General features: G+C 70.1%; 98 protein-coding genes, 2 tRNA genes and 1 pseudogene (2 of these 101 cut by a window edge). 38 read left to right on the plus strand and 63 right to left on the minus strand.

Annotated elements, in window-relative coordinates:
• From ACGFIV_RS20710 to ACGFIV_RS20730, 5 genes are all read right to left on the minus strand, one after another.
• Positions 1-672, minus strand: partial view of a deoxyribose-phosphate aldolase gene (locus ACGFIV_RS20710; protein WP_358546137.1) — the 5' portion only. Its footprint begins 210 nt before the window's first position; 672 of the gene's 882 nt are visible here — the first part of the coding sequence; it begins with the start codon at positions 670-672; its stop codon lies beyond the left edge, outside the window.
• Positions 665-1,636, minus strand: a complete 972-nt coding sequence (gene iolC / locus ACGFIV_RS20715) for a 5-dehydro-2-deoxygluconokinase (protein ID WP_358546135.1) — start codon at positions 1,634-1,636, stop codon at positions 665-667. The genes ACGFIV_RS20710 and iolC overlap by 8 nt, the downstream gene beginning before the upstream one ends.
• Complete coding sequence (locus tag ACGFIV_RS20720) at positions 1,633-2,604, minus strand: TIM barrel protein (protein WP_358546132.1); 972 nt, start codon at positions 2,602-2,604, stop codon at positions 1,633-1,635. The genes iolC and ACGFIV_RS20720 overlap by 4 nt, the downstream gene beginning before the upstream one ends.
• Positions 2,601-3,584, minus strand: coding sequence for a Gfo/Idh/MocA family oxidoreductase (locus tag ACGFIV_RS20725; protein WP_358546129.1), 984 nt, complete (start codon positions 3,582-3,584; stop codon positions 2,601-2,603). Before ACGFIV_RS20725 ends, ACGFIV_RS20720 begins: the two co-directional genes overlap by 4 nt.
• Before the next feature lie 206 nt (positions 3,585-3,790).
• The gene (locus tag ACGFIV_RS20730; RefSeq protein WP_358546126.1) at positions 3,791-4,105 is read right to left on the minus strand and encodes a hypothetical protein; all 315 of its coding nucleotides are present in this window, start codon (positions 4,103-4,105) and stop codon (positions 3,791-3,793) included.
• Between the two features lie 206 nt (positions 4,106-4,311).
• Here ACGFIV_RS20730 and ACGFIV_RS20735 point away from each other — a divergent pair, with 206 nt between their 5' ends.
• From ACGFIV_RS20735 to ACGFIV_RS20750, 4 genes are all read left to right on the plus strand, one after another.
• Entirely contained in the window at positions 4,312-5,967 is a 1,656-nt protein-coding gene (locus ACGFIV_RS20735; protein ID WP_358546124.1) for a fumarate hydratase, read from the plus strand.
• Positions 5,968-6,047: 80 nt separating this feature from the next.
• Positions 6,048-7,268: a protein kinase gene (locus ACGFIV_RS20740; protein ID WP_358546122.1), complete on the plus strand. Its 1,221-nt coding sequence runs from the start codon at positions 6,048-6,050 to the stop codon at positions 7,266-7,268.
• A 45-nt stretch (positions 7,269-7,313) separates the two neighbouring features.
• A complete protein-coding gene (locus ACGFIV_RS20745; protein WP_358546119.1) occupies positions 7,314-9,095 on the plus strand; it encodes a protein kinase in 1,782 nt (593 codons plus the stop codon).
• Between the two features lie 15 nt (positions 9,096-9,110).
• A complete protein-coding gene (locus tag ACGFIV_RS20750; RefSeq protein WP_358546117.1) occupies positions 9,111-10,523 on the plus strand; it encodes a class II fumarate hydratase in 1,413 nt (470 codons plus the stop codon).
• Here the strand turns inward: ACGFIV_RS20750 and ACGFIV_RS20755 are convergent.
• Positions 10,496-12,496 (minus strand): glycosyltransferase family 2 protein, encoded by a 2,001-nt coding sequence (locus ACGFIV_RS20755; protein ID WP_358546114.1) that lies wholly within the window; start codon positions 12,494-12,496, stop codon positions 10,496-10,498. The two genes, ACGFIV_RS20750 and ACGFIV_RS20755, sit on opposite strands and share 28 nt — an antisense overlap.
• A gap of 105 nt (positions 12,497-12,601) precedes the next feature.
• The gene (locus ACGFIV_RS20760; RefSeq protein ID WP_358546112.1) at positions 12,602-13,336 is read right to left on the minus strand and encodes a lytic transglycosylase domain-containing protein; all 735 of its coding nucleotides are present in this window, start codon (positions 13,334-13,336) and stop codon (positions 12,602-12,604) included.
• 279 nt (positions 13,337-13,615) lie between these two features.
• Here ACGFIV_RS20760 and ACGFIV_RS20765 point away from each other — a divergent pair, with 279 nt between their 5' ends.
• Genes ACGFIV_RS20765 through ACGFIV_RS20775 form a run of 3 tightly spaced genes read left to right on the plus strand, consistent with a single transcriptional unit; the run spans position 13,616 to position 16,304 of the window.
• Complete coding sequence (locus ACGFIV_RS20765; protein WP_248961623.1) at positions 13,616-14,290, plus strand: response regulator transcription factor; 675 nt, start codon at positions 13,616-13,618, stop codon at positions 14,288-14,290.
• Positions 14,287-15,726 carry an ATP-binding protein gene (locus ACGFIV_RS20770; protein WP_358546108.1) on the plus strand — a complete coding sequence of 480 codons (1,440 nt, stop codon included), beginning with the start codon at positions 14,287-14,289 and terminating at the stop codon, positions 15,724-15,726. The genes ACGFIV_RS20765 and ACGFIV_RS20770 overlap by 4 nt, the downstream gene beginning before the upstream one ends.
• Entirely contained in the window at positions 15,723-16,304 is a 582-nt protein-coding gene (locus ACGFIV_RS20775) for a hypothetical protein (RefSeq protein WP_358546106.1), read from the plus strand. The genes ACGFIV_RS20770 and ACGFIV_RS20775 overlap by 4 nt, the downstream gene beginning before the upstream one ends.
• Positions 16,305-16,342: 38 nt before the next feature.
• On the opposite strand, the gene ACGFIV_RS20780 is transcribed toward ACGFIV_RS20775, so the two are convergent.
• The 4 genes from ACGFIV_RS20780 to ACGFIV_RS20795 form a co-directional block, all read right to left on the minus strand.
• Positions 16,343-17,611 (minus strand): PhoH family protein, encoded by a 1,269-nt coding sequence (locus ACGFIV_RS20780; protein ID WP_358546278.1) that lies wholly within the window; start codon positions 17,609-17,611, stop codon positions 16,343-16,345.
• Between the two features lie 312 nt (positions 17,612-17,923).
• A complete protein-coding gene (locus tag ACGFIV_RS20785) occupies positions 17,924-18,685 on the minus strand; it encodes an isoprenyl transferase (RefSeq protein WP_358546103.1) in 762 nt (253 codons plus the stop codon).
• 155 nt (positions 18,686-18,840) lie between these two features.
• Positions 18,841-20,637: a phosphoenolpyruvate carboxykinase (GTP) gene (locus ACGFIV_RS20790; RefSeq protein WP_358546276.1), complete on the minus strand. Its 1,797-nt coding sequence runs from the start codon at positions 20,635-20,637 to the stop codon at positions 18,841-18,843.
• Between the two features lie 383 nt (positions 20,638-21,020).
• Positions 21,021-21,542: a hypothetical protein gene (locus tag ACGFIV_RS20795; protein WP_358546101.1), complete on the minus strand. Its 522-nt coding sequence runs from the start codon at positions 21,540-21,542 to the stop codon at positions 21,021-21,023.
• A gap of 143 nt (positions 21,543-21,685) precedes the next feature.
• Between ACGFIV_RS20795 and ACGFIV_RS20800 the strand changes: the two genes are divergently transcribed.
• Positions 21,686-22,294 (plus strand): TetR family transcriptional regulator, encoded by a 609-nt coding sequence (locus ACGFIV_RS20800; RefSeq protein WP_358546098.1) that lies wholly within the window; start codon positions 21,686-21,688, stop codon positions 22,292-22,294.
• A gap of 63 nt (positions 22,295-22,357) precedes the next feature.
• Here the strand turns inward: ACGFIV_RS20800 and ACGFIV_RS20805 are convergent, their stop codons facing one another.
• The 6 genes from ACGFIV_RS20805 to ACGFIV_RS20830 form a co-directional block, all read right to left on the minus strand.
• Positions 22,358-23,377: a TIGR04500 family putative peptide maturation system protein gene (locus tag ACGFIV_RS20805; protein WP_358546096.1), complete on the minus strand. Its 1,020-nt coding sequence runs from the start codon at positions 23,375-23,377 to the stop codon at positions 22,358-22,360.
• A gap of 2 nt (positions 23,378-23,379) precedes the next feature.
• On the minus strand, positions 23,380-24,351 hold the full coding sequence (locus ACGFIV_RS20810) for an MvdC/MvdD family ATP grasp protein (protein WP_358546093.1): 972 nt from the start codon (positions 24,349-24,351) through the stop codon (positions 23,380-23,382).
• A gap of 54 nt (positions 24,352-24,405) precedes the next feature.
• A complete protein-coding gene (locus ACGFIV_RS20815) occupies positions 24,406-24,555 on the minus strand; it encodes a hypothetical protein (RefSeq protein WP_358546091.1) in 150 nt (49 codons plus the stop codon).
• Between the two features lie 190 nt (positions 24,556-24,745).
• Positions 24,746-26,077, minus strand: coding sequence for an NlpC/P60 family protein (locus tag ACGFIV_RS20820; protein WP_358546089.1), 1,332 nt, complete (start codon positions 26,075-26,077; stop codon positions 24,746-24,748).
• Positions 26,078-26,272: 195 nt separating this feature from the next.
• Entirely contained in the window at positions 26,273-26,776 is a 504-nt protein-coding gene (gene greA / locus ACGFIV_RS20825) for a transcription elongation factor GreA (RefSeq protein WP_358546086.1), read from the minus strand.
• Between the two features lie 89 nt (positions 26,777-26,865).
• Positions 26,866-27,303 carry a DUF4307 domain-containing protein gene (locus ACGFIV_RS20830; RefSeq protein WP_358546084.1) on the minus strand — a complete coding sequence of 146 codons (438 nt, stop codon included), beginning with the start codon at positions 27,301-27,303 and terminating at the stop codon, positions 26,866-26,868.
• A gap of 134 nt (positions 27,304-27,437) precedes the next feature.
• Here ACGFIV_RS20830 and mca point away from each other — a divergent pair, with 134 nt between their 5' ends.
• From mca to ACGFIV_RS20845, 3 genes are all read left to right on the plus strand, one after another.
• The gene (mca, locus tag ACGFIV_RS20835) at positions 27,438-28,322 is read left to right on the plus strand and encodes a mycothiol conjugate amidase Mca (protein WP_358546081.1); all 885 of its coding nucleotides are present in this window, start codon (positions 27,438-27,440) and stop codon (positions 28,320-28,322) included.
• A gap of 74 nt (positions 28,323-28,396) precedes the next feature.
• A complete protein-coding gene (locus tag ACGFIV_RS20840; RefSeq protein WP_358546079.1) occupies positions 28,397-28,651 on the plus strand; it encodes a hypothetical protein in 255 nt (84 codons plus the stop codon).
• Between the two features lie 29 nt (positions 28,652-28,680).
• A complete protein-coding gene (locus tag ACGFIV_RS20845; RefSeq protein WP_358546077.1) occupies positions 28,681-28,998 on the plus strand; it encodes a GNAT family N-acetyltransferase in 318 nt (105 codons plus the stop codon).
• 4 nt (positions 28,999-29,002) lie between these two features.
• Here ACGFIV_RS20845 and ACGFIV_RS20850 read toward each other — a convergent pair whose 3' ends face one another.
• Positions 29,003-30,142, minus strand: a complete 1,140-nt coding sequence (locus ACGFIV_RS20850; protein WP_358546273.1) for a hypothetical protein — start codon at positions 30,140-30,142, stop codon at positions 29,003-29,005.
• 444 nt (positions 30,143-30,586) lie between these two features.
• Positions 30,587-30,916: a hypothetical protein gene (locus ACGFIV_RS20855; protein WP_358546075.1), complete on the minus strand. Its 330-nt coding sequence runs from the start codon at positions 30,914-30,916 to the stop codon at positions 30,587-30,589.
• Between the two features lie 310 nt (positions 30,917-31,226).
• Here ACGFIV_RS20855 and ACGFIV_RS20860 point away from each other — a divergent pair, with 310 nt between their 5' ends.
• From ACGFIV_RS20860 to ACGFIV_RS20880, 5 genes are all read left to right on the plus strand, one after another.
• Complete coding sequence (locus ACGFIV_RS20860; protein WP_358546073.1) at positions 31,227-35,468, plus strand: HAD-IC family P-type ATPase; 4,242 nt, start codon at positions 31,227-31,229, stop codon at positions 35,466-35,468.
• 406 nt (positions 35,469-35,874) lie between these two features.
• On the plus strand, positions 35,875-36,591 hold the full coding sequence (locus tag ACGFIV_RS20865; protein WP_358546070.1) for a dihydrofolate reductase family protein: 717 nt from the start codon (positions 35,875-35,877) through the stop codon (positions 36,589-36,591).
• On the plus strand, positions 36,588-37,049 hold the full coding sequence (locus ACGFIV_RS20870; RefSeq protein ID WP_358546067.1) for a deaminase: 462 nt from the start codon (positions 36,588-36,590) through the stop codon (positions 37,047-37,049). Before ACGFIV_RS20865 ends, ACGFIV_RS20870 begins: the two co-directional genes overlap by 4 nt.
• Before the next feature lie 511 nt (positions 37,050-37,560).
• Complete coding sequence (locus ACGFIV_RS20875) at positions 37,561-39,531, plus strand: thioredoxin domain-containing protein (protein WP_392836982.1); 1,971 nt, start codon at positions 37,561-37,563, stop codon at positions 39,529-39,531.
• 439 nt (positions 39,532-39,970) lie between these two features.
• Positions 39,971-42,076, plus strand: a complete 2,106-nt coding sequence (locus ACGFIV_RS20880) for a DUF222 domain-containing protein (RefSeq protein WP_392836984.1) — start codon at positions 39,971-39,973, stop codon at positions 42,074-42,076.
• A gap of 23 nt (positions 42,077-42,099) precedes the next feature.
• Here ACGFIV_RS20880 and ACGFIV_RS20885 read toward each other — a convergent pair whose 3' ends face one another.
• Together ACGFIV_RS20885 and ACGFIV_RS20890 are read right to left on the minus strand one after the other, a co-directional pair.
• Entirely contained in the window at positions 42,100-44,268 is a 2,169-nt protein-coding gene (locus ACGFIV_RS20885; RefSeq protein ID WP_358546059.1) for a transglycosylase domain-containing protein, read from the minus strand.
• Positions 44,269-44,502: 234 nt separating this feature from the next.
• Positions 44,503-44,982, minus strand: coding sequence for an Lrp/AsnC family transcriptional regulator (locus ACGFIV_RS20890; RefSeq protein WP_358546057.1), 480 nt, complete (start codon positions 44,980-44,982; stop codon positions 44,503-44,505).
• 102 nt (positions 44,983-45,084) lie between these two features.
• On the opposite strand from ACGFIV_RS20890, the gene hppD reads away from it, so the two are divergent.
• The 3 genes from hppD to ACGFIV_RS20905 are packed head-to-tail and all read left to right on the plus strand — an operon-like array spanning position 45,085 to position 48,160.
• Positions 45,085-46,185 (plus strand): 4-hydroxyphenylpyruvate dioxygenase, encoded by a 1,101-nt coding sequence (hppD, locus tag ACGFIV_RS20895; protein ID WP_358546055.1) that lies wholly within the window; start codon positions 45,085-45,087, stop codon positions 46,183-46,185.
• A 53-nt stretch (positions 46,186-46,238) separates the two neighbouring features.
• A complete protein-coding gene (locus tag ACGFIV_RS20900) occupies positions 46,239-46,676 on the plus strand; it encodes an RDD family protein (RefSeq protein WP_358546053.1) in 438 nt (145 codons plus the stop codon).
• A gap of 32 nt (positions 46,677-46,708) precedes the next feature.
• Positions 46,709-48,160, plus strand: a complete 1,452-nt coding sequence (locus ACGFIV_RS20905) for a M1 family metallopeptidase (RefSeq protein WP_358546050.1) — start codon at positions 46,709-46,711, stop codon at positions 48,158-48,160.
• On the opposite strand, the gene ilvA is transcribed toward ACGFIV_RS20905, so the two are convergent.
• From ilvA to ACGFIV_RS20930, 5 genes and pseudogenes are all read right to left on the minus strand, one after another.
• The gene (gene ilvA, locus ACGFIV_RS20910) at positions 48,153-49,406 is read right to left on the minus strand and encodes a threonine ammonia-lyase (protein ID WP_392836990.1); all 1,254 of its coding nucleotides are present in this window, start codon (positions 49,404-49,406) and stop codon (positions 48,153-48,155) included. The two genes, ACGFIV_RS20905 and ilvA, sit on opposite strands and share 8 nt — an antisense overlap.
• A gap of 53 nt (positions 49,407-49,459) precedes the next feature.
• Positions 49,460-50,143, minus strand: coding sequence for a hypothetical protein (locus ACGFIV_RS20915; protein ID WP_358551341.1), 684 nt, complete (start codon positions 50,141-50,143; stop codon positions 49,460-49,462).
• Positions 50,140-50,712 (minus strand): RNA polymerase sigma factor, encoded by a 573-nt coding sequence (locus ACGFIV_RS20920; protein ID WP_358551343.1) that lies wholly within the window; start codon positions 50,710-50,712, stop codon positions 50,140-50,142. Before ACGFIV_RS20920 ends, ACGFIV_RS20915 begins: the two co-directional genes overlap by 4 nt.
• Before the next feature lie 96 nt (positions 50,713-50,808).
• Positions 50,809-51,798: pseudogene (locus tag ACGFIV_RS20925) on the minus strand (ROK family protein); the annotation flags it as partial.
• Between the two features lie 90 nt (positions 51,799-51,888).
• The gene (locus ACGFIV_RS20930) at positions 51,889-53,109 is read right to left on the minus strand and encodes an FIST N-terminal domain-containing protein (protein WP_358551347.1); all 1,221 of its coding nucleotides are present in this window, start codon (positions 53,107-53,109) and stop codon (positions 51,889-51,891) included.
• 170 nt (positions 53,110-53,279) lie between these two features.
• Here ACGFIV_RS20930 and ACGFIV_RS20935 point away from each other — a divergent pair, with 170 nt between their 5' ends.
• The 4 genes from ACGFIV_RS20935 to ACGFIV_RS20950 all read left to right on the plus strand — a co-directional run bounded on the left by ACGFIV_RS20935 (position 53,280) and on the right by ACGFIV_RS20950 (position 57,692).
• Positions 53,280-54,758 (plus strand): sigma 54-interacting transcriptional regulator, encoded by a 1,479-nt coding sequence (locus tag ACGFIV_RS20935; RefSeq protein ID WP_392836993.1) that lies wholly within the window; start codon positions 53,280-53,282, stop codon positions 54,756-54,758.
• Between the two features lie 120 nt (positions 54,759-54,878).
• A complete protein-coding gene (locus ACGFIV_RS20940; protein WP_392836996.1) occupies positions 54,879-56,837 on the plus strand; it encodes a VWA domain-containing protein in 1,959 nt (652 codons plus the stop codon).
• Positions 56,838-57,030: 193 nt separating this feature from the next.
• On the plus strand, positions 57,031-57,183 hold the full coding sequence (locus tag ACGFIV_RS20945; RefSeq protein ID WP_358551353.1) for a hypothetical protein: 153 nt from the start codon (positions 57,031-57,033) through the stop codon (positions 57,181-57,183).
• Between the two features lie 74 nt (positions 57,184-57,257).
• Positions 57,258-57,692, plus strand: coding sequence for a hypothetical protein (locus ACGFIV_RS20950; RefSeq protein ID WP_358551355.1), 435 nt, complete (start codon positions 57,258-57,260; stop codon positions 57,690-57,692).
• Positions 57,693-57,708: 16 nt separating this feature from the next.
• Here the strand turns inward: ACGFIV_RS20950 and ACGFIV_RS20955 are convergent, their stop codons facing one another.
• Complete coding sequence (locus ACGFIV_RS20955; RefSeq protein WP_358551357.1) at positions 57,709-58,851, minus strand: cystathionine gamma-synthase; 1,143 nt, start codon at positions 58,849-58,851, stop codon at positions 57,709-57,711.
• A gap of 209 nt (positions 58,852-59,060) precedes the next feature.
• On the opposite strand from ACGFIV_RS20955, the gene ACGFIV_RS20960 reads away from it, so the two are divergent.
• The gene (locus tag ACGFIV_RS20960) at positions 59,061-60,323 is read left to right on the plus strand and encodes an MMPL family transporter (protein WP_358551359.1); all 1,263 of its coding nucleotides are present in this window, start codon (positions 59,061-59,063) and stop codon (positions 60,321-60,323) included.
• Between the two features lie 93 nt (positions 60,324-60,416).
• Complete coding sequence (locus ACGFIV_RS20965) at positions 60,417-61,577, plus strand: histidine kinase (RefSeq protein WP_358551361.1); 1,161 nt, start codon at positions 60,417-60,419, stop codon at positions 61,575-61,577.
• 137 nt (positions 61,578-61,714) lie between these two features.
• On the opposite strand, the gene ACGFIV_RS20970 is transcribed toward ACGFIV_RS20965, so the two are convergent.
• A complete protein-coding gene (locus tag ACGFIV_RS20970; protein WP_358551363.1) occupies positions 61,715-63,094 on the minus strand; it encodes a cystathionine beta-synthase in 1,380 nt (459 codons plus the stop codon).
• Between the two features lie 312 nt (positions 63,095-63,406).
• On the opposite strand from ACGFIV_RS20970, the gene ACGFIV_RS20975 reads away from it, so the two are divergent.
• The 3 genes from ACGFIV_RS20975 (at position 63,407) to ACGFIV_RS20985 (ending at position 67,183) form a co-directional block, all read left to right on the plus strand.
• Positions 63,407-64,381 (plus strand): SGNH/GDSL hydrolase family protein, encoded by a 975-nt coding sequence (locus tag ACGFIV_RS20975; protein WP_358551365.1) that lies wholly within the window; start codon positions 63,407-63,409, stop codon positions 64,379-64,381.
• A 51-nt stretch (positions 64,382-64,432) separates the two neighbouring features.
• On the plus strand, positions 64,433-65,800 hold the full coding sequence (locus ACGFIV_RS20980; protein WP_392837004.1) for a hypothetical protein: 1,368 nt from the start codon (positions 64,433-64,435) through the stop codon (positions 65,798-65,800).
• Positions 65,801-65,962: 162 nt separating this feature from the next.
• Complete coding sequence (locus ACGFIV_RS20985) at positions 65,963-67,183, plus strand: acetyl-CoA C-acetyltransferase (RefSeq protein ID WP_358551369.1); 1,221 nt, start codon at positions 65,963-65,965, stop codon at positions 67,181-67,183.
• Here ACGFIV_RS20985 and ACGFIV_RS20990 read toward each other — a convergent pair.
• From ACGFIV_RS20990 to mfd, 17 genes are all read right to left on the minus strand, one after another.
• Positions 67,180-67,590, minus strand: a complete 411-nt coding sequence (locus tag ACGFIV_RS20990) for a PPOX class F420-dependent oxidoreductase (RefSeq protein ID WP_358551371.1) — start codon at positions 67,588-67,590, stop codon at positions 67,180-67,182. The genes ACGFIV_RS20985 and ACGFIV_RS20990 overlap by 4 nt on opposite strands.
• A 79-nt stretch (positions 67,591-67,669) precedes the next feature.
• The gene (locus tag ACGFIV_RS20995; RefSeq protein WP_358551373.1) at positions 67,670-67,903 is read right to left on the minus strand and encodes a DUF4287 domain-containing protein; all 234 of its coding nucleotides are present in this window, start codon (positions 67,901-67,903) and stop codon (positions 67,670-67,672) included.
• A 195-nt stretch (positions 67,904-68,098) separates the two neighbouring features.
• Positions 68,099-68,887 (minus strand): Bax inhibitor-1/YccA family protein, encoded by a 789-nt coding sequence (locus ACGFIV_RS21000; RefSeq protein WP_358551375.1) that lies wholly within the window; start codon positions 68,885-68,887, stop codon positions 68,099-68,101.
• An 828-nt stretch (positions 68,888-69,715) separates the two neighbouring features.
• Positions 69,716-69,788, minus strand: a tRNA-Leu gene (locus ACGFIV_RS21005).
• A gap of 229 nt (positions 69,789-70,017) precedes the next feature.
• Positions 70,018-71,358 (minus strand): NAD(P)/FAD-dependent oxidoreductase, encoded by a 1,341-nt coding sequence (locus ACGFIV_RS21010; protein ID WP_392837009.1) that lies wholly within the window; start codon positions 71,356-71,358, stop codon positions 70,018-70,020.
• Positions 71,359-71,554: 196 nt separating this feature from the next.
• The gene (locus ACGFIV_RS21015; RefSeq protein WP_358551379.1) at positions 71,555-72,349 is read right to left on the minus strand and encodes a uracil-DNA glycosylase; all 795 of its coding nucleotides are present in this window, start codon (positions 72,347-72,349) and stop codon (positions 71,555-71,557) included.
• A gap of 93 nt (positions 72,350-72,442) precedes the next feature.
• Positions 72,443-74,731, minus strand: coding sequence for a glycoside hydrolase family 3 N-terminal domain-containing protein (locus ACGFIV_RS21020; RefSeq protein ID WP_392837092.1), 2,289 nt, complete (start codon positions 74,729-74,731; stop codon positions 72,443-72,445).
• A gap of 95 nt (positions 74,732-74,826) precedes the next feature.
• Positions 74,827-75,645: a carbohydrate ABC transporter permease gene (locus tag ACGFIV_RS21025; protein WP_358551383.1), complete on the minus strand. Its 819-nt coding sequence runs from the start codon at positions 75,643-75,645 to the stop codon at positions 74,827-74,829.
• Entirely contained in the window at positions 75,642-76,571 is a 930-nt protein-coding gene (locus ACGFIV_RS21030) for a carbohydrate ABC transporter permease (protein WP_392837013.1), read from the minus strand. The genes ACGFIV_RS21025 and ACGFIV_RS21030 overlap by 4 nt, the downstream gene beginning before the upstream one ends.
• 14 nt (positions 76,572-76,585) lie before the next feature.
• Positions 76,586-77,908 carry an extracellular solute-binding protein gene (locus ACGFIV_RS21035; protein ID WP_358551385.1) on the minus strand — a complete coding sequence of 441 codons (1,323 nt, stop codon included), beginning with the start codon at positions 77,906-77,908 and terminating at the stop codon, positions 76,586-76,588.
• 355 nt (positions 77,909-78,263) lie between these two features.
• Positions 78,264-79,187, minus strand: a complete 924-nt coding sequence (locus ACGFIV_RS21040) for a Ppx/GppA phosphatase family protein (protein ID WP_358551387.1) — start codon at positions 79,185-79,187, stop codon at positions 78,264-78,266.
• Positions 79,188-79,242: 55 nt separating this feature from the next.
• Positions 79,243-79,782 carry a DUF501 domain-containing protein gene (locus ACGFIV_RS21045; RefSeq protein WP_358551389.1) on the minus strand — a complete coding sequence of 180 codons (540 nt, stop codon included), beginning with the start codon at positions 79,780-79,782 and terminating at the stop codon, positions 79,243-79,245.
• 60 nt (positions 79,783-79,842) lie between these two features.
• Positions 79,843-80,262, minus strand: coding sequence for a septum formation initiator family protein (locus ACGFIV_RS21050; protein ID WP_358551391.1), 420 nt, complete (start codon positions 80,260-80,262; stop codon positions 79,843-79,845).
• Between the two features lie 56 nt (positions 80,263-80,318).
• The gene (gene eno, locus ACGFIV_RS21055; protein WP_358551393.1) at positions 80,319-81,596 is read right to left on the minus strand and encodes a phosphopyruvate hydratase; all 1,278 of its coding nucleotides are present in this window, start codon (positions 81,594-81,596) and stop codon (positions 80,319-80,321) included.
• Positions 81,597-81,780: 184 nt separating this feature from the next.
• Entirely contained in the window at positions 81,781-82,746 is a 966-nt protein-coding gene (locus tag ACGFIV_RS21060) for a MazG family protein (protein WP_392837020.1), read from the minus strand.
• Between the two features lies 1 nt (position 82,747).
• Positions 82,748-83,389, minus strand: a complete 642-nt coding sequence (locus tag ACGFIV_RS21065; protein ID WP_358551397.1) for a SurA N-terminal domain-containing protein — start codon at positions 83,387-83,389, stop codon at positions 82,748-82,750.
• 55 nt (positions 83,390-83,444) lie between these two features.
• Positions 83,445-87,035 (minus strand): transcription-repair coupling factor, encoded by a 3,591-nt coding sequence (gene mfd, locus ACGFIV_RS21070; protein ID WP_358551399.1) that lies wholly within the window; start codon positions 87,033-87,035, stop codon positions 83,445-83,447.
• A gap of 397 nt (positions 87,036-87,432) precedes the next feature.
• On the opposite strand from mfd, the gene ACGFIV_RS21075 reads away from it, so the two are divergent.
• On the plus strand, positions 87,433-88,182 hold the full coding sequence (locus ACGFIV_RS21075; protein WP_358551401.1) for a class I SAM-dependent methyltransferase: 750 nt from the start codon (positions 87,433-87,435) through the stop codon (positions 88,180-88,182).
• A gap of 70 nt (positions 88,183-88,252) precedes the next feature.
• On the opposite strand, the gene ACGFIV_RS21080 is transcribed toward ACGFIV_RS21075, so the two are convergent.
• Positions 88,253-89,503 carry a hypothetical protein gene (locus ACGFIV_RS21080; protein ID WP_392837026.1) on the minus strand — a complete coding sequence of 417 codons (1,251 nt, stop codon included), beginning with the start codon at positions 89,501-89,503 and terminating at the stop codon, positions 88,253-88,255.
• Positions 89,500-90,030 (minus strand): SigE family RNA polymerase sigma factor, encoded by a 531-nt coding sequence (locus tag ACGFIV_RS21085; protein ID WP_358549790.1) that lies wholly within the window; start codon positions 90,028-90,030, stop codon positions 89,500-89,502. Before ACGFIV_RS21085 ends, ACGFIV_RS21080 begins: the two co-directional genes overlap by 4 nt.
• Positions 90,031-90,237: 207 nt before the next feature.
• Here ACGFIV_RS21085 and cysC point away from each other — a divergent pair, with 207 nt between their 5' ends.
• Positions 90,238-91,479: an adenylyl-sulfate kinase gene (gene cysC / locus ACGFIV_RS21090; protein ID WP_358549800.1), complete on the plus strand. Its 1,242-nt coding sequence runs from the start codon at positions 90,238-90,240 to the stop codon at positions 91,477-91,479.
• Positions 91,480-91,509: 30 nt separating this feature from the next.
• On the opposite strand, the gene ACGFIV_RS21095 is transcribed toward cysC, so the two are convergent.
• Entirely contained in the window at positions 91,510-92,568 is a 1,059-nt protein-coding gene (locus tag ACGFIV_RS21095) for a glycosyl hydrolase (protein WP_358549788.1), read from the minus strand.
• Positions 92,569-92,908: 340 nt separating this feature from the next.
• Between ACGFIV_RS21095 and ACGFIV_RS21100 the strand changes: the two genes are divergently transcribed.
• The 6 genes from ACGFIV_RS21100 to ACGFIV_RS21125 are packed head-to-tail and all read left to right on the plus strand — an operon-like array spanning position 92,909 to position 99,878.
• On the plus strand, positions 92,909-94,165 hold the full coding sequence (locus ACGFIV_RS21100; protein ID WP_392837030.1) for a Wzz/FepE/Etk N-terminal domain-containing protein: 1,257 nt from the start codon (positions 92,909-92,911) through the stop codon (positions 94,163-94,165).
• 56 nt (positions 94,166-94,221) lie between these two features.
• Positions 94,222-95,514 carry an O-antigen ligase family protein gene (locus ACGFIV_RS21105; RefSeq protein ID WP_392837033.1) on the plus strand — a complete coding sequence of 431 codons (1,293 nt, stop codon included), beginning with the start codon at positions 94,222-94,224 and terminating at the stop codon, positions 95,512-95,514.
• Positions 95,511-96,542 (plus strand): hypothetical protein, encoded by a 1,032-nt coding sequence (locus ACGFIV_RS21110; protein ID WP_392837036.1) that lies wholly within the window; start codon positions 95,511-95,513, stop codon positions 96,540-96,542. Before ACGFIV_RS21105 ends, ACGFIV_RS21110 begins: the two co-directional genes overlap by 4 nt.
• Positions 96,539-97,396 carry a sulfotransferase gene (locus tag ACGFIV_RS21115; RefSeq protein WP_358549780.1) on the plus strand — a complete coding sequence of 286 codons (858 nt, stop codon included), beginning with the start codon at positions 96,539-96,541 and terminating at the stop codon, positions 97,394-97,396. The genes ACGFIV_RS21110 and ACGFIV_RS21115 overlap by 4 nt, the downstream gene beginning before the upstream one ends.
• Positions 97,393-98,862 (plus strand): lipopolysaccharide biosynthesis protein, encoded by a 1,470-nt coding sequence (locus ACGFIV_RS21120; protein ID WP_392837039.1) that lies wholly within the window; start codon positions 97,393-97,395, stop codon positions 98,860-98,862. Before ACGFIV_RS21115 ends, ACGFIV_RS21120 begins: the two co-directional genes overlap by 4 nt.
• Positions 98,859-99,878 carry a sulfotransferase gene (locus ACGFIV_RS21125; RefSeq protein WP_358549776.1) on the plus strand — a complete coding sequence of 340 codons (1,020 nt, stop codon included), beginning with the start codon at positions 98,859-98,861 and terminating at the stop codon, positions 99,876-99,878. Before ACGFIV_RS21120 ends, ACGFIV_RS21125 begins: the two co-directional genes overlap by 4 nt.
• A gap of 151 nt (positions 99,879-100,029) precedes the next feature.
• Here ACGFIV_RS21125 and ACGFIV_RS21130 read toward each other — a convergent pair whose 3' ends face one another.
• The 5 genes from ACGFIV_RS21130 to ACGFIV_RS21150 all read right to left on the minus strand — a co-directional run bounded on the left by ACGFIV_RS21130 (position 100,030) and on the right by ACGFIV_RS21150 (position 103,890).
• Positions 100,030-100,863, minus strand: coding sequence for a WecB/TagA/CpsF family glycosyltransferase (locus ACGFIV_RS21130; RefSeq protein ID WP_392837042.1), 834 nt, complete (start codon positions 100,861-100,863; stop codon positions 100,030-100,032).
• Complete coding sequence (locus tag ACGFIV_RS21135) at positions 100,863-101,774, minus strand: glycosyltransferase (protein ID WP_392837045.1); 912 nt, start codon at positions 101,772-101,774, stop codon at positions 100,863-100,865. The genes ACGFIV_RS21130 and ACGFIV_RS21135 overlap by 1 nt, the downstream gene beginning before the upstream one ends.
• Positions 101,771-102,754 (minus strand): sulfotransferase family protein, encoded by a 984-nt coding sequence (locus ACGFIV_RS21140; protein ID WP_392837048.1) that lies wholly within the window; start codon positions 102,752-102,754, stop codon positions 101,771-101,773. Before ACGFIV_RS21140 ends, ACGFIV_RS21135 begins: the two co-directional genes overlap by 4 nt.
• A gap of 102 nt (positions 102,755-102,856) precedes the next feature.
• On the minus strand, positions 102,857-103,066 hold the full coding sequence (locus ACGFIV_RS21145) for a DUF397 domain-containing protein (RefSeq protein ID WP_358549768.1): 210 nt from the start codon (positions 103,064-103,066) through the stop codon (positions 102,857-102,859).
• On the minus strand, positions 103,057-103,890 hold the full coding sequence (locus ACGFIV_RS21150; protein WP_358549766.1) for a helix-turn-helix transcriptional regulator: 834 nt from the start codon (positions 103,888-103,890) through the stop codon (positions 103,057-103,059). The genes ACGFIV_RS21145 and ACGFIV_RS21150 overlap by 10 nt, the downstream gene beginning before the upstream one ends.
• Positions 103,891-104,123: 233 nt before the next feature.
• Between ACGFIV_RS21150 and ACGFIV_RS21155 the strand changes: the two genes are divergently transcribed.
• The gene (locus tag ACGFIV_RS21155) at positions 104,124-104,615 is read left to right on the plus strand and encodes an ATP-binding protein (protein WP_392837053.1); all 492 of its coding nucleotides are present in this window, start codon (positions 104,124-104,126) and stop codon (positions 104,613-104,615) included.
• Here ACGFIV_RS21155 and ACGFIV_RS21160 read toward each other — a convergent pair.
• From ACGFIV_RS21160 to ACGFIV_RS21205, 10 genes are all read right to left on the minus strand, one after another.
• Entirely contained in the window at positions 104,612-105,070 is a 459-nt protein-coding gene (locus ACGFIV_RS21160) for a GNAT family N-acetyltransferase (protein WP_392837056.1), read from the minus strand. The two genes, ACGFIV_RS21155 and ACGFIV_RS21160, sit on opposite strands and share 4 nt — an antisense overlap.
• Before the next feature lie 96 nt (positions 105,071-105,166).
• Complete coding sequence (gene cysN / locus ACGFIV_RS21165; RefSeq protein ID WP_358549760.1) at positions 105,167-106,429, minus strand: sulfate adenylyltransferase subunit CysN; 1,263 nt, start codon at positions 106,427-106,429, stop codon at positions 105,167-105,169.
• A 73-nt stretch (positions 106,430-106,502) separates the two neighbouring features.
• Complete coding sequence (cysD, locus tag ACGFIV_RS21170; protein ID WP_358549758.1) at positions 106,503-107,417, minus strand: sulfate adenylyltransferase subunit CysD; 915 nt, start codon at positions 107,415-107,417, stop codon at positions 106,503-106,505.
• Positions 107,418-107,442: 25 nt separating this feature from the next.
• Positions 107,443-108,261, minus strand: a complete 819-nt coding sequence (locus tag ACGFIV_RS21175) for a 3'(2'),5'-bisphosphate nucleotidase CysQ (RefSeq protein ID WP_358549756.1) — start codon at positions 108,259-108,261, stop codon at positions 107,443-107,445.
• Positions 108,262-108,304: 43 nt separating this feature from the next.
• Positions 108,305-109,657 carry a sugar transferase gene (locus ACGFIV_RS21180; RefSeq protein WP_358549798.1) on the minus strand — a complete coding sequence of 451 codons (1,353 nt, stop codon included), beginning with the start codon at positions 109,655-109,657 and terminating at the stop codon, positions 108,305-108,307.
• A gap of 217 nt (positions 109,658-109,874) precedes the next feature.
• Complete coding sequence (gene pth / locus ACGFIV_RS21185; RefSeq protein WP_358549754.1) at positions 109,875-110,471, minus strand: aminoacyl-tRNA hydrolase; 597 nt, start codon at positions 110,469-110,471, stop codon at positions 109,875-109,877.
• A 115-nt stretch (positions 110,472-110,586) separates the two neighbouring features.
• The gene (locus ACGFIV_RS21190) at positions 110,587-111,186 is read right to left on the minus strand and encodes a 50S ribosomal protein L25/general stress protein Ctc (RefSeq protein ID WP_392837063.1); all 600 of its coding nucleotides are present in this window, start codon (positions 111,184-111,186) and stop codon (positions 110,587-110,589) included.
• A 209-nt stretch (positions 111,187-111,395) separates the two neighbouring features.
• Complete coding sequence (locus ACGFIV_RS21195; RefSeq protein WP_392837097.1) at positions 111,396-112,373, minus strand: ribose-phosphate diphosphokinase; 978 nt, start codon at positions 112,371-112,373, stop codon at positions 111,396-111,398.
• 80 nt (positions 112,374-112,453) lie between these two features.
• Positions 112,454-113,947, minus strand: a complete 1,494-nt coding sequence (glmU, locus tag ACGFIV_RS21200; protein ID WP_358549750.1) for a bifunctional UDP-N-acetylglucosamine diphosphorylase/glucosamine-1-phosphate N-acetyltransferase GlmU — start codon at positions 113,945-113,947, stop codon at positions 112,454-112,456.
• 194 nt (positions 113,948-114,141) lie between these two features.
• A tRNA-Gln gene (locus ACGFIV_RS21205) sits at positions 114,142-114,214 on the minus strand.
• 345 nt (positions 114,215-114,559) lie between these two features.
• On the opposite strand from ACGFIV_RS21205, the gene ACGFIV_RS21210 reads away from it, so the two are divergent.
• Positions 114,560-115,343 carry the 5' portion of an acyl-CoA desaturase gene (locus tag ACGFIV_RS21210; protein ID WP_358549748.1) on the plus strand. The gene runs 161 nt beyond the window's last position, so only the first 784 of its 945 coding nucleotides appear in the window; it begins with the start codon at positions 114,560-114,562; its stop codon lies beyond the right edge, outside the window.

Consider the following 115,343-nt stretch of genomic DNA (forward strand, 5'->3'; position numbering starts at 1 on the left):
CATCTCGTCGATGACCGGGATCTTGAGCCAGGTGCGCGCGGAGGTCGCGCCGAGCCCCTGGGCGACGTGGATGGCGTGGATCATGCCTTCCGGGGACAGGTCGTGGTGGACGACGCCCTCGTCCCTGTGGGACCAGAACGGCTCGATCATGGCGACCAGGCTCTGCCTGGCCAGGCTCGTCACGGCACGCGAGCATGCCTCCAGCGTGTTGACCGTCTCGGCCGAGCGCACGCCGATGCGGCAGAGCATCTTGCCCCCGTCGAGCCGCATCTGGACGATCGACTCGGTGTCGTAGGCCGTGAAGCGGTCGTCGAACTCGAACGCCGTGCCGTGGACGCCGCCCCGGTTCATCGACCCGATCACCACCTTGTCGTGGAGCGCGCCGAGCAGCAGCAGATCTTCGACGATGTCGGGGGTGGCGAGCAGGCCGTCGACCCCGGGCCGCGCCAGCGCGACGCCGAGCCGGTCGAGCAGGTCGACGCGGCTGGCCATGGCCATCGGCCGCCCGCGCACGCCGATCGCGCCTCTGGCCGGGTGGTCGGCCGCGATGATCAGGAGCTGGTCGCGGTCGGCCAGCAGCGGCCTGCGCCGGCGTTCGGCGGCGGCCTGGGCGATCTTCTCGGGATACCTGGCGCGGTACTCGGCCAGCCTCCTGCGATCGTCGTCACGCATGGGCTTCCCCCGGGAGCCCTGAGAGCCCTGAGAGCCCAGAGAGCACGGCCTCGACTTCCTTGGCCGTGGGCATGGCCGGCGCGCAGGCGAGCCGTCCGGCGACGATCGCCCCGGCCGCGTTGGCGAAGCGCAGGGTCTCCTCAAGGCTCCGGCCGGCGAGCAGGCCGTCGCAGAGCGCGCCGCCGAACGCGTCGCCCGCGCCGAGCCCGTTCACCACCTCGACCGGCACCGGTGGCACCTCCACGGTCTCCCCTGCCGTCATGCCCAGCACGCCCGCGGATCCCCGCTTCACGACCGCCAGCTCGACGCCCTGGTCGAGCAGCGCCCTGGCGGCCTCGTACGGCTCGCGCGTGCCGGTGGCCACCTCGCACTCGTCGAGGTTCCCCACGGCCACGGTGACCTGCCCGAGGGCCTTGCGTACCCATTCTCGCGCCGCTTCGGGCGACGCCCAGAACATGGGGCGGTAGTCGAGGTCGAGCACGGTCAGCGGCGCGCGGCCCCTGGCCTCCCAGGCAGCGAAGTGGGCGCTTCTGGACGGTTCCTCGGACAGCCCGGTGATCGTCGCCCAGAACAGGCGCGCCCCCCTGATCGCCGCGAGGTCCAGCTCCTCCGGATAGATCTCCAGGTCGGGGGCCTTGGGGTAGCGGTAGAAGAACAGCGGGAAGTCCTCGGGAGGGCGGATCTCGCAGAAGGTCACGGGTGTCGGCAGCCCCCGGACCTCGGTGACGTGGCGGTCGTCGACGCCGTACGAGCGCAGCGCGTCGTGGACGAACTCCCCGAACGGATCGGCCCCTGTGCGGGTGATCACGGCGGACTCGCGGCCCAGCCGGGCGGCGGCGACCGCGACGTTGGAAGGGCTGCCGCCGAGGTACTTGCCGAAGGTCTCCACCTCGCGCAGCGAGACGCCGACCTGGAGCGGGTAGATGTCGACGCCCACCCTGCCGATCGTGAGCACCTCGGTCATGCGTCGCCTTCCCTGCCGTACCCGGGCAGACCGGACCCCGGCACCGCCTCGGGCGCGGGATGCGAGAGCGCGGACAGGTACGCCAGGCTCTCGCGGACGGCGGCCATCGGCCCCTCGCCGCTCGGCGGCTCCCCGTCGAGGACGACGTCCTGCTCCATGACGTACCAGCCCTGGTAGTGGGCGTCGCCGAGCCGGGTCACGATGCCCGCCACGTCGACGTCGCCCCTGCCGAGGGGGCGGTAGATCCCGGCGCGCACGGCGTCGGTGTAGGTGAGCTTTCCCGCGCGGACCTGCTCGGCGAGCGTGGCGTCCACGTCTTTGAGGTGAACGTGTGCGACTCTGGCTGCTGCCCTGGACACCAGGTCAAGCGGGTCGGTGCCCCCGATGAGAAGGTGGCCGGTGTCCAGGCAGAGTGGCATCTCCGAGCCGTCGAGCACCCGGCCGACCTCGTCACGCGTCTCGATCATGGTGCCGACGTGCGGGTGGAGGGTGACGGCCCGCTCGAACCGCTCGGCCGCCTCCAGCACCCGTCCGAGGTTGGCCAGAAGCGTCTTCCAGCCCTCGGCGTCGAGCACGGGTCTCTCGTCGTAGCCGTCGGCGCCGGTCGCGGCCGCGAGCACGACCGTCCCCACGTCACCGTCGGCGAACGCCCGCAACGTGGCCTGCGCCTCCGGCACAGGGTCGTACGCGGGATCGTGCAGCACGACCGGGACGAAGCCCCCGATGCCGCTCAGGCCGTACGACGCGAGGAGCGTGCGGCGGTGCCCGGGGGACGGGGGCAGGAAGCCGTCGGGGCCCAGCTCGGTCGCGGTGAGGCCGAGCGCGCGCATCTCACCGAGGACGCGGTCGCGGTCGAGCTGGTGGCCCCAGCCCGGCACCTCGCACACCCCCCACGAGATCGGGGCTGCGGCGATCCTGACCGGGCCGGTCACGGCGTCGCCCGAGGGACCGGCCACAGGTGCGCTCATACGGTCACCTCCGCGACCCTCACCAGGCGTCCGGTGCGGCGGGACAGCTCTGCCGCCTCGGCGACGCGCAGGGCGGCGAGCGCGTCCTGGACGGTGCAGGGGCTCTGCCCGCCGTCGCGCACGCTGCCGAGGAAGGCCCCGATCTCGGTGACGTAGGCCGCCTCGAAGCGGGCGCCGAAGTCGGGCCACGGCTCGCCGCTTGGGAACCCGGCGGCGGGCTCGGCCGAGGTCAGGGGCACGCGGTCGTCGAGCCCCACGACGACCGTGCCACGTGTTCCCGCGAGCTCCATCCGCACGTCGTACCCGGCGCCGTTGTATCGAGACCCCTGCATCGTCACAAGCGTTCCGTCGTCGAGGGTCAGCAGGGCGGCGCTGGTGTCCACGTCGCCCGCCTCCGCGAAGAACGCGGCCCCCCGGTTGGCCCCCGTGGCGTACACCGACTCGACCTCGCGGCCGGTCACCCAGCGGAGGATGTCGAAGTCGTGGATGTGGCAGTCGCGGAAGATGCCCCCGGAGAGGGGGATGTAGGCGGCGTCGGGCGGCCGGGGGTCGGCGGTCAGCAGGTGGACCCGGTGCAGGTCGCCCACTTCGCCGCTCCTGAGCGCCCGGCGCGCGGCGGCGTACCCGGCGTCGAAGCGCCGCTGGAAGCCGATGTGGACGAGCGTGCCGCTGCGATCTGCCGCCTCGACGACGCGTGCGGTCTCCTCGATGCCCGGCGCGACCGGCTTCTCGCAGAAGACCGGGACGCCGGCGTCGCAGGCCCGCAGGATGAGCTCCGCATGGGTCGAGGTGGGGGTGGCGACGACCACCGCGTCCGTCTCGAACGCGTCTCCGACCAGCGCTCCGACCCGGCCTGCCACCTCCTTCGCCCGCACCTCGTCGGCGTCCGACACGATCAGCTCGCCGACCTCGGGATGCGCGGCGAGCGTCGTCGCGTGGAACGCTCCGATGCGGCCAAGACCCAACAGACCCACACGCATACTGCCTCCGCGGCTCGATCAGCTGACGACGACCCGTCCACAGTTCTAGGTATCAGAATGCCCGGCGTCAAGAATATGTCCTGACATTCAGACGAACTATGGTCTTGGCGACGTCGTGAGCCGCAGCCTGGGCAGGACGTGCAGGACCGGACATGAATGAGCCCGGACGTTCCGCGGGAAGGTCCGGGCTCGCGTGGGCGGGGGGGTCACCACCATCGTGCCCGTCCCGGGACGGCGTGCTTCTCGTCGTGGGTGCCGACCGGCCGGAGGTCGTCGCCCGCCAGCTCGCGGCCGGTCCACTCGGGGTGGTCCTCTTCATGAGAACCCTTGATCCCTGCGGCGCGCGCTTCCGCGCCGGTGATCTCGGGTTCATGCGGGGCTCGCCTCGTGTCGGGGGTCACCGGCCATTGGGCGTTCTCGCCCCTGATGCCGCACAGAACGATGGTGACGAGCGCGACCCCCAAGGCGGACGCGACCACTATCACTCCGAGGACCACCACCACGACGTTGCCCGGATCCATGATTTCCCCCGATATCGGATTTCGTGCGTACTTCCAGTATCGAACGCACATACACACGCATTCGGCTCATAGGTGACGCGGGGACGTCACGTCTGCCCCAAGGTTCGCCCAATCGTGTACAGCCCCGCGTCAGGAGGACGTCACAGGGAGCCGTACCCTGCACAGGACGGCGGCGAGCGCGCCACGGATACGGAGGAGCACAGGCGATGCCCGAGTTCGACTACACCGACCTGCTTCCGATGGGCCCCGATGAGACGGAATACCGTCTGGTCACGGCTGAGGGGGTGCGGAAGGTCGAGGCGGCGGGCCGTACGTTCCTGGAAGTGGACCCGGAGGCGCTGCGCCTTCTGACCAAGACCGCGATCCACGATATTTCCCACTACCTGCGGTCGTCCCACCTCGCCCAGCTCCGCAAGATCATCGATGACCCCGAGTCGAGCGGCAACGACAGGTTCGTGGCGCTCGACCTGCTCAAGAACGCGAGTATCTCGGCCGGCGGCGTGCTCCCCATGTGCCAGGACACCGGCACCGCGATCGTGATGGGCAAGCGCGGCCGCCACGTGCTGACCGACGGCGCCGACCCCGAGCACATCTCGCGAGGCGTGTACGACGCCTACACCGAGCTGAACCTCCGGTACTCCCAGATGGCCCCGCTGACCATGTGGGACGAGAAGAACACCGGCAGCAACCTCCCGGCCCAGATCGAGCTCTACGCCGAGGACCCCCACGGCCACCCTGACGAGTACAAGCTGCTGTTCATGGCCAAGGGCGGCGGCAGCGCCAACAAGTCCTTCCTCTACCAGGAGACCAAGGCCGTACTGAACGAGAAGCGGATGCTCCGGTTCCTGGAGGAGAAGATCCGCTCCCTCGGCACCGCCGCGTGCCCCCCGTACCACCTGGCGGTGGTCGTGGGCGGCACCAGCGCCGAGTTCGCGCTGAAGACCGCGAAGTACGCCTCCGCGCGCTACCTCGACACGATCCCCACCGAGGGCTCGCCCTCCGGGCACGGCTTCCGCGACATGGAACTGGAGAAGAAGGTCTTCGAGCTCACCCAGAAGCTCGGCATCGGCGCGCAGTTCGGCGGGAAGTACTTCTGCCACGACGTGCGGGTGATCCGGCTCCCGAGGCACGGCGCATCGTGCCCGGTCGCGATCGCCGTCTCGTGCAGCGCCGACCGGCAGGCCCTCGCCAAGATCACGCCGGAGGGCGTCTTCCTGGAGAAGCTGGAGACCGACCCGGCGCGCTTCCTGCCCGAGACGACCGACGAGCACCTCTCGGACGACGTGGTCTCCATCGATCTCAACCGGCCCATGAGCGAGATCCTCGCCGAGCTCACGCGCTACCCCGTGAAGACCCGGCTCTCGCTGACCGGCCCGCTCGTCGTCGCCCGTGACATCGCGCACGCCAAGATCGCCGAACGGCTCGACGCCGGCGAGGAGATGCCGCAGTACCTGAAGGACCACGCCGTCTACTACGCCGGACCGGCCAAGACGCCCGAGGGGTACGCCTCGGGATCCTTCGGCCCGACGACCGCCGGACGCATGGACTCCTACGTCGAGCGCTTCCAGGCCGAGGGCGGGTCCTTGCTGATGCTGGCCAAAGGCAACCGCTCCAAGCAGGTCACCGAGGCCTGCCAGAAGTACGGCGGCTTCTACCTCGGCTCGATCGGCGGCCCGGCGGCCCGGCTCGCGCAGGACTGCATCAGGAAGGTGGAGGTCCTCGAATACGCGGAGCTCGGCATGGAGGCCGTCTGGAAGATCGAAGTGGAGGACTTCCCCGCGTTCATCGTGGTCGACGACAAGGGCGCCGACTTCTTCGAGGACACGAGTGGTCCCGTGCTCACTATCGGTCGCCGAATCTGACTGAATCTGACGGAAGATCTCAACAGAGAATCGGCATGGCCTCTACAGGCGGCGATAAACAAATCGGTAAGCTGCCACCCATGCGCGCCCCGTCCGGATACGAGCTTGCCTCGCGTTACCGGCTCGTAGAGCCGGTCGGCCGCGGCGGCATGGGCACCGTCTGGCGCGCGCACGACGACCTTCTCGACCGTGACGTGGCTGTCAAGGAGGTGCGCCTCCCGCTGGTCCTCGACGAGGAGCTCCGGGCCGAGCTCTGCGCCAGGACCGAGCGCGAGGCGCGCGCGACCGCCATGGTGGCCCACCCCTCTGTGATCACCGTCTTCGACGTCGTGACCGAGGACGACCGCCCCTGGATCGTCATGGAGCTCCTGCACGCCCGATCGCTGGAAGACCTGGTCAAGGAGGAGGGGCCGCTTCCCCCTCGCCGCGTGGCCGAGATCGGCCGCCAGGTGCTCGGCGCGCTGCGGGCCGTGCACGGCAAGGGCATCCTGCACCGTGACGTGAAGCCCAGCAACGTGCTGGTGACCGAGGACCGCGCGGTGCTCACCGACTTCGGCCTGGCCGCCCTCGAAGGCGACGCGTCGATCACACAGGCCGGCATCGTGCTCGGCTCGGCCGGCTACATCGCCCCCGAGCGCGTCCTCGGCGACAAGGCCAGCCCCGGCGCCGACCTGTGGTCGTTCGGCGCCACGTTGTACACCGCCGTCGAGGGCCGCGGCCTCCACGGCAGGCGTACGGCCGCGGCGGCGCTGGCCGCGCTCACGAGCGGCGAGCCCATCCCGATGGACAGGGCCGGGCCGCTCGCCCCCATCCTGCGCGGCCTGCTCCAGATCGACCCCGACGCCCGGCTCGACGGCATGCGCGCCTCCCTCATGCTCGCCCGCGTGGCGGCCGGCGGCTCGGCTGAGGAACCGCTCGGAGGTCCCGCCCACCGCACCACCACCCGCCAGCAGCCCGCGACCGCGACGGGCGGCCTGCCGCCCCCGCCTCACGCCGCGAGGGGCGCCCTGTCGTCGTCGCCCCCGGCTCCCCGCAGGCCCTCGCCCCACCGGGGCCAGCACCGGGCGGACGCCAGGCCCGAGGCCCGGCCCGTCTACCTCCCGCCCCGCGACCCCGGCCCCGTGCCGCAACCTCGTGTGCCCCGCAGGGCGACCGAGGGGGTGCACCGCAAATCGCCTGACCCCGCGCCGGGCCGCCGCCGGGCTCCCTCGAACCCCGAGGTGAACCAGGTGATGCGCCAGTTGTCCGAAATCGTGCGTATGGTCCTGCCTCGCCGCTTCTGGCCAAAAAATATGCGTTAGTGATGCGAAAGCAATTCTCAAGGCACTGTCGCTATCTTCTTACTCATGCCGGAACAGCAGAGGCGGCTGCTCGCCGACAGATACGAGCTGATCATCCCCCTGGGCAGGGGGACGATGGGCACTGTCTGGCGCGCTCACGACCGCCTCCTCGGCCGCGACGTGGCCGTCAAGGAGATCCGCCAGGACTCGGGGCTGAGCAAGGAGCAACGCGACGAGCTGCGCGAACGCATGATCCGCGAGGGTCGCATCGCTGCCAAGATCGCCCATCCCTCCGTGGCCACCGTCCATGACGCCATCGTGGTCGACGGCAGCCCGTGGATCGTCATGGAGCTGGTCGAGGCCAGGTCCCTGGAGCAGGTGATCGACGAGGAGGGGCCCCTGCCGCCCCGGCTCGTCGCCGAGATCGGCCTCGACCTGCTGGGAGCGCTGCGCGCCGCGCACGACCAGGGCATCCTGCACCGTGACGTCAAGCCAGGCAACGTGCTCCTGACCGACACGGGCCGCGTGGTGCTCACCGACTTCGGCATCGCCAAGGCGGCGGGCGACAGCAACATCACCAAGACGGGCATGGTGATCGGCTCACCCGGCTACACGGCCCCCGAGCGGGCCCGGGGAGACCACACCGGCCCCGAGTCCGACCTGTGGTCGCTCGGCGCGACGCTGTACTTCGCGGTCGAGGGGCGGCCCGCGTACGAGCGCGACTCGGTCGGCGAAACGCTGGCCGCGCTGATGACCGAGCAGGCCGACCCCGCCACCCAGGCCGGACCACTCCGCCCCACGCTCGAAGCCCTGCTGGAGAAGGACCACACCAGGCGCCTCACGCACGACCAGGCGGTCTCCAGGCTCCGCGCGGTCGCCAGGACCCGCTCCGCCAAGGCCGCCGCGACCGTGTCCCCCCAGCCGGCCGCATCCCCCCAGCCGGCCGCATCCCCTCAGCCAGCCGCATCCCCTCAGCCGGCCACGGCCCCGAAAGCCCAGCCCACCACGGCCCCGGAACCGGCCGTCCCTCGGGAACCCGCCACGGCCCGGGAAGCCGCCGCCACGCAGGAAATCCCCACCGCCCAGAAGCCCACCACCCCGAAGCCCGCCGCCGCACAGAAGCCCCCCAGCGCTCAGAAAGGCGACAGCGCTCGGAAAGTCGGCAGCGTCCCCGAGCCGGACGCCGGCTCCTGGCCGGACGTCGATCCGGATCAGACGATGACGGTCATCCGTCCCAAGGGGGGCCTGCGCATCCCCGGGGTCCAGCCCTCCCCGGGCGCTCCCTCCGACGAGGACGGCCAGGCGACCACGGTCGGGCGGCTTCCCTCGATGCCGGCCGCCGCCCCTCAGGCGCCTCCCGCGCCACCGGCCCGGCCGGCGCCTCACGCCTCCCCCGTCCCGCCCGTACGGCCGGCGGCGGCCATGTCGTCTGCGGCGACCGGGCTCGCCGCCGGAACGCTCTCCCCCCAGGAAGCGGCACATGGTCCTCGGGGGACGGCGAGCGAGGCGGGCGCCTGGGCCGATCGGCCCACCCCCGAGAACGGGCTGGGGACCGACCTGTTCGCCTTCCAGGGCACCGCGCCGCCCCGGGGCAGCAGCCCCACCGGGATGATCATCCTGGTCGCCGTGGCCCTGCTCGGGCTGGCGGCCATCGTGATGCTCGTGGCCGCCGCGGTGTCGAGCAGCGGCTCCACCGACCCGGCGGGGGCGAAGGCGCCGGGCGGGCAGCGGCCGGGCGGGAGCGTCACCGCCTCCACCGTGCACGCCAACCGGTCACAGTTCGGAGTGGTCCTCTCCTCATTCCGGTCATTCCAGCCCGCCCGCGGGGACACATCCGGCGGCTCGTAGAGCAAAACTGGAGTCATGGAGGATTTCCGGATCGAACATGACTCGATGGGCGACGTACGCGTTCCCGCGTCGGCCAAGTGGCGGGCGCAGACGCAGCGCGCCGTAGAGAACTTCCCGATTTCGGGGCGCGGGCTCGAACCGGCCCACATAGCGGCGCTCGGACTGATCAAGGCCGTGGCGGCGGAGGTGAACGGCGAGCTGGGCGTCCTTCCCGCCGACATGGCCGAGGCCATCTCCGAGGCGGCCACCGACGTCGCCGAGGGCGAGTGGAACGACGAGTTTCCGATCGACGTCTTCCAGACCGGTTCCGGCACCTCGTCCAACATGAACGCCAACGAGGTGATCGCCACGCTCGCCGAGAAGCGGCTCGGCCGCCCGGTGCATCCGAACGACCACGTCAACGCCTCGCAGTCGTCCAACGACGTGTTCCCGTCGTCGATCCACGTGGCGGCGATGGTGGACGTCGCGTACGAGCTGATCCCGGCGCTCGACCACCTGGCCATCTCGCTGCGCCAGAAGGCCGACGTGTTCTCGAAGACGGTCAAGGCGGGGCGCACCCACCTGATGGACGCCACACCGGTGACGCTGGGCCAGGAGTTCGGCGGCTACGCCACGCAGGTGGAGAACGGCATCGCGCGGCTGCGCGCGACGGCGCCCCGGGTCGCCGAGCTGCCCCTGGGCGGCACGGCGGTGGGCACGGGCGTCAACACGCCGCCCGGGTTCGCCCAGGCGGTCGTCCAGAAGCTCAGGGAGGCCACCGAGCTGCCGTTCACCGAGGCCCGCGACCACTTCGAGGCCCAGGGCGCCCGTGACGCGCTCGTGGAGCTGTCCGGCCAGCTCCGCGTGGTCGCCGTGTCCCTCAACAAGATCGCCAACGACCTGCGCTGGATGGGGTCGGGGCCGCGGGCGGGCCTGGGCGAGATCAACCTCCCCGACCTCCAGCCCGGCTCCTCGATCATGCCGGGAAAGGTCAACCCGGTCGTCCCCGAAGCGGTGACCATGGTGGCGGCCCAGGTCATCGGGAACGACGCGGCGGTGACCTTCGCCGGGGCGTCCGGGAGCTTCGAGCTCAACGTGATGATGCCGGTCATCGCGCGCAATGTGCTGGAGTCGATCCGCCTGCTGGCAAGCGTGTCACGGCTGCTCGCCGACAGGTGCGTCCACCGGATCACCGCCAACACCGACCGGCTGCGGGAGTACGCCGAGTCCTCCCCGTCGATCGTGACCCCGCTCAACCGCGTCCTCGGGTACGAGGAGGCGGCGAGCATCGCCAAGCAGTCGCTCAAGGAGCGCAAGACCATCAAGGAGGTCGTGATCGAACGCGGCCACGTGGCCTCCGGCAAGCTCACCGAAGAGCAACTCGACGCCGCCCTGGACGTCCTCGCCATGACCTCCCCAGGTCAGCCCGGGGGTGGTGAGGGGAGGTAGCGCTGCTGGACGGCGTGGGCGAGGCGGACGGCGTATCGGCCGCCGGGGACGTGGGTGGCGAGCCTGCCGAGGATCGAGCGCCGGGCCGAGAGCATGCCGGGCTCTCCCGAGGCCTGGATCCTCGCCCTTCCTCCCCTGCCCATCTCAAGGACGAACCGCAGGTCGACCTCCTTGCCGTCGACGCGCAGGCGCGGCGTCCACAGGCCGGGGGCGATGTGCCCCTCGCCGGGGAACCGGCGTACCGGGACCTTGGCGACGAGCTGGCCGGGGAAGCGGCCCGGCACCCCCGGCTCGACGAGCGCGGGGACCGCGATGACCCGGCTCCGGCTCGCGATGTGCCGCAGCACCAGCTCCGCAGGAGGGCCCCCGCTCGGCGGCACGTACGGGACGGGAAGGACGACGAACACGTTCCCTTCACGGTGGGTGACCGAGGCCCCCGGCGAGACGAGCACGATCGACTCGGAGAACGACCGGGGCTCCACGCACACGCTCAGCTCCCTCTGGTCGGACCAGCAGGGGATGATCAGCTTGTGCGGGTGCCCGGCGAGCACGCCGACGCAGCTCAGCTGGGCGCCCCGGTGTCCCGCGACCCGGGCGCGGGCCTGCTGCGCGCCGCTGTGCATGCGGACGTGCACCTCCCACTCGCCCGGACGGAGTGCACGTCCGAGCGCGGCCGTGCCCACGTCCAGCCCGGCCCGTCCGACGGCCCAGACGCGGACCCTGTCCCCTTCCTGCGACCGGCACACCTCGCCGGCCACCGGAAGGAAGAAGATCAGCCCGCTGTCCATGTGGCGGATGTAGACCTCCATCCGGGCCCGGGCCACCGCATCGGTCACGTCGGTCAGCTCCGGCGGCAGGACGAGGCCGTCGAGCGGAGGCGTCCAGTGGAGGCGGTCGTCCTCGGCCCTGAAGGTCATCGGCGCCCCCTCGGCGTCGACGATCTCCACGGCCAGGTCCATGAGCAGGACACCTTCCTCCCAGCGCACCTCCCGGAGCTCCGCGCGCACGGACGTACCCCTGGAAGCCTCGCTGAGGGCGACCAGGCGCCCCAGCTCGCCCGATCGGACCAGAACCGCCCGGGCGCGCATATGGACCGGCAGATGGCGATCCAGCTCCTCGCGGAACCGCTCGGCGGTCAGCGCGCGCATCTCCGCGAAGAGCGCCACGCGCTGGTCCTGGCGTGGGGACAGGAGTCGTCGCCCGCCCAGCATGCGTAGCACGCCCGTGCGGAACCAGTGGGCGTACAGCCGGTCACGCTGGTCCCCCGGGTCGCTGTGGGCGTCGATGATGTCGAGGATCGCCCGGATCCCCGCGGCGTGGGCGCCCGGGTCCACCAGGCGGTCCGGGGTGGGGGCGACGTGGCAGCAGATGTGGTCGGCGAGGACCGCGACGACCTTCGCGGTCAGGTACGCCTTGACGACGAACGCCTGCTCCGACAGCTCGGGATCGAGGTCGGCGAAGCGGATCTCGCGCGTGTCGAGGAAGGCGCGGCGGAACAGCTTGTGCGCCGTCGGCAGCCCGAGGAGGCGGTCGCGCAGCACGTCGGCGCGCTCGCGGTTGCGGGTGAAGGCCCTCGGCGGCGGCTGGTCCCCGGTGACCAGCCGTCCGATCAGCACGTCGGCGTCGGTCTCCACGGCGAAGCGGTACATCATCTCCAGCGCCACGCGCTCCAGCCGGTCGCGCTGGCCGAGAAGGTAGACGTACTCGCCCTGGGCCACGGCCAGGCCCACGTTGCGCCCGCGCGCGGGCGAGCCGGTGTGCTCCAGGTGCAGGACCCTGACGTTGGGCCGGACGGCGGCCACGGCGTCGAGGCGCTCCCGCGTGCCGTCCCCCGACCTGTCGTCGGCGAAGATCACTTCATACTCGTCCGACGGCATCGACTGCTCCAGCAGCGAACGTACGCACGCGTCGAACGCGTCATCGTCCGGGCCTGGCTCTGATACCGGCACCACCACGCTGACCTTGACACCCATGTGGGCAAGGGTGGGGCGCGCACCGCCGGGACGCGGTCAGGCTTGCCGAAACGTCAAACAACCCTGACCAAGAGTTCGCGCTGTCCGGTGACGGCGAAGAAAGGCTCAGTACCAGCCGGTCGCCTGGGAGTGCCCCCACGCGCCGCAGGGGGTCTTGTAGCGGGCCGCGATGTAGCCGAGACCCCACTCGATCTGGGTGGCCGCGTTGACCTGCCAGTCGCCGCCCGCGCTGGCCATCTTGCTGCCGGGCAGGGCCTGCGGGATGCCGTAGGCGCCACTGCTGCGGTTCATGGCCCGCTCGTTCCAGTGGCTTTCCCTGTCCCACAGCTTCTCCAGGCATCCCCACTCGCCTGACCAGCCTCGCGCGGCGGCCATCTTCTGGCCGAGCGCCTTGTTGCTGCCGGGGTTGGGCTTGGAGCCGGGCGGGAATGCCTGCGGGGTGAAGCCCTCGCCCCCGGGCGCCTTCTTGACGATCTTCACGGGGTCGAAGCCCGCCGCGGCCTTCTTACGGGCGTTCTTGATGTCGTATGCCCGCTGCGCCTGAGCGGCGACGGCCTTCAGCGCGTCGGTCTTGGGGTCGGGCGCGAACGGGTCGTTCACCCGCATCAGGTCGTCGAGCGTCAGAGGGGTGGACGAGGCCGCCTCGTTCTCCTTGACGGTCTTGACCACGAAGACGCCGAGCGCCGCGACCGCCGCCAGGGACAGCCCGACGCCGATCACCCGCTTGGGTGTCAGCCATGACCGGCGTTCGCCCCGCTTACGGGCCTGACCACGCGGCGACGAGGCGTGTTCTTCGTCCCGCCTGCTTCGCCTGTCCCGCAACTGCTGACCTGAGCTCACGGCCTATGAGCTTGCCGTGACATAGGGGGTGGTTCGCAACCCAAACGTCAAAGTTCTTTGGGGGTCACATGACCTAACCGGGGAGTAACGTGCGCTTATCCACCTCAATGTGATTCTCGTCACACCGACGGTCCGGGGGGTCCGCCCTCCGGACCCCCGCACCGGAGGGCGGCCGGATAGCACCCTCAGGCTGCTTCGTTACTGTCGAGGTCGCGTCGGTGCCACGTCACAGTTCTGTGACAGAGAAGGAGATAGGCGAGTTTCGGCAATAATGTCCGGGTGGCCGGCATCCTTCTCGTTGAAGACGATCCCTCCGTCAGGACGGGGCTAGAGCTGGCACTCACGCGGCAGGGTCACTCCGTCACCGCCTACGCGACCGGCGAGGAGGCCCTCGACCACGTGCGCGCCCGCCGCCCCGAGATCGTCATCCTCGATGTGATGCTGCCCGGAATCGACGGCGTGGAGGTGTGCCGCCGCATCCGCAGGCTCGACTCCCTGCCGATCATCCTGCTCACGGCGCGCGGCGACGACCTGGACATGGTGGTCGGGCTGGAGGCCGGAGCGGACGACTACGTGGTCAAGCCCGTGGAGCCGCGCGTGCTGGACGCCCGCATCCGGGCCGTCCTGCGCCGCCTTGAGTCCGCTTCGGCCGACCGGATCAGCTTCGGAGACCTGGTGGTCGACCGGGGCGCGCTGAAGGTCACCCTGGCCAACCGCGAGATCCACCTCACGCCGACCGAGCTGCGCCTGCTGCTCGAACTCGTACGCCACCCCGGCCAGGTGCTCAACCGCCGCTACCTCCTGCGCGCGGTCTGGGACCACAACCACGTGGCCGACTCCCGGCTGGTCGACGCCTGCGTGCAGCGCATCCGCGCCAAGATCGAGCCCGTGCCGGCCGAGCCGGTGTTCATCCACACCGTGCGGGGCTTCGGATACCGCTTCAGTCCCCCGTGAACCTCGGCCGCCGTCACCCGACCGGACTGCGCGGCCGGCTGGTCATCACCTTCATCCTCGTCGCGGTGACCGCCTCGGCCCTGGTGGCGGGCATCGGCTACCAGCTCGTCCGCCGCGCGCTGCTCGACCGTGTCGAGGGCAGCGCCACCGTCGACGTCCGGGACGTCCTCCAGCGCATATCCCTCCCCATCGGCACCAGTGACCTGCTCTGGCCGACCGACGCGGTGGTCACCGAGAGCGATCTCACCAACCTGGCCGAGTCCCTCGGGGGCCCGGACCGCCAGGTGATACTGCGCTACGGCGACCAGGAGCGGCTGAGCACCGGCACGAGCCTCGCGCTCGACGACGTCCCGGCCGAGCTCCGCAGGCAGGCCGCCTCGCGCATGGTCCGCGAGCGGCTGCTGATCAGGGAGCAGCCCTGGCTGCTGATCGGTACCCAGGTCCACCGGCTCACCCGCACCGGGGCGGTCCGCCCGACCGGCATGACGGTCTTCGTGTTCGTCTCCCTGAAGGAGGAGGACAGCGTCCTCGCCCGGCTGCGCACCGCGCTCACCCAGGCCGGGGGGATCACGCTGGCGATCGCGCTCACCGTCGCGCTGGTGTCCGCGCGCAGCGTCCTGCTGCCGGTGCGCAGGCTCGGCGACGCCGCCCGCGCGCTGGGAGCGGGACGACTGGACACCCGCCTGCCCGTACACGGCCGTGACGAGCTGGCCGGGCTGACCGCGACGTTCAACGACACGGCCTCCGCCCTGGAGCAGACCGTGTCGGAGCTGCGCGCCCTGGAGGCGATGTCCCGGCGGTTCGTGGCCGACGTCTCCCACGAGCTGCGCACTCCCCTCACCGCGATGACCGCCGTGACCGACATGCTCACCGAGGAGGCCGAACGGCTTCCCCCGGACGCGGGCAAGGCCGTGGACCTCGTGGTCCGCGAGATCAACAGGCTGCGCGTCCTGGTGGAGCACCTCATCGAGGCCAGCCGGCTGGACTCCGGCGTCGCCGTGCTGACCAGGGAGAACGTCGATGTCGGCGAGGCGCTGGCCGACTGCCTGGAGATCAGGGGATGGACGGGCCGCGTACGCCTGGACGTCCCGCGCGGCCTGTCGTTCTCGCTCGACCCCCGGCGCTTCGACGTGATCGTCGCCAACCTGATGGGCAACGCCCTGCACCACGGCGCGCCCCCGGTGACGGCGACCGCGCGTGCGCTCCGCAACGGCCTGGAGGTGAAGGTGCGCGACCGGGGAAAGGGCATCCCCCAGCAGGCGCTGCCCCACGTCTTCGAGCGCTTCTACAAGGTGGGCGCGGGGCGGGCGCGCAGCGAGGGCAGCGGGCTCGGCCTCGCGATCGCCAAGGCCAACGCCGAGCTGCACGGCGGCACCATCAAGGTGGAGCTGTGCGACCCGGGAACCCAGTTCGTCCTGTGGATACCGCACCCATGAGACTTCCGAGAGCCCTACGACGCGGCGGGCGCCTGGCGCGCCTCGCCGTACCGGCCCTGGCCGTGTCGCTGGCGGGGACGACGGCGTGCGGCGTGGACCCGACGGGCGTCGTCGACGTCGGGCCGGCTCCGGTGATAAGCGCCCGTGGCGCCGCCGCGACCGTCTATCTGCTCCGTGACGGGCGGCTCGCGCCCAAGAACGTCGCCACCGCCTCCGCGGCGGCGCAGGACGTCATCACGGCCCTGTTCGAGGTGGGCAAGCGGTCGGGGGACGGCCTCGGCAGCGCCCTGAAGGGGTTCCGGCTCGAACAGACGGTCCTCGGGCGGTACGGGGTGGACAGCGGGGTCCGCAACGACCCGGAGAACCCCGTGGGCCTGCGGCTGCACGTGATAGTGAACGGTCCCGGCCGTCTCAGCAGGACGGCGATCGCCCAGATCACCTGCACGGCGCGGCTGCGAGAGGAGATCTGGGCCGTGAAGATCACTCAGACCACGACCAAGGGGCCGATGGCGCTGGGCGAGCACACCTGCCGCGAGTACCACGACCTCGCGGCGGCCAACGTCAACCTCCCGCCGTGACCTCGATCACGGCGAGAGTGACGCGGTAGGCGACCCGGTCAGACCGTGATGTCCTCCAGCATCTCGGTCACCAGGGCGGCGATGGGCGAGCGCTCGGACCGCGTCAGCGTGACGTGGGCGAACAGCGGGTGCCCCTTGAGCTTCTCGACGACGGCCACCACGCCGTCGTGCCGTCCGACCCTGAGGTTGTCGCGCTGGGCGATGTCGTGGGTCAGCACGACCCGCGAGTTGGCGCCGATGCGCGACAGCACGGTCAGCAGGACGCCCCGCTCCAGTGACTGGGCCTCGTCCACGATGACGAAGGCGTCGTGCAGGGAGCGGCCACGGATGTGCGTGAGCGGCAGGACCTCCAGCATCCCCCGGTCGAGGACCTCCTCGATCACCTCGGGCGTCGTGACGGCTCCGAGCGTGTCGTACACCGCCTGCGCCCACGGGCCCATCTTCTCGTTCTCGGATCCCGGCAGGTAGCCGAGCTCCTGGCCGCCCACCGCGTACAGCGGGCGGAAGACGATGACCTTGCGGTGCTGGCGGCGCTCCAGCACCGCTTCCAGGCCCGCGCACAGGGCGAGGGCGGACTTGCCCGTGCCCGCCCGGCCGCCGAGCGAGACGATGCCGACCTCGGGATCCATGAGCAGGTCGAGCGCGATGCGCTGCTCGGCCGAGCGCCCGTGCAGCCCGAACACCTCCCGGTCGCCCCGCACCAGCCGCACGGACTTGTCGGGCAGCACCCGCCCGAGCGCGGAACCCCTGGTGGACAGCAGCCGCAGGCCGGTGTGGGCGGGCAGCTCGCGAGCCTCCTCCAGCTCGTGGCTGCCGTTCTCGAAGAGCGACTCGACGTCCTCGGTGGTCACCTGGAGCTCGGCCATGCCGGTCCAGCCCGACTCCACGACCAGGTCGGCGCGGTATTCCTCCGCGGTGAGGCCGATCGAGGCGGCCTTGACCCGCATGGGCAGGTCCTTGGACACCAGCACCACGTCGCAGCCCTCGGCGGCGAGGGAACGCGCGACGGTCAGGATGCGGGTGTCGTTGTCGCCGAGCCGGAAACCGGCCGGCAGGATCGCGGGGTCGCTGTGGTTGAGCTCAACCCGTATGGTGCCCTCGCCTATCGGCATGGGCTCGTCCAGCCTCCCGTATTTCACCCGTAGATCGTCCAGGACGCGAAGCGCCTTGCGGGCGAAGTAACCGAGCTCAGGATGATGCCGCTTGGCCTCCAGCTCGGTGATGACGACGATAGGTAGAACTACCTCGTGCTCGGCGAAGCGGCTCATCGCCGCAGGGTCGGCTAGGAGGACTGAGGTGTCCACAATGTAGGTACGCCTGGACGGCGTCGGGCTACTGGAGGTAGTGGACGGGTTGCTCGAGGACACTGCCACGCGTTCTCCCCCGGGCGCCAGGAGTAAGCGCCCTGCCAGATGAGGTGGTGAACGGACCGGGTCCGGTCGTGCGCCCCCACTTGTGCGAGGCGACGCCGGAGACCGGCCCTCCTCGTCAAAAGGCGACGCAAGGGCGGACCCTCTCCCGAAGTAGGCCGTATGGACTGCCTACCACTTACGGTACGTCGTGGACGCCCCCTACCCAACAGCTCGACCAGGGCCTTTAGGGGGGGTTCACGGGGTGTTTCAGTTTCCGTACCGTCGGTGCCGCGCGGCATACGATCGCAGCGCCCGCAAGAAGTCGACTCTGCGGAAGTCAGGCCAGTAGGCCTCGCAGAAGTAGAACTCCGAGTGGGCGCTCTGCCAGAGCAGGAATCCGGAGAGCCGCTGCTCTCCCGAGGTCCGGATGAGAAGATCCGGGTCGGGGAGGCCGCGCGTGTAGAGATGCTCCGCGATGTGCTCGACATCGAGGACCTCGACAAGCTCCTCGATGCTCGCGCCCTTGCTGGCGTGCTCCTGGAGGAGGGAACGCACCGCATCAGCGATCTCACGTCTTCCTCCATACCCAACCGCAACGTTCACAATCAGCCCAGGTCGGCGTGATGTCGCTTCTTTAGCATCTTTAAGGATGCGAGCCGTGCGATCGGGCAAAAGGTCCAGCGCGCCCATCGTGTTGACGTGCCAGCCTCCGGCGACCAGCCCCTGGACCGTGTCCTCGATGATCTCCATGAGCGGGTCGAGCTCTTCCTTGGGCCGCGAGAGGTTGTCACTGGAGAGCAACCACACCGTGACGACCTCGACACCGGCCTCACGGCACCACACGAGGAGCTCGGAGATCTTGTCCGCGCCCTTCTGGTGGCCGTGCCTGACGTCGCGCAGGCCCATGGCCCTCGCCCAGCGGCGGTTCCCGTCGACGATGACGCCCACGTGCCGGGGTATCTGGTCGGAGGACAGCCTCGTCCCGAGCCGGCGCTCGTAGAGCCGGTACACGAGATCGCGCATGCCCATGGTGACCTCCCCTTCGCCGCCCGTCCGCTTCCGGGCGTTGACAACACGCAATTATCACGTGCCCGGAGCCCTGCCCGCCCCCGCTTCGGTTACCGATCAGTACCGCTACGAAGGCCGGGGGCCACAGCCCCCGGCCTTCGTAGCGGCTCCGGGGATCAGCCCAGACGGCTCACCAGGGAGTGGTACTCGTCCCACAGTCCCTTGGGCATGTGGGTGCCGAAGGTCTCGAAGTGCTCCGGGATCAGCGCGGCCTCTTCCTTCCAGACCTCGGGGTCGACCGACATGAGGGTGGCCATGTCGGCCTCGGAGACGTCGAGGCCCTCGGTGTCGAGCGCGCCCTCGGCCGGGAGCAGGCCGATCGGCGTCTCCACGGCCTCCGCCTCGCCGTTCAGGCGCTCGACGATCCACTTGAGCACGCGGCTGTTCTCGCCGAACCCGGGCCACAGGAACCGGCCGGAGGCGTCCTTGCGGAACCAGTTGACGTAGTAGAGCTTGGGCAGCCTGCTCGCGTCGCCCGTCTCACCGATCTTGAGCCAGTGGGCGAAGTAGTCGCCCATGTTGTACCCGCAGAAGGGCAGCATCGCGAACGGGTCGCGGCGCAGCTCGCCCACCTTGCCCTCGGCCGCGGCGGTCTTCTCCGAGGCCACGTTGGCCCCGAGGAACACGCCGTGCCGCCAGCTGAACGACTCGGTCACCAGCGGTACGGCCGTCGCGCGGCGCCCGCCGAACAGGATCGCCGAGATCGGCACGCCCGCGGGGTCCCGCCACTCGGGGGCGATCGTCGGGCACTGGGCCGCCGGGGTCGTGAAGCGGGCGTTCGGGTGGGCGGCGGGCTCGCCGGAGGCGGGGGTCCAGTCGCGGCCCCTCCAGTCGGTGAGGTGCGCCGGAGGCTCGTCGGTCAGCCCCTCCCACCACACGTCGCCGTCATCGGTCAGCGCGACGTTGGTGAAGATGCTGTTGCCCCAGAGGGTCCTGATGGCGTTGGCGTTGGTGGACTCGCCGGTGCCCGGTGCCACGCCGAAGAACCCGGCCTCGGGGTTGATGGCGTGGAGCCTGCCGTCCTCGCCGAAGCGCATCCAGGCGATGTCGTCTCCGACCGTCTCGACCTTCCATCCAGGGATGGTCGGCTGGAGCATCGCGAGGTTGGTCTTGCCGCAGGCGGACGGGAAGGCCGCGGCGACGTAGCGGGGCTCGCCGGACGGCGGGGTGAGCTTCAGGATGAGCATGTGCTCGGCGAGCCAGCCCTCGTCACGGGCCATCACGCTGGCGATGCGCAGCGCGTAGCACTTCTTGCCGAGCAGCGCGTTGCCGCCGTACCCGGAGCCGTATGACCAGATCTCACGGGTCTCGGGGAAGTGGCTGATGTACTTGGTGGCGCTGCACGGCCAGGGGACGTCCTCCTGGCCGGGCGCCAGCGGGGCCCCCACGGAGTGGACGGCCTTGACGAACTCGCCGTGTCCATGGCCGCGCTCCTCGATGAGCCGCAGGGCCTGCTCGCCCATACGGGTCATGACGCGCATGGAGACGACGACGTACGGAGAGTCGGTGATCTCGACCCCGAGCTGGGAGATCTCGCCGCCGAGCGGGCCCATGCAGAAGGGCACGACGTACATCGTGCGCCCGCGCATGCAGCCGCTGAAGAGCTTGCCGAAAGTCTCGCGCATCTCCTCGGGGGCCACCCAGTTGTTGGTCGGGCCGGCGTCCTCGGGATTCTCGGAGCAGATGAAGGTGCGGTCCTCGACCCGTGCCACGTCCGTGGGATCCGACGCCGCGTGGAAGCTGTTGGGCCGCTTGGCGAGGCGGGTGAAGGTGCCCTGCTTGACCAGCAGGTTCGTGAGGCGAGTCCATTCGGCCTCCGAACCGTCGCACCACTCGACGCGATCGGGACCAGTCAGCTCGGCGATCTCCCGGACCCACGCGACCAGCTCGGCGTGAGTCGTCGGGGCGGTCATCTCAATGGAAACTGACACGGGGCCGGCTCCTTACTCTCAGGCCAAACATCATTAACGACAAACCGCACCGAATCCAATTGGCGTAGACCAGTCGGTAAAACGGAAGTGCAAGAGCTCCTAAAATCAGAAGATCTGCCCTTCCCATTTCGCCGCTGTTTCACGCTCGTGAATTCGGTGCGCCGCCGTGGCCCCTGTCCGCTGCCCGTGCGTACGACGTCACGGCAGGCAGGGACCGCGATGGTTCGTGGGAGTTTACCCACAGTTGACCGAGATAAAAGAGACGACCCCGGCCGGCGGGGGTGCTACCCACCTGGCGCCGGGCAAACATTGGTATAGGCCAATTCGAATGGTCTAGGCCTCTTAAAGAATTGGTTTAGGCCAATCTACGCATTCATCTCCGGGCCCTCGGAACGCACGCGGTCGACGTGCTGGAGCGCATCGCGCAGGTCAGCGAGCCAGGTGTCGGTGTGGCTGCCGACGAGCCGGACGCACCACGCGAGCGCGTCGCTGCGGCTGCGCGCGACGCCCGCCGCGACCAGTGTGTCGAGCACGCGCCGCTCCTGCTGGCGCAGACGGGTCATGACCGGGATCGAAAGCGTGGTGAACATCACTGTCTCGCCGCCCAGGGACACACCCCATGAGACCTTCCGGCGGAACCGGTGCTCGGCCTCGCGGGCGATCTCGATGCGACGCTCGCGGGTCTCCTCCCTGAAGCGCTGGACGAGGCCGTCCAGCAGCGCGGCCCTCTCGGCCCCTTCAGGCGCGTCGGGCGCGTCGGGCACCGGAAGCGTGCCGACCACCGCGATCTCCTCGCGGTCGAGGACGAACTCGTGCCGCCCGGAGAACCACTCCTGCGGCAGACGGCCGGTGAACCAGGAGATGATGACTGCTTCATCTGTTTCCATGTAATTGAGATTACACCTATACCTAGAAGCTTCAAGGGGCGCAGCCCATCCGGGCACGGACAGGCCCGAACCGGCACGGCGAGCTCCGAACTCGGCACGGGCGAAGCGAGACCTTGGGAGGTTCGGCACGCGAGAATCGGAAGATGAGCTCACCTCCGCGCATCGAACAGCAATGCGGTCTTCGCGAGCGCAAGAAGGCCAAGACCCGGCTGGCCATCCGGGAACAGGCACTGCGGCTGTTCGTCGAGCAGGGGTACGAGAACACGACGATCGAGCAGATCGCGGAGGCCGCGGAGGTCTCGCCGAGCACGTTCTTCCGCTACTTCCCCACCAAGGAGGACGTCGTCATCCAGGACGACTACGACCCGCTGCTCGCCTCGGCGTTCCTGGAGCAGCCGGCGTCGCTGTCGCCGCTCGCGGCGCTGCGCGAGGCCGTCCGCCTGGTCTACGGCGAGGTGCTCGCCTACGACGAGCAGACGATCCTCCAGCGCGTCAAGCTCGTCTGGTCGCTCCCCTCACTGCGAGCACGGCAGATGGAGGGGCAGATCGCCACGATGACGATGCTGACGGCCGCCATCGCCGAGCGCACCGGCCGCTCCACCGACGATTTCGCGGTACGGGTCTTCACCGGCGCGGTCGTGGGCGGCTGGATCGCGGCCGTCGAGCGCTGGGTGAGGTCCGACGGCGAGGAGCGGCTCATCGGCCTGATGGACGAGGCGCTGGTCCTGCTGGAGGAAGGGCTGCCACTTTAGGATGGCCCCGCGGCGGCCGGCGTCATGGGCCTTCGGACGGGGCCGGGCCGGTGGCGCGGCGGGCTACGAGAGTGGCGTCGACGAGCTGGTGCGGTCGGTGGTGCCCCAGAACCATTCGATCTTGGCCGTGCCCCTGCGCCGCTCGATCCACTCGTCGAAGATCCGCCGCTCGACCTGGTCCCGTACGTCGTCGAGGACGGCGGGCACCACGGCCAGGACCTTGAACAGCATGAGGCCGTCCTGGGTACGGACCGGGCCGGCGACCGTGCCGGGCTCGGCGCCGAACACCTGGCTCGCCGCCTCCGGGCTCAGCTCTCCTCTGCGCAGGGTGACGAAGATCGGACCCGGCATGGCCGTGCCCGCGGCGAACGCCCGCTCGGCGGCCACGAGGAAGTCCCCGGGCTCCGCCGGGGGCTCGGCCCCGCTTTCCTCGCCGGCGTCCAGCGCCACCCGCACGACGCGGGCGGCGTCGAGCTCGTGGCCGTGCTCGGCGAACCACTCCTCGACGTGCCCGGCGGCCACCCGGGCGCGCAACCGCGCCACCGCCGCCTCGGTCGCGACCAGTTCCTCCAGCTCCGGGTGGGAGATGCCGTTGCGGTCCATCCACTCCCGCGTCGCCTCGCCCGTCAGCAGCCCGCGGGCCCGGCGGAACGCGTTCATCGCGTTCTGGAGCTCCTCGTCGGTGAAGTGCTCCGGCGACTCCTCCAGGGCCTCTCGTACGAGGCTGTCGGTGACGAGCCGGTCGGCCACCGCGGACTCGTCCCAGATGAAGTCCAGGCACGCGATGGCCCTGGCGACCGGGGTGTCGACGCCGTTGACCCGGAGCAGCAGATGCTCGGCGGCCCGGTGGACGCCCCGCAGCGGCCACGGCAGGGCGGTCTCGGGGCACCACGACAGGGAGATGGTGGCGCCGCTCCCGTCCTTGACGAGCAGGGCGTGGTGCAGCGAACCGTCGTACTCCTCCCGCTGCCTGATCAGGCGCGCCCGTACCTCGGGGTGAACGGCCCGGAACGCCGCGAGGTCCCGCTCGGCCGTGCCGCCGCTGAGAAGGCCGACCGCGTCGGCCAGTGTCCGCGCGTCCACCGTCACTTCTCTCCCCTGGTGAGCAGGTCACCGATCGCGGCGCTGATGGGCAGGCCCGTCGCGGCCTCGATCCACAGGAACTGCCCGTTCGGATTGATCTCAAGGAAGACGTAGCGGCCGTCCGGCGTGAGGATCAGGTCGATCGCGCCATAGGTCAGCCCGAGCCGCTCGACCAGCGCCACGCAGCGCTGGGAGATCTCGTCGGGCAGGTCGTGGGCCCGGATCGGCGTGGCGCCCGGGTCGTAGTGCCGCCAGTCGTACTTCGTGTGGTTGCTCACCTGGGAGTGGATCTCGGCGGCGAAGACCGCCGCCCCCACCACGGTCACCCGGATCTCCACCCGCTTGGGCACGTAGGCCTGCACGATGACCGGGCAGTAGCGCAGCGCGTCGGCGTATCCGGTGTCGGCCGTGGACACGGGCGCCGCGAACCGGCCGAACCGCTCTCCCTGGCCTTCCAGCCGGTTGCCATGCACCGGCTTGGTGATCACTTGTCCCTCGTGCCGGTCGTAGAAGTCGAGGAACGTCCCGGGGTCGGTCGTGACCAGGGTCTCGGGAAGCTCGAAGCCCAGCAGGCGGGCCCGTTCGAGCTGGTACGGCTTGCGCGCGGCGCGGTCGATGACGGGCCGGGACGCGGGGACCGCGAGGCAGTCGAGGCTGTCCCACAAGCTGTCGGAGACGGCGCGGAGCTCGTCTTGGATGTAGCCCGCGTAAGCGTAGGGCGCGACCTCGGGATGCGTGACCGGGTTCAGCGGCCTCCGGTACCAGAACGCCGTCAGCTCGTCGAGGACGACCCGGCGGCCACCGGCGTGGAGCACGCGGGCCGTCGAGCCGGTGCCCGAGTGGCTGATCTCCAGGCGGGCTTCGGTGGGGTAGAAGGACGGATCGAAGACGACGACGTCGGCTCCGCCTGCCGTGAGGAACTCGACGACCCGGTCGGCGTGGTCGTCACCAGCGCAGGTCAGTACGAGGATCATGGCAAGCCTCCCGCGGGAGCGGGGGCGCGACGGTCGGCCGCGCCCCCGCGTCCATCAGTTGGAGTCCCCCGAGGTGTGGCTGTGGCCACCGTGGATCTCGATGACCTGGCTCTTCGCGCCGCCACTGACCTGAAGAAGCTGAGCCTCGTCGAGCTCGGGGCCGAAGGCCGCGATGTCCTCGATGGAGGTACGCATCTTGCTCATGCGAATCCCACCCTTTTGTGTAGCACGGAGCACCTTATGTGCCCCGCTCCCCAGAGGGAACCTAACGGGGCGAGCTAGCGCGGGGCGTCCCTCGCGCGGGTGATTGCGACTCATCCGTGAGACGGACGCGCAGGTCAGCGTACCCGGGGAGGGCGGCGGGCGGCTCGCGGGAAAGGCCGCCGAGGCGCGGTCAGCGCACCCGCGCGGCGACCCAGGGGCTCACCCGGACGACTCCGGCGAGATTCTTGGTGTATACGGGTGCGATCTTCACGACGTCACCCGTGTGGGGGGCGTGAAGCATCTTGCCGTCGCCCCAGTAGATCGCCACGTGAGAGATATAGCCGGGGTTGGTCGGATCGTTACGCCAGAACAGCAAGTCTCCGGGCTGTGCCTGCGCGAGGGGCACCTGGGGGCCCGTGACCCACTGCTGGTGGGTCACCCGGGGCATGGTCACCCCGGCCTGGGCGTACGCCCACTGCACGAGGCCCGAGCAGTCGAAGGTGTCGGGCCCTTCGGCGCCCCAGACGTACGGCCTGCCGAGCTTGCTCACCGCGGCCGTGAGGGCCACGCGGAGCTGGTCGGCCGACATGAACGAGCTGACCGGCCAGGTGGTGCGCGCCTGGGCGGGCGGCGTGAGCACCGGGTTGATCAAGGCGACCTGGCTGCCCTTAGGAAGGATCTTCAAGAGCGTCAGGCGCAGCCGCGCGGAGTCGACGCCGGGCGCGCTCACGACCAGCGCGTTGCGCTCAGGGATGCCGAGCGACGTCGCGACCTGCTGGGAGACGACGGCGTTGATCAGGCCCATGCCCACCGTCGCGTATGCGCCGACGCGGAGCTTCCGGCCGCCTCCGTTGACGGTGGAGCCCAGGGCGACGCCGCCGTCGCTGCCGAGGGTGAAGGACACCGCTATGTCGCCCGCCGCGACGCTGTTCCACAGGGCGTCGGACCGTGCGGTGGCGCGCGGGGTGTACGCGCGGAACGTCGAGGGGTCGACCCCCATGGTCTGCACGCGCTTGCCGTCCATCATGACGTCGGCGGCGCTGACGACCTCGACCGCCTTGACTCCCTTGCGGGACTTGACCCGCCGGACGGCGGCGGCCGAGAACGGGCGGGGCGCGACCACGAAAAGGTGCGGCTTGCGCAGCTCACCCAACGGCGCCACCTGCGCCTGCGCGGCAGGGGCGGGCAGGTCCCTGGCGGCCGCGACGAAGCCGGTCTCGCGACTCTGGATCTGCCGGCGCGGGGCAGGCTCGGCGACCTGCGACCGCCGCTGCCCGAGCTCCCCGAGGACCATGAGGTCGGCGGCGAGCACCGTGACGAGCCCGATGGCGATGACCGGGACGGCCCGGCGCAGCATCCGCGGCACCGGGCGCCGGCGACGCCCGGGGTGGGGCGGCGGGCGGTAACCGAGATCCTCACGCGCCTCCGCCAGCGCGCCGCCCAGGTAGTCGCGGACACCGCTCAGGCCTCGGGTGAGGCTCTCTCGGACGACGGTCGTGCCAGGTGGTCGCCGATCGAGCACCTTCAACCCCTTTCGCCCTGGTATCTCGCGTTGAGCAGTCTCGCACGCCAGGCGTACGTCGTCCCCGTCAGTGCCCGATTGTCCTGTACTCCGACGCCGATGTCCGGTGATTCTCCCTTAATCAGCCTCGATCCGCCGAAGCGGCGCTCCGGCGGATCATGTCATGGGGTCGGACGTGGGTGTCGAGCGCGGTGCTCAGTTGCCGATGTACGGCACCGCCTCGAGGATCTCCACGGTGTTCTGCCTGCCGTTCGGCAGCGTATAGGTGGCCCTCTCTCCGATCTTCTTGCCGTTGATCGCGGCACCGAGCGGAGAGCGGGGTGAGTAGACGTCGATCGGGGCGCCGCTCTCCTCGCGGGAGGCCAGCAGGAAGGTCACCTCTTCGTCGTCGTCACCGTCGAACCGTATGGTCACGGTCATTCCGGGGCCGACAACGCCTTCGGCACGCGGGGCTTCCCCCACTCTCGCCTGGTCGAGGAGCTGGCGGAGCTGGAGGATGCGGCCCTCCATCTTGCCCTGCTCCTCCTTGGCGGCGTGATACCCGCCGTTCTCCTTGAGGTCTCCCTCTTCGCGAGCGGCTTCGATCTTCTTGGCGATGTCGACACGCCCGGGCCCCGAGAGATACTCAAACTCCGCCTTCAGGCGGTCGTACGCCTCCTGCGTCAACCAGGTGACGTTCTCTTCGCGGGAGTCGACCACGGGTTCTCCTTGCGTACTCGTGAGAGTTGCGAGCGTTCGAATTCGGGGAGACTAACAAATTAACCCGCCCGAACGCTTTCCCAAAAGTCTCATTGTACGAGATAGCAGTACTGCACGTGGCCCGAAGTGGCCCGAGCGCTGGTCGCAAGGCGCTCCGTCAGCTGGATGTCGGCCTGCCCCGCGGGGAGCGTGACATCGCGGGTGCCCACCTCGACGTGGTCGGTGTCGGTGGCCCGCAGCTTGCACACCGCCGCCCGGTCGGCGGCCTTGTGTGCCTGGAAGGTTATCGTGATCGAGCTCGGTCCGCCCACCTGGAAAGCGATCACTTCGGTCATCACGTCGGGATTTCCCTTGGCGGACATCATGACGTAACCCCAGCCGCCCATCGCGATCGCGATAAAGATCCCGATGATGAGGAAGGCAATGGATCTCCCGCCCCGTCCGAAGCGTCCTTCCCGGTCCGGAAAGGACTCCGGGGTCCCGAGGACCGGCCCGGGCGCGCTCGAACCGACACCACTATCGGTCATGGCGGAATCTCCCAGCGGTCCCTCGTCGTTGCACGAGACGATTGTCCCCTGCGAGGGCTCCGCCCCGCGCGTCGCCCCAGGAGAAACTAGCCTCTCCGGGGAGCTGTTCTGGACACCTGAGGAGAAACCGAGCCGTGAGTGCACCGCTGAGGCTGATGGCCGTACATGCGCACCCTGACGACGAGTCGAGCAAGGGAGCCGCCACGATGGCGCGCTACGTGGCCGAGGGCGTCGAGGTGCTGGTCTGCACGTGTACCGGCGGCGAACGCGGCTCGATCCTGAATCCCAAGATGGAGCGCCCCGACATCCTCGCGAACATCACCGAGGTGCGACGCGAGGAGATGGAGAAGGCGCGTGAGATCCTCGGCGTCGAGCAGAGCTTCCTCGGCTTCGTCGACTCCGGCCTGCCCGAGGACGACAGCGAACCGCTGCCCGATGGGTGCTTCGCGCTCCAGCCGCTGGAGGCGGCGGCGGCTCCGCTGGTCGCGGCCGTGCGCGCGTTCAAGCCGCACGTGATCCTGACCTACGACGACGACGGCGGCTACCCGCACCCCGACCACATCATGACGAACAAGATCTCCGTCGAGGCCTTCGAGGCGGCCGGCGACCCCGACCGTTACCCCGGCACGGGCGACCCGTGGCAGCCGCTGAAGCTCTACTACCACATGGGCTTCACGCGCGCGCGGTTCGAGGCCCTCCACCAGGCCATGACCGACCGGGGCATCGGATCTCCGTACGGCGACTGGATCGCCCGCTGGGAGGACCGCCCGCAGAAGTGGGAGATCACCACGCGCGTGCCGTGCGGCGACTACTTCGAGACCCGCGACCTGGCGCTCCTCGCGCACGCCACCCAGATCGATCCGGACGGCTTCTTCTTCGTCTGCCCGCGCGATCTGCAGCAGGAGATCTGGCCCACCGAGGACTACCACCTCGCCCGGTCGCTGGTCGACACCGCGCTGCCCGAGGACGACCTGTTCACGGGGATCCACGCGGGCGAGGTGTCACGCGCTCACCAGTGACGGCGACGCCCCGGGCGGCAGGTCACCAGCCTGCCGCCGCCGGGGCTGCGGCCCCCTGGTGGCAGACTTGACAGGTGACTGATTTCACCGCACATGCCGTTGCCTCCCTGCCGGGAGTCGCCGCTCCGGCGTCTCCCGTCGGCCCCGGCCTCGTCGGCTTCCTCGTGGTCGCCGCGATCGGCGTCGCGCTCTACTTCCTGGTGAAGTCGATGAACAGGCAGATCTCCAAGATCGAGGTTCCCCGCGAAGCCGATCTGGGCAAGCCGGTGACCGATGAGCCCGAGACCGATGATCAGGAAGCCCACCCACGACCCAACGGGACCCGCTGAGCGCCGAGGTCCACTGAGAGGAATCCCCCATGGACCACGCGGTCGAGGTGACCGACAACCCGGACGCCAAGCGCTTCGAGATCACGGTCGACGGCCGGCTCGGCGGGTTCGCGGAGTACCACCGGCTCACCGGTCGGCTCGTCTTCACGCACACCGAGGTGGACGACGCGTTCGAGGGACAGGGGCTCGGAAGCCGCCTGGTCCGCTACGCGCTCGACTCGGCGCGTGCCGAAGGGGTGTCGGTCGTGCCCCGGTGCCCCTTCGTCGCCCGCTACATCGAGCGCCACCCCGAATACCGCGATCTCGTGGCCGGAACCCGGCCGGACGTGGCGGAGCCCACCGGCTGACGCGTCACTCGGGCGCCCAGGCGCGCTCCAGCGCCTTCGGCAGTCCCCACCAGCCGAGCGGGGTGAGGATCGCCTTCTCGTCGACGATGCCGAGCCGCTGCCACAGCGGCGTGACCGAGGTGAACAGCGCCTCGGTGGTCTCCAGGTCTTCGGGGTCGTCCATCTCGACGTCGATGTCCTCGGACTCGGCGACGAACCTCGCGATGCGCTCGGGCGAGGCCAGCACTCCGGGGCCTCGCCGGGCGAGCGCTATGACGGCGGCGAGCCAGTCGGCGTGGTGGATGGTGCAGATGGCGGCCAGCGCGGCGTCCTCCTGGCTCAGCTCGCCTTCCAGGTCCCAGAACTGGTGCTCGTCCTCGTCCTGCAGGTCGGAGACCGGCGAGGCGATGCCCGCCGCCACCATGAGCCACAGCTCGGTGTCGCTCTCGGGCAGCGGGCCGTCTTCGAGGCCCGCGCAGGCCTTGAGCACACTGCCCGGATATCCCTGCTCGGCCAGGACCGCGCGAAGCCGCCGGGCCGAGGTCTCCAGGTCGTCTTCGGGGCACGGCGGCTCCGGCAGGTCGGCGAGCACGCGGTGCAGCTCGCTGAGCGCGAACGCCTCCTCCTCGTCCCAGGAGGCGAACAACCCCTCGTCGAGCTCGTCGCCCACGGCGATGCTCGGCACCCGCCCGTCCGGAAGCGCGGTGGACAGCCAGCGGTCCTGGATCCCCTCGTAGACCTCGCGGGCCTCGGAGTCGCCCGCCACGAGCCGGTCGGGTTCGATCTCCCCTCCGGTCACGTGCTGCTCCAGATGGGCCACGAGCCGCTCGTAGAGCTCCGCCGCGACCGGGCCGCGCTCGCCCTCCTCGGGCCAGACGAAATAGCTTCGGGTGATGAGGATCGGCTCGGTGCCGGTCGACTCCAGCCACCGCTGGACGTCCCCGACCGTCGCCACGCCGGCCTCGATGCCGGTGAGCGTGGCCTTGGCCGACTCCCAGAAGGCGGCCGACAGGGGGTTGCCCGCCGCCAGCATCGCCCGGCGGAGATCGGGGATCGCCACCAGTGCCTGGCCACTTGGCAGCGCGAGCAGTGCCCGGGCGACATCTCGCCGGGTCAGGCGGGCCGCGGGCCTGCCCGCGTGCTCGCTGACGAAGTCCAGATCCATGCTCACGCCCCGTGAGCCTACGCCCATGTCCACGAAGGTGACAGCGTGACCATCCCCCGCACGCCGTGACGGGCGGGGTGGACCGGTCCGCTGTCCGCGAGACGACAGGTCAGGACGGGACGAAAGGCCCTAGTGATGACCTCTGAAGTGGGCAAAGGGTGAAAAGAGGAGTTTGCTTCGCACCCGAGGAGGGGCCATGACCATGACCCAGACGTCGCGCGTGAGCCGAGATCGCACACGACCGACATCCAGTTCCGACGGCGATCTGATCCAGCTCGACACTCCTGTCGTCAGCTTCCACGTCCACCGCCCGCACATGCCGAAGATGCCTCGCATGCCCGGGATGTCCCGCATGCCTGGCATGTCCGGCAGTCGTGGACAGGAGATGGACAGGGCCATGGAGACCGCCAAGACGTTCTTCCCGCCGCCCGAGCGCATCGCCTACTACGGCGGGCTGGGCCTGCTCGCGGCCCTCGGGCTGATGGAGTGGCCGGTGGCCGCGGCCATCGGAGCCGGGACCATGCTGGCCGCACGGGCCTGCGCCTCCGCCCAGAAGTCCGAACCGGAGTCCAAGGCCGCGGCACGGCCGTCCCGGGCGTCCACGTCCGGCAGGGCCACGACACGTGCCGCCAGGGCGTCGTCCACACGCGCGTCCTCCACACGCGCGGCCTCTTCACGCTCGTCAACACGCGCGTCGACTCCGGCGTCCTCCAGGACGTCCCGGTCGTCCTCGTCGACGTCCACCAGGACGCCCGCGCGGTCGACGTCGCGCACCGCCCGATCCACCGCCACCCGATCCGCTGCCGCCCGATCCACTCCTGCGCGTGCCGGATCGGCACAGACGACGGCAACCACGTCAGAGAGGCGTTCAACCGCCTGACCTGGGCATACTTAGGGTCGAATGATCAGACCGCACGCCACGCGGTCTGATCATCTTGTCGGCACCCGGTTCCCTGGAGGCGTTTTGTTCCCGCTACGAGACCTCAGGGGTCCGGTAGGTCTTCTCACGTCCCTGCTGCCCGAGACGGTGCGCGGCCTGCTTCCCTGCCCCCGGCAGGTCCATACGTTCGCGGGAGGCCTCCGCGTGCAGCTGTGGAACGTCGGCGGCCCGGCGACCTCGCGGGAGGCCCGCGCGCTCGAAGAGGGCCTGGTCGACCTCGGCGGCGCGCGTCGTGCCGAGGTGAACGGCGCGCTCGGCTTCGTCTTCATCGAGTGCGACACCGACTCCGCGGACGTCGGAAAGCTGCTGACGATCGTGGACGAGCTCGACGTGACGGAGGAGGACGGCGACGGCCACCCGGCGCGGCACGCGCTGGAGAACCAGGCCCGGGCGCTCGTGGAGCTGGGCGCCGGCCTCGTGGGCGTAGGCGCGACCCTGTTCGGCCAGGTGACGCGCGTGACCAAGGCGCCCGCGGCGCTGCCGGCCCTCCTCCAGCTCGCGGAGTCCACCCCCCGGGTACGGCACGAGCTGGAGCGTCGTGTCGGGCGGCCCACCGCGAACATGGTGTTCGCCACGACGCGCTTCGCCGCCCAGACGCTCGCGATGCGCCCTCTCGGCCTGTTCATCGACTCGGTGGCGGCGGCCGGCCGTCTCGCCGAGGCCACGGTCGCACGCCGGGCGTGGACGGCGAGGGAGGAGGAGTTCACCGCCCGGAAGGGCGGCTACCGCCACATCAGGACCGCCGTCACCCAGCGCCCGCGTCCCGTGCCGTACGGCCCGATCGAGCGCTACGCGGACACCGTCAGCGTCGGCGCGCTCGCCTCGTACGGCGTGACCGCGCTCGTCAGCCCCGATCAGGAGCGGGCGCTCGCGATGCTGGTCGCGGGGACGCCCAAGGCGGCCCGGCTCGGACGTGACGCCTTCGTCAGCGCCGTCGGCATCGCCGTCGCGCGGCGGGGCGCCCTGGTCCTGGACCGCGACGCGATGCGCTGCATGGACCGCATCGACACGGTGGTGTTCGACGCCGACACCCTGACGATGGGCACCTGGACCGTCCATGAGGTCATCGTCCTGCCCCCGGCCGCCTATCTGGACCCCGGCGAACTGCACGCCCACGTCTACGCGCTGCTCGAAGGCGCGGACGCGACCGTACGCCGGAGGCACGGCGAATGGGCGGCCGAATCGCCGGAGACGGTCCCCGCCCAGGCGGCGCACTGGCGGGAGAAGGGGATCCGGACCGTCACCGTGACCTACCGGGGCGAGGCGGTCGCGCTGGTCGGCGTGGTCCGCGAGGTCCATCCGTTCGCCGAGGCGCTCGTCGGCGCCGCCGGCGACGCGTGCGAGGTGGTCATGGCCGGTGGCGACCCGGACCTCGCGTGGCGGCTCGGCACCGAGCGGCTGGTCGAGGGGGGCGCCCGGCTCCCTCAGGCCGTAAGGGCGCTGCAGGCGGACGGGCACGGCGTCGCCGTGGTGACGCAGCGCTCCCGGCGCGGGCTGCGCGAGGCGGACCTCGGCATCGGCGTGCTCACCCGCTCGGGACGCCCGCCGTGGGACGCGGACGTGATCGGCGGTCCCGACGCGGCCCACGTGCTGCTGAGGTCCCTCCACAAGGCCAGGACCACCAGTGATCGCAGCGTGAAGGTCTCCGCCGCAGGAGCCGTGCTGGGAGGCGCGCTCACCGTCCTCGGGCGCGCCGAGGGCTCCGTGCGCCGGGTGCAGCTCGTCGGCGACTGCACCTCGCTGGTCACCCTGGCCACGGGCGCGTGGTCGGGCCGCGACCTCGGCCGTGGCGGGCTGCCGGAGCGCGCCGACCGCACGCCCTGGCACGCGCTGCCGACTCAGGACGTCCTGACCCGCCTGTCCACGACGGCGGCCGGGCTGAGCGAGGCGGAGGCCGCCCGCCGCAGGACCGTCCCGGCCCCGCAGGAGACCGGGGGCGCCTCGCTGCTCCGCGCGACCGCCGAGGAGCTGGCCAACCCGCTGACCCCGGTGCTGGCCGCCGCCGCGGGCGTGTCCGCCGCCATGGGATCCGCCCTGGACGCCGCTCTGATCGGCGGGGTGCTGGTCGTCAACGGGCTCATCGGCGGCGCGCAGCGGACCAACGCCGACCAGGCGCTGACCCGCCTGACCGACGCCACCGCCGTCCCCGTACGGGTGCGCCGCCCGCAGGGGTCCGTGGACGCCACCGCCGACGACCTCGTACGAGGAGACGTCATCGAGCTGCGGGCGGGAGACGCCGTGCCGGCCGACTGCCGGGTGCTCAAGTCACGCGCGCTGGAAGTCGACGAGGCGCCTCTCACCGGCGAGTCGCAGCTCGTCACCAAGTCGCCCGAGCCCACCCCCGCCCCGGCGGTGGCCGACCGCAGCTCCATGGTCTACCAGGGAACGACGATCGCGGCGGGCTTCTGCCAGGCCGTGGTGGTCGCCACCGGAACGGCCACCGAGGCGGGCCGTACGGCCGAGCTCGGAAAGCGCGAGGCTCCGCCGACCGGCGTCGAGCTGCGGCTGCGCGCCCTGAGCCGCCAGATCATGCCGGTCGCCGTCGGCTCCGGCGCGATGCTGATGGTCACCAACCTGCTGCGCCGCTCCACCCTCGCCTCGGCGCTGGCCCCGGCCGTGAGCCTCGCCGTGGCCGCCGTCCCCGAAGGCCTGCCGTTCATCGCCACGGTCGCCGAGCTGGCGGCCGCAAGGCGGCTCTCGACCCGCGAGACGCTGGTGCGCAACCCGTCGACCATCGAGGCGCTCGGACGGGTGGACGTACTCTGCTTCGACAAGACCGGCACTCTCACCGAGGGGCACATCAGCCTGGGCCGGGTCTCCGACGGCCGCCTGGAGTACCCCGTCGAGGGCCTGCCCGACGACTTCCGGCACATCCTCGCGGCGGCGCTGCGGGCGGGGCCCCAGCTCGGCGGGGAGCGGGCCGTCCCGCACCTCACCGACCGCGCGGTGGTGGAGGGAGCCGAGCGGCTCGGGGTGGTCCCCTCGGAGGGGCTGGGCACCTGGCTGCGGATCGACGAGATGCCCTTCGAGTCGGCCCGGGGCTACCACGCCGTGCTCGGGACACCGGGCAAGCCGGGGACGACCCTGCCCGGCGGTGGGGGCCCGCATCTGCTCAGCGTGAAGGGGGCTCCCGAGGTGGTGCTCACCCGGTGCACCACCCTGCTGAGCGACGGCGAGGTCGAGCCCCTGGACGAGGACGCGGCCGTGGCGCTCACCAAGGAGGTCGACCGGCTCGCCCAGCAGGGCTACCGCGTGCTGGCCGTCGCCGAGCGCTCCGCGACGAGCCATCGCGACCTCGACGAGTCCCGCGTCGAGGGGCTGTGCTTCCTGGGGTTCCTCGGCCTGGCCGATCCGGTCAGGCCGACGGCGGCGAAGAGCGTGGACCGGCTGGTGCGCGCGGGCGTCCGGGTCGTGATGATCACGGGCGACCATCCCAGCACGGCCGAGGCCATCGCCGCGGAGCTGAACGTGCTCGACGGGCTGCGGGTCATGACCGGGCCGGAGCTGGACGTGATCGACGACGCCGCGCTGGCCGAGGTGCTGCCGGACGTGTCGGTGTTCGCGCGGGTCACCCCGGCGCACAAGGCGCGGATCGTCGCGGGCCTCCAGCGGGCGGGCAAGGTGGTGGCCGTGACCGGTGACGGGGCCAACGACGCCCCGGCCATCAGGCTCGCCGACGTGGGGGTGGCTCTCGGCTCGCGTGCCACCCCGGCCGCGCGCGCCGCGGCCGACGTGGTCGTGACCGACGACCGCATCGAGACGATCGTCGAGGCCATCGTCGAGGGGCGGGCGATGTGGAGCTCCGTCCGCGACTCACTCGGCATCCTGCTCGGCGGCAACCTCGGGGAGATCGTGTTCACGGTCGGGTCGAACCTGTTCGCCGGCCGCAACACCCTGAACGCCCGTCAGCTCCTGCTGGTCAACCTGCTCACCGACATGCTGCCCGCCCTGGCCATCGCCATCAGGCCGCCGAGCGCCACGAGCCCGGAAAGGCTGCTGCTGGAGGGGCCGGAGGCGTCGCTAGGCGCCGCCCTCACCAGGGACATCTACGGGCGCGCCGCCACCACGGCGGCGGCGGCCTCGGTCGCCTGGGTGCTCGGGCGGGCCACCGGCACGGAGGCGCGAGCCGACACCGTTGGCCTGATCGGCCTGGTGTCGGCGCAGCTGGTGCAGACCCTGATGGTCGGCGGCAGGGACCGCACGGTCATGGCCGCCGCCTCGGTGTCCCTGGCGTGCCTGTTCGTGGTCGTCTCCACTCCGGGGCTCAGCCAGCTCTTCGGATGCCGGCCGGTGGGGCCGTTCGGCTGGGCGATCGGGCTGGGCAGCGGAACCGTGGCGGGGGTGGCGGGCCGACTGATCAATCCGCCCGAAGGGAACGGTCACTGACCGTTCACCAAACAGACACTTCAATCTGGATATATAGTCACACCGATCCTCAATGCTGTATAAAGCAGTCAAAACACCCCTACTGTGAGGTTCCGGTGTACAACTTCCTTGCCTCTGTGCTGGCCAAGGCGGCCGTGATGTTGGTAGAGGCGCTGGTCGTGCGCCTCGTACAGGTCTGGATCGAGAAGGCCGCTCCCCAGGCGGCCTGACCACCAGACGGGACAGGGCCGACTTCGAGCGGCCTGACCACCAGATGGGCAAGACCGTCCCCGGGCGGTCCCAACTCCTTCTTGGGGTGGTCTGAACGGCCTTGACGGGATCCGTACGCCCCTCGCGGGGGCGGCGATAGCCGGTCGGGCTCGGCGCCTGGGCGCCGGGGGCATGATGGACGTCATGGAGACCCTCGGTGGCTGAGCGCCCGTACATCTTGCTGTCGGTCGCGATGTCGATCGACGGCTTCATCGACGACGCCTCCGGCGAACCGCTCGCGCTGTCCAACGCGGCCGACTTCGATCGTGTCGACGAGGTGCGGGCCGGGTGCGACGCCATCCTGGTCGGCGCGGGCACCGTCCGCGCGGACGACCCCCGGCTTCTGGTCCGCTCGGCGGACCGCCGTGCGGAGCGCGTGCGGCGCGGGCTCGGCGAGACCCCGCTCAAGGTCACGTTGACCGGCGGCGGTGACCTCGATCCCGGCTCCCGATTCTTCTCCCTGGGCGACGTCGAGAAGATCGTGTACGCGGCGGCCCCATGCGTTGACAGGGCTCGCAAGTGCCTCTCCGACGTGGCCACCGTGGTCGACGCCGGGGACCCCTTCGACCTCCCCGGCATCCTCGCCGACCTCTCCGCGCGTGGCGTACGGAGGCTCATGGTCGAGGGCGGCGGCGCCGTCCACACGCTCTTCCTCAGCTCGGGGCTCGTCGACGAGCTTCACCTCGTGGTCGCCCCGTTCTTCGTCGGCGACGCCTCCGCTCCCCGCTTCGTCGGCGACGGGCCCTTCCCGTACGGCCCGGCCAACCCGATGCGCCTCGCCGAGGCCCGCCCGATCGGCGACGTGGTGCTCCTGCGCTATCTTCCCCCGGCCTCCGGCGAGCCTGAGGAGTCCCATGACCGAGGTGTTTCATGACTGAGGTTCATGCTGACGTGGACCGGCGGTGGCTGGACAGGACCGTCGAGCTCTCGCGCCTGTGTCCCGCCTCGGCCACCGCGTTCGCCGTGGGGGCCGTCGTCGTGGACGCCGAGGGCCAGGTCATCGCCACCGGGTACTCCCGGGAGGGCGACCCCCACGACCACGCCGAAGAGGCGGCCCTGGCCAAGATCTCCCGCGACGACCCCCGGCTCGCCTCGGCGACGATCTACAGCTCCCTCGAACCCTGCACCACGCGGGCGTCACGCCCTCGCAGCTGCACCGAGCTGATCCTCGCCGCCGGCATCCGCCGCGCCGTGTTCGCGTGGCGCGAGCCGGACCTCTTCGTCGACTGCACCGGCGTGGAGACGCTGCGCGAGGCGGGCGTCGAGGTCATCGAGATCGCCGCCCTGGCCTCCCGGGTACTCGAGGTCAACGCGCACCTGTTCGACACGTAGGCCGGGAAGCGTCTTGTGCGCTGGTTGCCTGGTCAAGGCTGTCTTCGACGCCCGTTAAGCTGCTTGGCGCGCCATTCGCGGCGTGACAGGTGCTCTAGCAGGTACTCAGTGCTCAGCAGGTATTCAGAGGGAGAAGTTCACGATGTACAAGGAATTCGCAGTCGAGGCCGTGATGTGGCTGATCCCGGTCGTCGTGCTGCTCGGCATCGCCTGGCTGGTCACCGCCACGGCCTGACGCCTCACGGCCCGAAGACTTCCGAAGACGGCGCGCATCCATGAACGCGTGCCGTCTTCGCCATTCTCTCGACCTTCACCGATGCCCTAGAGCGCCGGCGAGCGACTCGTTTTCGCGGCGGCGAGCCACTCCACGCGGGGCGGCGAGCGACTCGTTTTCGCGGCGGGCGGCGCCCGGCCTAGTGTGAGGATTGCCGTGCGGGTAGAAACGGTGGCGCGCAGCTCTGCGCACCTCACGCGACGAGAATGTACGCACCGCGTACGCAGGGAGATCTCGATGAACCGCTTGAAGGACGCGACGAGCCCTTACCTGCTCCAGCATGCCGATAATCCGGTCGAATGGTTCGAATGGGGCGAGGAGGCCTTCGCGGAGGCCCGCAGGAGGGACGTGCCGCTGCTCGTCTCGATCGGCTACTCCGCCTGCCACTGGTGCCACGTGATGGCCCACGAGTCCTTCGAGCACGCGGGGACGGCCCAGATGATGAACGAGCGGTTCGTCAACGTGAAGGTCGACCGCGAGGAGCGTCCCGACGTGGACGCCGTCTACATGAACGCCACCACGGCCATGACGGGCCACGGCGGCTGGCCGATGACCGTGTTCACCACGCCCGAGGGTCACCCGTTCTACACCGGCACATACTTCCCCCGGCAGCGGTTCCAGCGGCTCCTGGCCGGTGTCTCCCAGGCGTGGACCGAGGACCGCGAGGCGGTGCTCTCCCAAGGGTCCAAGGTGGTGGAGGCGCTCAGCCAGGGCTCCGCGCCGGCGGGAGGGCTCCTGCCGACCGCCGAGACGACCGAGCGGGCCGTGCGCGATCTCGCCCGTACCTTCGACCCCGTCCGTGGAGGCTTCGGCGGGGCGCCGAAGTTCCCGCCGTCGATGGTCCTTGAGTTCCTGCTGAGGCACGGCACCCGGGAGGCCATGGAGATGGCCGAGAAGACCCTCGGCGCCATGGCCCGCGGCGGCATGTACGACCAGCTCGGCGGGGGCTTCGCCCGCTACAGCGTGGACGCCGCCTGGGTGGTGCCCCACTTCGAGAAGATGCTCTACGACAACGCCCTGCTCCTACGGGTCTACGCCCACTGGTGGCGGACCACCGGGGCTCCCCTGGCCAGGCGCGTGACCCTGGAGACCGCCGACTGGCTGCTCCGCGAGATGCGCACCCCCGAGGGCGGCTTCGCCTCCGCGCTCGACGCCGACAGCGAGGGCGTGGAGGGCAAGTTCTACGTCTGGACGCCCTCGGAGCTGCGCGAGGTGCTCGGCGAGGAGCGCGGCGCCTGGGCCGCGTCGCTGTTCGAGGTGACGGCCGCGGGCACCTTCGAGCACGGCGCCTCGGTGCTCCAGTTGCTCACCGACCCCTCCGACCGCGCGCTGTCCGACGACGTGCGCGCGGAGCTGCTCACCGCCCGCTCGTCCCGCGTACGCCCCGGCAGGGACGACAAGGTGGTGGCCGCCTGGAACGGGCTCGCCATCGCGGCTCTCGCCGAGGCGGGCGCCCTGTTCGACCGCCGCGACCTCGTCGACGCGGCGCGTACGGCCGCCGAGCTGCTGGCCGACGTCCACCTCCAGGGCTGCCGGCTGGCACGCACCTCGCGCGACGGCCGGGCCGGGTCCAACGCCGGGGTGCTGGAGGATTACGCGGACGTCGCCGAAGGGTTCCTCACCCTGTACGGGGTCACCGGGGAGTCCCGGTGGTTCGAGCTCGCGGGCGCCCTGCTCGACACGGTGCTCGAACGGTTCCCGGACGGGTCAGGAGGGTTCTTCGACACCGCCGACGACGGCGAACGGCTGTTCCAGCGGCCCCAGGATCCCACCGACAACGCCACGCCGTCCGGGCAGTTCGCGGCGGCGGGCGCACTGCTGTCGTACGGCGCCCTGACCGGGTCGGAGCGCCACCGGGAGGCGGCCGAGGCGGCGATCGGCACTGTGTCGGTGCTCGCCGACAAGCACGCCAGATTCGCCGGCTGGGGCCTCGCGGTCGCCGAGGCCGCGCTGGCCGGGCCTGTGGAGGTCGCGATCACCGGCCCTCTGGACGACCCGCGCACCACCGCCCTGCACCGCGCCGCCCTGATGGCCGGCGCCCCCGGGACAGTGATCGCCCTCGGCGACGGAAACGTCCCACTGATGGAGGGCCGAGGTTTGGTGAACGGCCAACCCGCCGCTTACGTCTGCCGCCGGTTCACCTGCCAGGCCCCCGTAACCTCCCCCGCGGCCCTGACAAGGGAACTCCGTACCTCGATCACTCGCTGAGCCCGCCGGCTTCGCCTGCCGGCAGTGTCCTCCTCCTGGCCCCGTGGTCTGTGGTGATCGCTTACGCTCGCGCGGGTCGGATGGGCGATCTCCGCCCGGCTGGGGCCTTTGTCTTGTTACCGTCTTGCCCCGATCGGGCTATGTGTGTACGGGGGTCGGCGAGGCGCGGGTGAGCCTTCGTGGACGCCCCGCAGTACGTACTTCTTTCTCATCCCCCGGTGACGAAACGGGGTGGGCGGCGGCATGACTCCGTCCTAACGGCCCGGACCAAGGTGATCTAGTTCGAATACCACCAATTCCGACAATTGATTTCCTTGTGACAATCGTGATTTGTTTTCTTATTTCACACATTTTTTCTGTGGTGGGAATCGGGTTGCGAGTGACTCTGGAATATGAAAACATTCGTACAGGCTTTCGAATTCATGGGGAGTGATGGCGGGTGGCGGATGTCTCCAGGCTCGGCCGCTCGCACCCGTGGCCGAGCTCGGCGGGCGAAGCGATGCTTGGCCCCGAGTGGTGGGAGGCGGTGGTGGCGCGTTCCTCGGGTTGGTCCAGCGATGGCTCCGCCGCACACGACCTTCACGCGCTGCACGACCTTCATGCGCTGCACGACCTTCACGCGCGAGAAGCAGCCGAGCAGGATCACCTCCACGCCGAAGATTCAGGCGATGCGGCCGAACCCGATGGCAGGGATCCGTACACCAGCGACCGGAAAGATCTTGACTGGCACGACCGCGAGCATGACCGCGAGCATGACCGCGAGCACGAGCATGACCGGCAGGGTGAGTGCGAGCACGACCGCGACCACGGCCCGCGCGGCAGCGGCCGGGAGCCGTATGACCCGGGCCTGGGTAACTCAGAGCTGGGTGGCCTGCGGGACGGCTCTACCGGTGCCGATGACCACGGGGATACCGATGATCAGGCCGACGGTCGCGATGGCGGCCGAGCGTCGTGGGTGTTCGTGGGGCGGGTACGGGAGGCCGCCGAGGCCTTGGCGGTGGCGCCGGTGCCGGAGTCACCGGCGATCTGTGCTGCTGAGGTGGAAGATCTGGCGGTGGCGCGCGATCGGCTGATCTCGGCGATCGCGGCCCGGGTGGGTCGAGTGCACGCGGCGGGTGAGGCCCGGAGCTTGGGGCACGCCTCGACCAAGACGTGGCTGCGTTCGGCGTGCGGGATGAGCATGTCCGGTGCCGGGCAGTTGGTCGGGTTGGCGGTGGAGTTGGCGCGCCTGCCGGTCGTGCGGGCCCGGTTCGCCGCAGGAACCCTCGCCGAGGGCATGGTGTCGGTGATCTGCACGGCCACCGCGCATCTGACCGACGACCAGGCGCAGGTGGCCGAGCCGATTCTGCTCGGTCTGGCTGATGAGGCGAGTCCTGCCGAGGTGGCCAAGGCGGGACGTTACCTGCGTGAAGTGCTCGTCCCCGACGGAACCGCCGACGAGGCCGAAGCCGATTACGCGGCCCGGTTCCTGTTGGTACGTCCGAGTGCTTCGGGTGGGATGGAGGGGGAGTTCCGGCTGCCGCGCGAGGCCGCCGCCCGGCTCAAGACCCTTTTGGACGCCTACGCCAGACCCCGGGCCGAGGGCGATGATCGCCCGCTCAGGGTACGCAACGCTGATGCTTTCATCGCCCTTTTGGAACAGCAGACCGCCACCGAGCTCCTGGTCCTCGTCAACGCCGCATCCCTACCCGATGACCACCCCAACCCCGCGTCCACCCGCCACGCCAACCCCGTGTCCACCGATCATTTCAACCCCACAGGTAGAGACAACCAGCCGGCGAAATCCACAGCATCCACACGCAGACCAGCAGGACCCCCGGGCCATACGGAACCGGCCGGAGCAGCCGAACGGCCCCTGCCCGCCGGAGCAGCCGAGCCGCCCGAGCCCACCCAACCCACCGGAGCAACCCAACCCACCGAACCCACCGAACCCACCGAACCCACCGAACCCACCGAACCCACCGAACCACCCGAACCGCTCAGGCCTACCGAACGCGGGTGCGGCCGGTGTGGGCAGCGGGCTGATCGCGGGCTTCCAGCCCTGCTGCCGGCGACCGGACAGTTGCTGCCCGTGGGTGATGTGCACCGCCTGGCGCGTACGTCCGCGTTGGTGCGGATCGTGATGGATGCCGAGGGTCAGGTGCTGGATATGGGGCGGCGGGTGCGGCTTGCCACTCCTGCCCAGCGGCGAGCGGTGATCGCCCGGTACGCGACCTGCTGGGTGGACGGGTGTCCTTTGCCGGCCACCATGTGCCAGATCGACCACGCCGACGGGTGGGCCCAGGGCGGGCCTACCGACCTGACCAACCTCGGTCCGGCCTGCCAGTTCCACAACCGCGACCGCTACCGCCACCCCGGCCGCTACCAGCGCCACCGCACCGGAAAAGACCGGTGGACCTACACCTACACCGGCCCCCCTCCGCCCAGACCCCGCGCGCCCGCACATGAAAGCCCCGTCACCACCAGACATGACCGAACATCAACACGCGTAGCGGAAGGCAACGAACCGGGTGGGCGGCGAACGGACCACCACCCGCGGCGGTGACGCATGGGAGAAGGACGTTTGTCTCAGCCCGGTGGAGGTGGGGTTTCGAGAGGTTGGGTGTCGGGAGGCGGAGGGGCGTTGCCGTCTGGGTTGGTGTTCGGGTTGGTGTTCGGGTTCGGGTTCGGGTTCGGGTTGGGGTCGGGGTTGCCAGTGGGGCCGGGGTTCGACGTGGGCGGGGTGTCGGACTGGCGTGGGTCCGGGTTCGCGGGAGGCTGGTCGCCCCGAGGCGTCCCATTGTTCCTGTTGCCCCAGCCGTTGCCGTTCCCGTTGCCGCCCCACCCGTTGCCGTTGAAGCCGCCGTTCCAGTCGTTGTAGTACGGGTCGTACGACGTGGAGCCTGGGAAGTCCTTGACCGGCCTGCCCGACATCGCCTCCGACATGAACGCCCGCCAGACCTGCGCGGGCAGGGAGCCGCCGAACAGCGCCCCGTACCCGGGGACGCTCACGGTCTTGTTGTCGTCGCGGAACATGTTCACGGCGGTCGAGAGCTGCGGGGTGTACCCCACGAACCAGACGGAGCTGGAGGAGTCGCTGGTGCCGGTCTTGCCCGCCACGGGGCGGTCGTACAACCGGGCGGCCGTGCCGGTGCCGCCCTCCACCACCTGCTCCATGGCGTACGTCGCGTCCGCGGCCGTACGCTCGCTGAACGCGCGGACGCCCACCACGGTGAACTTTCTGATGGTGCCCTTGGCGTCGGTCACCGAGCGGATGACATGCGCTTCCCTGTGAACGCCGTTGGCGGCGAACGTACCGAATCCCGAGGCCTGCTGGACGGCGCTGACCGACGCGGTGCCGAGCGGGAAGGTCGGGTAGTCCTTCTGCTTGGCGATCTGTTCGGCCGGGATGCCCGCGGCCTCGGCGGCCTTGGCGACCTTCTTCAGCCCGACCTTCTGCGCGAGGTCGACGAAGGCGGTGTTCACCGAGTTGCGGGTCGCCTCGACCAGGTCAATGGAGGAGCCGTACGAGGTGCCGCCGGAGTTGGGGATCGGGTCTTTCGCCGAGGCGACCCGTATCGGCGAGTTGCCGTTGACCCGCGTGTTCAGGTCGAGCCCGCTCTCCAGCGCGGCGGCCAGCGTGTACGGCTTGAACGTGGACCCGGCCTGGACCTTCGCCGAGAACGCGTTGTCGTACTGGTTCTCCGTGTAGTCCTTGCCGCCGTAGAAGGCGACGACCTCACCGGTCTCCGGGTCGACGGCGGCGAGGCCGGTGCGCACCTTGCCGGACGTGTCCGGGGGCAGGGTCTCCTCGACCGCACGCTCGGCGATGGCCATGAGCCCCTTGTCGAACGTCGTTGTGATCTTGAGTCCGGCCTGGTAGATGTCCTCGTCGCTGTAGCCGTGGCGGTTCAGCTCCGCCCGCACCTGGGCCAGGATGTAGCCCTTCTGGCCGCTGACCGAGAGCGGGTTCTTCTGCTTGGCCAGCTTGGGGAAGGTCAGCGTCGCGGCCTCCGACGGGTCGAGGGTGCGCGTCTGCACCATGGCGGAGACCACGGCCTGCCAGCGGGCCTTGGCGGCGTCGAGGTCGGCGCCCTTGGGCGAGGCGAAGCGCGACGGCTGCTGGATCACGGCCGCGAGGTAGGCGCCCTGCGAAACGGTCAGCTTGCTGACGTCCTTGCTGAAGTACGCCTGCGCGGCGGCCTGGATGCCGTGGGCGCCCCGGCCGAAGTAGATCGTGTTGAGGTACTGCTCAAGCACCCAGGACTTGGACTTGGAGCGATCCACCTTCAACGAGATCATGATCTCTTTGAACTTGCGCGTGGCCGACCGTTCCTGGCTGAGCCCGCTGTAGTAGTTGCGCACCAACTGCTGCGTGATCGTCGAACCGCCCTGGACCTGGTTGCCGGTGACGGTCGACCACATGGCTCGGGCCGTACCCGGCAAAGACACGCCCTGGTCCTGGTAGAACGTGCGGTTCTCGATGGAGATGACCGCATCGCGCACTGCCTTGGGCACTTTTTCGAGCGGGACGTTCTTGCGGTTCACGCCCTGACGCGCCAGCACCGTCTTGCCGTCGCGGTAGTAGATGAGCGAGCCCTGCGCGGTCGCGAGCTTCTGGGTGGTGTCGGGGATCGGCGTGAGAACCCACACGACGGCCACCATCGCGGCGATGCCGAGAACGGCGATGCCACCGGCGATGAGGAATCGGCGGAGAAGACGACGCCTCGACCGGCGCTTCTTCCCTTCGTCCCGCACGGCTCAACCCCCGATCTACTGCTCAGCAAACCCCCGTAAGCTGGGCGGATCGTCCACAGTAAACGATAGATACCGGTGCTGCGCTCGTCGAGTGATCCCACGATCTCCGCATGGCACAGGCTCGCAGATTTCCAGGTCCGGGTATGGGACATGCTCGCGGCTTCCCTGATCTGCGTACGGGACAGACCTGCCGATTGCCACGTCTTCGTACAAACACGTCTTCGTACAAAACCGCTAGCGGTCGCGGTGACGCGGAGTGCCGGCGACAAGGGGCAGCACCCGGTAGGCGACGGGGGTGTCCAGCGCGATCACCGACGACGTGCGCACCACCCCCTCGACGTCCACGATCAGGTCGATGACCCGTTGGAGGTCGGCGTTGCTCCGCGCGACCACCCGGCACAGCATGTCACCACCCCCGGTGATCGTGTGGACCTCCAGCACCTCCGGGATGGCCGCGAGCAGGTTCGCGACCGGCTCATGGCCGCTGACCTGCCGAATCTGCAGCGTCACGAACGCGGTCACCTGGTATCCCAGCGCGGCGGGGTCGACGTCGGGACCGAACCCGGTGATCACACCGCTCTCCACGAGCCGGTCGAGCCTCGCCTGGACCGTGCCCCGCGCCACGCTCAGCCGCCGGGACGCCTCAAGGACCCCCACGCGCGGCTCGGAGGCGAGAAGAGAGATGAGCCGTACGTCCAGCTCGTCAATCGTCATGCTGTACAGGATTACCCCTGGTGACCCAGGATCGCTAGTCAATCTGCCTACCTGTTTGGGTAACACTTGCACATATAGGCCACATCATCTGAGAGTGACCTCATGAGTGATGTATTTCCCGTACACGGCATGGATTCGGTGGTCTTCGCGGTAGGCAACGCCAAGCAGGCGGCGCACTACTACTCCTCGGCCTTCGGGATGCGCCTGGTCGCGTACAAGGGGCCCGAGACGGGAAGCCGGGACGAGGTGGCCTACGTGCTGACCTCGGGAAGCGCGCGCTTCGAGCTGCGCGGCTCGGTACGGCCGGGCACCGAGATCGCCCGCCACGTCGCGGAGCACGGCGACGGCGTGATCGACCTCGCCCTCGACGTGCCGGACGTGGAGGGCGCCTACGCGCACGCCGTCGCGGCGGGCGCCCGGGGGCTGACGGAGCCATACACGATGGAGGACGAGCAGGGCAAGGTCGTCATCGCGGCGATCGCCACGTACGGCGAGACGCGGCACACGCTCGTCGACCGGTCGAACTACAGCGGCACCTATCTGCCCGGCTACGTGCCGGCCCGGCCGCTGGTCGAGCCCCCGGCCAAGAGGTACTTCCAGGCCGTGGACCACTGCGTGGGCAACGTCGAGCTCGGCAAGATGGACGAGTGGGTGGAGTTCTACAAGCGGGTGATGGGCTTCACCAACATGGCGGAGTTCATCGGCGACGACATCGCCACCGAGTACTCCGCGCTGATGTCGAAGGTCGTCGCGAACGGCACGCGCAAGGTGAAGTTCCCGCTCAACGAGCCGGCGATCAGCCGCAAGAAGTCGCAGATCGACGAGTATCTGGAGTTCTACGGCGGCCCCGGCGTCCAGCACATCGCGCTCGCCACGAACGACATCATCCGGACCGTCGAACAGATGCGCGCGGCCGGCGTCGAGTTCCTGGACACGCCCGACTCCTACTACGACGACCCGGCGCTCCGCGCGAGGATCGGCGAGGTGCGCGCGCCCATCGAGGAGCTGAAGAGGCAGCGCATCCTCGTCGACCGCGACGAGGACGGCTACCTGCTGCAGATCTTCACCAAGCCCGTGCAGGACCGTCCGACGGTGTTCTTCGAGTTCATCGAGCGCCACGGCTCGCTCGGCTTCGGCAAGGGCAACTTCAAGGCCCTGTTCGAGGCGATCGAGCGGGAGCAGGACCGGCGCGGCAACCTCTGATCGTTTGCCCGCGACCCCGTTTGCTGTGAGGACATCCTGGTGATCACATAGGCATGCGATCACCAGGATCCGCGCCGCTCGGGGGGCGGTGGAGGCGCCTGTTCGCCGGCATCCTCGACGGCCTGATCGTGGGACTGATCACCTCGCCCTTCTCCACCACGGTGGCCGAGCGGATGCCCGACGGGACCTTCGAGGTGGTACATGCGAACCACGGCGCCGTCGTCGCGATCGTCTGGTTCCTGTACTACTGGCTGCTGACGGCGTTCTGGCGCGGCCAGACCGTGGGCAAGAAGCTGTTCGGGCTGCGGGTCGTACGCGACCCTGCCCAGGAGCCGGTCACGCCGGGGCAGGCTGCGGTCCGCGAGGCCGTGTACGGGATCCTCGGCGTGGTGTGCTGCCTCGGACTGGTGGACATCGCGTGGATCCTGTTTGACGGAAAGAAGCAGGCTTTGCACGACAAAGCCGCCGGGACCATTGTCGTAGATGCCTGATGACCTGGGCTTTCTCCCGTAGGCTGCATGACATGCAGCTGAAGGGGCCCAAGCGGCTGACCACCGCCATGCTGTCCGCCACCGTGCTCGGACTGAACGCCTGCACCGCGTCGAGCGGGGCGACGACGCAGAGCCCCGCGCCCGACGCCGGCAGCGCGCAGTCCGCCGAGTCCGAGGTCGGCACGCCCGGTGCGGCGGGTATCGGCGATCCCGACTTCCCCATGGACGGCAACGGGGGGTACGACGTCGGCCACTACACGCTGAAGCTGACCTACGACCCGCCGACCAAGCACCTTTCGGGCACGGCGAGCATCAGGGCGAAGGCCGTCCAGAACCTTTCACGGTTCGACCTCGACCTGCACGGGCTCACCGTGCGCAGGGTGAGCGTCGACGGCAAGGACGCGAAGTTCGCGAGGGAAGGCGACGAGCTCACCATCACCCCCGCCGCCGTGATCACCAAGGGCGCAGAGTTCGACGTCGCCGTCGACTACGCCGGCAGGCCCGACCCCGTCCGCAACTCCTCCAACCTCGGCACCTACGGCTTCATCCCCACCAAGGACGGCGCGTTCGTCACCAGCGAGCCCAACGGCGCCAAGACCTGGTTCCCGTGCAACGACCATCCGTCCGACAAGGCGACGTACGACTTCGACATCACCGTCCCCGCAGGGACCACGGTCATCGCCAACGGCGAGTTGCGCGGCGACCCGGTCACCTCCGGCGGCACCTCGACCTTCGCCTGGCGCGAAGGCCACCCGATGGCGACCTACCTCGCGACGATCACGCTTGGCAAGTTCGACGTCAAGACCGGCACCTCGCCCGGTGGCATCCCGATGTACGCGGCGACCGACCCGGCGTTCCGGCACGACCTCGACTTCCTGTACTCCACCTCCGCCAAGGTGACCGACTACTGGTCGAAGGTGTTCGGGCCGTACCCCTTCAACTCCACGGGCGGCGTGATCGACGACTTCTCCACCGGGTACGCCCTGGAGAACCAGACCAAGCCGATGTACGGAGGGTTCGAGCCGGACGAGAGCATCATCGCCCACGAGCTCGCCCACCAGTGGTTCGGCGACAGTGTGAGCATCACCCGCTGGAAGGACCTGTGGCTCAACGAGGGCTTCGCGACGTACGCCGAGTGGCTCTGGACCGAGCACAACGGCGGCCTCACCGCCGAGAAGACCTTCCAGGACCACTACTCGGCCAAGGGCGCCTCCCTGTGGAAGTACCCGCCCGGCGTGGCCCAGCGGCAGGACCTGTTCAACACCTCGGTCTACCTCCGGGGCGCCATGACGCTGCACGTCCTGCGCAAGCGCATCGGGGACGAGACGTTCTTCACCCTCCTGCGCACGTGGACCGACCAGCACAAGTACGGCGGCGCCACCACCGACGAGTTCGTACGGCTCGCCGAGAAGCTCTCGGGCAAGCAGCTCGGCGACCTGTTCGACGCCTGGCTCTACAGGCCGCAGCGCCCCGCGCTCAGCTGAAGATGAGCTTGTAGCCGTACCGGCGCAGGCCCGTGAGGACCTCGTCGCAGTGCACGGGCCCCTTGGTCTCCAGGTGCATCAGCACCTCCGCCTCGTCGAGGTGGAGCCGGGGGTCCATGCGCTCGTGGCCCACGTCGAGCACGTTCGCCCCGAGGTCGGCCAGGCGGCTGAGAAGCGTCGCGAGCGCACCCGGCCGGTCGGGGAGCCGGATGCGGAAGGCCAGGTAACGACCCGCCACCGACAGGCCGTGCCGCAGCACCTTCGACAGCAGCAGCGGATCGATGTTGCCCCCCGAGAGCACCACGACCACGGGCGGCTCGAAGGCGTGCGGCCAGTCGAGCAGCGCGGCGACCCCGGCCACGCCCGCGGGCTCCACGACCATCTTGGTGCGCTCCAGGCAGAGCAGCAGTGCCCGCGACAGCGTCTCCTCGGAGACCGTGACCACGCTGTCGACCAGGTAGTGGATCATCTCGAAGGTGATGTCGCCTGGGCGGCCGACCGCGATGCCGTCGGCCATGGTCGACACGGGCTCCACCACGACCGGGTGCCCCGCGGCGAGCGACGCGGGGTAGGCGGCGGCCCGCTCGGCCTGCACGCCCACGATGCGGACGCCCGGCCGCATGGACTTCACGGCGAGGGCGACCCCCGCCGCGAGCCCGCCGCCGCCGACCGCGAGCGTGATCGTGCCGACGTCGGGGAGCTGGTCGAGGATCTCCAGCCCGACGGTGCCCTGACCGGCCACGACGTCGGGGTGGTCGAAGGGGTGGATGAAGACGGCCCCGGTCTCCTCGGCGTGCTCCTTGGCCGCCGCCAGCGCGTGGTCGACGGTCGTCCCCGCGAAGATCACGTCGGCGCCGTACGCGCGGGTGGCCTCGACCTTGGGCAGCGGCGCCCCCTGCGGCATGAACACCGTGGACTTGCAGCCCAGCAGCCCCGAGGCCAGAGCCACCCCCTGGGCGTGGTTGCCCGCGCTCGCCGCGACCACGCCCCGGGAGCGCTCCTCGTCGGTCAGCCTGGCGATGCGCACGTACGCGCCCCTGACCTTGAACGAGCCGGCCCGCTGGAGGTTCTCGCACTTGAGGTAGACCGGGCCGCCGATCAGCTCCGACAGGACCCGCGAATGCAACAACGGCGTGCGGATGACCACGTTGTCGAGCAAGTCACGGGCGGCGACCACATCGTCATAGGTCACCTCAGGGTGGGCCATGCCCGAAGTCTCCCACTCATCGCCTGCCCACACGCTCACCGGCCCACCATCAGTCCGGCGGCTGGGGACTCCCCTACCGACCGGCCCGTCGGTCAGCTGCCCGGCGGCACGGCGTCCCCGACGTCGAACGCCCCCGGGTCGTCCACGAGCCTGCACGGGTTGACGGGCCCATCCGTCAGCATGCCGCTGAACTGCCAGGCGACGCCGGGGTCGCGGACCGTCGGCTCCTTCGGGTTCTCCGCGATCTGGAGCACCACGGTCTGGCCGGGCTCGACGTACCGGGGATAGATCGTGATGCCGTTCCGCATCCGTATGGCCTTCCCGGAAGGCGAACTGGCGAGTTTCTCCCGGATCTTCGCCCGTACGGCGGGATCCTTGCTCAGAAGCTCCTCCTTGGTCGGCATGTTCGCCTGGTCTGCGTCCAGGGGACGGAACCCGGGCCTCTCACACCGCTTGCCCAACGGCATGTACGTGACATCTGCCCGCACACCCGCTGCGGCCAGTTCGTCTTCGACGCCCTCCGGGTCCCGGAACTCGCGGATCGTGAGGGTGACCGAGCCGTCGGGGTTCTTGGTCACCGCGTAGGCGGCGGTACCGGTCCCGGTCACCAGTGGCACGGCGATCGCCGCGGCCGCGGCGATCGCGGTCACCGCGGCCGTCGCCAGGAGCCTGCGGCCTGTGTTCCGGCGCGGAGCGGGGGCACGCCCCTGCGGTGCCCTGCCGGCCATCTCCGTCCTGAGCTCCGCGAGCAACCTGTCCTCGAATGTGTCGTTCATCTGATTCCTTCCATCACCAGGGGCGGTACGACACCGGGAACCTGCTGGAGTGAGCGCCTGGCACGATGGAGCCTGACGCGGGCGGTGCCCTGCCGGATGCCGAGGGCGGCGGCGGCCTCCGAGACGGTGAGCTGGTCGACCACGACCAGCTCCAGCAGCGCCCGCTCGCTTTCCGGCAGGCCGGTCATGGCCTGGAGAGCACGGCGGGCCGGGCTCTCCGCGTCGATCCGATCTTCCAGACGGGCCACGTCATCGGCCTCCAGCAGTCGGCGACCGGCGATACGGCCGCCCGCTCGCAGCTCGCGCGCGGCCCGCCGCCGCTCGGCCAGCAGGGTGTTCCGCGCCACGCCGTACAGCCACGCGATCTCGCTCCCCCGTCCCGGCCGGTAGGTGTGCGCGGAGTCGAGGACGGCGAGGAAGACCTCCGCGACGAGGTCCGCGACCGTGTGGGGATCGTCGACCCGGCGGGCCAGGAAACGCGTCATTTCGTCGAAGTGGCGCCGGTAGAAGGCTTCGAAAGCGCCGGGGTCATCGGCGATCCCCGCCAACCCCGGTTGTCTGAGGCGCACCTGCTTCGCTCCCTTCGTCGTCCGAGTGCTTACACCCTGCTTGGACGAAGAGAAACAAACCGTTACATCGGGACTTGCCGTGCCTTAAGTGAGCTTTCAGTGAGCGGTCCAGTAGTGGTCGGGGGCGAGGATGAGGGCGGCGGCGCCGATCAGGCCGGCGTCCTGGCCCAGCTGGGCGGGGACGACGCGGACGCGCCCGGCGAAGCCCATACGGGCGTGCGCCCGCAGGGCCTCTTCGAGCGGGTCGAACAGCAGCGGGCCCGCCTGCGAGAGGCCGCCGCCGATGGTCACGATGTCGAGGTCGCACAGGTGGGTGGCCGAGGCGATGGCGATGCCGAGCGCCCGTCCCGCGCGGGTCATCGCGCTCCGGGCGATCTCGTCCCCGGCGGCGGCGTCCGCCGACAGCCGCCGTCCGCTCGCCTCGGCCGCCTCGACGTACGTCCCGGCCAGGCGGGCGCCCGTCCGAGGGCCCTCCGTGTCTGTGGCCGAGGCCCGGCCGGTGGCCCCGCCGGGGGTCCAGCCCTGTTCCAGGGCCCAAGCGGCGAGGCCGGGACCCCGGGCGACGGCCTCCAGGCAGCCTCGTCCCCCGCAGCCGCACGTGGGGCCGTCCGGGTCCACGACGACGTGGCCGATGTGCCCGGCGTTGCCCGTGCCGCCGTCGATCAACCGGCCGCCGAGGATCAGGCCGCCGCCGACGCCCGTCGAGACGACCATGCCGAGCATGTCGTCGCTGCCCCGGCCGGCCCCACGCCAGTGCTCGGCCACGGCCAGGCAGATCGCGTCGTTGTGGACCCGCACGGGCACGCCGGAGAACCGCTCGCCCAGCCGCTCGCGCAAGGGGAAATCGCGCCAGCCCGGCATGTTGAGCGGAGAGACGACGCCCTCGGGCCAGGCCATCGGGCCGCCGCACCCGGCCCCCACGCCGATCACCTCATGCCCGGGCCGGCGTTCCAGCACGGAGTCGACCAGCCCGGCCAGGGCCTTCCACAGCGTGGGCGCGTCTCCCCCGGGCGGGGTGGCCATCCGGCCGGCTACGACGATCTCCCCGGTGGGGTCGACCAGCGCGGCGGCCAGCTTGGTGCCGCCGACATCGCCGCCACCACGACGCCCGGGTCACGCGCCACCGACCCCGCCACGCCTCCCATGCCTCCAAGGATCACATGCCGTAGGGGCGGCTCAGACTCCGCGGGCGGCCTTCTGGCCTCCGTCGGAGCCGTCGTGGGTGGCGCCGCTGGAGAAGACGAGGATCGAGGCCGAGAAGCCGTGCACGTGGTTGTGGCCCGCCACGGGGCCGACCTCGCCGGCGGCGAAGAACCCCGCCATGCCGATCGGGCCCAGGGTGTCGTGGAGCGCGAGCGCGTCGTGGTCGGGGCTGCCGAACATGGCCGAGCCCCTGCCGTTGCAGGAGAACAGCAGCGCGCCGTCGATGTGCCCGCGCTGCTCGACGTGGGCGTCCAGCAGTTCGTACAGATCTTCGTCGGCCGTGGCGGCGTCGCGGACCTGGAAGCGGACGCTCTGCCCGATGTCGAGCACGTCGCCGACCGCCACGGCCTCGCGCTCGGGGTCGATGCCGAGGATGCCGCGAATCAGGAAGTCGCCCCGCTCGTGGCTCTCGGCGTACTCGTCCATCGCGACGCCGATCTGCAGGCCCGAGGCGACCAGTTCCCGGTCCTCCTCGTCGAGGCCGCTGACGATGTCCTCCAGGCGGGCGAGCGCGGGCTGCCCGGCCAGCTCCAGCAGGAGGTTCTCCTCGGAGCGGGTGACGACCATGGTGGGGCCGATGGGACGGCAACCCTGGCTGACGACGGTGCTGACGTTGACGGGGCCGCTCAGCATCACGCCGATCGCCCCTTCTGTGTACATCTCACCGCCCGCGAACAGGCGGACCGAGCCCTGGCCCCGCATCCCGTTGGCCAGCCCGCCCACCAGCGGAAGGTTCCCGAGGACGTCGGCCGAGTGCTCCACGAAGGCGTCGGTGGGGAAGCTGTACGGATCGGCCAGCAGTATCGCCACCTGGTCGTCGGCGCCCCGGTCGGGCAGGCCGATGATCACGAAGCGGTCCTCCATGCGGAGGGTCTCCAGCGCGAAGGTCGTGACCCGCCCGCCGCCGAGGCTCGCGGCCCAGGCGCTGACCGCCGAGGTCAGCTCGACGCCCTGGCTGTCGCCGATCACACCGGTGGCGCTGCACCCGATGACCTGGGCCCCGGGCGCCATGCGCATCGCGCGAAGCCCGGCGCGGGCCACGTCCTCGGGGTCCTCACCACAGATGAAGAAGCACACCAGGTCGGGCGGCCCCGACAGGCCGGAGAGGGCCTGGCGCACCGCGGTCTCCGCGGCCACCACCAGGTCGGAGCCCACGGCGAGACCGTCCGCGAACCGGCTCGTCAGCACTGCCACACGCCTCGCCTCCTCTGTTCCGTCGCGAGTCGTAGTGTCGGCCATTTGCCCCTCTTGGCCGGATTCTCCCCACTACGGGAGTAACGACGCGCGCATAGCGTCACGCAATGGTCAAGATCCGAAATGTGTATAAGCTGCCGCATCCTCCCCGCGCGACGTAGTCTCGTCCCGTGCATGAATCGCCCACACCGCGAAGTGAAACGCCGCTAGCTCGCACTCTCCGCGACCTGCGCGAAAGTGGACACACCTATCGCACGGTCAAAGCGGAGATCCGCGAAAACCTGCTCGACAGATTACGCTCAGGCACGCCGAGATTCCCGGGCATCGTCGGATTCGACGACACCGTGCTCCCCCACCTTGAGCGGGCCCTGCTGGCGGGCCACGACCTGGTGCTGCTTGGCGAGCGCGGCCAGGGCAAGACCCGGCTCATCCGTACGATCACCCGCCTGCTCGACGAGTGGACCCCGGTGGTCGACGGCTGCGAGATCAACGATCATCCGTACGCCCCCGCGTGCGTCCGCTGCGTGAAGCTCGCGGCCGAGCGGGGCGAGGAGCTGGAGATCGCCTGGAAGCACCGCGACGACCGGTACGGCGAGAAGCTCGCCACGCCGGACACCTCGGTCGGCGACCTGATCGGCGACGTCGACCCGATCAAGATCGCGGAAGGCCGCACGCTCGGCGACCCGGAGACCGTCCACTACGGCCTGGTGCCCCGCACCAACCGGGGCGTCTTCTCGGTCAACGAGCTGCCCGACCTGGCCGAGCGCATCCAGGTGTCGCTGCTCAACGTGCTGGAGGAGCGCGACATCCAGGTACGCGGCTACAACCTGCGGCTGCCCCTGGACCTCCTGCTGATCGCCAGCGCGAACCCCGAGGACTACACCAACCGGGGACGGATCATCACCCCGCTGAAGGACCGGTTCGGGGCCGAGATCCGCACTCACTACCCGCTGACCCTGGAGGACGAGCTCGACCTGATCCGCCAGGAGGCCGCGCTCAACTGGCGGGGCCAGGAGGCTGCCGGCGCCCAGGACGGCGGGGCGGGCGAGCCCGAGGGGCTGAGCGCCGAGCTGCCCGAGCACCTCGTGGAGACCATCGCCAGGTTCACCCGCCTGGTCCGCGAGTCGACGGCCGTGGACTCGCGCTCGGGCGTCTCGGCCCGCTTCGCCATCGCCGCCGCCGAGACGGCCGCCGCCTCGGCGGTACGGCGGGCGGCCCTGACCGGCGAGGAGCGCCCGGTGACCCGGGTGTGCGACCTGCCCGGCATCGTCCCGACGCTGCGCGGCAAGGTGGAGTTCGAGGTGAGCGAGGAGGGCCGCGAGGTCGAGGTGCTCGCCCACCTGCTGCGCCGGGCCACCGCGGAGACCTTCCGCGGCACCCTGGGCGGCCTGGACCTGTCGGCGCTGCTGGACAAGTTCAGCGAGGGCGTCCAGATCGAGTCCGGTGAGCTGACGCCGGCCACCGAGCTGCTCCAGCAGATCGGTCCCGTCAACGGCCTCTCCAAGATCATGTCCGCCGTGGGCATGGGCGAGGGCGACGAGTCCCCCGGGCACGCCGCCGCCGCGCTGGAGTTCGCCCTCGAAGGGCTCTATCTCATGCGGCGCCTGTCCAAGGACGAGGTCGACGGAGGCGCCGTCTACCGCACCTGAGCCCGGCCCCGCCGAAACCGGGACCGAAGGCGGCCCCCTGCCGGTGAGCCGCCTTCGGTCCCACCCGGCGGGCTTGGCGTTCCTCGCACATCGGACACACGACGATTAGGCTCACAAAAGATGAGTGGCTACCGATACGGCGAGTACCAGGACGGGCCCGATCCGCTGGCGCCGCCGTACGACGTGCGCGCCGCGCTCGACGAGATGGGCGACGCGATCCTGTCGGGTTCCAGCCCGATGGACTCCCTCAAGGACCTGCTCAGGCGGGGTCTGCCCGGCGCCCAGGACCGGCGCGGCCTCGATGAGCTGCTGCGCGAGGTCCGCAAGCGCCGCCGCGAACTGCGGGAACGCGGCAGCCTCGACGGCACGCTCGAACGCGCCCGCGCCCTTCTGGACAAGGCGATCGGCCAGGAGCGGGCCGAGCTGTTCCCCGACCCCTCCGACGAGGCGCGGCTGCGCGAGTCGGAGCTCGACGGGGTGCCGAGCGACACCGCCAGCGCGGTCCAGCAGCTGAGCACGTACGAGTGGCGTTCGCCGGCCGCCCGCCAGACGTTCGAGGAACTGCGCGCCCTGCTGCGCAGGGAGGTCCTCGACAGCCGGTTCCGCGGCATGCGGGAGGCCCTGGCCAATCCCGATCCCGAGACGATGGAACGGGTCCGGCAGATGATGTCGGACTTGAACGACATGCTGGACCGCGATGCCCGCGGCGAGCACACCCCAGAAGATTTCCACCAGTTCATGCAGAAGCATGGGGAATTCTTTCCGGAGAATCCCCGCAATCTCGAAGAGCTGGTCGACATCCTGGCCCGCAGGTCCGCCGCGGCCCAGCGGATGCTCGCCTCCATGACCCCCGAACAGCGCCAGGAGCTTCAGGGCCTGATCGACCAGACGCTGGAGCAGGCGGGCCTGGGCGAGCAGATGTCCCGCCTGGGTGAGGCCCTGTACGCCCGCCGTCCCGACCTCGCCTGGGACACCCCCGAGCGGATGAACGGCGACCGGCCCCTCGGCATGGGGGACGCCGTCAGCGCCCTGGAGGAGCTCGCCGACCTCGGCCGCCTGGAGGAGGCGCTCCGCCAGGACTACCCCGGAGCCCGGCTCGACGACATCGACGAGGCGGCGATCCGCCGCGCCCTCGGCCGGTCGGCCGTCGACGACCTGGAGGCGCTCAAGCGGATCGAGCGCGAGCTGGAGGAGCAGGGATACCTCCGGCGGCAGCGCGGCAAACTGGAGCTCACGCCGAAGGCCGTGCGCCGGCTCGGGGAGACCGCCCTTCGCAGGGTCTTCGACTCGCTGGACGCCGGTCGCCGCGGCGACCACGACCAGCGTGACGCGGGAGCCGCCGGCGAGCTCACCGGCTCCTCGCGCCCGTGGCGCTTCGGCGACGAGCAGCCCCTCGACGTGGTGCGCACCCTGGTCAACGGCGTGCGGAGGGGCGGCCAGGCGAACGGCGACGGCCGGGTCTCGCTGTCGGTGGACGACTTCGAGGTGGCCGAGACCGAACGCAGGACGGCGGCGGCGGTGTGCCTGCTGGTCGACCTGTCGTACTCCATGGCTCTGCGCGGCACCTGGGCGCCCGCCAAGCAGACGGCGCTCGCCCTGCAGGCGCTGGTCGCCTCCAAGTTCCCGGGGGACGCCGTCCAGATCATCGGCTTCTCCAATTACGCCCGTGTGCTGCAGGCCGAGGAGCTGGCCGGGCTCGAATGGGACATGGTCCAGGGCACCAACCTGCACCACGCGCTGCTGATCGCCGGCCGCCACCTCGACCGGCACCCCGACTTCGAGCCCGTGGTGCTCGTCGTCACCGACGGCGAGCCGACCGCCCACCTCATGCGAAACGGCCGTTCCTGGTTTGAGTGGCCGCCCTCGCGCGAGACGCTGGAGCTCACGCTGGCGGAGGTCGACAAGATGACCCGCCGCCGGGCGACGATCAACGTGTTCATGCTGGCCACCGACGAGCGGCTCAAGGAGTTCGTGGACGAGGTGGCCAGGCGCAACGGCGGCCGGGTCTTCTCCCCGAGCGCCGACCGGCTCGGCGAGTACGTCGTCAGCGACTTCCTCCGGTCCCGCCGCACCCGCTGAGACAACCGGGTCTGAATAGCGTTTTGCGGGGGTATGTCCATCTTCCGGCGCGCTTTTCAGTAAAGGACATTCAATACGCTTTGTCGAACCGGGCGTTAATCGGTTGCCGATTCATATGCGATCTCGGAGGATATTCATAAAGGGTGATTGACCCGCGGTCCCCGAGGCCCGCCCGCCACGAAAGGAGGGTGCCATGTTCGCGGCGGTCGCGCTCCTCCTTCTCATGATCTTCACGGTGACGATGTTCGAGGTCACCGTGAACAACCGGCACCGGTCGCCGAAGCCGCCCGTCACCGAGACCCCCGAGGAGACGGCGCAGGAGGCGACGGACATCCCGAAACCATGAGCCACCGCTCATGATTTCGTACGGTTGTCCGGCGGCCGTTCCCCGCTGATCACGGAGACGATAGCCTCAGCGGCATGTCGTTTCTCGACAAGCTCCTGCTGTGGCTGCACATCGGCTTCGCGATCTTCGCGATCGGGCCGCTGACCGCCGCCACCATGTTCACCCCGCGATACATCCGGGCCAGAGACGCGAGCGTGCTGCGTTACCTGCACCGCAGCACGCGCATCTTCGGCATCCTCACCCTCGGCGTCTTCCTGTTCGGCCTCGCCCTGGCCGGCTCCCACATCGGCAAGCCGTACCTGTCGGTGTCGATGACGCTGTTCATCGTCGCGGCGGTGCTGCTGGTCATCATCGATCGTGACCAGAGCACCGCCGTTCGCGTGCTCTCCAACGAGACGCCCGAAGACGACGCCAAGGTGCAGACCGGCCGCATCGCCACCCTCTCGTCGATCATGGCCCTCATCTGGCTCGTGATCCTCGTGCTGATGGTGTGGTTCAACCCCACCTGAGTGCGCCGGCCCTCCCCTAGGAGCCCAGAGCCTGCCTGAGGTCGCCGAGCAGGTCGCTGGCGGTCTCGATGCCCACCGACAGGCGGATCAGGTCGGAGGGCACCTCCAGGGCCGTTCCGGCGACCGAGGCGTGGGTCATGCGGCCCGGGTGCTCGATCAGCGACTCGACGCCCCCGAGCGACTCGCCGAGGGTGAACAGCTTCGTGCGGTCGCAGATTTCGAGCGCCTCGGCCTCACCGCCCGCGACGCGGAACGACACGATGCCGCCGAACCGCCTCATCTGCTTGGCGGCCACCTCGTGGCCGGGGTGCCTGGAGAGCCCCGGGTAGAACACCTCGATGACCCGCGGGTGCGAGAGCAGCATGTCGACGACCTGCTCGGCGTTGTCGCAGTGGCGCTCCATGCGCAGGGCGAGCGTCTTGATGCCGCGCACCGTCAGCCACGCGTCGAACGGGCCCGCGACGGCTCCCATGGCGTTCTGGTGGTAGGCCAGCTCGTCACCGAGGCCGCGGTCGCGGGTGATCAGCGCCCCGCCGACCACGTCGGAGTGCCCCCCGATGTACTTGGTGGTGGAGTGGACCACCACGTCGGCGCCCAGCGCCAGCGGCTGCTGGAGGTACGGCGAGGCGAAGGTGTTGTCCACCAGCAGGAGCGCGTCCGCCTGGTGGGCGATGGAGGCCAGGGCCTCGATGTCGGCGATGCCCAGCAGCGGGTTGGTCGGGGTCTCCACCCAGATCGCCCTGGTGTCGGGACGTACGGCCGCGCGCACCGCGTCCACGTCGCCGAGCGGCACCGGGTCGTAGTGCAGCCCCCACCGCGAGAGGACCTTGGCGAACAGCCGGTACGTGCCGCCGTAGGCGTCGTCCGGGATGATCACGTGGTCGCCCGGCCTGCACACCGTGCGCAGCAGGGTGTCCTCGGCGGCGAGGCCCGACGCGAAGGCCAGCCCGCGCGTCCCGCCCTCGATCGCCGCCAGCAACTCCTCCAGCGAGTTCCTGGTGGGGTTGGCCGAGCGGCTGTACTCATATCCGGCCCGCAGCCCGCCGACACCGTCCTGCTTGTACGTGGACACGGCGTAAATGGGAGGCACGACCGCACCGGTGTGCGGGTCGGGCTCCTGGCCTGCGTGGATGGCCAAAGTCTCGAAACCTTCAATCATGGCTCCACGCTATCGCCCTCCCGGAGGAGGAAACCGCGCCGCCGTACTACGGCGGAAGGACGAGGCGGGGATCAGCCCGACGTCCGATGGCAGCGCCTCGCGCCCACGCTTACCGTCGGCTGGGGACCCCCTTCCCGGCTGGACCTCAGGCACGGCCCCCACGGAGGCCACCGGGCGCCCGCGACGTGCTCACGACGGGACCACGGCGAATGCTCGACGTCATCGGCAGGCTCACGACCCGCCACGCGTGGTGGGTGCTCGCCTTCTGGACGGCCGTGCTCGCCGCGGCCCTGGTGGCCCGGCCCGGCACGCTCCCCGGGGTCTCCGGCGTCCCCGGCGGCTATGGCGGCTACGGCGGCTACGGCGAGTACGGCCCGCTGCCGCCCGACGCCTCCGGAGCCTTCGGGGCCGGCGTGGCGCTCCTCGCGCTCCTGGCCTTCCTCCGCTCCCCCGCCGCGACGCTGACGGCCGTGCTGGCGGCCCTCGCCGTCCACAGCCTGTCCGCCGTGGCGATCGCGGCCCTCGGCCTGCCCGCCCCGCCGGGCCTGTTCGCCTACGGCACGACGACGGCGTGCGCGACCATGCTGATCCACCGGTTCAGGGAGCGCCTGGCCTCGGGCGACGGGCCCGTACACGCGGTACGCACCTCGTTGGACCAGGCGGGGAGGGTGATCGCCACGGCGGGCGCGGCATGGATCGCCTCCTGCGGCGCGTTGCCCCTCGGCGCCTACCCGCCCGGCTTCGGCCCGGCGCTCGCCCTCACGGCCTCGGTGCAGTTGCTCGTCGTGCTCACGTTGCTCCCCGCCGTGCTGGCCGTGCTGGGGTCCCGGCTGGCGTGGCCCTCACGACGGCGCCGCACCGGACGGCCGGCGGCGAGGTTCGGGCTGGCCGTCGCCGCCCACCCCGGCACCTGGACGGCCCTGGCGGCGGGGCTCATCGTCGCGATGGGGGCGATCGGGCCGGTGCTGGTGCCCTCCCCCCTCCCCGTGCCTGTCATGGCCGTCGCCGGGGTGCTGGTCGCGCTCGTCCTCGCGCTGGTGCTCCGGAGTCTGATCTCCCCCGTCTACCTCACGGCGGGAGCGCTGCTGGTCGCGTGGGCGTCGGGCACGGCCGCCGCCCCGTCGGGCGACCAGATCGCCGTGTTCATGTTCGTGCTGGTCGTCAGCGTCACCACCGCGCTGCTCGTGCTCGCCCGCGTGCGCGAGACGGCCCGTACCGGCCGTGACCCTCGCACCTGCTCGGCGCTGGCGACCAAGTACGCGGCTCCGCCCGCCCTCGCCGCCCTGCTGGCCGCCGGAACGCTCACCGCGACCGTCTACGACGTGCTGTCCGGCGTGTGCCTGGTCGCGGGGGGCGCGGCGCTCTCACTGGTGGTGGTCCCGGGGCTCACCGCGATGCTCGGCGCTCGCGCATGGTGGCCCGACGCCGCCCCGGCCCCCTCCGTGCGCCGTACGGACGCTCACCTGGCCTGAGCGGCCGCCCGGCGGTGGCTCGGGGGCGGCTCGGGGGCGGCTCGGCCGAATGGCCGATTCTTTACTACGGCGACCGGATTACCCTCGACGTCCGTGAGGGACACCCATCGGCTCGTGTACTGGATTCAGCGACTCAGCGAGATCGCTCTGGTCGGCTGGCTTGGGCTGCTCCTCCTCGTCGAAACGGCGGTCGATGTCCCGATGGGCCAGTCGCGGTTCGCGGCGCCGCTGTGCGGGCTCCTCGGCATCGGGGCGTACCTGCTGCGCCACCGGTTCCGCGTCCAGGGCATGGTCCTGCTCATGGCGATGTCCGCCGTGGTGTCGCTGTTCGCCGGCGTCTTCCACTGGTCGGGCCCCCCCGGCTTCGCCGAGGCCGGAGCGCTGCTTCTCGTCACGGTCGGGGCCCTGCGCTGGGTCACGCCTCTCCGGTTCGCCGTGCTGCTCTCGCTGCTGTCGATGGTCACCCTCGAACTGGCCGCGGGCCTGCGTACCGAGAAGTCGTCGGCCATCGCCTTCGGCTTCCTGTTCTTCGTCGCCTGGGCTGTGGCCATGGGCATCGGCAGCTACCTTCGCTACCAGCGAGAACACCGCCAGGAGACGGTGAACGCCGTACGAAGGGCCGAACGGCTGGAGCTCGCCAGGGAATTGCACGACCTGGTCGCTCACCACATCACCGGCATCGTGGTGCAGGCGCAGGCGGCGAAGACGGTGGCCGCGCGGAAGCCCGAGGCCGTCGTACCCTCGCTCGACGCGATCGCCACCGCGGGGGCGGACGCGCTGACCTCCATGCGCCGCCTGGTCGGGGTGCTCCGCGCCGGCGACGACGCGTCCCGCAACGCGGGCACCACGCTCACCGACCTGCGTGTGCTCGTCGAGAGGTTCTCGGCGAGCGGCCCCCCGGTCGCCTTAGGCATAGGTCAGGGCCTCACCGAGTCCGCGCTGGCTCCCGAGGTGCTCACCACCCTGCACCGCGTCCTGCAGGAGTCCCTCACGAACGTACGGCGGCACGCGCCCGGCACCGGCTGGGTGGAGGCCGACCTGAGGCCGGTGGAACGAGGGGTGCTGCTGCGGGTGCGCAACCACAGATCGCCGTCCGACCCGCGCGTCGCCAGGCTGGGCGGCGGGTTCGGCCTGGTCGGCATGGCCGAGCGGGTCAAGGCCCTCGGCGGCGACCTCGTCGCGGGACCCACCCCCGAGGGGGGCTGGGAGGTCCGCGCTTGGTTCCCCGCCGACCACGAGCCGGCCCGCCTCTGAACCCGGGTGCCGTGCCTTCGTTCCGGCCCCGCACCCGGCCTCAGATCTTCACAAGAGGGTGTGCGCCCTAGACGCTCGCCGCGCTCGCGAGGCTGTGTCGTCTTAGACGCTCGCTGCGCTCGCGAGGCTGTGTCGTCTTAAACGCTCGCTGCGCTCGCGAGGAAGGCGAGCAGGTCCTGCCTGGTGATCAGGCCGATCGGCTTGCCGTCGTCGAGGACCACGGTGGCGTCGGCCTTCTCCAGCGCCTCGATGGCCACCGAGACGGGCTCGCCCGAGCCGATCATGGGGAGCGGTGCCGACATGTGCTCCTCGATCGGGTCCTCTCCGCGCACCTTGCCCCGGTAGAGGGCTTCCAGCAGGTCGCGCTCGACGATCGAGCCGACCACCTCGGCCGCCATGACCGGGGGCTCCTCCTTCATGACGGGGAGCTGCGACACGCTGTACTCGCGCATGATGGCGATGGCCGTGCTCACCGACTCGTGCGGGTGGGTGTGCACGAACTCGGGAAGCCCGGGGTTCTTGCGGCCGAGCACGTCGCCGACCAGCCCTTCCTCGCTGGCGGAGGTCAGGAAGCCGTAGTCGGCCATCCAGTCGTCGTTGAAGATCTTGGACAGGTAGCCGCGCCCGCCGTCCGGCAGCAGGACGACCACGACGGCGTCGGGCCCCGCCTCGGCCGCCACCTTCAGCGCCGCCACGACCGCCATGCCGCAGGAACCCCCGACGAGCAGGGCCTCCTCGCGGGCCAGGCGGCGGGTCATGCCGAAGGAGTCCTTGTCGGAGACCGCGATGATGCGGTCGGCGACCGTGGTGTCGTAGGTGGCGGGCCAGATGTCCTCGCCGACGCCCTCGACCAGGTACGGCCGCCCGGAGCCGCCGGAGTAGACCGAGCCCTCGGGGTCGGCGCCGATGATCTGGACCCGGCCGCCGGAGACGTCCTTGAGGTAGCGGCCGGTGCCGCTGATCGTGCCGCCGGTGCCCACCCCGGCGACGAAGTGGGTGATCCGCCCGTCGGTCTGGTCCCAGATCTCCGGGCCCGTCGAGTGGTAGTGGCTGGCGGGGTTCTCCGGGTTGGAGTACTGGTCGGGCTTCCAGGCGTTCGGGATCTCGCGCGCCAGCCGGTCGGACACCGAGTAGTAGGACTCGGGGTGGTCGGGCGAGACCGCCGTCGGGCAGACGACCACCTCGGCGCCGTACGCGCGCAGCACGGCGATCTTGTCCTGGGCCACCTTGTCGGGCACGACGAACAGGCAGCGGTAACCCCTGTCCTGGGCCACGATCGCCAGCCCGATGCCCGTGTTGCCGGACGTGGGCTCCACGATCGTGCCGCCGGGGCGCAGCGCTCCGGAGCGCTCGGCCGCCTCCACCATGCGCAGCGCGATGCGGTCCTTCACCGAGCCGCCCGGGTTGAAGTACTCGACCTTCGCCAGGACCTGTGCGGATATGCCGGCCGTGACCTTGCGGAGCCGTACGAGCGGGGTGTCGCCCATGAGCTCGATGAGCGAGTCGTGTACGCGCACCGGGAATAACACCTCATTTGCCGAAGCTTTGTCAGCTTGCCGATGCCGGACAACCGATGGGTGATCTCGCGTCCGGCGGGTTTCAACTCCTCACCGTACCGCCACGACTACCACACCAAGGGACAGGCGTCCGCGAGTCGCGCCACCACGAATCAGAACGGCCGCGATCATAGTGGTCAGGACCGTGATCAGACCACGAAACCAGCTACAAACCAACACATATGACCACTGGAACCCCGATAGGAACCACGACGAAGGTACAGGGATCAGGAAGGGACGACAGTAGTGATGTGGACGCCGGGAAGGGCACGAGTGGCCCGCCGTATCGCGACCGCGGCCGCCTTGGGCAGCGGGGGCGTCACCGCGCTCGGAGCGGCCGTCTACGGCCTGCTGATGGCCGAGGCGATGCTCGCGAGAAGGATCGTCGGCCGCCCGCACGGGATGGAAGGACCCCCTTCCGACGGCATCTACGGGGAGTGGCCGGGTCACGGCGAGGGGCCCGCCGAGCCCATCAAGCTGGCCATGCTCGGCGACTCGACCTCCGTGGGGCTCGGCATGACCGACCCGTCCACGACCCCCGCGGTGCTGCTGGCCAACGGCCTGGCCTCGATCGCCGAGCGCCCCGTGCGGCTGGGCGTCTTCGGCAGGTCGGGCGCGGGGTCGGCCGACCTCGCCCTCCAGGTCGACCGGGCGCTCAAGACGCGCCCCGACATCGCCGTGATCTTCGTGGGCGCCAACGACGTCACCACCCAGACCAAGCCGGCCGAGGCCGTACGGCACCTGCGGAACGCGGTGCGGCGGCTGCGCGAGGTGGGCGCGGAGGTGGTCGTGGGCACCTGCCCCGACCTCGGCACGATCAGGCCGATCGGCCAGCCGCTCCGGTGGGTCACACGGCGGTGGAGCCGCCAGCTCGCCGCGGCGCAGACGGTCGGCGTGATCGAGGAGGGCGGTCGCACGGTGGCGTTCGCGGACGTCCTCGGCCCGGAATTCGCCTCATACCCGGGCGAGATGTTTGGACCTGATCGATACCACCCATCTGCGCGAGGTTACCAACGGTCCGCTTACGTAGTGCTACCTTCTGTATGCGCCGCGTTGGGGTTGTGGCCCGAGCCTGAACCCGAGCGTGGCGAGGGATCGCAATCGATTTACCTCGCGGCGGCCATCGCCGCGGAGGAGTCCGGCACCGAGGTCACCGCGACCCGCGTCGCCGGCCGAGCGACCGGCCCCCAAGGAAGGTGGGCCACGATACTTCGCCGCCGGCCAGGGACGATGCCTCGCAGCGCCTGAATCCGGTCACCCTCCGCGACGCAGCCGTCACTCTGCCCGCATTGGAGTGGAATGCCCGTGATCCGGCCATTAGCGAAACCGGCTCTGTCCCTTGCCGGGGCCCTCGCCGGGGTCCTCGCCCTGGCTGGTTGCTCCAGCAGCAAGGTGGCCATCGAGGAGACCCATCCGACCTGGCTCAACGGCCAGGTGAACGCCGTCAGCCGCGCCACCGTGGCCGCAGGCGTGGCCGCCGTGACCTCCTTGAAGCCGGACGGCACGCTGGAGACCGCCGCTCTCGACCTCACCGGCGGGAGACGCCTGTGGGCCCACCCCGCGACGATCGCCGGGCGCCTGCCCGGCATGGGGGTGCAGCCACCCGCCGCGGTCGAGACCGGCCCCGGACAGGGGGTCGTCGCGGCCATCGACCCCGCCAAGCGGGGCAGGTGGAACGCGACGCTGATCGTCCGTGACGCGCGCACCGGGCAGAGGAAGTGGTCCAGGCCCGTCCAGTCGACCTTCGGCCCGCAGCGGTGCGGCCCCTACCTGTGCATGTCCGAGAACACCGCGCTGGCCTCGGCCCGCATGGTCGTGCTCGACCCTCTCACCGGCAAGCTCCTATGGACGCTTCCGGGCATCAGCGAGGTCGAGTGGTCCGATCAGTCCAGGGTCGTCATGCTCCGCATGGCCAGGCACCCCGTCCTGTCGGCCCACGACCTGAAGTCCGGGGCTCCGGTGTGGCAGTTACCCGTGGAGCAGGCCCTCAACCCCGGCATCGACCTGTCCGGCGGCTGGGCCTTCGGCACGGCCGGGGAGAACCTCGTCGGCTACGTCGCCCCCTACACGAACCCGAAGAAGAACAAGACCTCGGCCTTCGGTCTCTTCTCGGTCAAGCTCGCCGACGGCACGGTCAACTGGCTGCGCCCCTCGGTCGTACGCGTCTATCCGAGCGGGAGCCCCGGCTTCGCGCCCGTGGTGCGGCCCATCGACGATCAGGGCCAGTACGGCGGCTTCGCACGGCTCGATCCCGGATCGGGCCGCGTGATCGGTCAGATCGCCGCCGACCAGGTGCCGGGCGCCGGCTGGTGGCTCGCGTTCCCCAAGGACATGGGCAGGCTCGACTTCCTCAAGCCCAACGGTTCCGGCTCCGCGTTCGACCTGCCCTCCGGGCAGCCCGCCCCCGTGAAGGACCAGCGCGGCTGGTCGTTCTGCGTCACCGACCCGAAGCCGCTTCCGCTGGCCGGACAGCCCCAGGGCTTCTACTCCGTGGCCTCCCTGTGCGAGTTCGACCTGGCGACCGGCAAGCGCGTGCCCGGCTCCCCGGGGGTCCCGCCCGCGTGGTTCACCGGCAGCCAGGACGGCTGGCGCCTCTGGCGTGACGAGAAGGGGGCCATGCACGCCGTCAGGGACGGCTCCGGCACAGCTCCCGGCATGTACGGCTGAGGTCGGGGGTCACCCCGTTCAGGGCCTCGTGATTCGTCCACGGGGCCCTTCTCCTGCTTGCCGTACATAGTTCTGTTTCTTGGTGCCCCGGGGCGTGGCATCCGCGCTACCGCACGGTAACCTCCGCTGAAGGGAGCCCTGTCACGAACCCAGGAGAGCCAGATGCCCGAGGCAGTAATCGTCGCGACCGCACGTTCGCCGATCGGCCGCGCCTTCAAGGGGTCGCTCAAGGACATCCGTCCCGACGACCTGACCGCTCAGATGATCAAGGCCGCGCTGGACAAGGTCCCCCAGCTCGACCCCAACGACGTCAACGACCTGATGCTGGGCTGCGGCCTGCCGGGCGGCGAGCAGGGCTTCAACCTGGCCCGCGTGGTTTCCGTACTGCTCGGCCTCGACCGCGTCCCGGGCACCACGGTCACCCGTTACTGTTCCTCTTCGCTGCAGACGACCCGCATGGCGTTCCACGCCATCAAGGCGGGCGAGGGCGACGTGTTCATCTCCGCGGGGGTCGAGACCGTCTCCCGCTTCGTCAAGGGCAACTCAGACTCGCTGCCCGACACCACCAACCCCCTGTTCCTGGACGCCAAGGCGCGCACCGACGCCGGAGCCGAGGGCGGCGGCCCCGAGTGGCACGACCCGCGCCAGGACGGCCAGTTGCCCGACGTCTACATCGCCATGGGCCAGACCGCCGAGAACGTCGCCGGCATCAAGGGCGTCAGCCGCAGGGAGCAGGACGAGTTCGGCGTCCGCTCGCAGAACCTCGCGGAGAAGGCCCTGGCCAACGGCTTCTGGGAGCAGGACATCACGCCGGTGACCCTGCCGGACGGCAGCGTGGTGAGCAAGGACGACGGGCCGAGGCCCGGCACCACCTACGAGGCCGTCTCCCAGCTCAAGCCGGTGTTCCGGCCCGACGGCACGGTCACGGCGGGCAACTGCTGCCCGCTGAACGACGGCGGCGCCGCGGTGATCGTGATGAGCGACGTGAAGGCGGCCGAGCTGGGTATCACGCCGCTGGCCCGCATCGTCTCGACCGGCGTCACCGGCCTGTCCCCCGAGATCATGGGCCTCGGACCGGTTGAGGCGTCCCGCCAGGCGCTGGCCCGGGCCGGCATGTCGATCGGCGACGTCGACCTCGTCGAGATCAACGAGGCGTTCGCCGCCCAGGTCATCCCGTCGTACCAGGAGCTCGGCATCGACATCGACCGGCTCAACGTCAACGGTGGCGCCATCGCCGTCGGGCACCCGTTCGGCATGACGGGCGCCCGGATCACCTCCACGCTGATCAACGGCCTGCGCTTCCACGACAAGGCCATCGGCCTGGAGACGATGTGCGTCGGCGGCGGCCAGGGCATGGCCATGGTGCTGGAGCGCCTGAGCTAGCCGCGGATGTCGGGACCGGCGCGGGTGATGTCGACACGGATGAGGACGTGCCGGTCCCGGACCATGGCCGCGCGGAAGTCGTCCCAGTCGGGGTGCTCGCCGGAGATGCTCCGGTAGTACTCGACCAGGGGCTCTACCGCCTCGGGGACGGAGAGGACCTCGGCGGTACCGTCAATCTGGATCCATTCGCCGATGAAGGCGTCGGTGGTCACGCACAGCGTGAGGTTGGGGTTGGCGCGAAGGTTGCGGGTCTTGACCGCGGTCTCGGCCGTGCTGATGAGGGGACGGCCGTCGGCGTCGATGCCGACGCCCACCGGCGAGGTCTGGGGGCGGCCGCTGGGATTCCAGGTCAGCATCACCGCGCGGTGGTTGTTCCTGATGAACTCACGAGCCTTGTCGAGATCCATATCTCCATGGTCCATGTCGTGGCAACAGGATCGCGCCCACGTCATCGCGATGACGTGGGCGCGCTAGGCAGGCAGGGACTTACATGAAGCCCATGCGGGAACGGCGCTGCCGCTCGTGCTCGATCACGATCGCCGCGGCGTAGCCGTGGGTCAGCCCGTGCTCGTCGGCGAGCCAGTTGGCCCGTTCGTCGCACCGTAGGAAAGCCGGGCCGTTGTCGATGGCTTGGAACCACTCTGGGAGTGCGCGTCCGGTGATGTCCGGAACCCTGGCAATCAGCTTGTTCTGCGTCTCCGGTGAGTGGTTCAACGACATGGGCACCTCCATGAGTGAAGCCTCTTTTGCTAGACACTGCATCACCAGCCCCGTGATGGCAAGCCCTGAATGGCCAGCCTTCTCTTACACGAGGTAGATCATTAGTCGCTGTGTGTGGGCTTACCCAACGGTTCCACGGCCATGCCAAAGGAAATCGGCCGACCGGAACCCGGTGGTCGCTCCTCTGCCGAGGATCTAGTCGTTGTTGAAGAAGTAGCTGATGAACCGGAGGATCTCCAGGTAGAGCCAGACGAGGCTCACCGTGAGGCCGAACGCCATCAGCCAGGAGTACTTCTCGGGGACGCCGGCGCGCACGCCCTGCTCCACCGCGTCGAAGTCGAGCAGCAGGAAGAAGCAGCCGAGCAGGATCATCGCGACGCTGAAGATCCAGCCCATGGGGCTGTCGGTGCGCAGCCCGAGACCGCCGGAGGTGAAGATGCTGACGATCCAGTTGAGGAGCATCAGCCCGACCGCGGCGAAGCCCGCGGCGACGACGAACTTGGTGAACTTCGGCGTCGGCCGGAAGATCTTGAGCGCGTACACCGCGAGCACGCCCGCGAACGCCACCATCGTGCCGAGGACGGCCTGGAAGACGATGCCGGAGTACACGTCGTTGTACATCTTGCTGATCACGCCGATGGCGAGGCCGTAGGCCACGGAGTAGCCGAGGATCAGCGCGGGGTTCGTGCTCTGCCGGAACGAGACGATCAGGCCGAGCACCAGGCCGACGATCACCGCGGGCACGGCGATGGCCATGCCGAGGTTGAGGTACCAGGCCAAAGCCGCGGTCACCACCAGGGTGCCGAGCGTGATGAACCCGCGTACGACGACGTCGTCGATCGTCATGGGACGCGTCGCGGTGGGTGGGGCGTACGAGGGGGCGTTGTACATGTTCTGCAAGTACTCGGGGCTCGCCGCGGGACCGCCCCAGGTCTGACGATTGTTCGGCCCCAGTTTGCTCAGGACCGGGTTCCTGCTCTGCATCACTGCCTCCACTGCGACCTGCGATCAGCCTGTTCGGTCGAGCCTCACAGGGAGTGCCGCCTGTAGCACATAGCTTTACATCTGTTCTGGCGGTCAGGATGGCCCCTGACGTGTTTTCACCGCGAGATCCCGGCACACCGAGATCCAACGGCAACGGATACAACGACCAGGCCCGCGTCCGAGTTCCGGCCCCCCAGATCGCGTTTCACGCACCTCTACGGCTCCACGGCGGGACTGCGGGGTGGCGGGTGGCGGTGCCGCCCGCGACGTGGCGCGCGGCCGGTGGCGGAGGTGCCGCCCCGCCACAAGCCCCGAGTGGTGGGTTTCGTCCTGACCGATATCCCGATGACTAGGTGGACTTTTCATGAGTGTCGAGAACTAAACCCTTTCCCCGAGCTCAGGGGCCGTTACTGCTCCGCTCCCATTACCGTCCGTGCGACTGGTTTAGAGCGGGTCCGCCGAATGGCTCCCATGCGAGGGGAGGATGAGGGCGGTGGTGGCCCCGCCCCCGCTTTGTCCCGCGGGTGTTCCGGCGCGACGGCGCCCGCCCGACGCGAGCCGCGCGGTTCGATTCCCGGGGCTCGTACGGCCGCGCCTGCGCTCCGCGCGGGACGATGTGCGGCTGATCACCACCTAGGCGAAGGCGGCAGCGGCCGGTCGCGGGAAATCGGCACGGAATGGTAACGATTCGCGTAGGCGGTGCGGTGACCCGGTGTTTGACCCGATCGGGACCGCAGCGATAAACCTTCGCGACCTGAGGCGAACCCACAAGGATATAGGTCCGCGAGCGTGTTACCGCCATCGGGCGTTTCATATAGTCGGCAGAGGTGCCCCCGGTGGGACTCGAACCCACACTGGAACCCTTTTAAGGGGTTTGCCTCTGCCATTGGGCTACGGGGGCGCCGTAATCATACGTAACGGACCACACTTGCGTAACGGGTCAGAGCCCACGTCTCTGCTCTTCCTTCCGTAGTGCGCAAGATAACGGTATACGTCACGCGCCCCCGTGACTCGGGCAATGAACAACAGACCGCTCAAGTAGCCCAAATTCACCACGTCACCCCTGTTAGGCCTTAAGAGAACAGTACGGCCCGCGCCCAAGCATTGCGGCGCGAGCCGTACCTAACCCGTCAGCCTGTGGCGGCCGCCGCCTTGAACTCGTCGCGGGGGGACTCGATCTCCCCGAGTGAGACGGTCTCCCGCTTGAAGAAGAGGGCGAGCGTCCAGTCGGCCACCACGCGGACCTTGCGGTTCAACGTAGGCACCCGGGACAGATGGTAGGTGCGGTGCATGAACCACGCAGGGAATCCGTGAAGCTTGACACCGTAGACGTTCGCCACCCCCTTGTGGAGACCGAGCCCCGCGACCGACCCGGCGTACTTGTGCCGGTACTCGACCAGGGGACGTCCCTGCAGGTGGCGGACGATGTTGTCGGCGAGCACCTTGGCCTGCCTCACGGCATGCTGCGCGTTGGGCGCGCAGTACTGGCCGGGATTGGTCACGTCGGGCACGCCCGCCACGTCACCGGCCGAGAAGGCGCCCTGGACGCCGGCGACGGTGAGTTTCGTGGTCGTCTTGATCCGGCCGCGCTCGTCGAGAGGCAGGTCACCGGCGTTGACCACGGGACTGGCCTTGACCCCGGCGGTCCACACGATCGTGGCCGACTCGAAGGTGTCGCCGTCCGAGAGGACCACTTCGCCCCCCTCGCAGGACTTCAGAAGGGTCTGCATCTTGACCTCGATGCCCCGCTTGCGCAGTTCCTCCAGGGTCCACTTGCCCATCTCGGGGCCGACCTCGGGAAGGATGCGGTCGCTGGCCTCCACGAGCACCCAGCGAAGGTCCTTCTCGCTGAGGGTGTCGTAGTACTTCACCGCGTCCCTGCCCATGTCCTCAAGCTCGGCCAGGACCTCGACGCCCGCGAAACCGGCGCCGACCACGACGAAGTTGAGCGCCCGCCGGCGCACCAGCTCGTCGTCGGTGGAGTCCGCCCGGTCGAAGAGGGCGAGAACGCGGTTGCGCAGTGCGATGGCCTCACCGACCGTCTTGAACCCGATCGCGGCGTCCGCGAGCCCCGGGATGGGCAGCGTGCGCGAGATGGAGCCGGCAGCCATGACGATGACGTCGTACCCGATCTCCTCGCTCGGGCCCGCCGCGGGCTGGAACGTCACGGACCTGTTCGCGTGATGGACCTTGGTGACCTTGCCGTTGAGGATCCGGACGTCGGACAGCACCCGGCGCAGCGGCGTGACGACGTGACGCGGGGACAGGTTGCCCGCCGCGGCCTCGGGGAGGAAGGGCTGGTAGGTCATGTAGGACTGCGGGTCGATGACCGTGATCCGCACGCTTCCGGACTTCAGCTGGCGGCGCAGGGAGCGCTGAAGCCAGAGCCCCGTGTAGAGACCGACGTACCCTCCGCCGACGATGAGGATGTGCTTGGCCTTCTGGTCCACCTGAGTGCCCCTTCGTGGCATGGTCGCTTGTGAAACCATTCACAAGGCTACGTCACGAGAGGGTCTCAGCGCCAATCCCTTAATCCGCAACTATGGAGCTATTTCCGATCTTGTACATCTTTAGCGCGGATTCTATAGGGAAGATCACTCAAACTTTCGCTTAGTGACGGACTTCACTCCGTGAGAGGGTGTCCACCTCCCGGCGCCGCTGTCCGGTTCAGCCGGCCAGCTCCACCGCACGTGCGAAGATCGCGTCGAGCATCGGCTCGGTGACCCTGCCGGTGAACGTGTTCTGCTGGCTCGGGTGGTAGCAGCCCAGCAGGTGGACCGGCGCCGAGCCGTACGAGATCTCCACCTCGGCCCCGTGCCCGAAAGGCGGCCTGCTCTTCGGCAGCGTGTACCCCGCCTCCCGAAGCGCCGGCCAGATCGCCTGCCAGGCGTACCCTCCGAGGGCGACGATGACGCGAAGCGGGTCGGCGACCAGCTCCAGCTCCCTGGTCAGCCAGGGAAAGCAGGCGGCCCGCTCCTCGATGGCCGGCTTGTTCGCCGGTGGAGCGCAGCGTACGGCCGCGACCATGCGGGCACCGAGCAACCGCTGGCCGTCACCCGCGTGCGTGCTGGTCGGAAGGGCCGCCAGCCCGGTGCGGTGAAGAGACGCGAACAGCCAGTCGCCGCTGCGGTCACCGGTGAAGACCCGGCCGGTGCGATTGCCCCCGTGGGCGGCGGGGGCCAGGCCCACAAGAAGGACGCGCGGTTTCTCCTCGCCCCAGCCCGCGATGGGCCTGCCCCAGTAGGTCTCGTTCATGAACGAGCGCCGCTTGACCTCGGCGACCCCCTCGCGCCACTCCACCAGGCGCGGGCACGCCCGGCACACCGACTGCCTGGCGGTCAGCTCGGCGAGCGTACGGCTGGACCGGGCGAGATCGCGAACGTCGGCCGCGGTGTGCGCCACGGGAGTGCCGGGCTCCGCGGGATCCTCCGGCCATCCGCTACCTGGGGGAACGAAACTCATACCATCGATCGTGCCAGGCCGGGGGCGGGAGCGCCCCACCCCACCCACCCGAGCGACCAACCGGCGCGGCACCGTCGCGCTGGGGAAGCCTCGTCATGCGTCCTCGTCCCCGGGGACGGACACGGCGAAGGCGGCGTGGAGGCGGCGGGTGTGGTCGACGTGACGTACCGGCCCGGTGAGCGTGACCGTCGCGGCGAGGCGCGGGTCGGTGCTGGAGGCGCTGAGGCGCAGTTCCAGCTCTCCGGGCTCGACGATCCTCCGGCCCTCGCGACCGGTGAAGGACGCGAGATCGGCGGGCACCGTCACCCGTACGCGGCTCGCCTGCCCGGGGCCGAGCGGCACCCGCGCGTAGCCGATCAGCCGCTGCGTCGGCCGCACCACCGAGGCGACGGGGTCGTGCAGGTAGAGCTGCACGATCTCCGCGCCCTCGCGATCGCCGGTGTTGCGGATGGTGAACGCCAGGCGCAGCTCGCCGTCCGTACCGGCCTCCGAGTCGGCGACCTCCAGGTCCGACCACTCGAATGTGGTGTACGACAGGCCGTGGCCGAAGCCGAAGGCCGGCGTCGGGTCGATGTTGGACACCTCGCTGACCTGCGCCAGCCGCGCCGAGAGGTAGGTGGACGGATGCACACCCGGCCGGCGGGGGACGCTCACCGGCAGGCGTCCGGACGGATTGACCCGCCCGCTCAGCACACCCGCGATGGCCGAGGTGCCCTCCTGGCCGGGGAAGAACGACTGGACGATCGCGGCCGAGCCGCCGGCGGCGTCGCCGAGCGCGTACGGCCTGCCCGCGAGGAGGGTGGTCACCACCGGCGTCCCCGTGCCGATGAGGGCGTCCAGCAACCCCTGCTGGACGCCCGGCAGGGCCGTGGACTCGGCGTCGCATCCCTCGCCGCTGGTGCCCCGCCCGAACAGCCCTGCCCGGTCGCCGAGCGCGGCCACGACGACGTCCGCGCCGCGGGCCAGCTCGACCGCCTCGGGGAAGCCGCCGGTGTCCAGGCCGTCGACGGTGGTCCCGGGCGCGGTGACGATCTCGGTGCCGGGGAACTCGGCCGCCAGCGCCTCGCGAAGCGTGGGCAGCCCGATGCGGGTGGGCACGCCGGGGTGGTGAACGAGCACGTGCTGGGGGAAGGAGTAGCAGCCGAGGACGGCCAGCGGGTCGTTCGCGTTGGGACCGATGATCGCGATCTTCCCGGGCCGCCCCAGGGGCAGTGTCCCGTCGTTGCTGAGCAGGACGATGGCCCGCTCGGCGATCCGCCGGGCGATCTCGCGGTTGGCGGGCGGGTCGAGGTCGACCGACCCGCGCACCGCCTCGGGGTCGCTCAGGTCCGCGCCGGCCAGCCCGGACGGCACGGGACTCCAGTCCGGGTCGAGCAGCCCGAGCTGCGCCTTCTGGACCAGCACGCGGCGCAGCGCCCGGTCGATCAACGCCTCGGGGACCTGCCCGGCGGCGATCGCGTCCAGCAGGGGGCCGCCGAACGTCTTCACGGTGGGCAGCTCCACGTCCACCCCCGCGACGAGCGCGGCACCCGCCGCCTCGGCCCAGGTGCCCGCCATGCCGTGCAGCGTCTTGAGGAAGGCGATGCCGAAGTAGTCGGCCACCACTGTGCCGCCGAAGCCCCACGTGTCGCGCAGCAGCCCGGTCAGCAGCCACTCGTCGGCCACGGCCGGCATGCCGTCGGTGTCGGTGTAGGCGTGCATGACCGACCGTGCGCCGCTCTCGCGCACCGCCATCTCGAACGGCAGGAGGATCACGTCGGCGCGCTCGCGGGGGCCCATCGCCACGGGGGCGAGGTTGCGCCCGGCCACGGAGGCCGAGTACCCGGCGAAATGCTTGAGCGTGGCGACGATGCCCGCCGACTCCAGGCCCTGGATGTAGGCGGTGGCGATGGTGCCGACCAGGTACGGATCCTCCCCGATGGTCTCCTCGACCCGGCCCCAGCGGGCGTCGCGCACCACGTCGAGCACGGGGGCGAGACCCTGGTGTACCCCGACGGATCGCATGTCGCGGCCGATGGCGCCCGCCATCTCGCGGATCAGCGCGGGGTCGAAGGTGGCGCCCCACGACAGCGGCACCGGATAGGCCGTGGCGCCCCACGTCGCGAAGCCGGCCAGGCACTCCTCGTGGGCCAGCGCGGGGATGGCGAACCGGTTGGCGCGGGTGATCCGCTCCTGGGTTCTGAGCAGCGACAGCGCGCCGATCGCCGGATCCACGGGAGCCGTGCCGAAGGGGCGGGTCAGCTGTCCGAGACCGTTGGGCAGCAGGCCGTCCAGGTCGACCGCCTCTTCCATGTCGTGCTGGTGCGGCGCGACCTCCCCGCCTTCGCGGGAAGCGCCGACCCAGACGCCGAAAAGCTGCGCGACCTTCTCCTCCACGGCCATCTCCGCGATGAGGCCGTCGACGCGGGTCTCAGCGTCCTGAGCGGGGTCCTGCCAGATGGGAGTGGCGGGGTCTGTCTCAACGGACACGATGGGGGTCACTTTCCTCCGACGCCCATCAGCCCCTGTACCAGGGCGCGACGGGCGAACAGATAGACGAGCAGGATGGGGACCATGGACAGCATGACCGCGGCCAGCAGTCCGGGGATGTTGATCCCGTACTGGGTCTGGAAGTCGTACAGGCCCATGGTGATGAGCTTGGTGGAGTTCGACTGGGTGAGCACCAGCGGGAACAGGAAGCCATTCCACGCCTGGAGCGCCGAGAACACCACGATCGTGGACAGCCCGCCCTTGGACAGGGGGAGGACGAGCCGGAGGAACGTGCGCCCCGGCGAGGCGCCGTCGATCGCCATGGCCTCGTAGAGGTCCGGCGTGATGTCACGCATCACCCCTGACAGGACCAGCGTGGAGACCGGCAGGGCGAACGCCGCGGTGGGCAGGATGACGCCGATGAGGTTGTCGTACAGCCCCACGGTGCTGATGACGTAGAACACCGGGACGATGACGGCCTGGGCGGGGACGGCGAGGCCCAGCAGGAACATCCGGAACACGACCGAGATCACCCGGCTGCGGCTCCGCACGATCGCGTAGGCCAGTGGCGGAACCAGCAGGAGCACGATGCCGACGACCGCCGCGGTGACGATCACCGTGTTCAGGTAGTACAGCCCGAAGCCGCCCGAGAAGACGTCGACGTAGTTCGACAGGGTCAACGAGCCGGGCAGGCTCAGCGGGCCGCGCTGGCTGTACCCGGAGCGTGTCTGGAGGGTGGCCGAGATCAGCACGTAGATCGGCAGGCCGACGATGAAGAGCCAGACCACCGAGCCCAGTCCGGCCAGGTGGTTCGGGCGGGGCCTCACATGCCCTCCATCGTGCTGCGCATCTTGTCGTAGCCGGAGGCGCGCACGACCACCAGCGAGACGAGCGTGGCGACGACCACCAGGACGAGCGCGATCGCGGAGGCGGCGCCGAACTCGAAGTTGCGGAACCCCTTCTCGTACATGTAGTAGGCGCTGATCATCGTGTCGGTGCCCGGGCCGCCCTGGGTCATGATCAGCACGGTGTCGAACGTGGTCAGACCGCCGACGACCATGAGGATCATCGAGGTGATCATGGCGTTGCGCAGCTGGGGCAACGTGATGTGGAGGAACTGGCGGACGGTCTTGGCGCCGTCGATCTCCGCCGCCTGGTAGAGGACGCGGGGGATGGCCCGCGCGGCGCCCTGGTAGATCAGGGTGTGGAACGGCGTGAACTGCCAGGTGCTCACGAAGACCAGGACGCCGACGGCCGTGGCCTGCGAGCCGAAGAGGTTGCCGCTACCGAACAGCCATCGCACCTCCGCCGGGATGCCGAAGTTCGGGTCGAGGAGTGCCCGCCACAGGACGGACACCGCGGTGGCCGACAGCAGGAGCGGGATGAAGTAGATCACCGAGAGTACGGCCCGGTTGCGCTGGTGACCGGCGGCCCAGACGCCGAGCAGGATGCTCAGCGGCGTCTGGATCACCACGCCGAGCATGGTGAGCAGCAGGCTGAGCCAGAGGCTCTTGATCATTATTGGGTCGTCGAGCAGCGCGGACCAGTTGGCGAGTCCGACGAACTCGGGCGAGCTGAGGCCGTCCCACCTGGTGAAGGACAGGACGGCGACGAGCACGAGCGGAACGATCGCGAAGAGACCGAAGAACAAGGTGGCGGGTATGGCCCAGGCGAAGCCTGGGCGGCCCATTTCGAGCCTGCCCAGGCGTTTGGCGTGCCGCCTGCCGCTCACCGCTGAAGCGATGGTCGTCATGTCGGTGACGGACCTCAGACCGCGGGAAGCGCTTGCATGGCCTGGATGAAGCCGTCGGCGTCGATCTGGCCGTTGAAGAACTGCTGCACGGCCCGGTGGATCGGCTCGATGCCGCTCGGCGGGTAGGCCTGGTCCCAGGAGAGCTGGAACGACGGGGCCTGCTTGACCAGGTTGAACTGGTACTTCAGGTAGTCGGGGCTGGCCGCCTGGTCCAGGAACTTCTCGGTGTTCGTGGTCACCGGCAGGTTGCCGATGTCGAGCTGCGCCTTGACGAACTCGTCCGAGTACATGAGCTTCAGGAACTCGGCGATGGCGTTCGGCGTCTTGGTCTTCTTCAGCACCGAGTAGAAGTTGTTGGTGTTGCCGACGATGTCGTTCGGGTCGCCCTTGCCCCCCGTGATGGTCGGGAAGTTGGTGTAGCCGAGCCCGGTCTTGGCGAAGTCCTCGTTGAAGTCGTTGATCGTCGAGTACTCCCAGGAGCCCATCAGCTCGAAGCCGGCCTTGCCGGTCGCCAGCAGGGTGGGTGAGCCCTGGTCGGTGAACTTCACCGAGTCGAAGTTGTCGCCGAAGGCGCCGGTGTCGATGAGCTGCTTGAGCATGGTCAGCGCCTTCTTGCTGTCCTCGCTCGCCCATGCCTCCTTGTCGCCGTCGAGGGCCTTCTGGAACAGCTCGGGCCCGGCGACGCGGTCGTAGACGTACTCGAACCACATCAGGGTGGGCCACTGGTCGCCGCCGCCGAGCGCGATGGGAGTGACGCCCTTGGCCTTGAGCTTCTGCACGGCCGCGAGCAGTTCGTCCCAGGTCTGCGGCGGGGTGACGCCCGCGTCGGCGAGCACCTTCTTGTTGTTGAACATCAGCACCGGCTGGGTCCCGCGCATCGGGACGCCGTAGGCCTTGCCGTTCACGCTGGCGGTGTTGAACACCGACGGCAGGAAGTTGTCCTTCAGGCCGGGGTTCTTGGCGATGAGGTCGTCGAGCGGCAGCAGCAGGTTCGCGCGGACGAACGGGGCGATGCTGCCCCCGCCCCAGTTGAAGAACACATCCGGCGCCTGGTCGGTGTTGATGATCGTCTGCAGCTTCTGCTGGTAGTCCGCACCCGGGATGGTGTCGAGCACCGCCTTGACCTTCGAGGTCTTGTTGAACGTCTCGACGATCTTCTTCTCGACCTTGTTCGTGGCGTCCCCGTAGACCAGGACGTGGAACTGGCCGGATTCCTCACCGGAGGCGGACGCTCCCGTGTTGCCCGGTTCGCTGCTGTTTCCGCACGCCGACAGGGACAGCCCTAGAGCCAGCACCGCGCCACCACCGGCGGTGCGCATGAACGCGCGTCTCTTCATCTGGAGCCTCTCGAAAGTTTCGAGTTCGTGTCCGAAAGTTATCGTCTACGTGGACAGTAAGGGGCTCGGAGATCGAGATCAACGGTGCAGGGGCACAGCTACCAAACCGTTATCCACAGTGGGTGGTCAGGCTTTTGAGCATGCCGACGGCAGATCCGTCATCACGAGGACCTGGCATGGGGAGGACGCATGGTCGCACGACGTGTCCGAAAGTTTCGGAAACATCTGTGCCTAGGCCGACAGGACGTCGTCGGTCCTGGTCTTCTCGACCGCCATCGTCATCGCCGAGGCGGCAGGCAGGTGTGGGAGATCGGGCAAGACGTACAGAGCCGGGCCATGGTCCAGCCGGTCTTGTCTAAAGAGCGCCGCCGGGAGACAGGCCGTAGGCGATGCCGTCGAGGATGTCGTGCTCGCTGACGACCACTTCGGCGAAGGCGTACCGGCGGAGAAGGCGGGCGAGGATGAGCGCTCCCGCGCCGATCACGTCCACCCGTCCCGGGTGCATGACAGGGATCGCGGCGCGCTCGTCGTGGGTCATGGCGAGGAGCCGCTGGGAGACCTCGTGCACCCGCGCGGACGGGATCCTGGAACCGTGGATCCGCTCAGGGTCGTACGCGTGCAGGTCGAGGGCGATGCCCGCGACCGTGGTCACCGACCCGGCCAGGCCGATGACGGTGCGCGCCCGCTCCACGGGCACCTTGGCGGACACCCGGTCAAGGGCGGCCTCGATGTCGGCGACGGCCGCCTCCACCGCCTGCGGGGAAGCCCCGGACGACAGGTGGCGCTCGGTCAGGCGCACGCAGCCGATGTCGACGGAGATCGCGCTCTCCACGTCGGCGGAGCCGAGCACGAACTCGGTGGACCCGCCGCCGATGTCGACGACCACGACCGGGGTCGCCACGCCGGTGACCCCGGTCGTGGCGCCCAGGAACGAAAGGTGCGCCTCCTCTGACCCGGTGATCACCTCGGGTTCGACGCCGAAGATCTCCCTGACGCCGCTGACGAAGTCGGCGCGGTTCGTGGCGTCCCGGGTGGCACTGGTGGCCACCACGCGCACCCGTGATGCGCCATGCTCCTTGATCAGCTTGGCGTAGCCGCGCATCGCGGTGAACGTGCGTTCCAGCGCCTCGGGCGCGAGCAGCCCGGTCCTGTCGACATCCTGGCCGAGGCGGACGATCTCCATCCGGCGCTCGACCTCGGACAGCTCGTTTCCGGAAATGTCAGCGATGAGGAGGCGGACGGAGTTCGTGCCACAGTCGATCGCCGCCACGCGGGTCATGAACCCCTCCCCAAGAGCTTCACCGAAACCGGCGCCGGTGTGATCGACCTTCGCGTCATGCGTCCTCCCCTGGAACCACACAGGGGCCATCGCACCACCATTCGGGCAGCGCGTCGAGAGCTTCACGGCCCAGGGGGTTGCTTCCCGGTACGGCCAGCTCGTGCCCCACCAGCGCGTGCAGGCACTTCACCCGGTTGGGCATGCCGCCGGCGCTCTGCATGTCGCGGGGCAGCGGCTCCAGCCCGTCCTCGGAAGCGACCTTGTCCCGCCGCTCGACGTAGCCGGCATGGGCCCTCGCGTAGGCCTCGGCGAGGTCGGGCTCCTCCGCGAGCCTGGCCTGCATCCGCTTCATCAGCCCGGAGGACTCCAGCGTGCCGATGGCAGAGGCCGCCTTCGGGCACGTCAGGTAGTACAGGGTTGGGAACGGGGAGCCGTCGGAGAGCCTCGGAGCCGTCTCCACGACGTCGGGCAGCCCGCACGGGCACCGGTGCGCCACGGCCCGCAGCCCCCTCGGCGGTCGGCCGAGCTGCCGCTCCACGGCCTCCACATCGGCCGGATCCACCAAGGCCGCCTCGCCCGGACCCATCGCGGTCATGTCAGCCCGCTCCACTGTCGTCCACTCCCCCTGAAATACCGTCAACCAGACCACAGGACGTCACGGAGCCGGGGTCCGGCCCGCTTCGACTCGCTGACCGGTGCCTCGGTCGGCCGCCTCGATCGACTCCCAGAGCGTCTGGTACCAGGGTGCTCTGGCCTGAGGCGGTGACCCCGCCTTGGGCTGCTGCTTCGCCTTCTTGGAAAGGTCGAGCAAGACGTAGCACTTCTCGCCGACGCCGCAGTAGTGCAGCCGGGCCCTGGCCTGCTGCCTGATGTACGCGGGATCGTCGAGCCGCTTACTGCGCTCTCCGAGCTCCTGAAGGTCCTTGAGCGCCTGAGCCTGCTGCTTCTCCAGTTGGGCGATCTGGCGCCGCTGTGCGACGTACTCCCGCACAGGATAGGCAAGGCTCATGGCGATCGCGCACACGACCACCGCGAGGATCGCGGCACGTCCCGTCAGCTGCGGTCGTTTCTTCATGATCCTCCCAGGTCCGTACGGCTTGCGCGGATAAGGCGCAAGCCGTACGGAGAAAACTAGCCCCGGAAACGCGGAAAAGCTCCGCGACCCGCGTAGCGGGCGACATCGTCGAGCAGCTCCTCGATGCGGAGCAGCTGGTTGTACTTGGCGACGCGGTCGGACCGCGCGGGAGCGCCGGTCTTGATCTGGCCGCAGTTGGTGGCCACGGCGAGGTCGGCGATCGTGGTGTCCTCGGTCTCGCCGGAGCGGTGGCTCATCATGCAGCGGTAGCCGCTGCGGTGGGCCAGGTCGACGGCGTCCAGGGTCTCCGACAGCGTGCCGATCTGGTTGACCTTGACCAGCAGCGCGTTCGCGGCGCCCTCGCGGATGCCGCGCGCAAGACGCTCGGGGTTGGTGACGAACAGGTCGTCGCCCACGATCTGGACCTTGTCGCCGAGCGAGGTGGTCAGGGCCTTCCAGCCCTCCCAGTCCTCCTCGTCGAGCGGGTCCTCGATCGAGACCAGGGGGTAGGAGCGGACGAGGTCCTCGTAGAAGGCGATCAGCTCGTCCGCGCTGTGGCCCTTGCCGTCGAGGGTGTAGACGCCGCCGGAGTGGAACTCGCTCGCGGCGACGTCGAGCGCCAGCGCGATGTCCTCGCCCGGGACGTACCCGGCCTTCTCGATGGCGACGAGGATCAGGTCGAGCGCGTCGCGGTTGCTCGGCAGGTTGGGCGCGAACCCGCCCTCGTCACCGAGGCCGGTGGCGTAGCCCTTCTGCTTGAGCACGCCCTTCAGCGCGTGGTAGGTCTCGGTGCCCATGCGAAGGGCGTCGGAGAACGTCTCGGCGCCGATCGGAGCGATCATGAACTCCTGGATGTCGACGTTGCTGTCGGCATGCGCGCCGCCGTTGAGGATGTTCATCATCGGCACGGGCAGCACGTGGGCGTTGGGCCCGCCGACGTAGCGGAACAGCGGCAGGTCGGCGCTGTCGGCCGCCGCCTTGGCCAGGGCCAGGGACACGCCGAGGATGGCGTTGGCGCCGAGCCTGCCCTTGTTGGGCGTGCCGTCGAGGTCGAGCATGGTCTGGTCGACCAGTCGCTGCTCCTCGGCGTCGAAGCCGATGATCTCGTCGGCGATCTCGTCCGTGACGTTGAGGACGGCCTTCTGGACGCCCTTGCCGCCGTAGCGCTCGTCACCGTCACGCAGCTCCACGGCCTCGAACTGGCCGGTGGACGCACCACTCGGAACCGCCGCGCGGCCGGTGCTGTAGTCGTCGAGCAGGATTTCTACCTCGACCGTGGGATTCCCACGGGAGTCGAGGATCTCGCGGGCGGTAACGGCCTCGATGGCAGCCACGAAGCGCTCCTAGATCTGTCAGCCCGGGGACGGGCCCCCGGAACCCACCACCACGCCGTCGTGCGCGATGCGGTTGCGGACGGTTTGCCTCATGAGCCTATCGGGCCCTACCCGCCGGTACGGCTGTGCCTCCCGTGAACACGCCACCGGCGACCGCCGACCGTACCAAGGAAGCACGCACGCCCTACGGCTCGCGCTCCGACCGCTCCCAGGTGCGGACGCGGACGCGGTAGGCGCGGGCGGCGGCACGGAGCTCGGCCTCGGGGTCGAGACCGGCGGCGCGCGCCCGCCGTACGAGATCGAACAGCTCGCGGCCGATGCCCTGGCCCACCGCACGCGCGAGGGCGTCGGGGACCCCCGCGCGCTCGGCGCGGCTCTGGAGCCCCTGGGCCAGGGAGAGCGCGGGCTGGCCCATCGGGACGCCGTCGAGCAGCGACTCCCAGCCCTTCGCGGCGCGCTCGGCGGCCTTGATGGTGTCCCAGTTGTCGCTGACGTCCTCCGCACCGCTGACCACCGTGTCCGAGAACACGTGGGGATGGCGCCGGACCAGCTTGTCGACGATGCCTCCGGCGACGTCGTCCACGTCGAAGCCGCCGTCGCCGGGCGAGCGCTCCTGGGCCACGCGGGAGTGGAACATCACCTGCAGGAGCAGGTCACCCAGCTCCTCGCGCAGGGCGGCGTGGTCGCCTTGCTCGATGGTCTCAAGGACCTCGTACGACTCCTCCAGCAGGTAGGGCACAAGGGACTCGTGGGTCTGCTTGGCGTCCCACGGGCAGTCGCGGCGCAGCCGGTCCATGACGGCCACGAGGTCGAGCAGGCGGGCGCCCGGCAGGTCGTACGAGCCGGGGACCAGCTCGATGACCGGGGGGTCCTCCATGTCGAGCGCGGCGCGGCCGACGGCGCGCATGAACGGCTCGTCGCCGTCCTGCGCGGCGAGCCAGACCAGCGTCGCGTCGAGGCTCTCGCGCGACAGGGCGACCGGGTCGGGCGTCACCACCTCGACCGGGATCCCCTCGTCGGCGAGGTAGGGCAGGAGAGGATGGTCGCCGGAGCCGGTGAGCACCCGGCCGGAGCCGAGGACCGCCCACGCCCGACCGCTCAGCAGGCCTGGGGCCACCCTCGGCGAGGTCGTGACGACGACGAGGGTCATCTCACTGGCCGGCGGCGGGATCCGGCTGGGAGGTCGCCTCGGTGCCCGCGGCGGGCTTGCCGAACCGGGCCTCCTCGATGAGACCCTGCTGCGGGTCCCAGGTGCCGTAGCGGTGCGAGACCTCGACCGGGATGGTGTCCATCTGCCCGAACAGCTGCTGCTGCGCGGTCTGGACGGACGCCTGGTCGGTCAGGTTCGCGCCGAACTTCTGCAGCGACTTCTGGTAGATCAGCGCGGTGCGGACCCAGTCGGTGGTCTCGGAGGGGGGGACGCCCTTGGTGAGCGCCGCGGGGCCGATCTTCTCGATGCCGCCCTGCTCGGCGAGGAAGTCGGCGACCTCGCGCGCGGTCACCGTGACCCCGTTGCGCTGCGCGAACTGCTCGAACTGGCGAATGGAGATCATCTGCAGCAGCACGGCCCGCGGAATGGACGGGATCTGGAGCTGAGCCTCGGTGATCTTGGCCTGCTTCAGCGCCGCCTGGTACTCGGTGATCTCGGCGTCCAGCTCGCCGCTGGTGATGCGGCTGCTCCCGACGGTCGCCGCCGTGCCGACCCGCACGGGCGAGGAACAGGCGGTCAGCGCGACAACGGCGAGCACGGCGGCAGCGACGGCCGGCAGCACGCGCACACGATTCGACTTCACTAGCGGTCCCTTCGACAGACGCGGGCTACTCTACTCAAGCCGCGCGTCAGAGCGGTCATCGAGTGCCTGCCGCCCTGGCGGGGTTCGAGGGAAGTTCGAGGAACATGGCCTCGACCAGGTCGGTGCACCATTTGAGCAGATCGAGGTCGCGCAGCGGCTGACCCCCTATCGGCTTGGTCTTCGGAACCGGCACGAGCAGCGTCTCGGCGGCGACCTTGTAGATCGCCTTGGGGTACAGCCGGTCCAGGCGCACCTGCTGCGACTCCCGCAAAGACACCCGGGCGAACCTGATGTGCTGACCCTGGAAGGCGACGTCGCTCAGCCCGGCCTTGCGCGCGTGGACCCGGAAGCGGGCGACCTCCAGCAGGTTGTCCACCTCCTGCGGCGGACGCCCGTACCGGTCGACGAGCTCCTCGCGGACGGCCACGATGTCGGCGCCCGAACCCACGGCGGCGAGCCGCTTGTACGCCTCCAGGCGCAGCCGCTCGGATGTCACGTAGCCGTGGGGGATGTGCGCGTTGACCGGCAGTTCGACCTTGACGTCCGCGCGCTCCTCGACGACCTCCTCGCCGGCGAGCTTGGCCTTCTGCTCCTGCACGGCCTCGGCCATCATCCGGACGTACAGGTCGAAGCCGACGCCCGCGATGTGGCCGGACTGCTCGGCGCCGAGGATGTTGCCCGCGCCGCGGATCTCCAGGTCCTTCATGGCGACGTACATGCCGGCGCCCATCTCGGTGTGCTGGGCGATCGTCGCCAGGCGCTCGTGGGCGGTCTCGGTGAGCGGCGCCTCCGGCGGGTACAGGAAGTAGGCGTAGCCGCGCTCGCGCCCGCGCCCGACCCGGCCGCGGAGCTGGTGGAGCTGCGAGAGGCCGTAGTTGTCCGCGCGGTCGACGATCAGCGTGTTGGCGTTGGGGATGTCCAGGCCGGACTCGACGATCGTGGTGCTGACGAGCACGTCGAAGTCGCGCTCCCAGAATCCGACCATGATCTTTTCGAGCTGCTGCTCGTTCATCTGCCCGTGCGCGACCGCCACGCGCGCCTCGGGCACCAGCTCGCGGATGCGGGCGGCCACCTTGTTGATCGAGGACACCCGGTTGTGGACGAAGAACACCTGGCCGTCGCGCATCAGCTCGCGCCGCACGGCCGCCGCGATCTGCTTCTCGTCGTACGGGCCGACGAAGGTGAGGATCGGGTGCCGCTCCTCCGGCGGGGTCAGGATGGTCGACATCTCGCGGATGCCGGTGAGGCCCATCTCCAGCGTGCGCGGGATCGGCGTCGCCGACATGGCGAGCACGTCCACCTGCGTACGCATGTGCTTCATGGCCTCCTTGTGCTCGACGCCGAAGCGCTGCTCCTCGTCGACGATGATGAGGCCGAGCTGCTTGAACCGGATGTCCGGGTTGAGCAGCCGGTGCGTGCCGATCACGATGTCGACGCCACCGTCCCTGAGCCCTTCGAGGGTGGCCTTGACCTCCGCGTCGCTCTGGAATCGCGACACCGGTTTGACCACGACGGGGAAGCTCGCGAACCGCTCGCCCAAGGTCGAAAGGTGCTGCTGGACGAGGAGTGTGGTCGGGACGAGCAGGGCGACCTGCTTGCCGTCCTGGACGGCCTTGAAGGCGGCCCGCACGGCGATCTCGGTCTTGCCGTAGCCGACGTCGCCGCAGATCAGGCGGTCCATCGGGATCGGACGCTCCATGTCGCGCTTGACCTCGTCGATCGCCTCAAGCTGGTCGCCGGTCTCGGCGTAGGGGAAGGCGTCCTCCATCTCGCGCTGCCACGGGGTGTCGGAGGCGAAGGCGTGGCCGGGCGAGGCCATGCGGGCGCTGTACAGGCGGATCAGCTCGCCCGCGATCTCCTTGACGGCCTTCTTCGCCCGCGACTTGGCCTTGGCCCAGTCGGCGCCGCCCATGCGGTTCAGCGTGGGAGACTCGCCGCCGACGTACCGGGTGACCTCGTCGAGCTGGTCGGTCGGCACGTACAGCCGGTCGCCCTTGGCGTACTCGATCACCAGGTACTCGCGCGTCGCGCCCTGGACGGCCCGCTGGACCATCTCGATGTAGCGCCCGACGCCGTGCTGGCCGTGGACGACGAAGTCGCCCACCTTGAGCTGGAGCGGGTCGACCATGTTCCTGCGGCGGGACGGCAGGCGCCGCATGTCCTTGGTGGATGCCTTCTGCCCCACCAGGTCGAGATGGGTGAGGACGGCCACGGTGTCGCTGACGAAGCCGTGCTCGACGCGGCCGGTGGTGACGTTGACCACGTCCCTGCCGGGGGCGACGTCGAGGGTGGGCACCAGCCTGGCGGCGACGTCCACGCCCTTGAGCAGCTCGACCATGCGCTCGGCGGGGCCGTGCCCCTCGCTGAGCAGCACGACCGCGCGCCCGTCGCCGAGCCATCCCTTGATGTCCCCGAGGGCGCGCTGGGTGTCGCCCCGGTACGACTCGGCCTCCCGGGCCGACAGCTCGATGATCTCGCTCTCGCCGTACACGTCGTCGTCGGAGATGTCCGGCCTGCCGGAGGCGGCCATGCGGCCGGTCTGCTCGGTCTGGTCGGTGGTCGCGAACGGCGCGATGGTCCACCATGGCTGGCCCAGCTCGCGGGCCTGGTGGCGCACCTCGGGCAGGCTGCGGAACGCCGCCGCGCCGAGGTCGATCGGCGCCTCGCCCCCGGCCGCCGCGTTGATCCACGACGCTTCGAGGAACTCCTGGCTGGTGTGCACGAGCTCGACGGCGCGGCCGCGGATCCGCTCGGGGTCGCAGACGATCACCGCGGCGCGGGCGGGAAGGTGGTCGAGCAGGAGATCCATGCCGTCGACCAGCACGGGAGCGAACGCCTCCATGCCCTCGACCGGGATGCCGTCGGCGAGCTGGTCGAGGATCTCCTTCAGCGCGGGGTGCAGCTCGCCGAGATCGCTCGCCCGCTCCCTGACCTCCTCGGTGAGGAGCAGCTCGCGGCACGGCGCGGCGAACAGGCCGCCCTCGGCCACTTCGAGCGAACGCTGGTCGGCGACCTTGAACCAGCGGATCTCCTCGATCGTGTCGCCCCAGAACTCCAGGCGCAGGGGGTGCTCCTCGGTGGGCGGGAACACGTCGAGCAGGCCGCCTCGCACGGCCACCTCGCCGCGCTTCTCCACCATGTCGACCCGGTGGTAGCCGTTGCCGACCAGGCGCTCGACCACCTCTTCGAGGTCGGCGTCGTCGCCCGAGCGCAGCCGTACGGGCTCCAGGTCGCCGAGCCCGGTGACCAGGGGCTGCAGCACCGCGCGGATCGGCGCCACGACGACGCTCAGCGGCCCGGCGGCGGCGTCACCCTGGACGGGGTGGGCCAGCCTGCGCAGCACGGCCAGTCGCTGGCCCACCGTGTCGCTGCGCGGCGACAGGCGCTCGTGCGGCAGCGTCTCCCAGGCCGGGAAGACCGCGACGGCGTGCTCTCCGACGAGGCCGGTGAGCGCCGCGGCGAGGTCCTCCGCCTCCCGCGCGGTGGCCGTGACGGCGAGCACGGGCCGCCGGCGCGCCAGCGCCGCGACCGCGAAGGGCCGGAGCGCGGGCGGCGCGATCAGGTTGACGTCCTCGCCCGTGCGTTCCAGGGCCCCGGCCAGCTGTGGTTCGGCGACGACAAGATCGAGCAGTCCGGAAAGACTCATTTTAGAAATGCCCCCACATGGTCGCGCCCGCCTTCTCGTTCGCCTCGCGGACCGCCTGCTCGGCTTCGAACACCCCACGTGGCGACCCACCAGCGCGCGCCGGTACGGCCGCGATCACTCCGTACGGCCGCACACGTTCCCGCAAGCGATGTGTACGGCGACACGCGCGATCCCGGGTTCGTCGGATCACCGGGATTACCACAAGGCTACTTCCCTCTAGGCCCCGCCATGCCGAGAACCACCTCTCCGCCCGATCGAAGTGGACTTGTCATGAAAGCTACCGGTGCGACCGCACCTCCTTGCGCGGTCACGAAGCGGCTCCGGCCCGGTCATGGCGGGGCTCCGGCGGTGAAGAACGGCCCTTTCGTAAAGTAAATCCACTACGGAAGGAGTTTTCATGACTACCCTGAGTCACATGTCAGAGGTTCGATGGTGGCCGGCGACCCAAGGCGACGTCTTCAGTCTCCGCATGCGCGAGCTGTGGACCGAGCAGCTCGGCCGGCGGCTCGACATCCTCATCGCCGGATGCGGGCGAGGCGACACCATCGACGTCGACCGCGTCGAGACCCGCGTCACGGGCATCGACGAGGACCTCCCCGTGCTGCGCGCCTCGATCGGGCGCCGCGCCGACCTGGACGCGCGGTTCGTCGGCGACCTGCGGGCCGCGCCGCTGCTTCCCCGCACGTTCGACGTCGTACACGTCGCCTTCCTGCTGGAGCGCGTGCGCCACGCCGAGCTGGTGCTCGACCGCATGGTCAACGCCCTGCGCCCCGGCGGCCTCCTGCTGATCCGGATGCGCGACCGGTCCTCGGCGTACGGCTTCTGCGACCGCTTCGTCCCCGCATGGCTGCGACGGCTGCTGTGGTCCCGCTTCGCCCCGAAGGGCGCGGTCGGGCCGCTCCCGGCGATCTACGAGCAGGTGGCCTCGCGCGAGGGCATCCACTCCTACTGCCTGATGCGCGGGCTGATGATCGCCGAGGACTACTCGGGGTCGTCGGGTCCCGCGCTGCGCGGCCCGCGCGCCAGGCTCGTACGCGGCGTCTGCCAGGTGATCGGCAAGCTCTCCGGTGACCGCCTCCCCGCCACCAGAGACGAGGTCACCCTCGTGATCCGCAAACCCCAGAACCACTTCGCCCGCCTGATCTAGCGAAGCGACCGCACACGTCCGCCACCGGCCCGCCACCGGCCCGGCCCGCGGCGGGTGACCCGGCGGTCGTTCAGCGGCGGGTGAAGATGGGCTCCCAGCTTCCGGGGCGCTGGGTGTTCTCGCGGTTGCCCGAGAGCTGGACCTTCGTCTTCCCGTCGATGCCGACCAGCACCAGCCCGTTGTGGAACTCGTTCTCGCACGCTCCCGCGCAGCCGAGGGCGATCAGATGCTCGTCGTCGGCCCAGGCGAGAAGCTGGAGCATCTTCTGCCTGCCGACGACCTTGCCGGTGGCGACGTCCCTGACCGTCGTCTCCGGGCCCGGCGGAGTGCCTCCGTCGGCGTACAGCCTCCCGTTGGGAGAGACGCCCGCCCGCTGGTAGGTGACCACGTCCTTCGGCGCGTCGTCGCGACGCCGTCCGTCCAGGTCGTAGTACAGCCTGTGGTCGTACCCCTTCTGCCCGTCGGGTTCGAAGACCAGCGTGCCGTCGTCGGACCACCGGAAGACGGAGGCCGGCTTCGGGAAAGAGCCGGCGTCCCGCTCCGCGGCCACAGGGTGGAACGACGCGCGGCCCGACGCCACGTCGACCACCTGGAAACCGGTGCGCCCGGGGTCTGGGGTCCGATAGCTGTTCCCGTCGGCGGAGAGGTGGGTGCGGATCGTGGGATCCCTGTCATACGCCGTGGCCAGCAGCTTGGTGCCATCGGGCGACCAGGAGACGTCGGTCACGGGGTGATCGAGATCGACCCACGTGACGACCTGCGAAGTCGCCATATCGAGAAGGCCGATCCGGCGGGCGGGCAGGTCGCGCTCCAGCACCGCCGCGAGCTTCATGCCCGGCGCCACGTCGAGCTTGGCCCAGTCGGTCCGCCCGTAGGTCCCGGTCCCGGGGTTGTAGAGGTACCAGGTGTCCTGAAGGCGGTCGCTCCTGTCGCCGATCTTCTCCCGCGACCACACGGAATACGCCGACACGGCGACCCTCCCCGCCGCGATCAGCTTCTTCGGCATGGGGTTCTCGGTGTCGGTCAGCACCGAGTCCGGTGCCCGCACGTCCTCGGGGGTCGGCGCGGAGGAGTGCTCACCCGGCGAGGCCACCGCGACGGCGGTGTGGGCCACACCGCCCCCCGGCGCCTCCGAGGGGATCAGCCTGGGAACGAGCATGCCCGCGACCACGACGGCGGCGGTCGCCCCCGCGGCGAACGACACGGTGGTCATCGGGCGCCGGGGCCGCCCCCGCAGGGCCCGGTCGGCGAGATCATGGGGGACCCGGGCCTCCTCGGCCCAGTCCCGGAACGTCCGCGGCAGCAGGGTTTCCAACTTCACGAGGTGGCCTCCTCAAAAGGGCGGTCGGGCAGGCGGAAGGGGGCGAGTTCGGGCGAGACGGAGCGCAGCCGGGCGAGCGAACGGTGGGCCGTGCTGCGGACCGTCCCGACCGAGCAGCCCATGATGCGCGCCACCTCGGCCTCGGGGAGGTCCTCGAAGTAACGGAGCACCAGCACGGCACGCTGCCGCGCGGTGAGCCGGGCCAGCGCGCCGCGCAGGACGAGCTTCAGGTCGGCCGCGTGCGTGTCGTCGCGTCCCACGACGTCAGGGGTCTCGGCCATCACGGTCTCCCGCCGCCGGGAGGCCAGGCGCCACCAGCTCACCTGCTGGCGGTACATCGCGCGCCGCACATACGCCTCGGGCTCGTCGATACGGGCCCACCGGGCGGCGGTCCTGGCCAGGACCGTCTGAAGCAGGTCTTCGGCCGCGTACTGGTCCCCGCCCGTGAGCAGGAACCCTAGCCTCATGAGCGCCGGCGAGCGCGCCGACACGAACTCGCGGAAACGTCGCTCCTCGGCAACGTCCACGATCACCTCCAAGGGTCGATGTCAGCCTCTAGGACGCCGCCGGCTCCGCTTCGCTATGCCTCCCGATCTCACGGCTTCCCGGAACGGCTTCCCGGTGCGGCTTCCCGGTGCGGCTTCCGGGAAAGGTAGGGTGCCGCGCGGGACGAGGCAGGCCAGGCTTCCCCCACCAACCGTAAATATCCTGGCCCAGTGGGAAATGTGGAGCAGATGACGGCGAACCCCGAGTGGACCCCCGAGTGGGTGCCCGACGCCCGCGAGCTCGCCGACCTGGAGTTGCTGCTCTCCGGCGCCTTCGACCCCCTCACGGGCTTCCTCGGCTCGGCCGACGTCGACTCGGTCGTCGAGAACGGGACCCTGGCCGACGGCACGCCCTGGCCGGATCCCGTCACGCTGACGCTGCCGCACGACCACCCCGTGTCCGCCGGGCAGGAGCTCACGCTGCGCGACCCTGAGGGCGCCGCGCTCGCCTCGCTCACCGTGACCGAGCGCACGGCCGACGGCCTGGTGGCGGGCCCGGTGAAGTCGCTGGGCGCGTCGGAGCACGGCCCCTTCGCACGCCTCCGGCGTTCCCCGTCCCAGGTCCGCGCCGAGCTGGGCGGCCGCTCCGTCCTCGCCGTCACCATGCGGGGCCCCCTGGACGACCTGGACGAGATCACCGCCACGGCCCGCGAGCTGGACGCGACGATCCTGCTGCTCCCCCTGGCCTTCGGCGAGGGCGGCCCCGCGGTCGTACGCGCGGCGCTCAAGGCACGCGACAGGCTTCCGTCCGGCACCCAGGTCGCCGTGGTCCCCCTCGCCCCCCGCGAGCCCGAGATCGACCTGGAGCTCCGCGAGCACGTCGCCACCGCCTACGGCGCCGACGAGCACCTGGCGGGGCCGGAGCCCATCACCCTGCCCGGTCCCCCGCACCGGCGCGGCCTGGTGGTCTTCTTCACCGGCCTGTCGGGGTCGGGCAAGTCCACGATCGCCCGCGGCCTGCACGACGCGCTGCTCGAACGCGGCAGCCGTACCGTCACGTACCTGGACGGCGACGTGGTGCGGCGCCTGCTCACGGCGGGTCTGACGTTCTCCAAGCAGGACCGCGACCTGAACATCCGCAGGATCGGCTTCGTCGCCGCCGAGGTCGCCCGGCACGGCGGACTCGCCATCTGCGCCCCCATCGCCCCGTACGCGGCGACGCGCGACGAGGTGCGCCACATGGTCGAGGCCGTGGGAGCCGACTTCGTGCTGGTACACGTGGCCACGCCGCTGGAGGAGTGCGAGCGCCGCGACCGCAAGGGGTTGTACGCCAAGGCGCGGGCCGGGCTCATCCCGGAGTTCACCGGCATCTCCGACCCGTACGAGGAGCCCGAGGACGCCGAACTGACCCTCGACACGACCGGCATGCCGATCGAGAGGGCCGTCGACTCCGTGATGAGCGTGCTCGGCTCGGGCGGCTGGATCCGCTGATGGCTCGGGCCTCCTCCGCGCGGCGGGGGCTCAGTGGTCGGGGACCGGTGTCGAGCTGAAGTACGGCGCGCGTGCCAGCTCGGTGAACGCGCGCGCGGCGGGCACGGTCGAGTCGAAGCGCGTGTCGCCACGCGGCGCGCGCGGCGAGTCGAAGTAGACCAGTGCCTTGATCTGCGGGTATCCCCGGATCTGGCGGCGCACCGAGTTGAAGAACGTCACCTTGAACCCGGGGTCGTCGTGCCGCTCGAACGCCCCCCACTCGGCCACCATGATCGGCTTGCCGGGGAAGCGCAACTGCGTCCAGCGGTAGAACCCCGGCCAGCTCGCGTGGTCGCCACGGGTCTTGTCGACCAGGTTGGCGAAGTCGGTCACCCGGCGGTCGGCGTACGGGTCGAGGCCGATCCAGTCGACGACGTCGTCACCGGGGTAGAGGTGCTCGAACCACGGCTTGGTCGCCCAGTTGGGCGCGCCCATGTAGGTCATGACCATGACGGCGTTCCTGACGCCGCGCTCGCGCAGGCGCAGCACCACGTGGCGGTACATCGCGGCGTAGTCCTCCGCGGTCATCCCCGACCCGGGGTGCGCGCGCACGTCGTTCTCGGGCTCGTGGTGGACGGTGAGGAAGAACCGGACGCGCAGCCTTCGCTTGATCCTCTCGGCGACCCTGTCGATGCGGGCGTCGATCGCGCCGTCGGCGATCTCGGCCCAGGTGTCGTGGACGGACGGCTTCCAGTTGATCAGCAGGAGCCGCTTCTTGGCGAGCTGCCGCTCCTCGGGCGTGGGGAACGGGTCCCCGCCCCGGTGGTACACGTGCACGATGTCGGCCCTGCGGCCCATGCGCTCCTCGGCGGCGGCGATGGCCAGTGACGGTGGCCGGCCGCCGAAGACGTCGGGGGCCATGCCCCACCACGCGCCGCAACTCGGGATGAGCTTGGCCGTCGCGACGCAGCCGGGGGCACCGCTCGGGACCGTCATGGCGACGGCGGGCGCGCGGTCTCCGGTCGCGACCTCCTCGTGCGGCCTCACCGACGACACGGCGTAAACGATCAGCCCGCAGCCGGTGGCGATCCCCATGCCGAAAACCCACATCCCCGTCAGTTTGCGCAAGGCGGTCAAACCCCCTTCTAATCAATTCTCCTGAAGGCTGGTATTCACCTTCCCACTAATCGGCGCCGGGCCGCCGGAAACTGGATACCCGGCGCCGAGCTGCGGCTTCCTAATTATGGAAATATCCGGTTATGTGCGCCGGCTGGGCGGATCCACCACCCTCAAAAACGCCTGTATGCGATCGAGGAATCTTGGGTTGTGCCTATAGTTCACAGCATCTGTTCCAGGGGGTCGGCGTCCATGGCGACGACTCCGAGCAACACACGCGACTTATAGGGACAGATATGCATAACAATCCCGCATTGAGAGGTCTGCCGTTTCCATGAGCCACCCGGCGTCCTCAGTCCCCGGCCCGGCCACCGGGCGCGAGTTCGCCGAGTTCGGCTCGATGCTGCTGCGGCGCAGGGTCGCGCTCGCCGGATTCCTGCTCGCCGGCCTCTGCTGCGGCGGCATCGTCCTCGCGCTGACCCCGCCGTCTTACACGGCGACCGCCGAGGTGCTCGTGTCCTCCACCGGCGTCCAGGACCAGACGAACCAGACGAGCCAGCGCCAGCGCGAGCCGCTCAACCTCGACACCGAGGCCCAGGTCGCCCGCTCGGCCGTCGTCGCCTCCCGGGCCGCGCGCGCCCTGAAGGTCAAGGACCCCGACACGCTCAGGGACCAGGTCACGGTGACCGTGCCGCCCAACTCCGCGGTGCTGGCCGTGTCGTACACCGCCCGTGACCCGGTCACAGCCGCCGCGGGCGCCGAGGCGTTCGCGAAGGCGTACCTCGCCAACCGCGAGGCGACGGCCAAGCGCGCGCTCGACGCCCAGCTCAAGGTGCTCGCCGGGAAGCTGCGCGAGGTCGACGCGGCGCTCGGCACGACCGTCACCGGCCTGCCCCGCACGGCGCCGGGCTCGGCGGCGCGCACCATCGCCGCCCAGCGGCAGAACGTCCTGAGCAAGCAGGTCTACAACCTCACCGTGAAGTACGACGCCCTCAGGACCATCGCGATCACCCCGGGCAGCGTCATCAGCGACGCCCGCCCGCCCGCCTCGCCCGCACAGCCGAGCCCGTCGCTCTACCTCGGCAGCGGGCTGTTCCTCGGCCTGCTGGCCGGAGCCGGGGCCGCCATGGTCCGCGACCGCTTCGACACCCGGCTCAGAACCGCGGCCGACGTCGAGCGCCTCACCGGGCTCCCCGTCCTTTGCGAGGGCGAGAACGCCCGTGAGCTGCGCGAGCTCGCCATCGCCGTGGCACGGCACCTGCGCGACGGCGGCGAGCTGCTCGTACGGGGGGTGTCGCCGGGCACCGACCCCGAGCCCATCGCCGACGACCTGCGGGTGGCGCTCACCGGCCTCGCGCCGATCTGGGTGCGCACCGACCAGGCGGCACGCGCCGACGCCGCCCTGCTGGTGGTCGAGAGCCGCGCGGCGCGCTCCAAACAGCTCGCCCAGGCCGTACGGCAGCTCCGGCGCACGGACACGGCGGCGCTGGGCGTGATCCTGCTGACCACGCCCGCCTCGCTCCCGCGTGGCGAGTCCCACCACGGTCATGGCCGCCGCCATCCGACCGACCCCACGGCACGGGCGTCGTGAACCTGCCGCCGTCCCACCGATCCCACGGCACGGGCGTCGTGAAGATGCCTCCCCCCGTGACCTGGCCGATCGCCGCGCTTCTGGTCGGATACCCCATCTGGTGGGCCCTCGGCTTCGGCGGGCTGTCGATCATCGTCGTCGCGGTGCCCATGGCGTTCGTGCTCTGGAAGCGGCGGCCGATCACGGTCCCCAAGGGCATGGGCCTGTGGATGCTGCTCCTCGCGGGCTACCTCGTGAGCGCGCTCATGCTCGGCGACACGCCTCCCGGCACGTACGGCGAGCTCGGCACCGGCCGCGTCCTCGGCTACGTCATGCGGCTCGCCCTCTACGTCGCCCTGCTGATCATGGTGCTCTACCTGGGCAACCTCACCGATCGCGAGCTGCCTCAGCGCACGCTGGTGGCCATGCTCGGCGTGCTGTTCGTGACCACGGTGGCCGGAGGGCTGCTCGGCGTGGTCGCCCCGCGCTTCGAGTTCACCTCGCCCCTGGAGATGCTCCTCCCCGACTGGATCAGCGGCAACTCCTTCGTCCGCAACCTGATCCACCCGACCGCGGCCCAGGTCCAGCACGTCCTCGGGCACGCCTCGCCGCGCCCTGAGGCGCCGTTCGAGTGGGCCAACGCCTGGGGCAGCAACATCTCCGTGCTGCTGATCTGGTTCGTCGTCGGCTGGTGGACCTATGGGGGGCCGGTGCGACGGGTGGTGTGCGTGGCCGTGGCCGCTCTGGCCACGATCCCGATCGTCTACTCGCTCAACCGGGGCCTGTGGATCGGCCTCGCCGTCGCCGTCGCGTACGTCCTCATGCGCGCCCGTCCGCGCACGGGGCTCGCGATCGGCACGGCCCTCGTGGCGGCGGCGCTCGTGTTCGCCGCCGGTCCGCTCAACACCATCGTGGCCCAGCGCCTGGAAAGCCCGCACAGCAATGCCATCAGGGCGTTCACGGTCGCGAGCACGCTGGAGGCGGCCACCCACTCCCCGATCATCGGCTACGGCAACACCCGCAACGCCTTCGGCAACTACCAGACGATCACCACGGGCAGGACCGGCTGGTGCGCCGAGTGCGGCCATCCCCCGCTGGGGAGCGACGGGCAGATCTGGCTGCTGCTGATCACTCAGGGCTTCACCGGGGCGGCGCTGTATGTCGCGTTCTTCACGGGAGCCATCCGCCGCTTCTGGCGCGACCGCACGCCGATCGGCCAGGCCGGCACGCTCGTGATGATCCTCGTGCTGCTCTACATGTTCGTCTACGACGGCCTGGTTACCGCGCTGAGCCTCTATCTGATCTCGTTCGCGCTGCTCTGGCGCAACGGCCGGAGCGCCGGAGCTCCGGCGGTGGAGGCACGCCCATGAGGGACTACCGCGCCCGCCTCCACTACCTCGACGAGGTACTCCCCCAGCTCTACCCCCCTCCGCCATCGGACCCCGCCTCCGGTCCCGTTCCCAGCCGGGGTTCCGCAGGGCACGCCTCCTACGCCGCGTACGCCATGGTTCCGAGCAGGTTCCTGCCGCGCCGCCTCGTGCCCCGGTCGCGATGGCTGCCGGGGCGGCGGCTCCTTCCCCACGGGCCCGGCACGATCGAGGGTCACCTCAGCGAGGTGCTCGGGGAGCCTGTCAGGGCCACCTCCCACGTACGACCGGCCCTGCGCGCCAACCGCAAACCCGTCCTGGAGATCCACGGAGCCACCGGGGAGCCGCTCGCCTTCGTCAAGATCGGCGACACCGACCGATCGCGGGCGCTGATCCGGCACGAGAGCGCGACGCTTGGACTGCTGGCGGCCACGCCCCTGGAGGTCGTGGTGAGCCCCACCGTCTTGCACCACGGCATCTGGAACGGCCTGGAGGTGCTGGTCCTTTCCCCCCTGCCGGTGAGAGGCGGCCGCGTCTCTCCGGCTCTGCTCGACCGCACGGTCGCGGAGATCGCCGCGCTGGGCTTGGCGCGCGCGGACCACGCGGGAGCCGGCCGGCGGGACCCGTGCCAGGGTCCACCGAGCCTTTCGCCGGAGCCGGGCGGAGGCGGCGATCACGCCTGGCACGGCGACTTCTCCCCGTGGAACATGGCGCCCTCTCCCGACGGCCGCCTGCTCGTCTGGGACTGGGAACGCTTCGCCACCGGCGTGCCCCTGGGCTTCGACGCACTCCACCTCTTCTTCCAGAGGGCGCTGCGACGGATGTCACCCCCGGTCGCCGCCGAGGCGTGCCTGGCGCAGGCCGTACGGACGCTCGCGCCCTTCGGGGTGTCGGCGGCCCAGGCGAGAAAGACGGCGGTCCGCTACCTGATCGCCCTGACCGACCGGTATGAGCGGGACGGTCACCAGCCGCTCGGGCCTCCCTCCCAATGGCTCAATCCCCTCGTCGATCACCAGGAGGTCCTGCCATGAACCGCACTGTGAAGATGTCCGCGCACGTCGTCTCCCATACGGCGGGGCGGCTGACCGTCAGCGGGCGCCTCCTCCCGACGTTCATGATCGTCGGTGCGCAACGCAGCGGCACGACCTCCCTCTACCGTGCTCTCTCGCAGCATCCCCTGATGCTCAAACCGGTGCTCCGCAAGGGCGTCCACTACTTCGACACGGCGTACGGCAAGGGGCTGTCGTGGTACCGCGCGCACTTCCCGCTGAAGGCCACGGCCCACCGCCTTGAGCGCAGGTACGGCATACGCCCGCTCGCCTTCGAATCTTCGCCGTACTACATGTTCCACCCGCTGGCGGCCTCCCGGATCACCCGTGACCTGCCGGGGGCGAAGCTGATCGTGCTGGTCCGCGATCCGGTCGAACGGGCCTACTCGGCTCACGCGCACGAGGTGGCACGCGGCTTCGAGACCGAGCCGGCGTTCGAGCGCGCGATCGAGCTGGAGCCCCACCGGTTGGCCGGGGAGGCGGAGCGGCTGTGTGAGCACCCGTACGCGCTGAGCCACGCCCACCGCCACCACGCCTACCTCGCCCGCGGCCGGTACGCCGAGCAACTCGACCGGCTGGAGCCTCTGGTCGGCCGGGACCGGATCCTGGTGATCGACAGCGGGCGGTTCTTCACCTCGCCTGAGTGCGTGTACGACGAGGTGCTGGAGTTCCTCGGGCTCCCCCGCCTCGACGACCCGGTCTTCGAGCGCCACAACGCCCGCCCCCGGCCCGCCGACATGCCGGCCTCGCTGCGAGACTCCCTGTCCGACCACTTCGCCCCGTGGGACGAGCGACTCCGCCCCTGGCTGGGCGGCGACCCCTCCTGGCGCAGATGACCGGCGACGGTGCGATCTCCTCACCAGAGGTCCCGGGCCCGGTGGCCGGTGGGGCTGGTTCGCTGGTCAAGGGGGGTATGGCGGGGCTCGCCGGGGCGGTCGTCAACGCGGGGTCGCAGTTCCTGATCGTGGTGGCCCTGACCCGTGGCCTCGACACGGGCACGGCGGGCGCCGTCTTCACCGCGACGACGCTCTGCCTGATGGTCGCCGGAATCCTCCGGCTGGACTCGGGCAACGGGCTGATCTACTTCATCGCCCGGTCCCGCAGGCACGGCGAGCAGGACATTTCCCGATATTTCCGTGCGGCGCTGGCACCCGTCATCGTGCTGTCCATCCTCACGGCGATCATCGTGATCGTTTGGGGAGACGCGATCACAGCGGTCCTCCTACCGAACCCGGCCCCGGCGGTGTCCGGCGCGGTCACAGCCGCACCCGGCCCGGACTCGGTCACGGCCGGGTCCGGCGGGGTCATGGCCGGGTCCGGCGCGGTCACGGTCATGCTCGGCGCGGCGATTCGGACGCTCGCGGTGGCGCTTCCTGTGATCGTCTGCGCCGACGTCCTGGTCTCCGCGACCCGTGGTCTCGGTTCGATGCGCCCGACCGCGCTGCTGAGCGGGGTGCTCCAGCCAGGGGCGCAGTTCGTCCTCGTGGGAGGCCTGGCCCTGACGGGCGCGGCCTCCGGCCTGAGTTGGACGCTCCCCGCCGCCTGGGCCGTGCCCGCGCTGCCCGTGCTGGTACTGAGCGCCCTCTGGTTACGCCGGCGGGTGCCCTCCGGGCCGTACGTCTCGGGAACGGCGGGCGAGTTCTGGCGTTACGCGGCGCCCCGTGCGCTCGGCGGCGCGGTCCAGGCCGTGTTCCAGCGGCTCGACATCGTGATCGTGGCGATGCTCGCCGGGCCGGAGGAGGCCGCGCTGTACACCGCCGCCACGCGGTTCAAGGTGGTCGGCCAGCTCGTCAACCAGGGGCTCGCCCAGGCCGTGCAACCCCGGCTCGTACGCGCCCTGGCGGAGGGTGATCTCTCCCTCGCCCGCAAGCTGTACCAGACGACCACGATGTGGCTGGTCGTCCTGACCTGGCCCCTGTGGCTGGCGTACGCGGCGCTCGCGCCATGGCTGCTGCGGGTGTTCGGCGACGGCTACCGGCACGGGGCCGCCGTGGCGGCCGTGCTCGCCGCGACCATGATGCTGGCCACCTCCTGCGGCATGGTCGACGTCGTGCTGATCGCCGCCGGGCACACCGCTTCCAGCATGATGAACATCCTCGGCGCGATCGCGGTGACCGTCGCCCTCGACGTCCTCCTGGTGCCCGCCCACGGCGCTTTCGGCGCCGTTCTCGGCTGGTCGGGCGGGGTCCTCGCCAAGAACGTGCTCCCCCTGCTCCAGATCGCCCGCCTGTACGAGCTGCGCCCGTTCGGCGTCCACAGCCTGCCCTCCCTGCGGCCCTGGCGCGTCGAGGAGGCCACGTGAACGACGGGCCCATCCCGGTGCCCATCCCGGTGAGAGGCAGCGGGCCCATTCTGGTCACCGGGCTGCCGAGGAGCGGCACGAGCTGGGCCGGGAAGATGCTCGCCGCCGGTGGCGAGGTGATCTACGTCAACGAGCCGCTCAACCCGCAGCGCCCGCCCGGCCGCTCTCCCGGAATCCTCAACGCCACGGTGAGCCACCGGTTCCAGTACATCTGCCGCGACAACGAGGGGCCCTGGCTGCGCGCCTTCGCCGACACCGTGGCCCTGCGCTACCGCTACGCCGCCGAGTTGCGCCGCAACCGGTCGCCCGGCGACCTCGCACGCCTGGCGAAGAACGCCGCCGCCTTCACGCTGGGCAGGCTGCTGGGGCGCCGGGCGCTGCTGGACGACCCGTTCGCGCTGTTCTCGGCGGGCTGGTTCGCCGAGCGCCTGGGCTGCCGCGTGGTCCTGCTGGTGCGCGAACCTGTGTCCTTCGTGGCGAGCTGGCAGCGGCTCGGGTGGACCGTCTACTTCCACGAACTGCTCGAACAGCCGCTCCTGGTGCGCGACCACCCGTCCGTCGATGCGCTCCGCCCGCTCGTCGGCTCGCAGGACCGCCTCGCTAAGGCCGCCGCCCTGTGGCGGGTGGCGCGGTCCGTCGCCGAGACGCTGGCCGGACGGCACCCGTCCATCCGCCTGGCCCGCTACGAGCACCTCGCCACCGACCCGGTTACGGGCTACCGGGATCTGTACGAGTGGTGCGGGCTCACCTGGTCCGCCTCGGCCGAAAGGCGGATCGAGCGGGCCTGCACGGCGGGAGACGGCCGGACGGACGCGGCGGGGACGAGACACGTCCCGGCGGACGGCTCGAACGGAGGCGGCCCGCCGCGCGGCACGGAGGACGGCGGCTTCGCCTGGTCGGGCCTGTCACGCACCGCCTACCGGCCCATGGACTCGCGCCAGGCCCTGGACCGTTATCGTGATCAGCTCACCCCCGAGGAGATCACCCGCATCCGCCACCTGACCCGCTCCCCATAAAGCGATCTTTGTCGGAGGACGGCGTGACCCGGAGCCTCCACTTCGAGCCGACCTGCACCCGCGTACGTTGAGGAGCCGACCTACGCCCACGGAGGTTGAGGACCGACCCGCACCCGCGTACGTCGAAGGACGGACCCGAAGCGTCGCGTGATCACGCCGAAGGCGACATCGCGCTCTTGATCAGGCGCTTCAGCAGGCAGACAGTGAGCAGGCGGAGCGCGAAGGGCAGGTCGTCGACGAGGTAGCGGCGCGCGAGCCGGCCGGGCTCGCAGGCGAGGCGGAACAGCCATTCGAGGCCGGAGCGTCGCATCCACTCGGGGGCCCGCCGGACCGATCCCGCGGTGAAGGCGATCGCCGCGCCGCAGCCGACGAACCAGGCCCCGGGCAGATCGTCGCGCAGGGCGGCGATCAGGCGGTCCTGTTTGGGGAAGCCGAGCCCGACGAACACCAGGCGGGGACGCGCCACGAGCAGAACCTCACGAACGGCCATCAGGCCCTCCTCCGAGGTCTCGAACCCCTGCGGAGGGGAGATGACCCCCGCCACCCGCAGGCCGGGATAGCGGTCGGCCAGTACCTCGGACGCGCGTACGGCCACCCCCGGAGGCCCGCCGAGCAGGTAGACCGGGAGATCATAGGACGCCGCCGCCTCCGACAGCGACCAGATCAGATCGGCTCCGGTGATGCGCTCGGGCACGGGCGTGCCGAGCAGCCTGGACGCCCACACCAGCGGCATACCGTCGGGCACGGCGAGGTCGGCGGCCGCCACCAGCGCCCGTACCTCGGGGTCGTGCGAGCAGGCGCGGCAGATGTCGACGTTGGGGGTGACCACGTGTCCGCCTTCCCCCCGCGCGAGGGCGGCGACCACGTGGCCTACCACCTCCCCCTCCGTGAGAGCGTCGACCTCGACGCCCGCGACCGTCACTCGGGGGCGGCTCCCGATGATCGCCGGCGCGGCGCCCTCACGGGTCTGTGTCCGAGGTGCCATCAGATTCCATGCCCTCGGGTGTGCAGTGCGCTGAGCACCGCGCGGGCCGGCACGATGCCGAGCGCGACGGCCAGCGCGATCGGGACGCGGGGCTCCCCCCAGCGGGCGGCGAACGCGCGAGCGGCCCAGCGGCCCGCCTCACGGCGGCGGCCCAGCGCGGCGTTGTGGAAGGCGAGCTGCCCGTAGATCCGCGCGGCGCCGCGCGGGTCGGCGGCCAGGTAGGGGTGCCGGGCGAGCATCCACTCAAGGCCCGCGATGCGGTCGGCCCACCGCGCCACGAACGCGGAAGCTCCCCAGCGGACCCGCACCAGCGGACGGTCGACGTACGCCAGGGGGTGGCGACCGGCGGCGCGGAGGGCGAGGTCCCAGTCTTCGTTCTGCCCGGCGGGGGCGCTCTCGTCCGGCCAGACGGACCCGTGCCTGAACAGGAACGTGGAGGAGTGGACCATCACCATGCGCGAGCGGGTGAGGTGCCGCGTGGTGACCTGGCTCGTGCCGGCGAGCCGGGCGACGCGCCGCGAGTCGTACTCGACCTCGATGGCGCAGCCGGCGAACTCGGCGGCCGGGTCGGCGGCGAGCGCGGCGAGCTGGGCGGCGAGCTTGCCCGGCAGCCACAGGTCGTCGTCGTCGCAGAAGGCCACCAGGTCGGTGGCGAGCGCGGCGATGCCGGTGTTGCGGGCTCCGGGCAGCCCGGGGCTGAAACGGTTCGGCAGGACGCGGACCCTCCCCCGTGCCTCGGTGACGACCCCGGCCACCTGCGCGACCACCGGCTCCACGGGGCCGCCGTCGACCACCACGACGACGTCGACGCCGCCCGGATGACGCTGGCCCAGCACCGCACGCAGCGCGGCCAGGAGGAGGCCGGGACGGTCTCCTCGCGTGGGGACGACCACACCGACGGTCGGGCTCATCTGCACTCCGAGGCGGGAAGCCCTGCCGCGAGCAGCGGGGAGGGAGCCGCCTCCGGTGCCCGCCGATCGCGTACGCGGTAGCCGTACTGGATCATCAGCGGCCAGGTCAGCGCGGTGACCAGCCATCGGTGACGGCGGGACAGGCTGTCGCACCAGGAGTCGTCTCTGGTGAGCTCCAGGGACCCGGCGGTGAACCGCATCGGATTGCCGGCGCAGGTGTGCGCCACCGACAGCTCGGCCAGACCGGGACGGAGGAACGCCAGCCCACCGCCGTCGGCCTGGCCGAACCCCAGTCGGACCAGCAGGGCGGACAGGACCGCGTGGGGGTCGGCCAGCAGGTCTTCGTACCGGATGCGGATCACGGTGCCGCCCCGGCGGGCGAGCAACTCGAAAGCGAGGTTCTGCACGACCCAGTGAACGGAGGTGCGGAGGGGTCTCCAGCGGGTCATCGGGGTGCCGTCCTCGGGTCTTCTGACCCGCCGACGCCAGGAGTAGGCGACCGCGCGCGGATCTCGGACCAGGTGGACGACGCTCAGATCGACGACCGGGGATGTGCTCAGGCAGAAGGCCAGGGACGCGTGCTTGCTGGAGTCGACCACCACGGGACACGCGGCGATCTGCGCCGCCGCCTCGTAGACCCGGGAGTAGGCCCGGGTGTACCCGCTGAGGCCGACGCGGCACTGCCGCGCCGCCATGGAGGGGATGTGGCGGGTGCGGTCGACCCTGTGGCGCAGGGTGAGCACGCGGTCGGCCAGGCCGGGCGACCATCCTCCGAACGCCCGGATGCCGACCCTGCGCCAGAAGGGACAGGCGGTGAACGCCTCCCCGCACCCGCACGGCTCACGGGCGGTGACCCCACGCTCCCACAGATGCACCAGCTCACCGAGAGGTGCGATGCCGGGCACCTCGCCGAGCAATCGCTCCAGCAGGGTCGTGCCACTGCGCCCCAGCCCACCTATGAAGATCACACGAACAGCCACTGGCACGGCCCCCCGGGACGGTCAACACGAAACGTGCCGACATTATCGCGGAGAGTAATCACCGGGTGCTGAAACAGTAAAGGATCTACCCGATGTCCTGGGTCAGACGGAGTGGAGGGTCTTCACGTGGTCAAGGAAGGTAGTCCACTCCACAGGGGTGAAGACGAGGGCGGGGCCGTTGCGGTCCTTGCTGTCGCGTACGGCCCGGCGGCCGTCGGCCAGGGGGGCAACCTCGACGCAGTCGCTTCCGTCGTGACCGGAGAAACTGGACTTGTGCCACTGGGCGTCGCGAAGTTCCTGGATCAAGTCCATCTCCGTATCGTCTCCTTGATCATTTCAAGCGAAGCTCGCCGAGGCAGGGCGTCCGGGCCGATCATGTTGTGCAGGAATGCCAGGCCTTTCACTTCCTCGGATCTGTCGCTCACTCGGTCTTGCGTGCTTTGTGAGTCGATGTAGGCCGCCGGAGGTGCACCTTTGGGCATTTCGGCGATGACGAATCCGCCCAGCAACCCAACCACGCTACACGCCCGGTAGGGAAGCACCTGAAGGGATATACGACGGTTTTCACCGCTCTCTAGCAGGTGCTCGAACTGGCCCTTCATGACCTCCGGTCCGGCGATGGGCCGGTGGAGAATGCTCTCATCCAGGATGACCCAGAGCATCGGCGGCATCGGCCGTCTCAGAATGCTTTGCCGATCCATTCTGGCCGTGACCTGCTCCTCGACCTCCTCGACAGTGATGCCGGGCTTGCGGCTCAGGATGGCTCGCGCGTAGTCCTCGGTCTGCAGGAGACCGGGAACTATCAACGGCGCCCATATTCGCAGGGCCTCGGCTTCGCGTTCGAAGTCGAGCCAGGGGCGGAACCAGCGGGGAAGCTGGGCCGCCGCGCGGTTCAGGCGGTCGAGGAGGCCGGTGAGCGTCGTTCCCAGTCCCAAGGTTTCGTCCACCTGGCGGGCCAGGTCCATGGTCGGCGCCCGGTGACCGTTCTCGATCATGCTGAGCTGGCTGATCGACACGTGGATCGCATCACAGAGTTTCCGCTGGGAGAAACCTGCGGAAAGTCGGAATTTACGTAGTTCTGTCCCGAACTGAATACGCGGGGATATGGACGGATCCGGCTCCAGGCTTACCGTCATCTCCGGGCTCCTCTCGTGCCGCCTGATACCGCGTCACGGCCATCATGCTGGGCATTCACAAAGCCGGTCGAGAGGGTTCACGCGATTGTGAACACATTGCGAACCCGAATAATCGTTTCACTCCCCCGATTGTTTGCCACCGTATGGGGCACACGCCGAAGACACGGCGGCGCCTCGGCCGGCGAGCCGAGTGAAACAGGAATTCAGCCGATACGGACTGGGAAGGCATATCAATGACGCCGGACACTCTCAAAGAGATTCGTCTTCCAAGTGATCCCGAATCGGCGGCTCGCGCCCGTGCCGAGGTACGCGACTGGCTCGGAGCCGAGCATCCGGCGTACGAGCCCGTGCGCCTGGCCGTCTCCGAGCTGGTGACCAACGCCCTCAGGCACGCCCGGCACCAGTTGGCAGGGGCAGCCCATGGGCCCGCCGTGTCCGAGCCACTGGTCCTCCGGTTGTCGGCACACGACGACCGGCTGCGCGTCGAGGTCAGGGACACGGGCCTGGCAGCCGAAAGCCCGCGCGGCCGTACGGAGCCGGCGTTTCTGCTCGCGGAGGGCGGGCGGGGGCTGGCCATCGTCGACATGCTCTCGGGTGGGCGGTGGGACTTCCGCTCCAACCCCGACGGCCCCGGCTGGACCGTATGGTGCGAGATCACGGCCGCGCCTTCGCTCACTGATGAGCCCGGCGAGGCCGCTGCGCCGTGCCTCCGGAGCAGCGGCTAGCTCTCGGAAAGGACGAGCATGACGTGCTCGTTCTCGCCGTGCATGATGGTGCCGGTGCGCTGGAAACCGCATTTCTCCAGCAGGCGCACCGAGCCGGTGTTGCCGATGTAGGGGTCGGCGTAGAGCGGGCGGGTCTTCTCCTCCTGGAGGAAGAGCGTCATCGCCGTGCTGCCGATGCCCCGGCCCCAGAACGCGCGGCCGAACCAGTAGCCGGTGAAGCGCCGCTCCTGCTCCCACCAGGACACGAGGTTGCCGGCGACCTCCCCGCCGACGATGACCGCACGCACGAGGACCGTGGGGTCTCCGAGGACCCTCGTTTTCCAGTGGGTCATGAAGGCTTCTCGCTCGCGGGGAGGGAACTTGGACCGCCGGACGGCCTCGGGGTCGTGCTCCTGCGCCAGGAACACTTCCAGATCGGCCTCTCCGACGGCCCTCAGCCGCACGTCATCACTCATGCCGGGCGAGTCTGCCAGCCGGCACCGACAGTTCTCACCGGCCGTTGAGGCCCATGCCGGTGCCGACGGTTCTCACCGGGCATCAGCCGACCGTTCTCACCGGGCGTCGACGATCATGCCGGCGCCGACGGTGCCGTTCGTGGTCTCGTCGATCAGGATGAAACCGCCGGTGAGGCGGTTCCTTGCGTAGTCGTCCACGAACAGGGGCTGGGTGACCCGCAGCGACACGCGGCCGATCTCGTTGAGCCCGAGGGAAGTGGCCGCCTCGTCGCGGTGCAGGGTGTTCACGTCGAGCCGGTAGTGCAGGTCGCGCACCAGCGCGCGAGCCGTGCGGGTGGTGTGCTTGATGACGAGCTTCGAACGGGGGCCCAGCTTGAGGCCGTCGGTCATCCAGCAGACCATCGCCTGGAGGTCCTGGGCGACCTGCGGCCGGTTGTTGGGCCGGCAGATCATGTCGCCGCGCGAGATGTCGATGTCGTCCTCCAGGCGGAGGGTGACCGACATCGGCGCGAAGGCCTCCTCGACGGGCCCGTCGAAGGTGTCGATCGCGGCCACGCGCGTCGACAGGCCGGACGGCAGGTGCATCACCTCGTCCCCCGGCTTGATCACGCCCCCGGCGACCTGGCCGGCGTACCCCCGGTAGTCGTGGAACGCCGGGTCGGTGGCCCGCTGGGGACGGATGACGTACTGCACGGGGAAGCGGACGTCGACGAGGTTGCGGTCGGAGGCGATGTGGAGGTTCTCCAGGTGGTGCAACAGCGACGTGCCCTGGTACCACGGCATGTTCTCCGAGCGGGACACCACGTTGTCGCCGTGCAGCGCCGAGATCGGGATGAAGGTCAGGTCGGAGACGTTCAGCTTCGCCGCGAAGGCCGTGAACTCCTCGCGGATCTCCTCGAAACGGTCCTTGGAGTAGTCGACCAGGTCCATCTTGTTGACCGCGAGCACCAGGTGCGGCACCCGTAGCAGCGTGGTGAGGAACGCGTGGCGGCGGGACTGCTCCACCACGCCCTTGCGCGCGTCGATCAGCACGATCGCCAGGTCGGCCGTGGACGCGCCGGTGACCATGTTCCGGGTGTACTGGATGTGGCCCGGGGTGTCGGCGATGATGAACTTCCGCTTCGGCGTGGCGAAGTAGCGGTAGGCCACGTCGATCGTGATGCCCTGCTCGCGCTCGGCCCGCAGGCCGTCGGTGAGCAGCGACAGGTCGGTGTACTCGGTGCCGCGGTCACGGCTGGTGCGCTCGACGGCCTCCAACTGGTCCTCGAAGATCGCCTTGGAGTCGAAGAGCAGTCGTCCGATGAGGGTCGACTTGCCGTCGTCGACCGAACCCGCCGTGGCGAAACGCAGGATGTCCATCAGAACTGCTCTCCATCGGTTGTGCGGCCGGCGCGGCGGGGGAACGGACCCGGGACAGGGGCGAGAAGGGGCATCAGAAGTAGCCCTCCTTCTTGCGGTCCTCCATGGCGGCCTCGGAGGCGCGGTCGTCGGCCCGCGTCGCGCCCCGCTCGGTGATGCGGGTGGCGGCGATCTCGGCGATGATCTCTTCGACCGTCGCGGCGTTCGACTGGACGGCGCCGGTGCAGGTCATGTCGCCCACGGTGCGGTAGCGCACGACGGTCTCGAACGTCGGCTCGTCCTCGTCGCGGTTGACCACGTCGGCGTCGGCGAGCAGCATGCCGTCGCGCTCGAAGACCTTGCGGGTGTGCGCGAAGTAGATCGACGGGATCTCGATGCCCTCGCGGCGGATGTAGTCCCAGATGTCCAGCTCGGTCCAGTTGGACAGGGGGAAGACGCGGATGTGCTCGCCCTTGCGGATGCGCGCGTTGTAGAGGTTCCACAGCTCGGGACGCTGGTTCTTCGGGTCCCACTGGCCGAAGTCGTCGCGGAAGGAGAACACGCGCTCCTTGGCGCGGGCCTTCTCCTCGTCGCGCCGCGCGCCGCCGAAGACGGCGTCGAACTCGTTCTCCTCGATGGCGTCGAGCAAAGTGGTGGTCTGGAGGCGGTTGCGGCTCGCGCGCCGCCCGGTCTCCTCGGTGACCCGGCCCGCGTCGATCGACTCCTGTACGGACGCGACGACAAGGCGGGCGCTCAACTCGGTGGCCCGCCGGTCGCGGAACTCGATCACCTCGGGAAAGTTGTGCCCGGTGTCCACATGCATCAGCGGGAAGGGGATCGGCGCCGGCCAGAACGCCTTCTCGGCGATGCGCAGCATGACGATCGAATCCTTGCCGCCCGAGAAGAGGAGACAGGGGCGCTCGAACTCGGCCGCGACCTCACGCATGATGTGAATGGCCTCGGCTTCGAGGACGTCGAGCTGCGACGTCGTGTAGTCGCTCTGAAGCATCTACTCTTCCTCCGGGAGTCTCGCCCTAGCGGTGCACGTCGCGGATGCCGGCGAGCAACGTTGGCGCCAGATCCGGTAGGGAGACCAGGATATCCGGCAACGAGGGGTTGCCTTGGTTGTAGATCAGCGGAGAGCCGTCGATGCGGCTCGCGTGGGCTCCCGCCGCCTGCGCCACGGCCACGGGCGCGGCCGAGTCCCATTCGTACTGGCCTCCGGCGTGGATATACGCCTCCACCTGCCCGGTGAGCACCGCCGCGATCTTCGCACCCGCCGAGCCGATCGGCACGAGGTCGGCGCCGACGAGGTAGGCCAGCTTCCTGACGAACTCGGGCGGCCGGGTGCGGCTGACCGCGATGCGCACCCTGCTCTCGGGGCCCCCGGACGGCGGCACAGGCGGCACGGGCAGTGCGGGCGGCTGGACGGTGGACAGCGTCAGGCCCTGGGCCGGCAGCGCCACAGCCCCCGCCACGAGCTCCCCCCGCACCGGCGCGGCCGTACCCGAGCGTGGTGCGCGCTGCCACAGGGCCACGTGGACGGCCCAGTCGGAGCGGCCCGTGTCGCCGAACTCGCGCGTGCCGTCGAGCGGGTCGATGATCCATACGCGGTCGGCGGACTGGCGGCGCGGGTCGAGCCGCTCCTCGCGCGTGCCCTCCTCGGACAGCACGCAGTCGCTCGGGCGCAGGCGCGACAGCGACTCGGCCAGGTAGGCGTGGGCCTCGCGGTCACCCGCCTGGCGCAACGCCACGGGATCGTCGAACCCCTGGCGGGAGCGCAGCGCGAGCAGCCTCTCGCCGGCCTCGGCCGCCAGATCCCTGGCCAGTACGTGGTCGTCGCGTATCGTCACGTTGCCCTTCCTGATGCCGCACCCCGAGTTTTCTGGCGCCGGGTCAGTAAGCACCCGAGCCGCGTGCCACGGCGGACCAGGTCTTCCACAGGATCTGAAGATCCAGCATGAGAGACCAGTTCTCGACATAACGTAGGTCCAACCGTACCGATTCCTCCCAGGAGAGATCAGACCGGCCGTTCACCTGCCACAGACCTGTCATGCCCGGCCGGACGACCAGCCGCCGCCTGACATCGTCACCGTACCCGGCCACCTCCTCGGGAAGGGGAGGCCGGGGCCCGACCAGTGACATGTGGCCCAGCAGGACGTTGAGGAGCTGCGGCAGCTCGTCGAGGGAGTGGCGCCGTAACCAGCCACCCAGCGGGGTGACGCGCGGATCGCCCCGGATCTTGAACAGCAGGCCGTCGCCGTCGCTGACGAGGTGGATCTTGTGGCGCTCGGCGTCGCGGCTCATCGTGCGCAGCTTCAGGATCGTGAACTCCACCCCGTCCCTGCCGACGCGGGTCTGCCGGAACAGCGCCGGCCCGGGGCTCGTGGCCCGTACGGCCAGCGCCAGCACGGTGAGGACGGGCGCGAGGACGGCGATCGCCACGGCCGCGACCGTGCGGTCGAAGACGTTCTTGAGCAACTGGCGGACCCCGGACAGCTCGGGATGCTCCACGTGAAGGAGCGGCAGCCCCGCCACCGGCCTGATCGTCGTGCGCGGCCCGGCGACCTCCATGAGCGCCGGGGCGACGACGAGGTCGGTGCGGGTCTTCTCCAGCCGCCAGGCGAGACGGCGCAGGGCGGTGCCGTCGAGCTCGGGACAGGCGAGCACGGCAACGGTGTCCGCCGAGGCCTGGCAGACCACCAGGGGGATGTCGGAGAAGTCCCCGAGCGCGGGGACGCCGTCCACGTCCTCTGTGACGTCGTGGCGCGGCAGGCACGCTCCCACGATCTCCATGCCGTGGTACGGCTCGCGCCGGAACAGGCGGACCAGATCGGCGACGGACGCGTGGTGACCCACCGCCACCACCCGCCGCATGCACAGCCCTCTGGCCCGCATCACGTGAAGCCGCTGGCGCAGGCCGTACCTGCAGGAGAGGGTGAGGGCCGTCATCAGCGGGAGCGCCAGCACGACGTAACCACGGGCGAGGTCGGTCTTGGTCACGTACGCCGTGATCGCCACTCCGGCGGTGAGGAAGAAGCCGCACTGGGTGATGCGCCGGAACTCCTCGGACCCGACCCCGATCAGCCGTGCCTCGTACGCACGGTTGAGCCCCACCATGGCGACCCAGAGCACCGGCAGGACCAGGCTGAGCAGGAGATACGGCGTGACATACGGGGTGACCTCGCCGAAGCGCACGACGACCGCGGCGGCCCCGGCGAGCAGGCCGCATCCGAGGTCGGCCGCCATGGCCTGGAGGCGGTAGCGCAGCGCCCACCCGGGAAGGGACGGACGGCCGGGTGAGGCGGCACGGCCCGGAGCCGCGGACGCCTTCTGGACGGTGACCGCCGGCCGCTCGCCGTCCACCAGGCATCCTCCCCGCAACCGATCGGACACTGTCCGTGAGGGATGCTAGCGGCCCCATGAGCGAATCTTGGGGAAATCAGGAAACTCCGCGGAACCCGGGCTAGCGCGGCGGCTTGACCGGCTTCAGGTCGGAGGGGTGGAAGGTGTTCTGCGTGGCCTCAAGGCCCGACACGATCAGCGACTCGGCGACGTCGGCGGCGCGGTCGACCAGCAGCGGCAGCTCCTTGCGCTCGGCCGTGGCGAAGTCGCGCAGCACGAAGTCGGCCGCGTCCATGCGGCCGGGCGGGCGCCCGACGCCGAAGCGCACCCGCAGATAGTCCCTGGTGGCCAGCGACTTGCTGATCGACCGCAGGCCGTTGTGCCCGTTGTCGCCCCCGCCGAGCTTGGCGCGCAGCGCCCCGTACGGGATGTCCAGCTCGTCGTGGACCACGATGACGTTCGCCGGGGCGACCTTGAAGAAGTCGGCCAGGGCCTTGACGGGCCCGCCGGAGAGGTTCATGTAGGTCCGCGGCTTGGCCAGCACGGCGGGGGCGCCCGCGAGGCGCCCCTCGACGACCTCCGCGTGGGCCTTGTGCGCCTTGAACCGGCCGCCCACCCGGGCGGCGAGCTCGTCCAGCACCATGAACCCGGCGTTGTGCCGGTTACCGGCGTACTCGGGCCCGGGGTTGCCCAGCCCGACGATCAACCAGCGGTCCACGACAGACCTCTCCGTTCCACTTCGGCGCCTTGCCCTCGAATGCTCTTGATACAGGACAGGGCAGCCCGGTGACCGGTGACCGGCCTCCTGGCTGCCCTGCCGACGATACGGGAGACTACTCGGCGGCCTCGGCGGACTCGGCGGCCTCGCCCTCCGTGGCCCCCTCGGCCTCGGCGGAGGTCGGGACGTTGATGACCTGCAGGACGACCGTCTCGGGCTCGGCGATGAGGGAGGTGCCCTTCGGCAGCTTCAGGTCGCCGGCGGTGACGACGGCGCCGACCTCCAGGCCCTCGATGTCGACCTCGACGCCCGTGGGGATGTGCGTGGCCTCGGACTCGACCGAGACGGTGATGAGCTGCTGGTCGAGCAGGCCGCCCGGGGCGATGTCACCGGTCAGGGTGACGGGGATGTCGACGGTGACCTTCTCGCCGCGCTTCACGAGGAGCAGGTCGACGTGCTCGTAGAAGCCCTTGATCGGGTCACGCTGGACGCCCTTGGGCAGCGCGAGCTCGTCGACGCCCTCACCTTCGAGGCGGATCAGCACGTTCGGCGTGCGAAGGGCGAGCAGCAGCTCGTGGCCCGGCAGGGTCAGGTGCTTGGGCTCGATGCCGTGGCCGTACAGGACGGCGGGGACCTTGCTCTCGCGGCGGATCTTGCGCGCGGCGCCCTTGCCGAACTCGGTGCGGGGCTCGGCGGCGATGCGTACCTCGGACACGGCGTATCTCCTAGGGAGTCTCAGGAATGGAAGGCGCTCACCCTCACCCGCCCTAGCGGAAGGCGTTACGAGCGCGAACAACCCTCAAAGACTACCTGTCCGCCAGATGCGACGGTCCACCGCCGGCGGACAGGGCGAGAGAGAGCCGCGTCGAAGCCGTACGGCCCCCGGCGGGCCATCTGGCCGGGGGCCGTACGGCGACGGTGAGGTCAGCTGTCGCCCTCGAAGAGGCTGGTCACGGAGCCGTCGTTGAAGACCTCGCTGATGGCGCGGGCGATCAGCGGGGCGATCGACAGCACGGTCAGCTTGTCAAAGCGCTTCTCCTCGGGGATGGGCAGCGTGTTGGTCACGACCACCTCGGAGATGCGGGAGTTCTTCAGGCGGTCGACGGCCGGGTCGGAGAAGATCGCGTGGGTGGCGGCCACGATGATGTTCGTCGCCCCCTGCTCGTACAGGGCGTCGGCCGCCTTGCAGATCGAGCCGCCGGTGTCGATCATGTCGTCGATCAGCACACATGTGCGGCCCCTGACCTGGCCGACCACCTCGTGCACCTTGACCTGGTTCGCCACGTCGAGGTCGCGGCGCTTGTGGATGAACGCGACCGCGGTGCCGAGCTGGTCGGCCCAGCGCTCCGCGAGGCGCACACGACCGGTGTCCGGCGACACGATCGTGGTGTTCGCCGCGTCGAGCTTGCCGCTGAGGTAGCGGTGGAGCACCGGCAGGGCGAACAGGTGGTCCACAGGCCCGTCGAAGAAGCCCTGGATCTGCGGGGTGTGCAGGTCGACCGACATCAGCCGGTCGGCGCCCGCGGTCTTGAACAGGTCGGCCATCAGCCGCGCCGTGATCGGCTCGCGGCCACGGCCCTTCTTGTCCTGACGGGAGTAGCCGAAGAACGGCAGGACCACGGTGATCCGCTTGGCCGACGCCCGCTTCAGGGCGTCCACCATGATCAGCTGTTCCATGATCCACTTGTTGATCGGCTCGGTGTGGCTCTGCATGACGAACGCGTCGCTGCCCCGTACGGATTCGAGGTAGCGGGCGTAGATCTCACCGTTGGCGAAGTCGTGCAGCCTGGTGGGAGTGATGTCGATGCCGAGGTGCTGCGCCACCTCGTCGGCGAGCTCGGGATAGGCCCGGCCGGAGAAGAACATCAGGTGCTTCTCGCCGGTGGTCTTCTTGCCGGTCATGCTTCCCTCCTCGCCGGGCGCGTGGCCCGACGCGTCCGCGAAAGCACCGCCGTGCCTCTCGGCAGGCTCAGCGTGCTCGTTCATTTGGTGCTCCCCCGCTGTTGTTCCCCGGACTGCGTGACCGGGTCGTCCTGTTCCGCCTCATCGGCCTGGGCCGTCGCGCGCAGCGCGGCCTCCGCCGAAGCCGTGCCCGCGCGCCTGCGCGCGACCCACCCTTCGATGTTGCGCTGGTGCGCCCGGCCCACCGCCATCGCCCCCGGAGGAACGTCGTTGGTGATGACCGAGCCGGCGGCCGTGTAGGCGCCGTCTCCGATCGTGATCGGAGCGACCAGCATGTTGTCGCTGCCGACGCGGACGTGGTCGCCGACGGTCGTGTGGTGCTTCTCGACGCCGTCGTAGTTGACGAACACGCTCGCGGCGCCGATGTTGGTGCCCTCGCCGATGGTCGCGTCGCCCACATAGGTGAGGTGCGGCACCTTGGAGCCCTCGCCGACGCGGGCGTTCTTCATCTCGACGTACGTGCCGGCCTTGGCGCCGCGGCCGAGCACGGTGCCGGGCCTGAGGTAGGCGAACGGGCCCACAGTGGCCCCGTCGCCGATCTCGGCCCCCTCGCAGACGGAGTTGCGCACCACGGCCCCCGCGCCCACCACCGTGTCGGTGAGGGTCGTCGCGGGCCCGACCACCGCCTCGGAGGCGATGGCGGTACGTCCGCGCAGCTGGGTGCCCGGCTGGACCACCACGTCGGGCTCGATGGTCACCTCGACGTCGACCCAGGTGGTCGCGGGGTCGACGATCGTGACCCCTGCGCGCATGTGGGCTTCGAGGACGCGGGTGTTGAGGACCGTGCGGGCGAAGGCGAGCTGCACGCGGTCGTTGACGCCCTCGACCTCGACGTGGTCGCCGGCGACGTACGCGCCCACCCGGTGGCCGTCCTCCCGCAGGATCGAGAGCACGTCGGTGAGGTACTCCTCACCCTGGGAGTTGGCCGTGGAGACCCGTTTCACGGCGTCCGCCAGCAGCAGGCCGTCGAAGGCGTAGACGCCGGAGTTCATCTCCTTGATCACCCGCTGTTCGGGCGAGGCGTCCTTGTCCTCGACGATCGCGAGAACGGCACCTGTGGTGTCGCGGATGATGCGGCCGTACCCGGTGGGGTCGGGCACCTCGGCGGTGAGCACGGTGACGGCGTTGCCCTCGGCCCCGTGGGTGGCGAGCAGCTCGGCCAGGGTCTCGGTGCGCAACAGCGGTGTGTCGCCGTAGGTCACGAGGATCGTGCCGTTGATCGTGCCGACCGACTCAAGGACGGTGCGGACCGCGTGGCCCGTGCCGTTCTGCTCGGTCTGGACGACCGCGTGGGCGTCCGGGCCGGTCGTGGCGAGGTAGGCCTGGACCTGTTCACGCGCGTGGCCGAGCACGACGATCAGGCGCTCGGGCGCGAGGCCTCTGGCGGCGGTGAGCATGTGGTCGACAAGGGCGCGACCGCATAGCTCGTGGAGGACTTTGGGCTTGCTGGACTTCATCCGGGTTCCCTCGCCGGCTGCGAGGACGATGACGGCTGCCGGGCGCGGCACACTCACGGACTGAGGCTCCCTCGGCGTCGCGGCTGAGACATGTCAGTACGGGTACGACGTACGGCCATCACCCAGGCACCGCACGGCCATCCGCCCGACACCGTGAGAATACCCGCCGCCTCCCCGGAGCGATCCAGCCCCCTCGGCGAAGGGGCCGGACGCCTTCTGGCAGGGTCCGCGCTTGACTTGTGCGGGAAGAGTTCCGGCGCCTGGACTCGAACCAGGACAACCCTGCTCCAAAGGCAGGTGGGCTGCCAATTACCCCACGCCGGATCGATTCGAGACCTTCCCAAACCGCGGTGACAAGGATACCCATCAGAGCCTCTCGGCGCTCAACGCATTTCCCCCAACCTCGTGGGGCGCCGGTCACGGCGCGGGCGCGCCGTGGGACGGGCACGCATCCTTGGGACATCCAGGCCCCCCTTTTGGCCTGCCGCGCGCGTTCCTCTAACAGATACGGGCATGTATGCGCAAGGCGTGGATCCGCCACCGGATGACGCCCGAAGCGTCATCTTCTCCACATTCCGAGCTTAGGGATTCCTAACTTACGATGGCGTAGGTTACGGTTACGTAGCTACAGATCGTCAGTACTTCGTCGAGAATCACGTGAGGTAGCCCATGACCGTCGTCGTAGACCGTTCGACGCCGCCGCCACCCCCGCGGCCCGATCTCGAACCCGAGCCCAAGAGCAACTTCGAACGCGTCCTGCTGGTCGTCTTCGTGACGGTCCCGTTCCTGGCGCTGCTCGCCGCCGTGCCCATGGCCTGGGGACACTTCCTCGGCTGGAGCGACGTCGCGATCAGCGCGTTCTTCTACGTGTTCACCGGGCTCGGCGTCACCGTCGGACTTCACCGCTACTTCACGCACGGGTCCTTCAAGGCGAACAGGCCCCTCAAGATCGTGCTCGCCATCGCCGGCAGCATGTCACTGGAGATGGGCGTCATCGACTGGGTCGCCACCCACCGCCGCCACCACAAGTACTCCGACAAGGAGGGCGACCCGCACTCGCCGTGGCGCTTCGGCAACGACTGGAAGGCGCTGACCAAGGGCCTGCTGTTCGCGCACATCGGCTGGATGTTCTCCTCCGAGCGCACGAACCAGGAGCGCTTCGCCAAGGACCTGATGAACGACAAGGACGTCGCCCGCATCCACCGCGCGTTCCCGTGGCTGGTCTTCGCGTCCCTGGTGCTGCCCGCCGTCATCGGCGGCCTCGTGACCTGGTCGTTCACCGGCGCCCTGACCGCGTTCTTCTGGGGCAGCCTGGTGCGCATCGCCCTGCTCCACCACGTCACCTGGTCGATCAACTCGGTCTGCCACGTGTTCGGCGACGAGACCTTCGAGGTTCGCGACAAGTCCCGCAACGTGTGGTGGCTGGCCATCCCGTCCTTCGGCGAGTCGTGGC

It is taken from the genome of Sphaerisporangium sp. NPDC049003 (assembly GCF_043197795.1).
In the GTDB taxonomy this organism is placed as follows: Bacteria; Actinomycetota; Actinomycetes; order Streptosporangiales; family Streptosporangiaceae; genus Sphaerisporangium.

Bases quoted from the DNA above. Each gene is read 5' to 3' on its own strand.
- iolC (WP_358546135.1), bottom strand. From the start codon at position 1,636: ATGACCGAGGTGCTCACGATCGGCAGGGTGGGCGTCGACATCTACCCG.
- ACGFIV_RS20720 (WP_358546132.1), bottom strand. From the start codon at position 2,604: ATGAGCGCACCTGTGGCCGGTCCCTCGGGCGACGCCGTGACCGGCCCG.
- ACGFIV_RS20725 (WP_358546129.1), bottom strand. From the start codon at position 3,584: ATGCGTGTGGGTCTGTTGGGTCTTGGCCGCATCGGAGCGTTCCACGCG.
- ACGFIV_RS20730 (WP_358546126.1), bottom strand. From the start codon at position 4,105: ATGGATCCGGGCAACGTCGTGGTGGTGGTCCTCGGAGTGATAGTGGTC.
- ACGFIV_RS20735 (WP_358546124.1), top strand. From the start codon at position 4,312: ATGCCCGAGTTCGACTACACCGACCTGCTTCCGATGGGCCCCGATGAG.
- ACGFIV_RS20740 (WP_358546122.1), top strand. From the start codon at position 6,048: ATGCGCGCCCCGTCCGGATACGAGCTTGCCTCGCGTTACCGGCTCGTA.
- ACGFIV_RS20745 (WP_358546119.1), top strand. From the start codon at position 7,314: ATGCCGGAACAGCAGAGGCGGCTGCTCGCCGACAGATACGAGCTGATC.
- ACGFIV_RS20750 (WP_358546117.1), top strand. From the start codon at position 9,111: ATGGAGGATTTCCGGATCGAACATGACTCGATGGGCGACGTACGCGTT.
- ACGFIV_RS20755 (WP_358546114.1), bottom strand. From the start codon at position 12,496: ATGGGTGTCAAGGTCAGCGTGGTGGTGCCGGTATCAGAGCCAGGCCCG.
- ACGFIV_RS20775 (WP_358546106.1), top strand. From the start codon at position 15,723: ATGAGACTTCCGAGAGCCCTACGACGCGGCGGGCGCCTGGCGCGCCTC.
- ACGFIV_RS20785 (WP_358546103.1), bottom strand. From the start codon at position 18,685: ATGGGCATGCGCGATCTCGTGTACCGGCTCTACGAGCGCCGGCTCGGG.
- ACGFIV_RS20790 (WP_358546276.1), bottom strand. From the start codon at position 20,637: ATGACCGCCCCGACGACTCACGCCGAGCTGGTCGCGTGGGTCCGGGAG.
- ACGFIV_RS20795 (WP_358546101.1), bottom strand. From the start codon at position 21,542: ATGGAAACAGATGAAGCAGTCATCATCTCCTGGTTCACCGGCCGTCTG.
- ACGFIV_RS20800 (WP_358546098.1), top strand. From the start codon at position 21,686: ATGAGCTCACCTCCGCGCATCGAACAGCAATGCGGTCTTCGCGAGCGC.
- ACGFIV_RS20810 (WP_358546093.1), bottom strand. From the start codon at position 24,351: ATGATCCTCGTACTGACCTGCGCTGGTGACGACCACGCCGACCGGGTC.
- ACGFIV_RS20815 (WP_358546091.1), bottom strand. From the start codon at position 24,555: ATGAGCAAGATGCGTACCTCCATCGAGGACATCGCGGCCTTCGGCCCC.
- ACGFIV_RS20830 (WP_358546084.1), bottom strand. From the start codon at position 27,303: ATGACCGATAGTGGTGTCGGTTCGAGCGCGCCCGGGCCGGTCCTCGGG.
- ACGFIV_RS20845 (WP_358546077.1), top strand. From the start codon at position 28,681: ATGGACCACGCGGTCGAGGTGACCGACAACCCGGACGCCAAGCGCTTC.
- ACGFIV_RS20850 (WP_358546273.1), bottom strand. From the start codon at position 30,142: ATGGATCTGGACTTCGTCAGCGAGCACGCGGGCAGGCCCGCGGCCCGC.
- ACGFIV_RS20870 (WP_358546067.1), top strand. From the start codon at position 36,588: ATGACTGAGGTTCATGCTGACGTGGACCGGCGGTGGCTGGACAGGACC.
- ACGFIV_RS20875 (WP_392836982.1), top strand. From the start codon at position 37,561: ATGAACCGCTTGAAGGACGCGACGAGCCCTTACCTGCTCCAGCATGCC.
- ACGFIV_RS20890 (WP_358546057.1), bottom strand. From the start codon at position 44,982: ATGACGATTGACGAGCTGGACGTACGGCTCATCTCTCTTCTCGCCTCC.
- hppD (WP_358546055.1), top strand. From the start codon at position 45,085: ATGAGTGATGTATTTCCCGTACACGGCATGGATTCGGTGGTCTTCGCG.
- ACGFIV_RS20900 (WP_358546053.1), top strand. From the start codon at position 46,239: ATGCGATCACCAGGATCCGCGCCGCTCGGGGGGCGGTGGAGGCGCCTG.
- ACGFIV_RS20905 (WP_358546050.1), top strand. From the start codon at position 46,709: ATGCAGCTGAAGGGGCCCAAGCGGCTGACCACCGCCATGCTGTCCGCC.
- ACGFIV_RS20915 (WP_358551341.1), bottom strand. From the start codon at position 50,143: ATGAACGACACATTCGAGGACAGGTTGCTCGCGGAGCTCAGGACGGAG.
- ACGFIV_RS20940 (WP_392836996.1), top strand. From the start codon at position 54,879: ATGAGTGGCTACCGATACGGCGAGTACCAGGACGGGCCCGATCCGCTG.
- ACGFIV_RS20945 (WP_358551353.1), top strand. From the start codon at position 57,031: ATGTTCGCGGCGGTCGCGCTCCTCCTTCTCATGATCTTCACGGTGACG.
- ACGFIV_RS20950 (WP_358551355.1), top strand. From the start codon at position 57,258: ATGTCGTTTCTCGACAAGCTCCTGCTGTGGCTGCACATCGGCTTCGCG.
- ACGFIV_RS20955 (WP_358551357.1), bottom strand. From the start codon at position 58,851: ATGATTGAAGGTTTCGAGACTTTGGCCATCCACGCAGGCCAGGAGCCC.
- ACGFIV_RS20960 (WP_358551359.1), top strand. From the start codon at position 59,061: ATGCTCGACGTCATCGGCAGGCTCACGACCCGCCACGCGTGGTGGGTG.
- ACGFIV_RS20980 (WP_392837004.1), top strand. From the start codon at position 64,433: ATGCCCGTGATCCGGCCATTAGCGAAACCGGCTCTGTCCCTTGCCGGG.
- ACGFIV_RS20985 (WP_358551369.1), top strand. From the start codon at position 65,963: ATGCCCGAGGCAGTAATCGTCGCGACCGCACGTTCGCCGATCGGCCGC.
- ACGFIV_RS20990 (WP_358551371.1), bottom strand. From the start codon at position 67,590: ATGGATCTCGACAAGGCTCGTGAGTTCATCAGGAACAACCACCGCGCG.
- ACGFIV_RS20995 (WP_358551373.1), bottom strand. From the start codon at position 67,903: ATGTCGTTGAACCACTCACCGGAGACGCAGAACAAGCTGATTGCCAGG.
- ACGFIV_RS21000 (WP_358551375.1), bottom strand. From the start codon at position 68,887: ATGCAGAGCAGGAACCCGGTCCTGAGCAAACTGGGGCCGAACAATCGT.
- ACGFIV_RS21010 (WP_392837009.1), bottom strand. From the start codon at position 71,358: ATGCCACGAAGGGGCACTCAGGTGGACCAGAAGGCCAAGCACATCCTC.
- ACGFIV_RS21015 (WP_358551379.1), bottom strand. From the start codon at position 72,349: ATGAGTTTCGTTCCCCCAGGTAGCGGATGGCCGGAGGATCCCGCGGAG.
- ACGFIV_RS21020 (WP_392837092.1), bottom strand. From the start codon at position 74,731: ATGGCCGTGGAGGAGAAGGTCGCGCAGCTTTTCGGCGTCTGGGTCGGC.
- ACGFIV_RS21030 (WP_392837013.1), bottom strand. From the start codon at position 76,571: ATGACGACCATCGCTTCAGCGGTGAGCGGCAGGCGGCACGCCAAACGC.
- ACGFIV_RS21035 (WP_358551385.1), bottom strand. From the start codon at position 77,908: ATGAAGAGACGCGCGTTCATGCGCACCGCCGGTGGTGGCGCGGTGCTG.
- ACGFIV_RS21040 (WP_358551387.1), bottom strand. From the start codon at position 79,187: ATGACCCGCGTGGCGGCGATCGACTGTGGCACGAACTCCGTCCGCCTC.
- ACGFIV_RS21045 (WP_358551389.1), bottom strand. From the start codon at position 79,782: ATGACCGCGATGGGTCCGGGCGAGGCGGCCTTGGTGGATCCGGCCGAT.
- ACGFIV_RS21050 (WP_358551391.1), bottom strand. From the start codon at position 80,262: ATGAAGAAACGACCGCAGCTGACGGGACGTGCCGCGATCCTCGCGGTG.
- ACGFIV_RS21060 (WP_392837020.1), bottom strand. From the start codon at position 82,746: ATGACCCTCGTCGTCGTCACGACCTCGCCGAGGGTGGCCCCAGGCCTG.
- mfd (WP_358551399.1), bottom strand. From the start codon at position 87,035: ATGAGTCTTTCCGGACTGCTCGATCTTGTCGTCGCCGAACCACAGCTG.
- ACGFIV_RS21075 (WP_358551401.1), top strand. From the start codon at position 87,433: ATGACTACCCTGAGTCACATGTCAGAGGTTCGATGGTGGCCGGCGACC.
- cysC (WP_358549800.1), top strand. From the start codon at position 90,238: ATGACGGCGAACCCCGAGTGGACCCCCGAGTGGGTGCCCGACGCCCGC.
- ACGFIV_RS21095 (WP_358549788.1), bottom strand. From the start codon at position 92,568: ATGTGGGTTTTCGGCATGGGGATCGCCACCGGCTGCGGGCTGATCGTT.
- ACGFIV_RS21100 (WP_392837030.1), top strand. From the start codon at position 92,909: ATGAGCCACCCGGCGTCCTCAGTCCCCGGCCCGGCCACCGGGCGCGAG.
- ACGFIV_RS21110 (WP_392837036.1), top strand. From the start codon at position 95,511: ATGAGGGACTACCGCGCCCGCCTCCACTACCTCGACGAGGTACTCCCC.
- ACGFIV_RS21115 (WP_358549780.1), top strand. From the start codon at position 96,539: ATGAACCGCACTGTGAAGATGTCCGCGCACGTCGTCTCCCATACGGCG.
- ACGFIV_RS21120 (WP_392837039.1), top strand. From the start codon at position 97,393: ATGACCGGCGACGGTGCGATCTCCTCACCAGAGGTCCCGGGCCCGGTG.
- ACGFIV_RS21130 (WP_392837042.1), bottom strand. From the start codon at position 100,863: ATGGCACCTCGGACACAGACCCGTGAGGGCGCCGCGCCGGCGATCATC.
- ACGFIV_RS21135 (WP_392837045.1), bottom strand. From the start codon at position 101,774: ATGAGCCCGACCGTCGGTGTGGTCGTCCCCACGCGAGGAGACCGTCCC.
- ACGFIV_RS21145 (WP_358549768.1), bottom strand. From the start codon at position 103,066: ATGGACTTGATCCAGGAACTTCGCGACGCCCAGTGGCACAAGTCCAGT.
- ACGFIV_RS21150 (WP_358549766.1), bottom strand. From the start codon at position 103,890: ATGACGGTAAGCCTGGAGCCGGATCCGTCCATATCCCCGCGTATTCAG.
- ACGFIV_RS21155 (WP_392837053.1), top strand. From the start codon at position 104,124: ATGACGCCGGACACTCTCAAAGAGATTCGTCTTCCAAGTGATCCCGAA.
- ACGFIV_RS21160 (WP_392837056.1), bottom strand. From the start codon at position 105,070: ATGAGTGATGACGTGCGGCTGAGGGCCGTCGGAGAGGCCGATCTGGAA.
- cysN (WP_358549760.1), bottom strand. From the start codon at position 106,429: ATGGACATCCTGCGTTTCGCCACGGCGGGTTCGGTCGACGACGGCAAG.
- cysD (WP_358549758.1), bottom strand. From the start codon at position 107,417: ATGCTTCAGAGCGACTACACGACGTCGCAGCTCGACGTCCTCGAAGCC.
- ACGFIV_RS21180 (WP_358549798.1), bottom strand. From the start codon at position 109,657: ATGGCGGCCGACCTCGGATGCGGCCTGCTCGCCGGGGCCGCCGCGGTC.
- ACGFIV_RS21195 (WP_392837097.1), bottom strand. From the start codon at position 112,373: ATGACCGGCAAGAAGACCACCGGCGAGAAGCACCTGATGTTCTTCTCC.